At 56.2% G+C, this 115,343-nt stretch carries 104 protein-coding genes, 1 other RNA gene and 1 other annotated feature (1 of these 106 running past the window's edge); of the genes, 45 read left to right on the forward strand and 60 right to left on the reverse strand.

Translation table 11 applies throughout. The features are described from left to right. Positions 1 to 165 precede the first annotated feature (165 nt). Positions 166 to 1,818 (reverse strand): bifunctional UDP-sugar hydrolase/5'-nucleotidase UshA, encoded by a 1,653-nt coding sequence (gene ushA / locus AAE045_RS15495; RefSeq protein ID WP_455548499.1) that lies wholly within the window; start codon positions 1,816 to 1,818, stop codon positions 166 to 168. 181 nt (positions 1,819 to 1,999) lie between these two features. Between ushA and AAE045_RS15500 the strand changes: the two genes are divergently transcribed. Both AAE045_RS15500 and ybaL read left to right on the forward strand, forming a co-directional pair. Then, positions 2,000 to 3,208, forward strand: coding sequence for an MFS transporter (locus AAE045_RS15500; protein WP_455548500.1), 1,209 nt, complete (start codon positions 2,000 to 2,002; stop codon positions 3,206 to 3,208). A 234-nt stretch (positions 3,209 to 3,442) separates the two neighbouring features. Next, positions 3,443 to 5,137 (forward strand): YbaL family putative K(+) efflux transporter, encoded by a 1,695-nt coding sequence (gene ybaL, locus AAE045_RS15505; RefSeq protein WP_455548501.1) that lies wholly within the window; start codon positions 3,443 to 3,445, stop codon positions 5,135 to 5,137. Between the two features lie 120 nt (positions 5,138 to 5,257). Here ybaL and AAE045_RS15510 read toward each other — a convergent pair whose 3' ends face one another. The 7 genes from AAE045_RS15510 to AAE045_RS15540 form a co-directional block, all read right to left on the reverse strand. Continuing rightward, entirely contained in the window at positions 5,258 to 6,562 is a 1,305-nt protein-coding gene (locus tag AAE045_RS15510; protein ID WP_202302022.1) for an inosine/guanosine kinase, read from the reverse strand. A gap of 65 nt (positions 6,563 to 6,627) precedes the next feature. Further along, the gene (gene hemH / locus AAE045_RS15515) at positions 6,628 to 7,590 is read right to left on the reverse strand and encodes a ferrochelatase (RefSeq protein ID WP_455548502.1); all 963 of its coding nucleotides are present in this window, start codon (positions 7,588 to 7,590) and stop codon (positions 6,628 to 6,630) included. A 134-nt stretch (positions 7,591 to 7,724) separates the two neighbouring features. Further along, positions 7,725 to 8,369, reverse strand: coding sequence for an adenylate kinase (gene adk, locus AAE045_RS15520; protein WP_271127259.1), 645 nt, complete (start codon positions 8,367 to 8,369; stop codon positions 7,725 to 7,727). Positions 8,370 to 8,590: 221 nt separating this feature from the next. After that, entirely contained in the window at positions 8,591 to 10,465 is a 1,875-nt protein-coding gene (htpG, locus tag AAE045_RS15525; RefSeq protein WP_455548503.1) for a molecular chaperone HtpG, read from the reverse strand. Between the two features lie 110 nt (positions 10,466 to 10,575). Next, positions 10,576 to 11,181 (reverse strand): recombination mediator RecR, encoded by a 606-nt coding sequence (gene recR / locus AAE045_RS15530; RefSeq protein WP_202302030.1) that lies wholly within the window; start codon positions 11,179 to 11,181, stop codon positions 10,576 to 10,578. Between the two features lie 107 nt (positions 11,182 to 11,288). Continuing rightward, complete coding sequence (locus tag AAE045_RS15535) at positions 11,289 to 11,966, reverse strand: isochorismatase family protein (protein ID WP_455548504.1); 678 nt, start codon at positions 11,964 to 11,966, stop codon at positions 11,289 to 11,291. A 53-nt stretch (positions 11,967 to 12,019) separates the two neighbouring features. Continuing rightward, positions 12,020 to 12,889, reverse strand: a complete 870-nt coding sequence (locus tag AAE045_RS15540; RefSeq protein WP_455548505.1) for a pirin family protein — start codon at positions 12,887 to 12,889, stop codon at positions 12,020 to 12,022. A 108-nt stretch (positions 12,890 to 12,997) separates the two neighbouring features. Between AAE045_RS15540 and AAE045_RS15545 the strand changes: the two genes are divergently transcribed. After that, on the forward strand, positions 12,998 to 13,903 hold the full coding sequence (locus AAE045_RS15545) for a LysR family transcriptional regulator (protein WP_455548506.1): 906 nt from the start codon (positions 12,998 to 13,000) through the stop codon (positions 13,901 to 13,903). A gap of 91 nt (positions 13,904 to 13,994) precedes the next feature. Here the strand turns inward: AAE045_RS15545 and AAE045_RS15550 are convergent, their stop codons facing one another. The 4 genes from AAE045_RS15550 to AAE045_RS15565 form a co-directional block, all read right to left on the reverse strand. Continuing rightward, positions 13,995 to 14,327, reverse strand: a complete 333-nt coding sequence (locus AAE045_RS15550) for a YbaB/EbfC family nucleoid-associated protein (protein ID WP_202302036.1) — start codon at positions 14,325 to 14,327, stop codon at positions 13,995 to 13,997. Between the two features lie 88 nt (positions 14,328 to 14,415). Then, positions 14,416 to 16,338: a DNA polymerase III subunit gamma/tau gene (gene dnaX / locus AAE045_RS15555; protein ID WP_455548507.1), complete on the reverse strand. Its 1,923-nt coding sequence runs from the start codon at positions 16,336 to 16,338 to the stop codon at positions 14,416 to 14,418. Beyond that, positions 15,019 to 15,083, reverse strand: a sequence feature (DnaX frameshifting element). (Overlaps the previous gene by 65 nt.) A gap of 149 nt (positions 16,339 to 16,487) precedes the next feature. After that, a complete protein-coding gene (apt, locus tag AAE045_RS15560; RefSeq protein ID WP_455548508.1) occupies positions 16,488 to 17,039 on the reverse strand; it encodes an adenine phosphoribosyltransferase in 552 nt (183 codons plus the stop codon). Between the two features lie 149 nt (positions 17,040 to 17,188). Beyond that, positions 17,189 to 17,566, reverse strand: a complete 378-nt coding sequence (locus AAE045_RS15565) for a DUF454 family protein (RefSeq protein WP_455548509.1) — start codon at positions 17,564 to 17,566, stop codon at positions 17,189 to 17,191. A gap of 56 nt (positions 17,567 to 17,622) precedes the next feature. Here AAE045_RS15565 and priC point away from each other — a divergent pair, with 56 nt between their 5' ends. Continuing rightward, positions 17,623 to 18,162, forward strand: coding sequence for a primosomal replication protein PriC (gene priC, locus AAE045_RS15570; RefSeq protein WP_455548510.1), 540 nt, complete (start codon positions 17,623 to 17,625; stop codon positions 18,160 to 18,162). Positions 18,163 to 18,218: 56 nt separating this feature from the next. Next, complete coding sequence (gene rsmS / locus AAE045_RS15575; RefSeq protein ID WP_455548511.1) at positions 18,219 to 18,377, forward strand: pleiotropic regulatory protein RsmS; 159 nt, start codon at positions 18,219 to 18,221, stop codon at positions 18,375 to 18,377. An 8-nt stretch (positions 18,378 to 18,385) separates the two neighbouring features. On the opposite strand, the gene mscK is transcribed toward rsmS, so the two are convergent. Beyond that, entirely contained in the window at positions 18,386 to 21,736 is a 3,351-nt protein-coding gene (gene mscK, locus AAE045_RS15580) for a mechanosensitive channel MscK (protein WP_455548512.1), read from the reverse strand. A 119-nt stretch (positions 21,737 to 21,855) separates the two neighbouring features. Next, positions 21,856 to 22,506, reverse strand: a complete 651-nt coding sequence (acrR, locus tag AAE045_RS15585) for a multidrug efflux transporter transcriptional repressor AcrR (RefSeq protein WP_455548513.1) — start codon at positions 22,504 to 22,506, stop codon at positions 21,856 to 21,858. Between the two features lie 143 nt (positions 22,507 to 22,649). On the opposite strand from acrR, the gene acrA reads away from it, so the two are divergent. The 6 genes from acrA (at position 22,650) to AAE045_RS15615 (ending at position 29,580) form a co-directional block, all read left to right on the forward strand. Then, positions 22,650 to 23,849, forward strand: a complete 1,200-nt coding sequence (acrA, locus tag AAE045_RS15590) for a multidrug efflux RND transporter periplasmic adaptor subunit AcrA (RefSeq protein ID WP_455548514.1) — start codon at positions 22,650 to 22,652, stop codon at positions 23,847 to 23,849. 22 nt (positions 23,850 to 23,871) lie between these two features. After that, a complete protein-coding gene (gene acrB, locus AAE045_RS15595; protein WP_455548515.1) occupies positions 23,872 to 27,021 on the forward strand; it encodes a multidrug efflux RND transporter permease subunit AcrB in 3,150 nt (1,049 codons plus the stop codon). Positions 27,022 to 27,561: 540 nt separating this feature from the next. After that, entirely contained in the window at positions 27,562 to 27,936 is a 375-nt protein-coding gene (gene tomB / locus AAE045_RS15600; protein ID WP_455427228.1) for an Hha toxicity modulator TomB, read from the forward strand. A 28-nt stretch (positions 27,937 to 27,964) separates the two neighbouring features. Next, complete coding sequence (locus tag AAE045_RS15605) at positions 27,965 to 28,183, forward strand: HHA domain-containing protein (RefSeq protein ID WP_121265420.1); 219 nt, start codon at positions 27,965 to 27,967, stop codon at positions 28,181 to 28,183. A gap of 258 nt (positions 28,184 to 28,441) precedes the next feature. Next, positions 28,442 to 28,993 (forward strand): maltose O-acetyltransferase, encoded by a 552-nt coding sequence (maa, locus tag AAE045_RS15610; protein ID WP_455548516.1) that lies wholly within the window; start codon positions 28,442 to 28,444, stop codon positions 28,991 to 28,993. A 128-nt stretch (positions 28,994 to 29,121) separates the two neighbouring features. Further along, positions 29,122 to 29,580 (forward strand): YlaC family protein, encoded by a 459-nt coding sequence (locus AAE045_RS15615; RefSeq protein WP_455548517.1) that lies wholly within the window; start codon positions 29,122 to 29,124, stop codon positions 29,578 to 29,580. 88 nt (positions 29,581 to 29,668) lie between these two features. On the opposite strand, the gene ykgO is transcribed toward AAE045_RS15615, so the two are convergent. The 3 genes from ykgO to AAE045_RS15630 form a co-directional block, all read right to left on the reverse strand. Further along, a complete protein-coding gene (gene ykgO / locus AAE045_RS15620; RefSeq protein WP_455427225.1) occupies positions 29,669 to 29,809 on the reverse strand; it encodes a ribosomal protein bL36 in 141 nt (46 codons plus the stop codon). Positions 29,810 to 29,812: 3 nt separating this feature from the next. After that, positions 29,813 to 30,070, reverse strand: a complete 258-nt coding sequence (locus AAE045_RS15625) for a type B 50S ribosomal protein L31 (protein ID WP_455548518.1) — start codon at positions 30,068 to 30,070, stop codon at positions 29,813 to 29,815. Positions 30,071 to 30,181: 111 nt separating this feature from the next. Next, positions 30,182 to 32,086: a methyl-accepting chemotaxis protein gene (locus tag AAE045_RS15630; protein WP_455548519.1), complete on the reverse strand. Its 1,905-nt coding sequence runs from the start codon at positions 32,084 to 32,086 to the stop codon at positions 30,182 to 30,184. Between the two features lie 380 nt (positions 32,087 to 32,466). Between AAE045_RS15630 and AAE045_RS15635 the strand changes: the two genes are divergently transcribed. From AAE045_RS15635 to AAE045_RS15650, 4 genes are read left to right on the forward strand one after another with little or no spacing between them, the layout of a single operon-like run. Beyond that, positions 32,467 to 33,507: an isopenicillin N synthase family dioxygenase gene (locus tag AAE045_RS15635; RefSeq protein ID WP_455548520.1), complete on the forward strand. Its 1,041-nt coding sequence runs from the start codon at positions 32,467 to 32,469 to the stop codon at positions 33,505 to 33,507. 19 nt (positions 33,508 to 33,526) lie between these two features. Further along, entirely contained in the window at positions 33,527 to 34,333 is an 807-nt protein-coding gene (locus tag AAE045_RS15640) for a MetQ/NlpA family ABC transporter substrate-binding protein (RefSeq protein WP_455548521.1), read from the forward strand. Next, the gene (locus tag AAE045_RS15645) at positions 34,330 to 35,121 is read left to right on the forward strand and encodes a methionine ABC transporter ATP-binding protein (RefSeq protein ID WP_455548522.1); all 792 of its coding nucleotides are present in this window, start codon (positions 34,330 to 34,332) and stop codon (positions 35,119 to 35,121) included. Before AAE045_RS15640 ends, AAE045_RS15645 begins: the two co-directional genes overlap by 4 nt. Further along, positions 35,118 to 35,777 (forward strand): methionine ABC transporter permease, encoded by a 660-nt coding sequence (locus tag AAE045_RS15650; protein WP_455548646.1) that lies wholly within the window; start codon positions 35,118 to 35,120, stop codon positions 35,775 to 35,777. The genes AAE045_RS15645 and AAE045_RS15650 overlap by 4 nt, the downstream gene beginning before the upstream one ends. 3 nt (positions 35,778 to 35,780) lie before the next feature. Here AAE045_RS15650 and AAE045_RS15655 read toward each other — a convergent pair whose 3' ends face one another. Then, positions 35,781 to 37,148, reverse strand: coding sequence for a PTS transporter subunit EIIC (locus tag AAE045_RS15655; protein ID WP_455548523.1), 1,368 nt, complete (start codon positions 37,146 to 37,148; stop codon positions 35,781 to 35,783). Positions 37,149 to 37,445: 297 nt separating this feature from the next. On the opposite strand from AAE045_RS15655, the gene AAE045_RS15660 reads away from it, so the two are divergent. Beyond that, a complete protein-coding gene (locus tag AAE045_RS15660; protein ID WP_455548524.1) occupies positions 37,446 to 38,645 on the forward strand; it encodes an enolase C-terminal domain-like protein in 1,200 nt (399 codons plus the stop codon). Here the strand turns inward: AAE045_RS15660 and AAE045_RS15665 are convergent. Then, positions 38,633 to 39,355, reverse strand: coding sequence for a GntR family transcriptional regulator (locus AAE045_RS15665; protein WP_455548525.1), 723 nt, complete (start codon positions 39,353 to 39,355; stop codon positions 38,633 to 38,635). The genes AAE045_RS15660 and AAE045_RS15665 overlap by 13 nt on opposite strands. A gap of 136 nt (positions 39,356 to 39,491) precedes the next feature. Between AAE045_RS15665 and AAE045_RS15670 the strand changes: the two genes are divergently transcribed. Further along, positions 39,492 to 41,060, forward strand: coding sequence for an EAL domain-containing protein (locus AAE045_RS15670; protein ID WP_455548526.1), 1,569 nt, complete (start codon positions 39,492 to 39,494; stop codon positions 41,058 to 41,060). Positions 41,061 to 41,066: 6 nt separating this feature from the next. On the opposite strand, the gene norR is transcribed toward AAE045_RS15670, so the two are convergent. Beyond that, entirely contained in the window at positions 41,067 to 42,584 is a 1,518-nt protein-coding gene (norR, locus tag AAE045_RS15675; protein ID WP_455548527.1) for a nitric oxide reductase transcriptional regulator NorR, read from the reverse strand. A 227-nt stretch (positions 42,585 to 42,811) separates the two neighbouring features. Between norR and norV the strand changes: the two genes are divergently transcribed. Then, positions 42,812 to 44,251, forward strand: coding sequence for an anaerobic nitric oxide reductase flavorubredoxin (gene norV / locus AAE045_RS15680; protein ID WP_455548528.1), 1,440 nt, complete (start codon positions 42,812 to 42,814; stop codon positions 44,249 to 44,251). After that, the gene (norW, locus tag AAE045_RS15685; protein WP_455548529.1) at positions 44,248 to 45,381 is read left to right on the forward strand and encodes an NADH:flavorubredoxin reductase NorW; all 1,134 of its coding nucleotides are present in this window, start codon (positions 44,248 to 44,250) and stop codon (positions 45,379 to 45,381) included. Before norV ends, norW begins: the two co-directional genes overlap by 4 nt. Positions 45,382 to 46,150: 769 nt before the next feature. On the opposite strand, the gene AAE045_RS15690 is transcribed toward norW, so the two are convergent. Then, positions 46,151 to 46,504, reverse strand: coding sequence for a DUF1428 domain-containing protein (locus AAE045_RS15690; protein ID WP_455548530.1), 354 nt, complete (start codon positions 46,502 to 46,504; stop codon positions 46,151 to 46,153). Between the two features lie 241 nt (positions 46,505 to 46,745). On the opposite strand from AAE045_RS15690, the gene AAE045_RS15695 reads away from it, so the two are divergent. Further along, positions 46,746 to 47,387, forward strand: a complete 642-nt coding sequence (locus AAE045_RS15695; protein WP_455548531.1) for a helix-turn-helix transcriptional regulator — start codon at positions 46,746 to 46,748, stop codon at positions 47,385 to 47,387. A gap of 24 nt (positions 47,388 to 47,411) precedes the next feature. Here AAE045_RS15695 and AAE045_RS15700 read toward each other — a convergent pair whose 3' ends face one another. Together AAE045_RS15700 and yczE are read right to left on the reverse strand one after the other, a co-directional pair. Further along, positions 47,412 to 48,236 (reverse strand): GNAT family N-acetyltransferase, encoded by an 825-nt coding sequence (locus tag AAE045_RS15700; protein WP_455548532.1) that lies wholly within the window; start codon positions 48,234 to 48,236, stop codon positions 47,412 to 47,414. Between the two features lie 93 nt (positions 48,237 to 48,329). Next, positions 48,330 to 48,944: a membrane protein YczE gene (yczE, locus tag AAE045_RS15705; RefSeq protein ID WP_455548647.1), complete on the reverse strand. Its 615-nt coding sequence runs from the start codon at positions 48,942 to 48,944 to the stop codon at positions 48,330 to 48,332. Positions 48,945 to 49,033: 89 nt separating this feature from the next. Here yczE and yczR point away from each other — a divergent pair, with 89 nt between their 5' ends. Beyond that, a complete protein-coding gene (yczR, locus tag AAE045_RS15710; RefSeq protein ID WP_455548533.1) occupies positions 49,034 to 50,464 on the forward strand; it encodes a MocR-like transcription factor YczR in 1,431 nt (476 codons plus the stop codon). 147 nt (positions 50,465 to 50,611) lie between these two features. On the opposite strand, the gene AAE045_RS15715 is transcribed toward yczR, so the two are convergent. Together AAE045_RS15715 and ffs are read right to left on the reverse strand one after the other, a co-directional pair. Continuing rightward, a complete protein-coding gene (locus AAE045_RS15715) occupies positions 50,612 to 51,235 on the reverse strand; it encodes a helix-turn-helix domain-containing protein (protein WP_455548534.1) in 624 nt (207 codons plus the stop codon). Positions 51,236 to 51,577: 342 nt separating this feature from the next. Next, positions 51,578 to 51,674, reverse strand: an RNA gene (ffs, locus tag AAE045_RS15720) — signal recognition particle sRNA small type. 172 nt (positions 51,675 to 51,846) lie between these two features. On the opposite strand from ffs, the gene AAE045_RS15725 reads away from it, so the two are divergent. After that, complete coding sequence (locus AAE045_RS15725; protein WP_455548535.1) at positions 51,847 to 52,158, forward strand: MGMT family protein; 312 nt, start codon at positions 51,847 to 51,849, stop codon at positions 52,156 to 52,158. 29 nt (positions 52,159 to 52,187) lie between these two features. Here AAE045_RS15725 and AAE045_RS15730 read toward each other — a convergent pair whose 3' ends face one another. Then, a complete protein-coding gene (locus AAE045_RS15730; protein WP_455548536.1) occupies positions 52,188 to 52,763 on the reverse strand; it encodes a YbaY family lipoprotein in 576 nt (191 codons plus the stop codon). 216 nt (positions 52,764 to 52,979) lie between these two features. Between AAE045_RS15730 and tesB the strand changes: the two genes are divergently transcribed. Further along, entirely contained in the window at positions 52,980 to 53,840 is an 861-nt protein-coding gene (tesB, locus tag AAE045_RS15735) for an acyl-CoA thioesterase II (protein ID WP_455548537.1), read from the forward strand. Positions 53,841 to 53,965: 125 nt separating this feature from the next. Here tesB and amtB read toward each other — a convergent pair whose 3' ends face one another. From amtB to AAE045_RS15760, 5 genes are all read right to left on the reverse strand, one after another. After that, a complete protein-coding gene (gene amtB, locus AAE045_RS15740; RefSeq protein ID WP_455548538.1) occupies positions 53,966 to 55,252 on the reverse strand; it encodes an ammonium transporter AmtB in 1,287 nt (428 codons plus the stop codon). 31 nt (positions 55,253 to 55,283) lie between these two features. Further along, the gene (gene glnK / locus AAE045_RS15745; RefSeq protein WP_183271314.1) at positions 55,284 to 55,622 is read right to left on the reverse strand and encodes a P-II family nitrogen regulator; all 339 of its coding nucleotides are present in this window, start codon (positions 55,620 to 55,622) and stop codon (positions 55,284 to 55,286) included. Between the two features lie 256 nt (positions 55,623 to 55,878). After that, a complete protein-coding gene (locus tag AAE045_RS15750; protein WP_455548539.1) occupies positions 55,879 to 57,657 on the reverse strand; it encodes a SmdB family multidrug efflux ABC transporter permease/ATP-binding protein in 1,779 nt (592 codons plus the stop codon). Further along, positions 57,650 to 59,428 (reverse strand): SmdA family multidrug ABC transporter permease/ATP-binding protein, encoded by a 1,779-nt coding sequence (locus AAE045_RS15755; protein ID WP_455548540.1) that lies wholly within the window; start codon positions 59,426 to 59,428, stop codon positions 57,650 to 57,652. The genes AAE045_RS15750 and AAE045_RS15755 overlap by 8 nt, the downstream gene beginning before the upstream one ends. Positions 59,429 to 59,483: 55 nt before the next feature. Continuing rightward, on the reverse strand, positions 59,484 to 59,948 hold the full coding sequence (locus AAE045_RS15760; RefSeq protein ID WP_455548541.1) for an Lrp/AsnC family transcriptional regulator: 465 nt from the start codon (positions 59,946 to 59,948) through the stop codon (positions 59,484 to 59,486). A gap of 115 nt (positions 59,949 to 60,063) precedes the next feature. Between AAE045_RS15760 and AAE045_RS15765 the strand changes: the two genes are divergently transcribed. After that, positions 60,064 to 61,110, forward strand: coding sequence for a PLP-dependent cysteine synthase family protein (locus tag AAE045_RS15765; protein ID WP_455548542.1), 1,047 nt, complete (start codon positions 60,064 to 60,066; stop codon positions 61,108 to 61,110). Positions 61,111 to 61,152: 42 nt separating this feature from the next. Here the strand turns inward: AAE045_RS15765 and cof are convergent, their stop codons facing one another. Then, entirely contained in the window at positions 61,153 to 61,974 is an 822-nt protein-coding gene (cof, locus tag AAE045_RS15770; protein WP_455548543.1) for an HMP-PP phosphatase, read from the reverse strand. A gap of 101 nt (positions 61,975 to 62,075) precedes the next feature. On the opposite strand from cof, the gene AAE045_RS15775 reads away from it, so the two are divergent. Next, positions 62,076 to 63,779 (forward strand): SgrR family transcriptional regulator, encoded by a 1,704-nt coding sequence (locus AAE045_RS15775; RefSeq protein ID WP_455548544.1) that lies wholly within the window; start codon positions 62,076 to 62,078, stop codon positions 63,777 to 63,779. An 87-nt stretch (positions 63,780 to 63,866) separates the two neighbouring features. Further along, complete coding sequence (gene queC / locus AAE045_RS15780) at positions 63,867 to 64,562, forward strand: 7-cyano-7-deazaguanine synthase QueC (RefSeq protein WP_455548545.1); 696 nt, start codon at positions 63,867 to 63,869, stop codon at positions 64,560 to 64,562. Between the two features lie 35 nt (positions 64,563 to 64,597). Here the strand turns inward: queC and AAE045_RS15785 are convergent, their stop codons facing one another. The 9 genes from AAE045_RS15785 to bolA all read right to left on the reverse strand — a co-directional run bounded on the left by AAE045_RS15785 (position 64,598) and on the right by bolA (position 75,091). After that, entirely contained in the window at positions 64,598 to 64,996 is a 399-nt protein-coding gene (locus tag AAE045_RS15785; RefSeq protein ID WP_455548546.1) for a YbgC/FadM family acyl-CoA thioesterase, read from the reverse strand. Positions 64,997 to 65,115: 119 nt separating this feature from the next. Further along, on the reverse strand, positions 65,116 to 65,496 hold the full coding sequence (locus tag AAE045_RS15790) for a ComEA family DNA-binding protein (protein WP_455548547.1): 381 nt from the start codon (positions 65,494 to 65,496) through the stop codon (positions 65,116 to 65,118). A gap of 148 nt (positions 65,497 to 65,644) precedes the next feature. After that, positions 65,645 to 67,519 carry a peptidylprolyl isomerase gene (ppiD, locus tag AAE045_RS15795; RefSeq protein WP_455548548.1) on the reverse strand — a complete coding sequence of 625 codons (1,875 nt, stop codon included), beginning with the start codon at positions 67,517 to 67,519 and terminating at the stop codon, positions 65,645 to 65,647. 227 nt (positions 67,520 to 67,746) lie between these two features. Next, a complete protein-coding gene (gene hupB, locus AAE045_RS15800) occupies positions 67,747 to 68,019 on the reverse strand; it encodes a nucleoid-associated protein HU-beta (protein ID WP_455548549.1) in 273 nt (90 codons plus the stop codon). A gap of 210 nt (positions 68,020 to 68,229) precedes the next feature. After that, the gene (gene lon, locus AAE045_RS15805; RefSeq protein ID WP_455548550.1) at positions 68,230 to 70,584 is read right to left on the reverse strand and encodes an endopeptidase La; all 2,355 of its coding nucleotides are present in this window, start codon (positions 70,582 to 70,584) and stop codon (positions 68,230 to 68,232) included. 185 nt (positions 70,585 to 70,769) lie between these two features. Then, on the reverse strand, positions 70,770 to 72,044 hold the full coding sequence (clpX, locus tag AAE045_RS15810; protein ID WP_455427198.1) for an ATP-dependent Clp protease ATP-binding subunit ClpX: 1,275 nt from the start codon (positions 72,042 to 72,044) through the stop codon (positions 70,770 to 70,772). 131 nt (positions 72,045 to 72,175) lie between these two features. Further along, complete coding sequence (gene clpP / locus AAE045_RS15815) at positions 72,176 to 72,799, reverse strand: ATP-dependent Clp endopeptidase proteolytic subunit ClpP (RefSeq protein ID WP_167612148.1); 624 nt, start codon at positions 72,797 to 72,799, stop codon at positions 72,176 to 72,178. A 316-nt stretch (positions 72,800 to 73,115) separates the two neighbouring features. Continuing rightward, entirely contained in the window at positions 73,116 to 74,414 is a 1,299-nt protein-coding gene (gene tig, locus AAE045_RS15820; protein WP_455427197.1) for a trigger factor, read from the reverse strand. Positions 74,415 to 74,773: 359 nt separating this feature from the next. Next, entirely contained in the window at positions 74,774 to 75,091 is a 318-nt protein-coding gene (gene bolA, locus AAE045_RS15825) for a transcriptional regulator BolA (RefSeq protein WP_455548551.1), read from the reverse strand. A gap of 303 nt (positions 75,092 to 75,394) precedes the next feature. Here bolA and AAE045_RS15830 point away from each other — a divergent pair, with 303 nt between their 5' ends. The 8 genes from AAE045_RS15830 (at position 75,395) to AAE045_RS15865 (ending at position 84,287) form a co-directional block, all read left to right on the forward strand. After that, positions 75,395 to 75,973, forward strand: coding sequence for a lipoprotein (locus tag AAE045_RS15830; protein WP_455548552.1), 579 nt, complete (start codon positions 75,395 to 75,397; stop codon positions 75,971 to 75,973). 48 nt (positions 75,974 to 76,021) lie between these two features. Continuing rightward, on the forward strand, positions 76,022 to 77,497 hold the full coding sequence (ampG, locus tag AAE045_RS15835; RefSeq protein WP_455548553.1) for a muropeptide MFS transporter AmpG: 1,476 nt from the start codon (positions 76,022 to 76,024) through the stop codon (positions 77,495 to 77,497). Between the two features lie 490 nt (positions 77,498 to 77,987). Then, on the forward strand, positions 77,988 to 78,935 hold the full coding sequence (gene cyoA, locus AAE045_RS15840) for a cytochrome o ubiquinol oxidase subunit II (RefSeq protein ID WP_455548554.1): 948 nt from the start codon (positions 77,988 to 77,990) through the stop codon (positions 78,933 to 78,935). 16 nt (positions 78,936 to 78,951) lie between these two features. Beyond that, entirely contained in the window at positions 78,952 to 80,943 is a 1,992-nt protein-coding gene (cyoB, locus tag AAE045_RS15845; RefSeq protein ID WP_455427192.1) for a cytochrome ubiquinol oxidase subunit I, read from the forward strand. Continuing rightward, entirely contained in the window at positions 80,933 to 81,547 is a 615-nt protein-coding gene (locus AAE045_RS15850) for a cytochrome (ubi)quinol oxidase subunit III (protein ID WP_455427191.1), read from the forward strand. The genes cyoB and AAE045_RS15850 overlap by 11 nt, the downstream gene beginning before the upstream one ends. Further along, a complete protein-coding gene (locus AAE045_RS15855; protein WP_455427190.1) occupies positions 81,547 to 81,876 on the forward strand; it encodes a cytochrome o ubiquinol oxidase subunit IV in 330 nt (109 codons plus the stop codon). Before AAE045_RS15850 ends, AAE045_RS15855 begins: the two co-directional genes overlap by 1 nt. An 11-nt stretch (positions 81,877 to 81,887) precedes the next feature. Continuing rightward, entirely contained in the window at positions 81,888 to 82,775 is an 888-nt protein-coding gene (cyoE, locus tag AAE045_RS15860) for a heme o synthase (RefSeq protein ID WP_455548555.1), read from the forward strand. A gap of 147 nt (positions 82,776 to 82,922) precedes the next feature. Next, on the forward strand, positions 82,923 to 84,287 hold the full coding sequence (locus tag AAE045_RS15865) for an MFS transporter (RefSeq protein ID WP_455548556.1): 1,365 nt from the start codon (positions 82,923 to 82,925) through the stop codon (positions 84,285 to 84,287). A gap of 16 nt (positions 84,288 to 84,303) precedes the next feature. Here AAE045_RS15865 and AAE045_RS15870 read toward each other — a convergent pair whose 3' ends face one another. Further along, positions 84,304 to 84,795 carry a YajQ family cyclic di-GMP-binding protein gene (locus AAE045_RS15870; RefSeq protein WP_202302128.1) on the reverse strand — a complete coding sequence of 164 codons (492 nt, stop codon included), beginning with the start codon at positions 84,793 to 84,795 and terminating at the stop codon, positions 84,304 to 84,306. Between the two features lie 137 nt (positions 84,796 to 84,932). Between AAE045_RS15870 and panE the strand changes: the two genes are divergently transcribed. Further along, complete coding sequence (panE, locus tag AAE045_RS15875; protein WP_455548557.1) at positions 84,933 to 85,847, forward strand: 2-dehydropantoate 2-reductase; 915 nt, start codon at positions 84,933 to 84,935, stop codon at positions 85,845 to 85,847. Further along, a complete protein-coding gene (yajL, locus tag AAE045_RS15880; RefSeq protein WP_455548558.1) occupies positions 85,807 to 86,400 on the forward strand; it encodes a protein deglycase YajL in 594 nt (197 codons plus the stop codon). The genes panE and yajL overlap by 41 nt, the downstream gene beginning before the upstream one ends. Positions 86,401 to 86,499: 99 nt before the next feature. Here yajL and thiI read toward each other — a convergent pair whose 3' ends face one another. Then, positions 86,500 to 87,948, reverse strand: coding sequence for a tRNA uracil 4-sulfurtransferase ThiI (gene thiI / locus AAE045_RS15885; protein WP_455548559.1), 1,449 nt, complete (start codon positions 87,946 to 87,948; stop codon positions 86,500 to 86,502). A 190-nt stretch (positions 87,949 to 88,138) separates the two neighbouring features. On the opposite strand from thiI, the gene xseB reads away from it, so the two are divergent. From xseB to AAE045_RS15905, 4 genes are all read left to right on the forward strand, one after another. Beyond that, a complete protein-coding gene (xseB, locus tag AAE045_RS15890) occupies positions 88,139 to 88,381 on the forward strand; it encodes an exodeoxyribonuclease VII small subunit (RefSeq protein WP_455548560.1) in 243 nt (80 codons plus the stop codon). Next, complete coding sequence (gene ispA, locus AAE045_RS15895) at positions 88,382 to 89,281, forward strand: (2E,6E)-farnesyl diphosphate synthase (protein ID WP_455548561.1); 900 nt, start codon at positions 88,382 to 88,384, stop codon at positions 89,279 to 89,281. 13 nt (positions 89,282 to 89,294) lie between these two features. After that, positions 89,295 to 91,157: a 1-deoxy-D-xylulose-5-phosphate synthase gene (dxs, locus tag AAE045_RS15900; RefSeq protein WP_455548562.1), complete on the forward strand. Its 1,863-nt coding sequence runs from the start codon at positions 89,295 to 89,297 to the stop codon at positions 91,155 to 91,157. A gap of 62 nt (positions 91,158 to 91,219) precedes the next feature. Further along, the gene (locus AAE045_RS15905; RefSeq protein WP_455548563.1) at positions 91,220 to 92,203 is read left to right on the forward strand and encodes an aldo/keto reductase; all 984 of its coding nucleotides are present in this window, start codon (positions 91,220 to 91,222) and stop codon (positions 92,201 to 92,203) included. Between the two features lie 64 nt (positions 92,204 to 92,267). Here AAE045_RS15905 and pgpA read toward each other — a convergent pair whose 3' ends face one another. The 6 genes from pgpA to nrdR form a co-directional block, all read right to left on the reverse strand. Continuing rightward, positions 92,268 to 92,774 carry a phosphatidylglycerophosphatase A gene (gene pgpA / locus AAE045_RS15910; RefSeq protein WP_455548564.1) on the reverse strand — a complete coding sequence of 169 codons (507 nt, stop codon included), beginning with the start codon at positions 92,772 to 92,774 and terminating at the stop codon, positions 92,268 to 92,270. Next, on the reverse strand, positions 92,761 to 93,738 hold the full coding sequence (thiL, locus tag AAE045_RS15915; protein ID WP_455548565.1) for a thiamine-phosphate kinase: 978 nt from the start codon (positions 93,736 to 93,738) through the stop codon (positions 92,761 to 92,763). The genes pgpA and thiL overlap by 14 nt, the downstream gene beginning before the upstream one ends. A gap of 51 nt (positions 93,739 to 93,789) precedes the next feature. After that, on the reverse strand, positions 93,790 to 94,209 hold the full coding sequence (gene nusB / locus AAE045_RS15920; protein ID WP_121265315.1) for a transcription antitermination factor NusB: 420 nt from the start codon (positions 94,207 to 94,209) through the stop codon (positions 93,790 to 93,792). 20 nt (positions 94,210 to 94,229) lie between these two features. Continuing rightward, the gene (gene ribH, locus AAE045_RS15925; protein WP_271127210.1) at positions 94,230 to 94,700 is read right to left on the reverse strand and encodes a 6,7-dimethyl-8-ribityllumazine synthase; all 471 of its coding nucleotides are present in this window, start codon (positions 94,698 to 94,700) and stop codon (positions 94,230 to 94,232) included. 83 nt (positions 94,701 to 94,783) lie between these two features. Next, a complete protein-coding gene (gene ribD / locus AAE045_RS15930) occupies positions 94,784 to 95,893 on the reverse strand; it encodes a bifunctional diaminohydroxyphosphoribosylaminopyrimidine deaminase/5-amino-6-(5-phosphoribosylamino)uracil reductase RibD (RefSeq protein ID WP_455548566.1) in 1,110 nt (369 codons plus the stop codon). A 5-nt stretch (positions 95,894 to 95,898) separates the two neighbouring features. Then, entirely contained in the window at positions 95,899 to 96,348 is a 450-nt protein-coding gene (gene nrdR / locus AAE045_RS15935; protein ID WP_455427177.1) for a transcriptional regulator NrdR, read from the reverse strand. A 151-nt stretch (positions 96,349 to 96,499) separates the two neighbouring features. Here nrdR and AAE045_RS15940 point away from each other — a divergent pair, with 151 nt between their 5' ends. Together AAE045_RS15940 and AAE045_RS15945 are read left to right on the forward strand one after the other, a co-directional pair. Further along, positions 96,500 to 97,063 (forward strand): DUF3251 domain-containing protein, encoded by a 564-nt coding sequence (locus AAE045_RS15940; protein WP_455548567.1) that lies wholly within the window; start codon positions 96,500 to 96,502, stop codon positions 97,061 to 97,063. A 360-nt stretch (positions 97,064 to 97,423) separates the two neighbouring features. Beyond that, complete coding sequence (locus tag AAE045_RS15945; protein ID WP_455548568.1) at positions 97,424 to 98,317, forward strand: nucleoside-specific channel-forming protein Tsx; 894 nt, start codon at positions 97,424 to 97,426, stop codon at positions 98,315 to 98,317. 331 nt (positions 98,318 to 98,648) lie between these two features. Here the strand turns inward: AAE045_RS15945 and secF are convergent, their stop codons facing one another. From secF to queA, 5 genes are all read right to left on the reverse strand, one after another. After that, positions 98,649 to 99,620, reverse strand: a complete 972-nt coding sequence (gene secF, locus AAE045_RS15950) for a protein translocase subunit SecF (RefSeq protein WP_455548569.1) — start codon at positions 99,618 to 99,620, stop codon at positions 98,649 to 98,651. Between the two features lie 10 nt (positions 99,621 to 99,630). Next, positions 99,631 to 101,478 carry a protein translocase subunit SecD gene (gene secD / locus AAE045_RS15955; RefSeq protein ID WP_455548570.1) on the reverse strand — a complete coding sequence of 616 codons (1,848 nt, stop codon included), beginning with the start codon at positions 101,476 to 101,478 and terminating at the stop codon, positions 99,631 to 99,633. Positions 101,479 to 101,504: 26 nt separating this feature from the next. Further along, positions 101,505 to 101,837 carry a preprotein translocase subunit YajC gene (gene yajC / locus AAE045_RS15960; RefSeq protein ID WP_455427172.1) on the reverse strand — a complete coding sequence of 111 codons (333 nt, stop codon included), beginning with the start codon at positions 101,835 to 101,837 and terminating at the stop codon, positions 101,505 to 101,507. A gap of 22 nt (positions 101,838 to 101,859) precedes the next feature. Beyond that, positions 101,860 to 102,987 (reverse strand): tRNA guanosine(34) transglycosylase Tgt, encoded by a 1,128-nt coding sequence (gene tgt / locus AAE045_RS15965; protein WP_455427171.1) that lies wholly within the window; start codon positions 102,985 to 102,987, stop codon positions 101,860 to 101,862. 81 nt (positions 102,988 to 103,068) lie between these two features. After that, on the reverse strand, positions 103,069 to 104,139 hold the full coding sequence (gene queA, locus AAE045_RS15970; RefSeq protein ID WP_455548571.1) for a tRNA preQ1(34) S-adenosylmethionine ribosyltransferase-isomerase QueA: 1,071 nt from the start codon (positions 104,137 to 104,139) through the stop codon (positions 103,069 to 103,071). Between the two features lie 104 nt (positions 104,140 to 104,243). On the opposite strand from queA, the gene acpH reads away from it, so the two are divergent. After that, positions 104,244 to 104,825, forward strand: coding sequence for an ACP phosphodiesterase (gene acpH / locus AAE045_RS15975; RefSeq protein WP_455548572.1), 582 nt, complete (start codon positions 104,244 to 104,246; stop codon positions 104,823 to 104,825). A gap of 201 nt (positions 104,826 to 105,026) precedes the next feature. Next, a complete protein-coding gene (locus tag AAE045_RS15980) occupies positions 105,027 to 105,629 on the forward strand; it encodes a peroxiredoxin C (RefSeq protein ID WP_167612035.1) in 603 nt (200 codons plus the stop codon). Between the two features lie 48 nt (positions 105,630 to 105,677). On the opposite strand, the gene AAE045_RS15985 is transcribed toward AAE045_RS15980, so the two are convergent. The 6 genes from AAE045_RS15985 to phoB form a co-directional block, all read right to left on the reverse strand. Continuing rightward, positions 105,678 to 107,180 carry a TrkH family potassium uptake protein gene (locus tag AAE045_RS15985; RefSeq protein ID WP_455548573.1) on the reverse strand — a complete coding sequence of 501 codons (1,503 nt, stop codon included), beginning with the start codon at positions 107,178 to 107,180 and terminating at the stop codon, positions 105,678 to 105,680. A gap of 224 nt (positions 107,181 to 107,404) precedes the next feature. Continuing rightward, the gene (malZ, locus tag AAE045_RS15990; RefSeq protein ID WP_455548574.1) at positions 107,405 to 109,222 is read right to left on the reverse strand and encodes a maltodextrin glucosidase; all 1,818 of its coding nucleotides are present in this window, start codon (positions 109,220 to 109,222) and stop codon (positions 107,405 to 107,407) included. Positions 109,223 to 109,380: 158 nt separating this feature from the next. Then, a complete protein-coding gene (gene proY, locus AAE045_RS15995; RefSeq protein ID WP_455548575.1) occupies positions 109,381 to 110,754 on the reverse strand; it encodes a proline-specific permease ProY in 1,374 nt (457 codons plus the stop codon). A gap of 70 nt (positions 110,755 to 110,824) precedes the next feature. Continuing rightward, complete coding sequence (gene brnQ, locus AAE045_RS16000; RefSeq protein WP_455548576.1) at positions 110,825 to 112,147, reverse strand: branched-chain amino acid transporter carrier protein BrnQ; 1,323 nt, start codon at positions 112,145 to 112,147, stop codon at positions 110,825 to 110,827. A 546-nt stretch (positions 112,148 to 112,693) separates the two neighbouring features. Next, positions 112,694 to 113,983 (reverse strand): phosphate regulon sensor histidine kinase PhoR, encoded by a 1,290-nt coding sequence (phoR, locus tag AAE045_RS16005; protein ID WP_455548577.1) that lies wholly within the window; start codon positions 113,981 to 113,983, stop codon positions 112,694 to 112,696. A gap of 21 nt (positions 113,984 to 114,004) precedes the next feature. Continuing rightward, positions 114,005 to 114,694 carry a phosphate response regulator transcription factor PhoB gene (phoB, locus tag AAE045_RS16010; RefSeq protein ID WP_202302192.1) on the reverse strand — a complete coding sequence of 230 codons (690 nt, stop codon included), beginning with the start codon at positions 114,692 to 114,694 and terminating at the stop codon, positions 114,005 to 114,007. 183 nt (positions 114,695 to 114,877) lie between these two features. Here phoB and sbcD point away from each other — a divergent pair, with 183 nt between their 5' ends. Beyond that, positions 114,878 to 115,343, forward strand: the 5' end (the start) of a protein-coding gene (sbcD, locus tag AAE045_RS16015; RefSeq protein WP_455548578.1) for an exonuclease subunit SbcD. The gene runs 752 nt beyond the window's last position; 466 of the gene's 1,218 nt are visible here — the first part of the coding sequence; its start codon is at positions 114,878 to 114,880; its stop codon lies beyond the right edge, outside the window.

Here is a 115,343-nt window from a genome sequence, read left to right on the forward strand (position 1 = left end):
CTCCTCTGCTATACCGTTTATAACTGTTACCCATGTGGCCGGTCTAAAGTGTTACCCATGTGCCCGGTTTGTACCCTGGCGCTTATCCACCCTACAACATCCGTTTCGTAGGTCGGATAAGCGAAGCGTCATCCGACAAATTGCGGTGGACGGCGCTGATGCTTATTACTGCCAGCTCACCTCGCCTTTCGGTTCGTAAGTATTCACATCCAGCGGTGAGCTTTGTTCGATATACTGCTTCAGCACTTCCGCATCCACAAAGCCGGTGTTCACGTAGCCGGGCTTTTTGTCGATGGCCGGGTAGCCGTCGCCGCCGGTGGCGTTAAAGCTCAGCGTTGCCATGCGGTAGGTTTTGGCCGGGTCAACGGGTTCGCCTTTGATTTTTAAATCCTGCAGACCGTTAGCCGTAGCCACAAAGCTGACGTTGGCAAACTGCGGGTACGCGCCTGAATCTGGCGTTTTCTTCGCAACTTCCGTCAGGTAATCCGTCACTTCTTTACCCGACATATCGACGTACGCCACCGTGTTACCGAACGGCTGCACCTTCAGCACGTCTTTATAGGTGATATCGCCCGCTTCGATAGAGTCACGAATGCCGCCGCCGCTCATCACCGCAAAATCTGCGCTGGTGCGCGCCATCTGCGCGCCGAGGATCACACGCGCCAGGTTCGTCTGCACGAAGCGGACTTTGCTGCGGTCCCCTTCCAGATGCCCGTTCACGCTGCCGACCTTCACTTTCAGCTGCGACTGACCTTTACGCTGGAACGGCGTCAGCAGCGAAAGCATCCTCTGGTTCTCAGAAATTTGCGGCGTGTACAGCACCCGCTCGCTCTCGCCGTTGTCGTAGGTGATCTTTTTCTTCAGGTTGATAGGGATCAGCTGATAGCGCACCAGCTTCATCTCGCCGTTGCGGAACTCAAAATCTGCACGCCCTACGTACTTACCCCACTCATGGGCCTGCACAATCCAGGTGCCGTTCTGCTTGTCCGGCGCGCAGGGCGTGCCCGGCACGTAATCGGCGTCTTTTTTATTCTCCGAGGCCATGCAGACCGGATTTTGTGAGTGACCGCCCACAATCATGGTCAGCGCGCCCGCTGGCAGGCTGCGGGCCATTTCCACATCGCCCGGCGCGTTCGAGCCGTGGTTGCCGTTATCGTAGTGGCCCATGTGGGTCGTCGCGATAATCACGTCCGGCTTTTCGTTGGCCTGCAGATCCTGAATCACCAGCTTCGCTTCATCGGCAGGCTTGCGGAATTCAATATCGGTGAAAAATTCAGGGTTACCTATTTTTGCCGTGTCGTCGGTGGTAAGACCGATAACGGCAATTTTTAACCCCTGCGGCTGGAAGATGGCCCAGGGTTTGAAGAGGCGCTCCCCGGTGCTTTTCTGATAAATATTTGCGGAGAGGAACGGGAACTTCGCCCATTTTTCCTGCTGGCGCAGCACGGATAAAGGATTATCGAACTCATGATTGCCGACGGCCATCGCATCGTAGCCAATCAGGTTCATGCCGCGAAAATCAGGTTCAGCATCCTGTAGGTCAGATTCCGGCACGCCGGTATTGATGTCGCCGCCGGAAAGCAGCAGCACGCTGCCGCCCTCTTCCGCCACTTCTTTGCGTACGCTGTCGACCAGCGTTTTCTGCGCCGCCAGGCCGTATTCGCCATACTCGTTGCGCCAGAAATGGCCGTGATGGTCATTGGTGTGCAGAATGGTAATTTTGTAGGTCTTATCTTGTTCCCAGGCCAGCGCCGATGCGCTGGTCAGACTTAATGCCACCAGCAGCGCCGTGGCCACCCCTTTAATTGCGAAACGCATTGAAAATCTCCATTTTCTAAAACCTCAACCATTATCAGAATGTTAGCAGGATAGACAAATAAGTTTTATGAATTGCGACTTTCCTCAACTCTCACCTGCAGGTATGTTAGCAGGGTAACAATAACCTACGGATACCCCTGCTATCCGTTCAAAAATAATAATCAGCTCCTCACAGGTATTTATGGCAACCTCCGAACAGACGCTCACGCCGCCGGAAGCGAAAAAGGCGCGCACCTCCTTTGGTATTTTAGGGGCCATCAGCCTCTCACACCTGCTTAACGATATGATTCAGTCGCTGATTCTGGCGCTCTATCCGCTGCTGCAGGCTGAATTCTCGCTAAGCTTCGTGCAGATCGGCATGATCACCCTTACCTTCCAGCTTGCTTCATCGCTGCTGCAGCCGGTGGTGGGCTACTACACCGATAAATACCCGATGCCGTGGTCGCTGCCGATTGGCATGTGCTTCACGCTGTGCGGCCTGATCCTGCTTGCGCTGGCGGGGAGCTTCCCGATGGTGCTGCTGGCAGCCGCGCTGGTGGGTACAGGTTCTTCTATCTTCCACCCCGAGTCCTCACGCGTGGCGCGTATGGCTTCCGGCGGTCGCCACGGCCTGGCACAGTCGCTGTTCCAGGTGGGCGGCAACTTCGGCAGCTCGCTGGGGCCACTGCTGGCCGCGCTGATTATCGCGCCCTACGGCAAAGGTAACGTTGCCTGGTTCGTGCTGGCCGCGCTGCTGGCGATTGTGGTGCTGCTGCAGATCAGCCGCTGGTACGCCGCGCAGCATCTGATGTCCAAAGGTAAAGCAAAAGCCCCGGTGGTCAACCCGCTGCCACGTAATAAGGTGATTCTGGCCGTCTCGATTCTGCTGATGCTGATCTTCTCGAAATATTTCTATATGGCGAGCATCAGCAGCTACTACACCTTCTATCTGATGCATAAGTTTGGCCTGTCCATCCAGAACGCCCAGTTCCATCTGTTTGCGTTTCTGTTTGCCGTTGCCGCAGGGACGGTGATTGGCGGGCCGCTGGGGGATAAAATTGGCCGTAAATACGTGATTTGGGGTTCAATCCTCGGCGTCGCGCCGTTTACGATGATTTTGCCTTACGCATCCCTTTACTGGACCGGGATCCTGACCGTGATTATCGGGTTTATTCTCGCCTCGGCGTTCTCGGCGATTCTGGTCTACGCCCAGGAGCTGATGCCGGGCCGTATCGGTATGGTTTCCGGGCTGTTTTTCGGCTTCGCCTTCGGGATGGGCGGCCTTGGCGCCGCCGTCTTAGGCCTGGTAGCCGACCATACCAGCATCGAGTTGGTCTATAAAATCTGTGCCTTCCTGCCTTTACTGGGCATGCTGACCATATTCCTGCCTGATAACCGCCACAAAGCGTAGTTTTTCCGGCCAAAGCCTTGCTTTGGCCGTCCTTCCTTCCCATATCCCTGAAGACTTTTCTCACCCTAAGTGGCTGAAATGCCGCTCAGCGCGTTTTATTTGTCGAAATGCGCCTTTTCGATAACATTCATTAATTATTCATCCACGCCGATAAAGAAATTGTCATAAACTATTACTGTGACATATGGATTTTCAGCCTGATTTTTGGACCCTACGCTAACGAAAGGAGACGGAATGCATCACGCGACACCCCTTATCACCACCATTGTCGGCGGCCTTGTGCTCGCTTTTTTACTCGGTATGCTCGCCAACAAGCTGCGCATATCACCACTGGTGGGCTATCTGTTAGCCGGGGTCTTAGCGGGTCCATTTACGCCGGGTTTCGTGGCGGATACCAAACTTGCGCCTGAGCTGGCGGAGCTGGGGGTGATCCTGCTGATGTTCGGGGTCGGGCTGCACTTTTCCCTGAAGGATTTAATGGCGGTAAAGAATATCGCCATTCCCGGCGCGATTGCACAGATAGCCGTTGCAACGCTGCTGGGTATGGCGCTTTCATCGCTGATGGGCTGGTCGCTGATGACCGGCATCGTCTTTGGGCTGTGCCTCTCTACCGCCAGCACCGTGGTGCTGCTGCGGGCGCTTGAGGAGCGGCAGCTTATCGACAGCCAGCGCGGGCAAATCGCCATCGGCTGGCTGATCGTTGAAGATTTAGTGATGGTGCTAACCCTGGTGCTGCTGCCAGCGGTCGCAGGCATGATGGAGAAAGGCGACGTCGGACTGGCAACGCTCTCTCTGGATATGGGGATCACCATCGGCAAGGTCGTGGCGTTTATCGCTATTATGCTGGTTGTGGGCCGCCGCCTGGTACCGTGGATTCTGGCTCGCAGCGCCGCCACCGGCTCCCGCGAGCTGTTCACGCTTTCCGTGCTGGCCCTGGCGCTGGGCATCGCGTTTGGCGCGGTCGAACTGTTTGACGTTTCCTTTGCGCTTGGCGCCTTTTTTGCCGGTATGGTGCTGAACGAATCCGAGCTGAGCCACCGCGCGGCGCACGATACGCTGCCCCTGCGCGACGCCTTCGCCGTGCTGTTCTTTGTCTCCGTCGGCATGCTGTTTGACCCGATGATCCTGATTCAGGAGCCGCTGGCCGTGCTGGGCACGCTGGCCATTATCATCTTTGGTAAATCTGTGGCGGCCTTCGGCCTGGTGCGCCTGTTTGGTCATTCCCAGCGTACGGCCCTGACCATCGCCACCAGCCTGGCGCAAATCGGTGAGTTTGCTTTTATCCTCGCGGGCCTGGGCATGGCGCTGAACCTGCTGCCGCAAAACGGCCAGAATCTGGTGCTGGCGGGGGCGATCCTGTCGATTATGCTTAATCCGATTCTGTTTGCCGTGCTTGAGCGCTATCTCGAAAAAACCGAGACCCTCGACGAGCAGACGCTGGAAGAAGTTGTGGAAGACGAGAAGCAGATCCCGGTGGATATCTGCCATCACGCCCTGCTGGTTGGCTTTGGCCGCGTGGGAAGCCTGCTGGGCGAGAAGCTGATGGCACAGGGTATCCCACTGGTGGTGGTCGAAACCTCCCGTAGCCGGGTGGACGAGCTGCGTGAACGCGGCATTCGTGCCGTGCTGGGCAACGCCGCTAACGAAGAGATAATGAATCTGGCGCATCTGGACTGCGCCCGCTGGCTGCTGCTGACCATCCCGAACGGCTACGAAGCCGGGGAGATTGTGGCGGCCGCCAGGGCAAAATGCCCGGACATCGAGATTATTGCCCGCGCCCATTACGACGACGAGGTGGATTACATCACCGAGCGCGGCGCAAATGAGGTCGTAATGGGCGAGCGGGAGATTGCTAATACGATGATGGGGCTGCTGGATAAACCTGCTGAGGTGCCGGATGGCGCTGGCGTTTATCCGGCCTACAAATAATCTGCTGAACTGCCGGATGGCGCTGAACGCTTATCCGGCCTACAAATAAATCATTGAACGTTTATCCGGCCTGCGCCCTTGTAGGGTGGATAAGCGCCAGCGCCATCCACCATTCGAGTATCAGCGATCCCAGTACGACTCTTCCAGGCTGTCCTCACGTTCCGGCAGGCCTCGCGTCAGGCGCGGCGAGTGCTGGTTAAGCACCTGGTAGCTTACGCGGTTGGCGTATTTACACACCTGGGCGAGCGACGAATAGGTCAGCCAGGTGAACTGGTGCTTGCTGGAGTTTGGCACGTTGGAGCGGTGGTAGTTATTGGCGGTGATATCATGGAGCAGCGCCGCCAGCGCGCCGTCGCCCGCGCCGTTGGTGTTCATGATTTTCTCTGGCCCGCCCATATAGGGGGCAATGTGCGAGAAAATACGCAGCGGATTTTCGCAGTCTTTATGGCGCATGGCGCGGCTGAATTCGTACTGGTTGAATTCGGCAATCGCGCCCGGCAGCAGCGGATGCTGGGTAATGCGTTTGGCGGACTCTTCGGTGAACCCTGCCATATACAGCCCGACCGGCCCTGCGGTACAGAGCACTAAGTCCACCCAGTCCAGCGCCTTATCTGCCGCCAGCAGCGGATCGCTTTCCCCCGTCAGCGCCTGCCCCTCTTCTTCGTTCATGGCCAGAATCGAGACGTGCTCTTTGAGGAACGCCTGCCACCACTCCGGGTTTTCGGCAATCACGTATTTGGTGCCCAGCGTCAGCACCACCGGCACGTTGTGTTTTTTGGCGAAGCTAATCGCCTGCATGGTGGCATCCGGCATGGGCTCGCCCGGCTGGCAGCGCACGAGGTACGAGGTCAGCACCAGCGCGGACGCTCCGGCAATCACTTCTTCCGGTATGCTCTCTGCGCGCAGCTGGTTCATGTGGCCGGGGCTGATGGCGAACGTCCGCTCGCCCTGCTCGTTAATCAGCGTAAAGCAGCGGCCAATCGCGCCGTTTACCCCTTGCAGATAGTTGAGGTCGGTTCGGCTGGAGGTATTGCAGAGGTAGCGGTAGGCATAGCTGCCGATTTCAATATTGCTGCACATCACGCCCAGCAGGACCGAACGGTCATCCGCCAGCACGGAATAGTTGTGCATGGTGTTCCCGATGGTGCCACCGGCAAACTGGTGGGTAATCAGATTTTTTTGTACCAGCTCCTGATACAGCGCTTCCGCGACGTCGTCGGCAATTACCAAAGAATGGCCGAAGCTCAGGCCGTAGCGGTGAACAAACTCATCGTCCACTTTGGCTTCAATATCCACCAGCGTCTGGTCGATGCCGACAATCCAGGAGGTCCCGGTTTCGTTTTCAGGCTGGACCTGCTGCAGCAGCGGATCGCGATGGCTGACGGGGAAATAGTGTTTGGATTTACGCTTGCCGGGAAATTTCATGGGCTGTCACAGGAGGGTTGCTAATCAGGCCGTGAATGGTAGCACATTCACGGCCCGCGGCGCGATTAGCGATAGCGTTCGATAAGGCTCAGCATCATGGCGATATGGGCCGGATCGTCGTTGAGCGCCGGGATGTATTCGTACTTGCTGCCGCCCGCCTCGATAAAGACCTCACGGTTCTGTACCGCCATCTCTTCGAGCGTTTCAAGGCAGTCCGCCGAGAAGCCCGGACACATCACCTGGATATGCTTAACGCCCTTCTCGGCCAGCATTTTCAGCGTTTCATCGGTGTAAGGCATCAGCCAGGGTTCGCGGCCAAAGCGCGACTGGAAGGTCATCATCACTTTTTCCGGCGGCAGCTCCAGCGCGCTGAGCAGCTCGCGGGTGGTATCCCGGCAGCGCTGGGGATAGTCGTCACCTTCGTTGGCGTAGCGCTGCGGAATGCCGTGATAGGAAAGCAGCAGGATCTCCGGCTCGCCGTGTTCGGCAAACGAACGTTTTACCGAGGCGGCCAGCGCGTTGATGTAGGATTCATCTTCCGCGTAGTCGCGAATCAGCGAGATGGACGGCATGGAACGATAGCTGGCAAATATCCGGCCCAGTTCGTCCCAGACGGCAGCGACCGTCGAGCAGGAGAACTGCGGATAGAGCGGCAGCACGACGATATGATCCACATGATGGGAGAGAAGCTCGTCGACGGCGCTTTTCAGGGAAGGGTTACCGTAGCTCATGCCCAGCGCGACGGGAATATCCGGCAGCTGCGCGGCCAGCGCCTGCTGCTGACGGCGGCTGTAGACCATCAGCGGGGAGCCTTCTTCCATCCACACGGACTGATAAAGTTTGGCTACTCGCGGGGCGCGTATGGGCAGGATCACGCCGCGTAGCAGCGGCCACCACAGCAGACGCGGGGTATCGACCACTCGCGTATCGCTCAAAAACTGGCGCAGGTAGCGTTTCACCGCCGCCGGGGTTGGGGCATCAGGCGTACCGAGGTTTGCCAATAAAACGCCAATTTTTTCCTGACTCATGAACGCTCCTTATCAACACAGTGCCGATAATTGTAACGTAAAAGAGAGGAGGAGAAACCGATAACAGCGAATGGGCAAATTTGAGGTAAAAAAATACCAGGGCAGGCCCTGGTATTGAGTGCTCAGGCTTAAGATTAGCCGAGGATTTTAGCCAGCTCCGCGCTGACTTCGGTCACTTTACGGGTGCCGTCGATTTTCGCGTATTTGGTGTTACCCGCCGCCGCTTCTTTGCTGTAGTAAGAGATCAGCGGAGCCGTCATCTGATGGTATTCCACCAGGCGCTTGCGCACGGTTTCTTCCTGATCGTCTTTACGGGTGGTCAGCTCTTCGCCGGTCACGTCGTCTTTGCCTTCCACTTTAGGTGGATTGAAGGTGACGTGGTAAACGCGGCCGGACGGCGCGTGTACGCGACGACCAACGATACGCTCAACGATCAGCTCGTCAGGGACTGCGAACTCCAGAACCACGTCCACGTTGATGCCCGCTTCTTTCATGGCGTCAGCCTGTGGAATGGTGCGCGGGAAGCCGTCAAGCAGGAATCCGTTGCGGCAATCTTCCTGGGTAATACGCTCTTTCACCAGCGCGATAACCAGCTCATCGGTCACCAGCTTGCCGGCGTCCATGATGTCTTTCGCTTGTTTACCCAGCTCTGAACCAGATTTTACCGCAGCACGTAACATATCACCGGTGGAGATTTGCGGAATACCGTATTTCTCCATGATGAACTGTGCCTGAGTCCCTTTACCTGCGCCCGGAGCGCCGAGCAGAATGATACGCATTGCGTAATTCCCCATACGTTTGGATTTTGTGTACTTAGATCTGAGGCGAAGACCTTACCATTAAAGGCGGCTTAACCTCAAGAAAGCCTGCTGGTGGCGGAGGTCAAAGAAAAGAAAGGTGGATGGCGCTAAACGCTCATCCACCCTGCAACACCGGTTCATTCGTAGGTCGGGTAAGCACAGCGCCACCCGACAATTACCCCGCTACCTACCAGAGGTAGTTAAGATACCAGCAGCTGGTTCATTCGACGGATAAACTGGTTTGGATCTTCCAGCGTTCCGCGTTCCGCCAGCAGCGCCTGGTCAAGCAGCAGCTCTACCCATTCGCCAAACTGCGCTTCGTCCTGGGTGTCCGCCGCGCGTTTCACCAGGCCGTGGTCCGGGTTCAGCTCGAAGATGTATTTCACCTCCGGCACTTCCTGGCCCGCCGCGGCGAACAGCTTCGCCATCTGGGTGCTCATGTCGTTGCTGTCGGTGGTGACGATAGCCGGGGTGTCGGTCAGACGGTGCGTCAGACGGACTTCTTTCACGCGCTCGCCCAGCAGGGTTTTCACGCGGTCAACGAACGGCTCCAGCGCTTTTTCAGCTTCTTTCGCTTCCGGCGTCTCTTCTTCGGCCAGCTTTTCCAGAGACTCGTCAGTTTTGCTGGCGGACTGGAACATCTTGCCGTCGAACTCGGTCAGGTAGCTCATCATCCACTCGTCGATGCGGTCGGAAAGCAGCAGCACTTCGATGCCTTTCTTACGCAGCAGCTCCAGATGCGGGCTGCTTTTCGCCGCCGCATAGCTGTCGGCGGTGATGTAGTAAATCTTCTCCTGGCCTTCTTTCATGCGCGACACATACTCTTCCAGCGACACGGTTTGTGCGGAGGAGTCGGTGTGGGTTGTCGCAAAGCGCAGCAGCTTCGCAATCGCTTCCTGGTTGGCGTTGTCTTCCGCCGGGCCTTCTTTCAGCACGAGGCCGAAGTTTTTCCAGAAGGTCTGGTATTTTTCGCTGTCGTCTTTCGCCAGCTTGTCCAGCATCTGCAATGCACGTTTAGTCAGCGCGCTGCGCAGGTTCTGGGTGACGCGGCTGTCCTGCAGGATTTCGCGGGAGACGTTCAGCGGCAGATCGTTGGAGTCGATCAGGCCACGGATGAAACGCAGGTAGTTCGGCATGAACTGCTCGGCGTCGTCCATGATGAACACGCGCTGCACATACAGCTTCAGGCCGTGCTTGTGATCGCGGTTCCACATGTCCCAGGGTGCCTGCGACGGGATATACAGCAGGCTGGTGTACTCCTGTTTACCTTCCACGCGGTTGTGGCTCCACGCCAGCGGGTCGGTAAAGTCGTGGGCGATGTGCTTGTAGAACTCGTTGTACTCTTCGTCTTTCACTTCAGACTTGCTGCGGGTCCACAGGGCCTGCGCCTTATTGATTTTTTCCCAGCCGAGGATGGTTTCGCCATCTTTCTCTTCACGGGTTTCAATCTCTACCGGCAGCGCGATATGGTCGGAGTATTTGCTGATGATGGAGCGCACGCGCCAGTCGTCGAGGAATTCGTCCTCGCCTTCACGCAGGTGCAGAGTGATTTCGGTACCGCGGTCGGCTTTGGAGATATCCGCAACGGTATATTCGCCCGCGCCTTCGGATTCCCAGAACACACCTGCATCAGCAGGCGCGCCCGCCGCACGGGTACGCACGGTGACTTTGTCCGCCACGATGAACGCGGAGTAGAAGCCCACGCCGAACTGGCCGATCAGCTGGCTGTCTTTCGCCTGGTCGGAGCCCATGGAGTCGAGGAAGGCTTTAGTCCCGGATTTAGCAATGGTGCCGAGGTGGTCGATAGCTTCATCGCGGGTCATACCGATACCGTTATCGGCGATGGTCAGCGTGCGTTTTTCTTTATCAAAAGAGACGCGGACGCGGAGTTCACCGTCACCCTCGTAGAGGTCGGCCTGGGACAAGGCGCGGAAGCGCAGCTTATCGGCCGCATCAGAGGCGTTGGAGATCAGCTCACGCAGGAAGATTTCTTTATTTGAATACAGAGAATGGATCATCAGGTGCAGAAGCTGCTTCACTTCAGACTGGAAGCCACGGGTCTCTTGTCCTTTCATGGTCATTGATACCTCAACAAAATCAAACAGGGTGATGAAAACGTTGAGTGTGAAATGGGGACAGCGGAGGAGATTTTCAAGCGGGAAGAAGAGGATCCTCCCGCGTTTGCTCAGAAAGTAATCTTGTGGCGACCGGCCAAAGAGTGGGACAGCGTGGTGCCGTCTACCATCTCCAGCTCACCGCCGACCGGCACGCCGTGGGCAATGCGGCTGGCATCCACGCCGTACTGACCGCACAGTTCGCCGATATAGTTCGCGGTGGCTTCGCCTTCCACCGTAGGGTTGGTGGCGAGGATAATCTCTTTGATACTTTCGCTGGCTAAGCGCTCTTCCAGACGCTCCAGGCCAATGTCCGCCGGGCCGATGCCGTCGAGCGGCGAAAGGTGCCCCATCAGGACGAAATAGCGGCCAGAGAACTGCCCGGTGGCTTCGATAGCGTGAATATCCGCCGGGGTTTCCACCACGCAAATCTGGCCGTTTTCCTGCCGACGAGGATTGTTGCAGATGGCGCAAACTTCCTGTTCGGTGAAAGTACGGCAGTCCGCGCAGTGGCCGATTTCAGACATGGCGCGGGTCAGCGCCTGGGCCAGACGCATGCCGCCGCTGCGGTCGCGCTGCAGCAGGGCGAAAGCCATGCGCTGGGCGGACTTAGGGCCAACGCCCGGCAGGCAGCGCAGGGATTCCATAAGGGCAGTAAGTAAAGGACTGGTTTGCATCGCTCAGGCTTCTAAAAAAACAGTGGGGCATAGCCTAACATTAGCGCCGCGGGCGGGTATAGAAAAAGATAATCCCCCTGCGCGACGGCTCGCACAGGGGGAAAAAATCAGCCGCGCTGTGAATCCAGCTGCTCCTCATTGGTCACCACATCCTGCGCTTTCTGGTAGCTTTCCATCAGCAGGCCGTACTCGATAAAGACGCCGCCCCACAGGTTTGCCCACTCCATCGCATCGTCACGGTTCCAGGTGTGCTGAATCTCCGCTACGACGGCTGCGGTATCCATTGGCACTACGCCAGCCTGGACTACACGCGCCAGGGTAACTTCCTGGGCCATTTTCGAATAGGTGCCGGAGGCGTCAATCACGGCGAAGACTTTAAAACCTTCCGCCACCGCGCTAATCGCCGGGAAGGCCATGCAGACGCTGGTCACCGTACCCGCGATGATTAACGTTTTGCGTCCGGTTGCTTTAACCGCCGCGACGAAATCCGGGTTGTCCCATGCGTTGATTTCGCCTTTGCGGGGAACGTACTGGGCGTGAGGGGCATACTGATGAATTTCCGGGATCAGCGGGCCGTTCGGGCCCTGTGGCACGGAGGCAGTCGTGATAACCGGAATGTTGGCAAGCGTAGCAATTTTTGCGAGGACGGTTGCGTGGGTGCGTAACGTTGGCATCGGCATATCGTGCACCAGCTGGAACAACCCGCTCTGGTGGTCGATAAGCAGCATTACCGCATCGTTAGCGTCGATAGTAGGGATCTGACCGTTAAAGTTTGCAGGCATCATAGTATTTATCCTTTCGTAAAAAGAAACGGCTATCGGGCGATAGCCGTTATGGGTTAAGCAATGGACTGGCCGAAGCGGCCCTGGTTGAAGTCATCAATAGCCTGGTTAATTTCTTCACGGCTGTTCATCACGAACGGACCGTGACCCACCACCGGCTCGTTGAGCGGCTCGCCGCTCAGTACCAGAACCACGGCATCGTTGTTGGCTTCAATCGTTACGCCTTCGCCTTTGGCATCCAGCACCACCAGCTGTGCTTCACGCACCACTTCCTGGCCGTTTACCTGTACGGTGCCTTTCAGCACCACCAGCGCCGTGTTCCAGCCGTCCGGCAGGTTCAGCTGCGTAACGCCGTGGGCGCTCAGATGCAGGTCGAGAATACGCATCGGCGAGAAGGTTCTTGCCGGGCCTTTCTGCCCGTCCATTTCACCGGCGATGACCCGTGCCACACCGGCACCGTCGGGCAGCGTGACCACCGGAATATCCGCGTCGGTAATGGACTGATAGCCAGCGGGCGCGTTTTTGTCCTTCGCAGGCAGGTTCACCCAAAGCTGCACCATTTCCAGGGTTCCGCCCTTCTCGCTGAACGCCGGAGAGTGGAACTCTTCGTGCAGAATGCCGCTGCCTGCGGTCATCCACTGCACGTCGCCCGGACCGATAACCCCGCCGCTGCCGGTTGAATCCCGGTGCGCCACTTCGCCTTTATAAACGATGGTGACCGTCTCGAAGCCGCGATGCGGGTGCTGATCCACGCCGCGCTGCCCTTTATTGCTCGGTTTGAACTCTGCCGGGCCTGCGTAATCCAGCAGCAGGAACGGGCTGAGCTGCTTCTCGAATTTTGCATAAGAGAACAGCGAGCGAACCGGGAAGCCGTCGCCCACCCAATGGGAGGCCGGGGCGGAATAGACGCCGAGAATCGATTTCATTTTTTCTCTCCTGTGAATGCTGTATCTGATGGATAAAGCTTACTCATAAGACAGTAGCTCCGGTAGACTGGTAAAATGGAATCAGCGTTCTATATACAGGACAATAAGATGCAGGATTTAAACGATCTTTGGTATTTCGTGCAGGTGGTCGATCACGGGGGATTTTCGCCCGCCAGCCGGGCCATTGGCATTCCGAAATCGCGCCTTAGCCGCCGCATCGCGCTGCTGGAAGAGAGGCTGGAGACGCGTTTAATCCAGCGATCGACCCGCAGCTTTACGGTCACCGAAGCGGGGCAGATATTTTATCGCCACTGTAAGGCGATGATGATCGAAGCGGAGGCGGCTCAGGAGGCGATTGATACGCTGCGGGCGGAGCCGCGCGGCCTGATTCGTCTGGCCTGCCCCATCACCCTGCTTCACGTCCACGTGGGCGAGATGCTGGCGCGCTTTATGGCGCTCTACCCGCAGGTGACCGTACAGCTGGAGGAGACGAATCGTCAGGTGGATGTGCTGAATGAAAACGTGGATTTGGCCATTCGCGTGCGCCCCCTGCCGCTGGAGGACAGCGATCTGGTAATGCGCAAGCTTGCCGACAGAGGCATGTGCCTGGTGGCAAGCCCGGAGCTGGTGGCGCAGTTCGGACAGCCTGATTCCCCGGCGGATTTGCAGCACTGGCCGAGCCTCGCCTTAAGCAAGCCGCAGCAGGTGTATCGCTGGTGTCTGTATGGCCCGAATCAGCAGGAAGTCATTCTTCATCACGCGCCACGGTTTATTACCACGGATATGATTGCGCTGCGCAGCGCGGCGGTCGCCGGTGTGGGAATAGTGCAGCTGCCAAAGCTGATGTTAAACGAGCATATAGCTGCGGGTAAGCTGGTGCACCTGCTGCCGGACTGGCGGGCAAGGCGGGAGATTATTCACGTGGTGTTTCCTTCCCGGCGCGGTCAGCTACCGGCGGTCAGGGCGCTGATTGATTTTCTGGTGGAGAGCTACGCGGCGTTTGAAGAGGAGTAATTCAGGGCGTTGTTTTTGTCGGATGACGCTGCGCTTATCCGACCTACGTAACCAACCGTAGGACGGAAAGCAGTGCGTCATCCGCCGGTCATCAGAACGGCATTTTGAAGCCTGGCGGCAGCTGCATGCCGCTGGAGACGCCGGCCATTTTCTCTTTCTGCGCTTCGCCGATACGACGGGCCGCATCGTTGAAGGCCGCAGCAACCAGGTCTTCAACCATCTCTTTGTCGTCTTCCATCAGGCTTGGGTCGATTTCCACGCGGCGGCAGTTGTGCGCACCGTTGATGGTCACCTTAACCAGACCCGCGCCGGATTCACCGGTGACTTCCATCTGAGCGATCTCTTCCTGAGCCTGGGCCATTTTTTCCTGCATCTGCTGGGCCTGCTTCATCAGGTTACCCAGACCACCGCCTTTTCCAAACATAATCTTCTCTCTTTCGCTCGGGCCGCCGACGCGCACAACGCGGTTAGCGGCTATCAGGGTTTACAACAGGCCGGACGCGCCGGACCTGTCAAATAGGACGAATGCTGTCTTCATCAAGCTCCGCGTCGAAGAAACGACGCAGCGTCTGGATGTTGTTATCCGCACTCATAGACTCTTTCGCCTGCGCCAGCTTCTCTTCGTAGATGGCCTGACGCCATTCCAGCGGCGTTCGCTGCGCCTGATTATCATCTTCAATAATAGTCAGTTCAACAGTTTCGCCAGCGTGGGCGCTCATTGCGTCCGTCAGCGCCTTCTGCGCGGACGGGGAATTCAGATGACGCTGGCTGGCCCGCAGATGCAGGCAGACCCGTGGGCCATCCTGCTCTTTCCAGGCGTTCAGCGCCAGCTGCTGCACCAGTTTCGGCAGCACCAGCTGGTTGATTTCAGCCGCCCAGGCGTCACGTTCAATCGCCTCCTGGGCGAGCTTTGCGGCAAGCTCAGGGGTCTTTTCATGCTCCAGCGCTCGCTTGAGCGCCTTCGGCGTCGCTACGGGCTCAACAACTTCCTCAGCGACGTTTTGCGACTTCCAGCGATACGCTTCAGGTTTAGCTTCCGGCTTCTCTTCAACTATAGCCGTGGCGCGAGATTGTACCCGCTCGGTAACCGATGCAAGGCGCTCCAGCGCGGTGTTTTTTGCCGGCCGCGCTGAATTTGGCGCCGCCGGCTCATTCTTTTTTGCTTTTTGGGCTCCCTGCTGGCGCATTAACTGTGTCCGCGCCTGCAGTATCTGGCTGGTGGCATCCGGCAGCGGGGCATCGCTTTGCGCCGGTGGCGGCGCAGCCTGCTGTCTCGGAGGCGGAGAACCCGGATTAACAACCGGTATGCTAGCTATGGTACGGGGCTGTTCCGGCTCCGGCATCGGTTTGCGCGGATGGAACGCCAGCGCACGCAGCAGGGTCATTTCGATGCCCATGCGGCGGTCCGGCGCCCACGGCAGCTCTTTGCGGCCCATCAGCAGCGTCTGGTAATAGAGCTGAACTTCCGCAGGCGGAATAGTACGAGCCAGCTCACGCATGCGCTGTTCAATGGCCGCCATGTCGCTGCCCAGGGCCGTTGGCGAGAGTTGCACCATCGCCACGCGGTGCAGCAGACCGAGCATTTCAACTAATAAGGCTTCCCACTCCACGCCGCGGGCGGCGGCGTCATTGAGCAGCGCCATCACGCGTTCGCCGTCGGCACCCACCATCGCCTCAATCAGCGACAGCGCCTGGTCGTCGTCGAGCGTGCCCAGCATGGAGCTTACCGCAGCGGTGGTCACCTGCCCGTCACCGCTGGCAATCGCCTGATCGGTGAGGCTTAGCGCGTCTCGCAGGCTGCCGTCTGCGGCGCGGGCCAGCAGCTGCAGCGCTCGCGGTTCGCTGGTGATTTTCTCTTCCCCGAGCACATGCTCAAGCTGATGGCGAATCTGTTCGACGTCCAGCGCCTTGAGGTGGAACTGCAGGCAGCGGGAAAGAATGGTAACCGGGAGCTTCTGCGGATCCGTCGTCGCCAGCAGGAATTTGACGTGTGCAGGCGGCTCTTCCAGCGTTTTCAACAGCGCGTTAAAGCTGTGGCGGGAGAGCATGTGCACTTCATCGATAAGATAGACCTTGAAGCGGCCGCGCGCCGGGGCGTACTGAACGTTGTCCAGCAGGTCGCGGGTATCTTCTACCTTGGTGCGCGAGGCGGCATCGATTTCTATCAGGTCGACAAAGCGCCCTTGTTCTATTTCGCGGCAGTTATCACACACGCCGCAGGGCGTGGCGGTAATGCCGGTTTCACAGTTCAGTCCTTTCGCCAGCAGTCGGGCAATGGAGGTTTTCCCCACGCCGCGCGTTCCGGAGAAAAGGTAAGCATGGTGGATACGGCCCAGCGACAAACCATTAGCCAGCGCGGTCAGCACGTGTTGCTGGCCGACAACATCAGCAAAAGTTTGTGGGCGCCATTTGCGGGCTAAGACCTGGTAGCTCATTCTCAGATTGGCTTCTTTGATCGCGGGAAAGGTGAATGTGAGGGGGTAATGCTAACATAAGCCCCACCCGATGGGCGAGGCCTGTATGCTGCGGGATACGGAGCCGTAGGGTGGATAAGCGAAGGCGCCATCCACCGTTTTTTCAGGACTCAGTGACCCGGGAAAGGGACGAGGCAGTAGCTGTTAACGCCCATTTTCTCAAGGCGCTGCTCGCCGCCGATATCAAACAGGTTGATGATAAAGGCCGCGTCGGTCACGTCGCCACCCAGGCGGCGGATAAGCTTAACCGTTGCTTCAATGGTGCCGCCGGTTGCCAGCAGATCGTCCACCACCAGCACTTTATCGCCCGGCTGGATCGCATCGACGTGGATCTCGAGCTGATCGGTGCCGTATTCCAGCTCGTAGCTCTCAGCAATGGTTTCGCGTGGCAGTTTGCGCGGCTTGCGCACCGGCACAAAACCAACGCCCAGCTCTAACGCAACAGGTGCGCCAAACAGGAAACCACGTGCTTCGGTACCCACCACTTTAGTGATGCCGGCGTCTTTAAAGCGCGCTACCAGCAGTTCAATGCTGAGGGCGTATGCTTTCGGATCTTCCAGCAAGCTGGTAACGTCACGGAACAGGATCCCCGGCTTTGGGTAATCAGGGATGCTTTTGATGCTATTTTTCAGATACTCAAGCTGCTGCGCGGTCGCGGTCATAATTAATGCCTGCTAAAAACATGAAACTCACCGAGCGCGTTGCAGGTTCAGATTGAACCGCAGTCCAGAATTTGACCAGCCGCACCCGTGCTCGAAAACGGTCGAATTTACTGGCTGCCGCGCACATTTGCAACTCCCGCAGGCGCGGTTCAGGGTTTTTGTTGCTTTTCGTCAACTACCGGCATGCGCCACATGAAGATAAGCAGCGCGCACAGCATCATCAGCAAGAATAGCCGCACCCAAAGAATGTTGACCAGATAAAGAGAGACGCCAAAGGTTATCACGATAAATATCATGGCCCTGGGTTTTGCCCCCGGCGGCATGGCCCGGTGCTTCTGCCAGTGGCGCAGATAGCCGCCGAACCATGAGCGATAAAGCAGCCAGTGGTGAAACCTGGGCGACGAGCGGGCAAAGCACCAGGCCGCCAGCAGCAAAAACGGCGTGGTCGGCAGCAGGGGCAGCACCACGCCAAACGTCGCGAGGACTACCGCCAGCCAACCGATGATGATTAAAATAGTCCGTTGCATACCCATTCCTGGAATAAACTGGCGCGAACACCGCGCTGCCACTGGAGAGTCATTTTGTGAAAACCGCTTCGCTCTTACAAGCTCTTGATGCACGCGTCGCGGAACTGGCGGCAGCCATCGAGCCACTGTCTTTGCAGCGCGCCTCGCAGGCCCGCTTCGACAAACAGCTGTTCAACACCCACAGCACCCAGCTGAAAGATTATCTCGCGGAAGCTCAGGCCAACCTCGCTCAGCTACAGCTTAGCGTGAAAACAGGCCGCACGGAGCAGGTCGCTTTCCTGGCAGAGAAACTGGTCGCACAGCTTGCCGCGCTGCAGCGGGAGCTGGCAACCTGGAAATTACGCACCAGAGAACCGCAGAAGCCTGCGCCAGAGAATCTGTATGAAAAGCTGTCGACCCACCAGGACTATGAGCGTCGCCTGCAGGCGATGATCAGCGATCGGGAGAGCCAGCTGGGGATCCAGACGACGCTTGCCGCCCAGCAGCAGCTCCAGCGGGAGATTGCCGCCCAGGAAGGGCGTTTACAGCGCTGCCGACAGGCGATCGCGCGGATAGAGCGCGCCATTGAACGCCGCGAGCGCGGCCTCGCCAACTAAGCTATTAATCTATTTAGCTATTTTTGCCACTTTCGCCAATAATGAGGAAAACGACTATGCCGCTGGATAACGCACCGGATGATGTGAAACTTGCCGTGGATCTGATCATGCTGCTTGAACAGCATGAGATCCCGGCGGCCACCGTGCTGAGCGCGCTGGAGATGGTCCGCCAGGACTTTCTGCGCAAGCAGCAGGAAGAGCCCTCTTCCCGCTGACGCCTCTTTTACGCGGGGGCGATATCCTCGCCCGCAGGCTTAGGCGTATCGCGCTTTACTTCCGTAAACTCATCGCCCTTTTCATTACGCAGATGCACTTCCAGCTGGTTGAAGGCAATGTTGATGTTGTTTTCACGGCACAGCCTGTCGATATTGCGGTTTAGCTCATCCACGGTGTAGCTGCGATCGCGAAGCTCACGCACGTACAGGCGCAGCTCGTGATCCAGGGTGCTCGCCCCGAAGGTGGTAAAGAACACCGACGGCTCGGGATCGTGCATCACCTTCGGATGGTCGTGGGCGGCTTTGAGCAGGATCTCTTTTACCTTATCCAGATCGGAGCCGTAGGCCACGCCCAGGCGGATCACCACGCGGGTGATCGTATCGCTCAGCGACCAGTTGATCAGCCTTTCCGTGACGAAAGCTTTGTTCGGGATGATCACTTCTTTGCGGTCAAAATCGGTAATCGTCGTCGCACGAATACGAATTTTACTGACGCTGCCGGAGAAGGTACCGATGGTCACCGTATCGCCGATGCGCACCGGACGTTCGAAGAGGATGATCAGGCCGGAGACGAAGTTTCCGAAGATCTCCTGCAGGCCAAATCCAAGGCCGACCGATAACGCCGCCGCCAGCCACTGGAGCTTGTCCCAGGAGACGCCCAGCGAGCCAAAGACGGTCATCGCGCCAATCACGATGATGGTGTAATTCATGATCGTGGTAATGGCGTAGGAGGCCCCCTGGCGCATTTTGAGCCGTGAAAGGACCAGCACTTCAAGCAGGCCAGGTAAGTTGCGGATCAGCGCCCAGGCCACCATAAACGCCACCAGCGCAAAGAGCAGGCTGCCCATGGTGACGTTTTTAACCACCGCGGCCCCCGCTTCCGTGCCGTTGTAGTGCCACAGGACAATGCTGTCGAGATAGGCAAAAACGGTAATTAAATCAGACCAGATAGCGTAAAACACCACGCCAAACAGCGCGAACATCAGCAGCATGGTCAGGCGCATGGTCTGCTGGTTAATCTGGTCAAGCGCCAGCGGCGGCTCTTCCACCGGCTCGGCCCCTTCCGCCCCCTCCTTCACCAGGTTCTGACGGCGAGCCAGGGCGCGGCGATAGGCAATGCGGCGCGCCGCCACGCTCAGGCCGCGAATAATCGTCTGGTGCAGCAGGTTCCAGATAATCACCAGGTAGACGGTATCTATCCAGCGGTTCGCCAGGCGCAGCGTGGTGTAGAAGTAGCCCGTCACGGTCAGCACCAGCAGCGCTATCGGTACGATGGACAGCACGGTCATGGTCACCAGGCGCATCGTGTGCGACTCTTTGTCACGCCAGTTGTCGCGGCACATCGGGATGACCAGCGCGGTAATCAGCAGCAGGTTCAGGAAAATCATGAACTGGCCGAGCACGTCGTCCATCAGGTGCAGCGGTGAGTGCTCACCCACTACCGACCAGTAGAGCAGGGGCAGCAGCGCCAGGCTGATGCGCACAATCTGACGGCGATAATGACGCGTCAGCTGCTCCGGCATGTTGAAATGGGTAACGGCCATGCCGTTTGCCCCCAGCACCCGCCAGGTGAGACCAAAGACCAGCCAGAACAGCGCCAGCTCTTTGGCAAAGCTCCACAGCAGATCGCTGATGCTGGTCTGCATAAACAGCAGAACCAGCCCCACGGCCAGGATGGCAAGCGTCGCAGGCAGCACTTTAAGCAGGTTTAACGCTATGGCTTTTGGGGTGTTGAGCTGGCTGTCGCTGCGCAGCTGTCCGACGTCCGCCGCCAGCTTCTCCAGCTTTTTGTCAATCCACCGGAAGCGCCAGCGGATGAGCCCGGCTATCAGCAGGAGCGGCAGCGCGGTAAACAGCGAAACGAAGAGCGCGTCGAGCACCTTCTTCAGGCTGAAATCAATTTTTATGCCTTTGAGCTGCGCGTGCAGCGCGCCGGGGAAGGCTTTGACCCACTCCCAGTTCATCGGCTTGTTGCTGTTTACCCAGAAGATTTGCTGGGTCAGCTTGGCCTGCAGCGACGAGCTTACGCTGACCAGCTGCTGCTGGTAGATTTGCAGGTTGATGGCCATCATCAGCTGGTTGCCGAGCTGTTTGTTCAGCTGGTCCAGCAGCTCGCGACGCATGTCCACAACCTGCAGCAGCGCGTCGTGAACGTCGTCGTTCACTTCGGCCTTATGCCCTTCTTCAATTTTGTCGACGAATACATCGCTCTGGAAGAGCGCATCGCGCTGCTGGTTAACGTCAAACTGCTCGAGGCGCAGGTCGGCGATGCGGTTAGTCATATCTTCGAGCTCATCCGCCGACGGTAGGGTCTGCTGCTGCTGATAGAGAATGCGCGACAGCAGCAGGCTCCCCTTCAGAACGGAGATTTGTTCGTTGATATTGCGTTCGGATTGCAGAGCGCGGTCGAGCCAGTTTTTCACGCGAATATTGCGCTGCACCAGATTATTGCCGTTCTCGGTTGCGGTGATTAAGCGCTGGCTGAGCTGATGGTTTATCTCCAGCTCCTGGCTCACCAGCGGGTTGCTCTGAATGCTGCTCGCCTCATCCGGGGTGACCGCCTCCTTCGCCGTTTTTTCGGTCAGCGTCAGGCGCTTGCTGCTTACCGCTTCCTGTAAAAGCTGCAAAGAGTGTTCAAGCTGGTTGATATGGGCGGTGGTGTAGTCCCGCTGCTTTTGCAGCGTGTCCTGCAGCGTGGTGTTTCCTTCCAGGCTTTTGCGCTGCTGTTCCAGCTGGGCATTAAGCAGGGACTGCTGTACCAGCAGCAGGTTCTGCTGGGTCGGACGCAGCGCCGCTTCGCCTGGCGTGGTGCCGTTCAGCCGGTTTCTGATTTGTTGCAGCTGCTGGGAGGCGTTATACATCGCATTCTGCACGCGCTCCGGCTGCGTTTGCAGCGATACAAGCTGGCTGTTGTAGGTCGAGAGATCGTTCTGGGCGGCCTGAAGATCGTCCAGCACGCCGGACACCCGGGCTTCAAGCTGACGCAAGGAGAGCGAGGCAAGCGTTGCCCGCGTCTGGATATCGTCGCTGTCGGTGTTGAGTGAGTTCAGCGCATCCGTAGCCTGGCGCAGCTTTTCAGGCGCCTGTGCCACCTGCGTTTTCAGCGCCGCGGTCTCCTGTTTGATACGCGTGATTTTATCCAGCGTCTCCAGGGTTTCCGTCAGATCTTTTTGCTGGAGCTTTTCATCCGGCGTCAGGTCTTTCTGCTTGTTGATAGCATCGAGCTGGCTTTGCACGTCAGCGCGGTTAGGCAGATCGCCATTGTTTTGCGCCAGCGCGGAATAAACCGGGAAAAGAGTGCCGCAAAGCAGGATCAGGACGATGAAAATTCGCGATAAGAAAGTTTGCTGCTTAGTCATGGGTGTGTTGTTCGGGGAGGTGGTCGAAACAAGCCATCATAAGGAGCAGGGAGAATATCACGCCTTGCCCGCGCCGAATAGCGAACCTTAGGGTGGGGAAGCCGGGCGTATTCCGAAAATTAGCCGGCGGAACAGGACGCCGCGCGCAGCGTGGGTGACATCTGGAACATTTCCAGAAGAATAGCGATATAATCCCTGGCCTGACCGTGTAGATCGAAGCTGTCCGGGGCAACAAGCCAGTTTTCAATCAGCCCTGTAATGTAGCTGCGCAGCAGGATCACAGCCGGGGTGAGGCGCAGATCTTCGGGAAGCGCTCCGGCATCAATACAGCGTTGCAGGCTCATTTCTATACGCTCGTTGGCTTCCATGTAGAGGGTGCGCCGTGCCTGCTGTAAAACCGCCATCTCGCCAACAAATTCACATTTATGGAAGATAATCTCCGTCATCAGCCGACGTCTCTCTTCCGTTACCGTTGCCTGTAATATGTAAATTAGCAGCTCTCTGACAACAGACAGTGGATCGTCAGGAAATTTTGCCCGATACTCAGTCTCAAGATCCCCAATACTGGACTCTGTTAGCGCCCAGATTTCATTAAATAAATCTGACTTATTTTTGAAATGCCAATAGATAGCTCCACGGGTAACCCCTGCCGCTTTGGCGATGTCCGCGAGTGACGTAGCAGAAACGCCCTGCTGCGAGAACAAGCGAATGGCTACATCGAGGATGTGTTGGCGGGTTTCCAGCGCCTGTTGTTTGGTTTTTCGTGCCATATGTCGCGGAATTTACTGGAGTCAGATTTACATACATTTGTGAATGTATGTACCATAGCACGACGATAATATAAACGCAGCAATGGGTTTATGGACACTTGATCCATTGAACAACTTTGAAATCGGACACTCGAGGTTTACTTATGAACAAAAACAGAGGGTTTACGCCTCTGGCGGCCGTTCTGATGCTATCAGGCAGCTTAGCGCTTACAGGATGTAACGACAAAGAGGCCCAACAGAGTGCGCCGCAGGCCCCTGAAGTGGGCGTGGTTACTCTGAAGAGCGCGCCATTACAGATAACGACTGAGCTTCCAGGCCGTACCAGTGCCTACCGTATTGCAGAAGTTCGCCCGCAGGTCAGCGGCATTATCCTGAAGCGTAACTTCGAGGAAGGAAGTGAAATTAAGGCGGGTGTCTCGCTTTATCAAATTGATCCTGCGACTTATCAGGCCTCCTACGACAGCGCGAAAGGCGACCTCGCGAAAGCCCAGGCCAGCGCTAACATTTCTAAAATTACGCTGGCTCGTTACCAGAAACTTTTGGGCACTAAATACATCAGTCAACAAGACTACGACACCGCCCTTGCCGATTCCCAACAGGCAAATGCTGCCGTCGTCGCTGCGAAGGCCGCTGTAGAAACGGCTCGCATCAACCTGGCTTACACCAAAGTCACCTCCCCTATCAGCGGCCGGATTGGTAAATCTTCCGTCACTGAAGGTGCGCTGGTAACCAGCGGGCAAACCACCGCGCTGTCTACCGTTCAGCAGCTCGACCCGATTTATGTGGATGTCACCCAGTCCAGCAACGATTTCCTGCGCCTTAAGCAGGAGCTGGCCTCCGGCAAACTGAAACAGGAAAACGGCAAAGCGAAGGTTCAGTTAGTGACCAGCGACGGCACAACCTACTCTCAGGAAGGTTCTCTTGAATTCTCCGATGTGACGGTTGACCAGACCACGGGCTCTATCACCCTGCGAGCCATCTTCCCTAACCCGGATAAAACCCTGCTGCCAGGCATGTTTGTACGAGCAAAACTGGAAGAAGGGACTAACCCGGACGCGCTGCTGGTTCCTCAGCAAGGCGTAACGCGTACTCCGCGTGGTGAAGCCTCAGCGATGGTTGTCGGCAAAGATAACAAAGTCGAAGTGCGTCAGCTGACGACCAGTCAGGCTATCGGCGACAAGTGGTTGGTAACAGATGGTTTGCATAATGGCGATCGCGTTATCGTAACCGGTTTGCAGAAAATTAAACCCGGTGTTCAGGTGAAAGCGCAGGAAGTCGCAGCTGATAATAACGCTCAACAGCAGCCAGCCGCAGGCGCGCAGCCCGAACAAACGAAGTCTTAACTTAAACAGGAGCCGTTAAGACATGGCTAAGTTTTTTATCGATCGCCCAATATTCGCCTGGGTTATCGCCATCATTATTATGTTGGCGGGCGGGCTTGCGATCATGAAATTGCCCATCGCGCAATATCCAACCATTGCGCCACCGGCCATTTCGATCACAGCCACCTACCCTGGTGCTGATGCGAAAACGGTACAGGATACGGTTACCCAGGTTATCGAACAGAACATGAACGGTATCGATAACCTGCTGTATATGTCCTCTACCAGTGATTCCTCTGGTACCGTCCAGATAACCATTACCTTCGATTCTGGTACCGATGCAGACATCGCGCAGGTTCAGGTGCAGAACAAACTGCAGCTGGCAATGCCGCTGTTACCGCAGGAAGTCCAGCAGCAAGGCGTTAGCGTTGAGAAATCCTCCAGTAGCTTCCTGATGGTTCTCGGTATGATCAATACCGATGGTTCCATGACCCAGGAAGATATCTCGGATTACGTTGGCGCAACCATTAAAGACCCGGTTAGCCGTACGTCTGGCGTGGGTGACGTTCAGCTGTTTGGTGCACAGTACGCGATGCGTATCTGGATGGATCCGAACAAACTGAACAACTTCCAGCTGACGCCGGTAGACGTTATTGCCGCCATCAAAGCGCAGAACGCCCAGGTTGCAGCCGGTCAGTTAGGTGGTACGCCACCGGTTAAGGGCCAGCAGCTTAACGCCTCTATCATTGCGCAGACCCGTCTGAAATCTGCCGATGAGTTCAGCAAAATTCTGCTGAAGGTGAACCAGGACGGCTCTCGCGTACTGCTGAAAGACGTGGCGAAAGTTGAGCTGGGCGGTGAAAACTACGACGTTATCGCTCGCTTTAACGGCAAGCCTGCGTCTGGTCTGGGTATTAAACTGGCAACGGGTGCTAACGCCCTGGATACCGCTAACGCGGTTCGTGCCACCGTTGAAAAACTCAAACCGTTCTTCCCGGCTGGTCTGGAAGTTGTTTATCCGTACGACACCACGCCATTCGTTAAAATCTCTATCAAAGAGGTAGTGAAAACCCTCGTTGAAGCCATCGTGCTGGTCTTTATCGTAATGTATCTGTTCCTGCAGAACTTCCGGGCCACGCTGATCCCAACGATTGCCGTACCGGTGGTACTGCTGGGGACCTTCGCCATCCTTGCCATCTTTGGCTATTCGATAAACACCCTGACGATGTTCGGCATGGTGCTGGCGATAGGCCTGTTGGTGGATGACGCCATCGTGGTGGTAGAAAACGTCGAGCGCGTGATGGTGGAAGAAGGACTGCCGCCAAAAGAAGCAACGCGTAAATCGATGGAGCAGATCCAGGGCGCGCTGGTGGGTATCGCCATGGTGCTGTCGGCGGTATTTATCCCGATGGCCTTCTTCGGCGGTTCAACGGGTGCCATCTATCGTCAGTTCTCTATTACCATCGTTTCGGCAATGGTGCTCTCCGTGCTGGTAGCAATGATCCTGACGCCAGCCCTGTGCGCCACCATGCTTAAGCCGGTCGCGAAAGGTGAACACCACGAGAAGAAAGGCTTCTTCGGCTGGTTTAACAACATGTTCGACAAGAGCACGCATCACTATACCGATAGCGTCGGTAATATCCTGCGTAGCACCGGTCGTTATCTGTTGCTGTACCTGCTGATCGTCGTCGGCATGGCCTTCCTGTTCGTACGTCTGCCAAGCTCCTTCCTGCCGGATGAAGACCAGGGCGTATTCCTGACGATGGCCCAGCTTCCGGCTGGTGCGACTCAGGAGCGTACGCAGAAGGTGCTCGACGAAGTAACGGATTACTATCTCAAGAATGAGAAAGACAACGTTAATTCGGTGTTTACCGTAAACGGCTTCGGCTTTGCCGGCCGTGGGCAGAACACCGGCCTGGCGTTCGTTTCTCTGAAAGACTGGAATGAGCGTCCGGGTGAAGAAAACAAGGTTCCGGCAATTGCTGCCAGGGCCAGTGCGGCCTTCTCAAAAATCAAAGACGGTATGGTACTGGCGTTTAACCTGCCGGCCATCGTTGAGCTGGGTACCGCTACCGGCTTCGACTTCCAGCTGATTGACCAGGCGAACCTTGGCCATGAAAAGCTGACCCAGGCGCGTAACCAGCTGTTTGGTGAGATAGCCCAACACCCCGATCTGTTAGTCGGCGTGCGTCCTAACGGCCTGGAAGATACCCCGCAGTTCAAAGTGGATATCGACCAGGAGAAAGCGCAGGCGCTGGGTGTTTCTATCAGTGACATCAACACCACGCTGGGTGCAGCATGGGGCGGCTCGTACGTGAACGACTTCATCGACCGTGGTCGCGTGAAGAAAGTGTACCTGATGGCCGATGCGCCATTCCGTATGCTGCCGGATGATATCAATAACTGGTACGTTCGCGGCTCTACCGGTCAGATGGTGCCATTCTCTGCGTTCTCTACCGCGCACTGGGAATACGGTTCCCCGCGTCTGGAACGTTACAACGGTCTGCCATCCATGGAAATCCTTGGTCAGGCGGCTCCGGGTAAGAGTACCGGTGAAGCGATGGATCTGATGGAAGAGCTGGCGAGCAAACTGCCTACCGGGATCGGCTATGACTGGACGGGTATGTCCTATCAGGAACGTCTGTCTGGTAACCAGGCACCTGCCCTGTATGCCATCTCGTTAATCGTCGTATTCCTGTGTCTGGCCGCACTGTACGAGAGCTGGTCAATTCCGTTCTCGGTCATGCTGGTTGTTCCGCTTGGGGTATTCGGCGCGCTGTTAGCCGCGACCTTCCGTGGGTTGACCAACGACGTTTACTTCCAGGTGGGCCTGCTGACAACCATTGGCCTGTCGGCGAAGAACGCGATACTTATCGTGGAATTCGCCAAGGACCTGATGGAGAAAGAGGGCAAAGGGCTTATCGAGGCGACGCTGGAAGCGGTACGTATGCGTTTACGTCCGATTCTGATGACCTCGCTGGCGTTTATCCTGGGCGTTATGCCGCTGGTTATCAGCTCCGGGGCCGGTAGTGGTGCGCAGAACGCCGTAGGTACCGGGGTTATGGGCGGTATGATTACCGCAACCGTCCTCGCTATCTTCTTCGTGCCGGTGTTCTTCGTGGTGGTCCGCCGCCGCTTCAGCCGCAAGACTGAAGACCTGGAGCATACGCATCCGGTCGAGCATCATCACTAATCCGATCAATACGTTATTTAAAGGCCGCGCAAGCGGCCTTTTTCTTTCCATTAGCCCTACTGGTAATATGTTATATAATCGCTTACCTGCCTGTTCGGTGGGCTAACCTAATTGCCGGATGGCTGCTTTGCAGGCCAGAAACATCCAGGCCGCTTATCTGAAATTAGATTTTTCGCAGTAAAAAAAGGACTGCAGACTTATATTAAGAAAATTCTCATCGCTTCGCTGTGGGGAAATAATTTTAACATTTGCCCTTTTTAATCTGCTAACGTACTGATATCAGGGTTAGTTCAGGACTATTAACAATTAAGATATTGCTTAGTGAGGCTAATTTCAGCACCGTCGCCTGCGATGGGCTGCCGCCGACGTTGGTATTAAAGTCTGAATTGTAATTTTTAGTAATAGGCCGAGGAAATCTTCCGCGAATTGATTTATAGTAATGGCTATGGATTAGTCGTTGTAATTGCTCCCACCTCTTCAAGGTGTGTCCTCCCCAGTGCGTTTTGTTTATCAAATTTCATCGATAAAAGGGGCTGAATTATGGACGAATACTCACCAAAGCGGCATGATATCGCACAGCTTAAATTCTTGTGCGAAAACCTGTATCATGATTGCCTTGCCAACCTGGGAGAGAGTAATCACGGTTGGGTCAACGATCCTACATCGGCCATTAACTTACAGCTTAATGAATTGATTGAGCACATTGCTGCCTTCGCCCTTAATTACAAGATTAAGTATGCCGACGACAGCAAATTGATTGAGCAAATTGACGAATACCTCGATGATACCTTCATGCTTTTTAGCAACTACGGCATCAACGCACAGGAACTGCAAAAATGGCGTAAGTCTGGTAATCGATTGTTCCGCTGTTTCGTCAGCGAGAGTCGCGCTAACCCCGTAAGCCTCTCCTTTTAAAAATATTACAAATACTTAAGGTGAATTTATGACAACAAAACCCTTAACGAAAACTGATTATTTGATGCGTCTGCGACGTTGTCAGACAATTGATACGTTAGAAAGAGTGATTGAAAAGAATAAATACGAATTATCAGATAATGAACTGGCGGTCTTTTATTCAGCAGCCGATCATCGTCTTGCTGAACTTACCATGAATAAACTTTACGATAAGATACCACCTTCCGTATGGAAATTTATCCGTTAATACCTCGCCATACCTTTGTTCATTTTTAGTACACCGGCCGATAATTTGCCAGCCATGTTTATGTTGAGTATTCCCGAACCTGATACTCGCTCCATTAACATGGTTTGTCCCCTTCCCCGTGAACTAACCCCGTTGCTCGCTGCCTGCAGAGGCGGTATGAGAAAGTGTGATCCCCCGCACGATATGGGAACGTTCCCTTAGATGAGCTGGTATTTTCGTTTACGGTAGTGGTTTGCCCCCCGACGAGACGAAACCGCAATGAGTGAAGAAAAGCGTAAAATGATTGCAGGCGAATACTACTCCCCTGCCGATGACCAGCTCAGAGCTGACAGGCTAAAAGCCCGTCACCTCATCCACCGCTATAACCATACCGAACCCGATGAAACCGCGGTTCGTAAAGCGCTGCTGAAGGATCTGCTCGGCAGCGGTACCGATGCCTATATCGAACCTTCATTCCGCTGCGACTACGGCTACAACATTTTTCTGGGCAACAATTTCTACGCTAATTTCGACTGCGTGATCCTGGACGTTTGCCCGGTGCATATCGGCGACAACTGTATGCTTGCCCCCGGCGTGCATATCTATACGGCCACCCACCCCCTGGATGCCGAAACGCGTAACAGCGGTGTCGAGCTGGGAAAACCGGTCACCATTGGTCATAACGTCTGGATTGGTGGCCGGGCGGTAATTAATCCCGGCGTGACGCTGGGCGATAACGTGGTGGTGGGTTCCGGCGCGGTGGTGACTAAAGACGTCCCGGCAAACTGCGTGGTGGCTGGTAATCCGGCCAGGGTCATCAAAACGCTCTGAGGGAAGATAGCCGCTAACTGTTATGGTTAATTTTGCGCAATCTGTTACTTTTTTGCAGACGGGCGGCTTCTTAAAATAGAGTCGTCACATTTGTGGCAGCGGACCTAACAGTAATAAGAAGGCTTCCCATGACCGAAATCCAGCGCCTGCTAAACGATACGATTGAACAGCTCAACGTCGTGGAGAAACGCGACAACCGCCCGCGCTTTAGCATCAGCTTTATTCGTAAGCATCCGGGATTGTTTATCGGCATGTGGATTGGCTGGCTGGCCACGCTTATCGTAATGATGCAGTCGGACACCCTCGCCGGGTCGGTCTGGCTGCTGAACGTGCTCTTCATCCTGCTGAACGGATTTTTCTTCTTCGACGTAAACCCGCGCTATCACTACAGCGATATCGACGTGCTTGACCTGCGGGTCTGTTACAACGGCGAGTGGTACAACACGCGCAACGTGCCGCCGCAGTTAATAGAAGAGATCCTGCAATCTCCGCAGGTAGAAGAGCAGATGAAATCAGTGCTGCACACGATGTTGACCCGCAAAGGGGAACTGTCGTTCTACGATATATTTTCTCTTTCTCGCGCCTGATAGATAGCCCCGGCACGATTTCAGAAGAAGACCTGGGATGAAGTTCCCGAAGGGCGCCTCACCCCAGGTCGCCCCGGGCCTTTCAAAACTACTTTCTTTTCTTCCTGCCCTGCACCGCTTTAAAACGCGGGTTACTTTTGCAAATCACGTACAGCCTGCCTTTACGCTTCACAATCTGGCAGTCCGGGTGGCGCTGCTTCGCGCTGCGCAGTGAGTTCAACACCTTCATGCCCTAAGCCTCCTTGCCGAAGAAGCGGCCAAAACGCTGCTGGAAGCGTGCCGGGCTGCCCTCTTTGTCCAGGCTTCTCTGCTTGCCCGTGTAGTGCGGGTGGGAAGCAGATGAAACCTCAATCGTGATATAGGGGAAAGTCTGCCCGTCGAGCTCAATTTCCCGGTCCGTCTTAATAGTTGAGCCAACTTTAAAGTACTCGTTGGCGCTGGTGTCGTGGAACACCACGGTGCGGTAGAAAGGATGAATATCGCGTCTCATTTTGCTAACTCCGATACGTTATAACATAACAATAAGGTAAGGGCGCGATGCCTGAAAAGCAAGAGGATTCGATGAAGGAAATACGGGCACATGGCTATGTGCCCGAAAAGGTTAGAGTTTAAAGCTGGCGACAACGAGTTCGAGCTGGCGAGTCTGTTCGGACATCGAGAGCGAAGCGGAAGAGACCTCCTGCACCAGCGCCGCGTTTTGCTGGGTGGTGCTGTCGAGCTGGTTGATGGCATGGTTTACCTGCTGGATGCCGGTGCTCTGCTCGCGGCTGGAAGACATGATCTCCCCCATCAGGGTTGTGACGTTGCGCACGCCTCCCATCAGCTCATCCATGGTGCTGCCCGCCTGAGTCACCAGATCGGTTCCATGATTAATATTGTTCACCGATGCCTCAATCAGCGTTTTAATCTCCCTTGCTGACTGCGCGGAACGCTGGGCCAGGTTACGCACCTCGGCAGCCACCACGGCAAAGCCCCGGCCCTGCTCTCCGGCTCTCGCCGCTTCAACCGCCGCATTCAACGCGAGGATATTGGTCTGGAAGGCGATGCTGTCAATCACGCTGATAATATCCACCACTTTGCCGGACGAATGCTGGATGGTGTTCATCGTGCTGACGACCTGTTTTACCACTTCACCGCCCTTCTCCGCCACGCTGGAAGCCTCATGAGCCAGTTTGTTGGCATGAGCTGCGTTGTCCGCGTTCAGGCGTACCGTACTGGTCAGCTCTTCCATGGATGCCGCGGTTTGCTCAATGGAGCTCGCCTGCTCCTCGGTGCGGGCAGACAGATCCTGGTTGCCGGTGGCAATCTGGTGCGAAGCGGAAGTTATCGCATGCGCGCTCTCCCCGACCTGACGCAGCATATTTTGCAGGTAGGCGATGACCCCGTTGAAGCTGTTAATAATGGCGTTGAATTCCGGGCTGCTCGTCGGCTCAAGGCGCTGGGTGAGATCGGCCCCCCCCGCAGAAAGGCGGCTGATATTCTGGTTTAAATCGGCAAGGCGATGCATAAAGCTGCGGATAAACAGCACCAGCACGCCCAGCAGCAGCAGAACCATCGGGATCTGCACCATGCTCAGGCGCATCATGATGGTATCCGTCTGTTTGGTCAGCAGCGCGGTAGGCAGATCCACGGCGATAATCCACGGGCTGCCTTTAATGGCCTGCAGCATTACCGTGTGGGAGGTGCCGTTGTTGTCGTACTCCTGCTCCTGGCTCTGCTCCGCGCTGAACCCGGAAAGCATCCCCTGTGCCGTTTTCGCCATCGGCAGAGCGGCGCTCATCTCTGATAAATTCGTCAGGCTGGCGGGCCTGCCGATTTGCTCCGCATTGCCGACAACTTTGCCATCGGCTTCGACAATCAGTACCTGCCCCTGAATTGCCTCCCCCATCTGCCGGGCGAGCTGGTTAAAGAACCCCAGCGTCACGTCGATGGTGGCAACGCCCCAGGGCTGCCCCTCTTTGGTAATTGCCATTGCGCAGTTAGTTCGCGGCTGCGGGCTGGCGGCATCCTGATAGGCGTTTGCCCAGGCGCACTGCCCCGCAGGCGCAGCCAGACCGGCTTTGTACCAGACCTGCTCGTAGTAATTAGCGGCCTCGTCAGAGTTCCAGAAAGTATTTTCCTCAAGCTGACCCCCCGCGTTACGGGCGAAGAAGGTGCTGAACTTATTGCGCCCCGCCTCGCGCTTTTCCGGCAGCGGCCAGATACCGCCCCCGAACACGTTAACGTCCTGGTACTGGTCAACCAGGGACGGCAGCAGGCGGGTGATATCGTCACTCTGCATCGCTGCCGCCGACTGCGTGATGCTGCGCATCTGCGCCTGTACGCGGTTCATCTGTTCAACGATATTCACCGCGACGCTGCCGACCTCGTAACGGATCAGCTGCGTTTCGTTACGCTTGATCTGCGGCGTCACGAAGTAATGAATGACCAGAGCGGTAATCAAGGTCAGTAAAAGAAAGAACAGGCACAAAGAGAAGATAAAACGGGACTGCGTTGTTTTAAGCATAGGGTGGTCACCTGATGGTAAAAAGCGAAGCGCTTGCTGTTGGCTACGGCTACCCATCGGCAAATCTGGAGAATTGTTTAATTTAAGCGAGGCTTAAATATTTCACCCTGTAATTAATTATCATTAAAATCCGCTACATACTCAGCGCGACGGAAACATTTTGTCATACTTTGTCCGTTTGCCAGCTCCCGGCAATGCTTAGACCCCCTCGCGGACATAACTTAGAAAGCAAGATTATTGGGCAGCAGATTAAGCATGCGGCAAAGTGATTTTCACAAGTTATTCCTGACCGAGTGAGGTAATCATCATGCTGCTGCGCCGTTGTTGTGCCGGACCGTCAGACCCGGAAAAGACCAATTCGAACATGACTGGAGCCCACAATGAGCATAATAGACGCCACCCCGGCACTGCCGATCCTCGATCTCGCGCAGCTTAACGCCTCCCCGACCGATCGCGCCGCGTTCCTGAGCCAGCTGCGGCAGGCCGCCCGCGAAATCGGCTTTTTCTATCTGATTAATCATGGCGTCAGCGCTGACCTTCAGCACGCCGTACAGGATGAGGCCCGCAGCTTTTTCGCTCTCCCCGACGGCGCAAAGCAGAAAGTCGCGATGATCAACTCCCCTCATTTTCGCGGTTACAACCGGGCGGCCAGCGAATTAACGCGGGGCAAACCGGACTGGCGAGAACAGTTCGATTTGGGCGCTGAACGCCCGGCAGTAGAACACGCGGAGGGTCAGTCTGCCTGGAAGCGCCTGCAGGGCCCGAATTTATGGCCGGAAGCGCTCCCGGAGCTTAAGCCTACGCTGCTGCAGTTCCAGCGGGAGATGACCGCCGTGGCGCTTCGGCTGCTGCAGGCGTTCGCCGAAGCGCTGGCCCTGCCCGCCGACAGCTTTGATGCGCTGTACGGCAGCAAACCAAATGAGCACATCAAGTTAATCCGCTATCCGGGCCAGCACGCCACCCACGGCGACCAGGGGGTAGGCGCGCATAAAGATTCCGGTTTCCTGAGCTTCCTGCTTCAGGATCGGCAAAAAGGTTTACAGGTTGAGGTTACGCCCGGCAGCTGGGTGGACGCTCTGCCGCTCCCCGGCAGCTTTGTGGTGAATATTGGCGAACTGCTGGAGCTTGCAACCAACGGGTATTTGCGCGCCACCGTGCACCGCGTCGTTTCGCCGCCGCCGGACGAGGAGCGCCTGTCCATCGCGTTCTTCCTCGGCGCGCAGCTGGACGCCGTGGTGCCGGTGTACGCGCTCCCGCCGGAGCTGGCCCGTGAGGCGCCCGGCCCGCAAAGCGATCCGCTAAACCCGCTGCTGCGGGACGTGGGCTGGAACTACCTGAAAGGCCGCCTGCGTTCGCACCCCGACGTGGCGGAACGCTATTACCCTGACGTGCTGCGTAACAGCGCAGAATTAATCGCCTAAGCAAATTAAGGAATACCTGATGAAACATGCCTCTTTTAAACTGGCAGGGATTGCGCTGTCCTTTCTGGCCCTCAGCGCGCAGGCCGCTGACACGCTACGCATTGCCGCAGACCCGGTGCCGCACGCCGAAATCCTCGCCTTTGTGCAGAAGCTCGATCCCAGCCTGAAGTTAAAAATCGTCGAGCTGAGCAACGGCGTCAACGCCAACGAGCTGCTGGCCAACGGTGACGTGGACGCCAACTACTTCCAGCACGTGCCCTATCTGCGTGACCAGGAGAAAGCGCTGGGCAAAAGTTTTAGCGTGGCCGCCACGGTGCATATTGAGCCGCTGGGCATTTACTCCCATAAATACAAAGATCTGAAATCGGTGCCGGAAAACGCTACCGTTGCGCTGCCCAACAACGTTACCAACCTCAGCCGCGCGCTCTATCTGCTGCAGGATAAAGGGCTGATAACCCTGAAGCCGGAATTCAAAGATGCCTCGCAGAATCAGGCGACGCCGAAGGATATCGCCAGCAATCCTAAGAAGCTGAAAATTATTGAAGTCGAAGCCCCACAGCTGCCCCGCTCGCTGGACGATGTCGATCTGGCGGTGATCAACGGCAACTACGCGCTGGAGGCGGGGCTTACGCCGTCCAAAGACTCCCTGGGCCTGGAAAGCGCCGCGCATAACCCTTACGCCAATATTCTGGTCACTAATCCTGACCTGGCTAACGATCCGCGCATCAAAGAGCTGGCGAAGGATCTTCAGTCCCCGCAGGTGGCGGAGTTTATCCGCAGGCAGTTTAACGGCTCGGTGATCCCGGTGAGCGCGCCGCAGTCATGATCGTCCTTGAGCGGCTGAGCAAGGTGTACGCCGGAGAAGGCCAACCGGCGCTGGATAACATCTCGCTGACCGTGCCGGATGGCGCAGTCTTTGGCATTCTCGGGCGCAGCGGCGCGGGTAAAAGCACTTTGATCCGCTGTCTCAACCTGCTGGAGCGGCCCACGGAGGGGCGCATTATTATCGACGGCAAAGAGATCGCGGGGCTGGACGCCCGTGAACTTCGCCAGCATCGCCAGCGTACCGGCATGGTCTTCCAGCACTTCAACCTGATCCACGCACGCAGCGTGACGGACAACGTTGCCGTGCCGCTGGAGATCGCAGGCCAGCCAAAAGCCCGGCGTGAAAAGCGGGTCGCTGAGCTGCTGGAGCTCGTCGGCCTGGCGGACAAAGCCCACGCCTTCCCGTCCCAGCTCTCCGGCGGGCAAAAACAGCGGGTAGGCATTGCCCGGGCGCTGGCCGCCCATCCCACGGTACTGCTTTGCGATGAAGCCACCAGCGCGCTGGATCCCGAAACCACCGCCTCCATACTGGCGCTGCTGGCAGACATTAACCGCAGGCTCGGCCTGACCATCGTGCTTATCACCCACCAGCTTGAGGTCGTCAAAGCGATCTGCGATCACGCCGCGCTGCTGGAGAACGGCAGGCTTATCGAAAGCGGCCCGCTGGCTGATTTGCTGGTCGATCCTTATTCCCGCCTGCGAAGCGCCCTTCTGCCGGACCGCCGGGCAGAGCAGGCATTTTTACGCCGTCACGGCGTGGAGGGGAGATTGTTATGCGAAGTAGCCTGAGCTGGGAAGATTTATGGCCGCTGCTGCTGGAAGGCACGCTGGACACGCTTTATATGGTCGGGCTGGCGGCGCTGTTTACGGTGCTGATTGGCCTGCCGCTCGGCGTCCTGCTGTTTATCACGCGGCGGGATGGCGTTTTGCCCGCCCCGCGTACGAACAAGATTCTGGGCAGCGTGATTAACGTTGGCCGCTCGCTGCCGTTCATCGTACTGCTGATAGCGTTAATTCCCCTGACGCGCATCATCGTTGGCACCACCCTCGGCAGTACCGCCGCCGTGGTGCCGATAACCATCGGTGCGTTCCCGTTTTTTGCGCGCGTGGTTGAAAGCGCGCTGGACGAGGTGGACAAAGGCCGCATCGAAGCGATCTTATCGATGGGCGGTAACGCGTGGCACGTGATTGGCAAAGTCCTGCTGCCGGAAGCCCTTCCGGCGGTCATTGCGGGCATCACCTTAACGGTGGTTATGCTGATAGGATTTTCGTCGATGGCGGGCGTAATTGGCGGCGGCGGCCTGGGCGATTTAGCCATTCGCTACGGCTATCAGCGTTTTAATAATCAGGTGATGGCAGGCACCATTATTATTCTGGTCGTGCTGGTGCAGCTTGTGCAAAGCGTCGGCGACAGGCTGGTGCGCCGCCTGGCGCACCGCCGATAGCCGTCAGGCTTTTTCGCGAACCAGCAGCGTGGTCAGCACAAACGACAGCACCAGCGCCAGCGCCACGCCCATCAGCGCAAAGATAAAGTACGGGCCGATGTAGGCAGGCAGGCTGAAAATGCTCGACAGGATGTAGCCATACAGCCGCACGCCGAAGAAAGCGATAAACGCGGAGGCCAGCGAGCTTGCGACGGTCGCCGCGATAAGCGCCTTTTTATACCGGGTCAGCACGCCGAACAGCGCAGGTTCCGTAATCCCCAGCAGCGCGGAAATCCCCGCCGACAGCACCACCGAGCGATCCTGCCGGGATGCCGTCTGCCGCCAGATGGCGAACGTCGCCCCGGCAATCGCCATGTTGGCCATAAACATCATCGGCATCAGCATGTCGTAGCCGCGGTCGGTGAAGTTTTGCAGCGCAACGGGCGTCATCGCGTGGTGCATGCCCGTCAGAATGGCGATTGGCCGTATGGCTCCGACAACCAGCCCCGCGAAGCTTGCCGACACGCCAAATAATCCTTCGATAAACCAGGCCAGGCCTTTCCCCAGCCAGATCCCCACCGGGCCGATAACCACCAGCGCCACCAGGGCCGCCAGGAAGAGCGTAAGCGTCGGCGTAAATACCGTTTTCAGCACGTCCGGCATGATGCTGTCCACCCAGCGATGGATATAGCTGAGCGCCAGCACCGAGAAGATCACCGGGATCACGCTTGAGGCATAGTTAAAGACCGAAACGGGGATCACGTTCAGAAAATAGAAGGCGTCGACGGCATCCGGCGCGTGCCCCGCCAGCGCTTTGGCGGCCTCGATCAAAGAGGGATACATAAAGCAGGCGGCAACCGCGGCGGCCAGATATTCGTTGGTTTTAAAAATACGCGCCGCCGAGATGGCCAGGAAGAACGGCAGGAAGTAGAACACGCCGCTGGCGATCAGATCGATGACGATCACCGTGTCGCTTTTGGCCGAAATGATTTTCAGCGCCACCAGCCCTGCCAGCAGCCCTTTGATCATCCCCGCACCGGCGATGGCGGGAACGATTGGGCCAAAGACGCCGGACACCGTATCCATAAACAGCGAAACCAGGCTTTTACGCTCCTGCTTTCGTTCGCCGGTCGCAGGCTGCGCCGACGGCCCCAGCGCGGCGGTTAGCTGCTCGTACCAGCTGTTGACCTTCGGGCCGATGATTATCTGAAACTGATCGCTCTGGATCTGCGCGCCTAATATCCCCGGCAGCTTTTTTATTTCCGGCTGGTCGATTTTGCTTTCGTCGATGACGTCGAAACGCAGGCGCGTCATGCAGTGCCAGACTTTATTAATATTATCGGCGCCGCCCACCAGGCGAATAATATTATTGATGGCCTCTACGGTCCCCATGAATGACTCCGATTGTCTTATTGTTATGTTTGCAGGATTTGATGGTAGAGAAAGCCGGATGACAAAACAAACCAATGAAATATGACACCCATCACACAACGCCATACCAAAAGCATCACATCGCTATAAAATGCCAAATTGGTCTGGTTTTATCCACAAATCAAAAGCTATTCCTGACCAATAAAAATTAATAAAAAAAGCGGTTTACCCGGGCCTGAAAATAGGGCGATAGTAATTAACAGAACTTTGTTTACGCTTAGAAACCGGTCGAAAATTTCCGACCCGTGGAGTTGTCTCGTGTTGCCTACGCTAATCGAAAATATCGAATGTTTTATTACCAAACCTGACCGCCACAACCTCGTCACCGTGCGGGTGACCACCAATAAAGGCGTGACGGGCCACGGCTGCGCCACCTTCCAGCAGCGTCCGCTGGCGGTAAAAACCATGGTCGATGAGTACCTGAAACCCCTGCTCGTCGGACGGGATGCTAACCACATCGAAGACCTGTGGCAGATGATGACGGTCAACGCCTACTGGCGCAACGGTCCGGTAATCAACAACGCCATCGCCGGGGTGGACATGGCCCTGTGGGATATCAAGGGGCAGCTGGCGGATATGCCGCTCTATCAGCTGCTGGGGGGCAAGTCTAAAGACGCTATCGCGGTTTACAGCCATGCCGCCAGCGAAACGCTGGACGGGCTGTATGTTGAGGTCGACAGGCTGCTGGCGCAGGGCTATCGCTACATTCGCTGCCAGCTCGGCTTCTACGGCGGTACGCCGCAGGGGCTGCACGCGACTAAGAACCCAACGCCCGGCGCCTACTACGATCAGGACGAGTACATGGCCAATACCGTCGCCATGTTTAAGGCGCTGCGCGAAAAGTACGGTAACCAGTTTCACATCCTGCATGACGTTCACGAGCGGCTATTCCCCCAGCAGGCGATAAGCCTTGCCAGACAGCTGGAACCTTACCAGCCGTGGTTTATCGAGGATATTCTGCCGCCGCAGCAAAGCGCCTGGCTCGAACAGCTTCGCGCCCAGTCCTGCGTGCCGCTGGCTATGGGCGAGCTGTTCAACAACCCGGCGGAATGGCACGATCTGATAGTTAACCGCCGCATCGACTTTATCCGCTGCCATATCTCGCAGATTGGCGGTATTACCCCGGCGTTAAAACTGGCGGTGCTCTGCCAGGCGTTCGGCGTGCGTCTTGCCTGGCACGGGCCGCCGGACATGACGCCGATTGCCGTCGCGGTGAACACGCATCTGAATATTCACCTGCACAACGCGGCGATTCAGGAGTTTATCCCCACCGGGCCGAATACCCGGGCCGTGTTCCCCGGCAGCCCTGAAGCGGAACAGGGCTATATGTACCCCATCGAAAAACCGGGAATTGGCGTCGGGTTTGACCAGCCGCAGGCGGAACGCTTCCCCGTGGTCTACCGACCGCACGAGTGGACCCAGAGCCGCCTGCCCAACGGGGCGATTCACACCCCCTGAGCGCCTTTGCGAAAGGCCAGGTTGTCGTGATTGAAAGGCGTGATGTAGGTGCAGGAATAGTTAATATCAACGATTTCGCTGATCTCAAACACGCGCCCGCCTTCAAGGATGCCCCGGTTGATGATGCGCATCGCCGGGATATTCTTTTTGCACTCCAGCAGCGCCGCCTGTTCTTTATTGACGGTGACTGCCTGATAGCTGGTCAGCAGATGTGAAATAAGGTAGCCCTTGCTCAGAACATACTGCTGAATAGACCGCTCGATAACCTGCTGACTGAGATCGGGAAAGTCCTTCACCGGCAGGCGGGATATTTCAATCTGCACTTTCTGGTTATCCACCAGCCGCAGCCGGCAAAACTGCCAGATATAGTCATCCTCCTGCAGCCCAAATACCTGCTGCTCCTCCCGGTCGGGCAATTTTTTATGCAGGTTGACCATCTTAAAAGCAATCTGGTCAAAGCGCTTCTCGGTAATTGAGTTGTAAACCAGAGGATTATTCCGCGCCTGCTGGTTAATCCAGATCCCCGAGCCCTGAATAATATCCACCACGCCAATACTCACCAGCCTGTCCAGCGCCTGGCGAATGGTGAAGCGGGAAACGCCATAAATTTCAGCGAGCTGCCTTTCAGGCGGCAGCTTATTTAACGCCTGGCCGCTGCGCTGATAAATTTTACTGAGCAGATCCTGGGTCACAAACTCACTTTTCTTCATGGCCTTCTCAATTCACGCTTTCCACGACTTTCCTTTGCGGTGAAACATATCATCCGCCCCAGGGCTGGGCTAGACTTAGCCTGAATATTAAAAACCATTATAAAAACCAAGCCTTTTTATTCGGACTACACAATCGATGGCAAACAGAAAACTGGTCGGCCTGGTTAACGGCGTGCTGATCCTCGCGGTATTGCTCCCTATTCTGCTGAGTATTTACCTCGCCCATTATAAGGCAAACCAGCTCTTTCACGCGGAGCTGGACGATTTCGCCGCCCGCGCGCTGGTTCGCACCAGCCGGGTTATCGCTCAGTCTACCGACGCCGTCGAAGAGATAAACAAGGGCAATGATTCAACCTGCTCCCATGCCCACGTGCAGGCTATGCGTCGCGTGGCGCTGAACTATCGCTATATTCAGGAAATCCTGTTCGAAAAAGACGGTCATATCCAGTGCTCCTCATTCCAGGAGTTCAGCGACGGCGAGTATATCGGCGACCCGGATAAGGTCGGCAGAGGGGGGTTCAGCGCCTGGTATACCAACAATACCGATCTGGGCTTCAAACGTACGATGATCTACATCGGCAAGCCGCCCCACATTGCGGCCATCGATCCTGGCTCTTTTATCGACGTGATCCCCTACGGCGGCCAGACGATGAATATCGCCATGATCGGCCTGAACAGCAATCAGGTGATTGCCAGCAGCCTCCCCCTTCACCCGAACGCGTGGGCGACGCAAATAAAGAAGGGCGTGCGGAGCTATGAATATCAGGGCTCGGCCTATTTTATTCGCCGCGAGGAGAATCTGGGCCTGGCTATGGTTACCTGGGCGCCGCTGGCTCCCCTGCGCCAGGGCTGGTATGAACAGCTGCTAATCTGGCTGCCCATTGGCGTAGGGTTTAGCCTGGCCGCGGGGCTGTTTATCACCCGCCTGTTGCGGCGACTGCAGTCGCCCCAGGCACGTATTGCAGATGCCATTAAACACGATGAATTTTCCGTGGAGTACCAGCCGATTGTGGCGCTGCAGACCGGTGAATGCGTGGGGGCAGAAATTCTGCTGCGCTGGCAGTTGCCCGACGGCAGCTGGCTGAGCCCGGACGTTTTCATCCCGCTGGCCGAGGAGACGGGCCTGATTACCACCCTCACCGAACAGGTCATTGATAAGCTGTTTTCTGAAATGGGGAACTGGCTTCACGCCCATCCGGGCCATCATATCTCCCTGAATCTTGCTCCCTGCGACGTGCGCAGCAATCGCGTTCTGACCGTCATCCGCCCCTATCTGGCCAGATATTTCATCAGGCCGCAGCAAATTGCCTTTGAGATAACCGAGCGTGGCTTCTCCGATCCTAAGCTCACGGCGCCCGTTATCGAGCAGTTCCGCCAGGCCGGGCACCCAATTTATATCGATGATTTCGGGACGGGCTACTCCAGCCTGAGCTATGTTCAGGACCTGAACGTCGACGTGCTGAAAATCGACAAGTCCTTCGTTGACGCGCTGGAGTACAAAAAGGTGACGCCGTACATCATCGAGATGGCAAAAATGCTCAGTATCGCAATGGTGGCCGAAGGCATTGAGACGCCGGGCCAGGCCGCATGGCTGCGCCAGCAGGGCGTACAGTTCGGCCAGGGCTGGCTCTACAGCAGGGCGCTGCCGAAAGAAGAGTTTATCGAGTGGGTAAGCCGCAATCACGCCCCTGCCGACGAGGCGTAAACGGCTTCACTTCACGCCCAGCCGCTTTGCCAGCCGGTGAAGGTTCGCAACGTCAAGCTGAAGCTGGCGGGCGGCCGCCGCCCAGCTGCTGCCGTTAGCCGCCAGCGTCTGAACAATCACCCGGCGCTGAAACTCATCCGTTGCCTGACGTAAGTTATCCACGCCAGGAGTCAGATCTGCCGCTGCGGCAGGCATCGTTTGCGGCACCACTTCCGCCAGTTGAAAATGCTGGGGTTCCAGCACCAGCTCGCCTGCCGGATGCCCTGCCCGCGCAAGCACAATGGCGCGGTAAATAGCATGTTCCAGCTCGCGGATATTGCCCGGCCAGTCATAGCGATGAAGCAGCTCACGTGCGCCAGCGCTCAGCACAACCTGTTTCAGCCCCATTTTCGCCCGGCTCTGCTCGCAGAAAAATCCCGCCAGCAGCGTGATGTCGTCCCCCCGCTCGCGCAGAGCAGGCACATGCAGCGGAAAGACGCTCAGGCGATGAAAGAGATCGGCGCGAAACTCCCCGGCGAGCACCTGCTGCTTAAGATCCCGGTTGGTTGCCGCCAGCACGCGCACGTTCACCCGCTGGCTGCTGTCATCGCCCACGCGCTGGATATCGCCGTACTGTAAAACCCGCAGCAGCTTCGCCTGCAGCGTCAGCGGCAGCTCGCCAATCTCATCCAGAAAGAGCGTACCGTTATCCGCCATCTCAAACTTACCGGTACGATGGTGAATGGCACCGGTAAACGCGCCTTTAACGTGTCCGAACAGCTCGCTTTCCGCCACGCTCTCCGGCAGGGCCGCACAGTTCAGATAAACCAGCGGGTTTGCCGCCCGCGCCGAGCCGCTGTGGATAGCCCGCGCCACCAGCTCCTTCCCGACGCCCGTCTCGCCGGTGATCAGCACGTTCAGATCCGATCCCGCCACGATCTCGATCTCTTTTTTAAGCTGCTCAATGCCAGCCGATAAGCCGACCATCTCGCCGCCGTCATTTTTTCTGGCCGCTGGCACGACGGCCGCCGCTGGCGTCTGGTTTTCCAGCTGTTCCATCAGCAAGGCGGTGTTCAGCGCCCCGGCGACCAGCGCCCCCACCAGCCGCAGCTCTTCATCACTAAAGCTGTCGAACTGCAGCGGGTTCATGCCGTCCACGGTGAGCGCGCCAATCAGATTCTGATCGGCAAACAGCGGCAGCCCGAGGCAGGCATGAACCTTCAGGTCGCTGTGCTGGGGGATAAGCCCGTCATACGGGTCGGGCAGCTCGCTGTCCGCCGGGAAGCGCACCACGTCCCCCGCCCGGGCAATGGCCTCGAGCCGCGGATGCGCGTCAAGGGCAAAGCGCCGCCCCAGAACATCCTGCGCCAGGCCGTCAATCGCCAGCGGGCAAAACTGCCGATCCTCGTAGCGCAGCAGCGCCGTGGCGTCGCTCCCCAGCAGCTGACGCAGCGTGCGGATCAGGCGGGCGAACCGATCGGGGTGGGCAATCCCGCTTTGCAGGTCGATGGCGATGCTGGCAAGAGAGGTGATGGACAGGCTCATGGGCGGCTCCTTTAGCAAGAGCGTTCACCCTACGCCTGGACAGTCAAAATGACAATAACATTGTCATAAGGACCATTCCTCACATAGTCAAAATGACAATATCAGTAAGCGAAAATTTTATAAATTGCATATTTATCAAAAAGATAAAAACTGGCACGCAACTTGTAATAAGAACCTCACGTAGCCCGCTTTCGGGTGATGAATATTAATCAAACTACGAGGTTCCTATGGCCATTCAGGTTAAAAACAACATTCATTGGGTTGGGCAACGTGACTGGGAAGTACGCGATTTTCACGGTACCGAATATAAAACGCTGAAGGGCAGCAGCTACAACAGCTACCTGATCCGTGAAGAAAAAACCGTGCTTATCGATACCGTCGATCACAAATTTAGCCGTGAGTTTGTGCAAAACCTGGCAGGCGAAATTGATTTGAATACGCTCGACTACATCATTATCAACCACGCCGAAGAGGATCACGCGGGCGCGCTGACCGAGCTCATGTCCCGCATTCCGAATACGCCAATTTACTGTACCGCTAACGGCGTGGACTCCATCAACGGCCACCACCACCATCCGGAATGGAATTTTCATATCGTCAAAACCGGCGACAGCCTGGACATCGGCAACGGCAAGCAGCTGATCTTTGTGGAAACGCCAATGCTCCACTGGCCCGACAGTATGATGACCTATATGACCGGCGACGCGGTCCTGTTCAGCAACGACGCCTTCGGCCAGCACTACTGCGACGAGCATCTGTTTAACGATGAGGTCGATCAAACAGAGCTGTTCGAGCAGTGCCAGCGCTACTACGCCAACATCCTCACGCCGTTCAGCCGCCTGGTGACGCCGAAAATCACCGAGATCCTCGGCTTCAACCTGCCGGTGGAGATGATTGCCACCTCCCACGGCGTGGTGTGGCGCGATAACCCAACGCAGATCGTCGAGCTTTATCTGAAATGGGCCGCCGACTATCAGGAAGATCGCATCACGATTTTCTACGACACCATGTCCAACAACACTCGCATGATGGCTGACGCCATCGCGCAGGGGATCGCTGAAGCCGACCCGCGTGTGGCGGTGAAGATCTTTAACGTCGCCCGCCATGACAAAAATGAAATCCTGACCAACGTGTTCCGCTCCAAAGGGGTACTGGCCGGGACGTCCACCATGAATAACGTGATGATGCCGAAAATTGCGGGCCTGGTTGAAGAGCTGACGGGCCTGCGCTTTCGCAATAAGCGCGCCAGCGCCTTCGGCTCCCACGGCTGGAGCGGCGGCGCGGTAGACCGTCTTTCCACGCGCTTACAGGATGCCGGGTTTGAAATGTCGCTGAGCCTGAAGGCGAAATGGCGTCCGGATATCGACGCGCTGGCGCTGTGCCGTGAACACGGGCGTGAAATTGCCCGTCAGTGGGCTACCACTCCCCTGCCTGCCCAGGCTGCTGTCGCTGAGCAGAATACCGTAGAAGAAGTCAAAACCTGCGCCGATCTCGGCCCGCGCATGCAGTGCAGCGTTTGCCAGTGGATCTATGACCCAGCGACCGGTGAACCGATGCAGGACGTCCAGCCCGGCACGGCCTGGCGCGACGTGCCGGACACCTTCCTCTGCCCGGAATGCTCGCTGGGGAAAGACGTTTTTGACGAACTGGCAACGGAGGCAAAATGAGCGCGGGCATCGTCATTATCGGCTCGGGCTTTGCGGCCCGCCAGCTGGTCAAGAACATCCGTAAGTACGACGGGGAAATCCCCATCCGCATGATTGCGGCGGACAGCATGGACGAATACAACAAGCCCGACCTGAGCCACGTTATCAGCCTTGGCCAGCGGGCCGGGGAGATGAGCAGGCAGCGCGCCGGGGAGTTTGCCGAACAGTACAATCTCAGGCTCCATCCCCACAGCTGGGTTTCGCAGATTGATACTTCTACCCGCACGGTAACCTGCGGCGAACAGGCGTGGCCGTACGACAGGCTGGTGCTGGCGACAGGGGCCAGCGCCCTGCTCCCGCCTGTTCCGGGCCGCGAACTGCTGCTGACGCTAAACAGCCAGCAGGAGTACCAGGCGAACGAATCCGTGCTGCGCGACGCCCGGCGGGTGATGATTCTGGGCGGCGGACTGATCGGCAGCGAACTGGCAATGGATTTTTGCCGGGCGGGCAAGCAGGTCACGGTGGTGGACAATGCCGCCAGCCTGCTGGCCTCGCTTATCCCGGCGGAGGTGGCCGGCCGGCTGCAGCAGCGGCTGAATCAGATGGGCGTTGAGCTGCTGCTGAATCAGCGCCTGGCCTCGCTGTCCAGAACCGAAGAGGGAATGGAGGCGGTGCTGGAGAACGGACGAACCCTAAAAGCTGATGCCGTTATTGCGGCCATTGGCCTGCGTCCTGAACTGGGCCTGGCACAGCGTGCCGGGTTGAAGGTGAATCGCGGGATTCAGGTCGATCGGCAGTTAATGACGTCAGATCCGTACGTCTACGCGATAGGCGACTGCGCGGAGATCGACGGCAAAGTGCTGCCCTTCCTGCAGCCCATCCAGTTCAGCGCGATGACGCTGGCGAAAAATCTGCTGGGTGGCGCGGAAGCCGTGAAGCTGCCGGCCATGCTGGTCAAGGTCAAAACGCCAGAGATGCCTTTGCATCTGGCCGGAGAAACGCAGCGTGCCGATCTGTGCTGGCAGCTGAACGTCGAGCCGCAGGGGCTCATCGCGAAAGGCTTTGATGAAGCCAGCAGGCTGCGGGCATTTATAGTCAGCGAAGCCCATATGAAACAGGCGTTTGGGCTGCTGCGGGAGCTGGAGATTTAGCTCCGGGCCCCTCTCCCTTGAGGGATGTCGCTTATTCAGATATTTGAAACAGTTACTGGCGAGATCGAGAAGGTTCCGTTCACTTTGCGTCAGGTGGTATATGTTGCTGCCGAACCGGTGAACGACCAGAGGGTGTTCGCCGTCACACCCTCTGGGCTCCCGACTCCCGGCAATAAATCGCCACCTGCGGCGGTAAACCTCCATTTTTGGCTCCCTGTCCGGGTCGGTTGCGATTCGTTCCCGACGATCACAACCTCCAGCCGTTCCCGACGGCTGGACCCGGCCATGAAGCCAAAAATGGAGGCGATTTAAGCCGGACCCAACACCCTCGCGTCAACTTTCATGAATGACTTATCTCCGGTGTCGCTGTAGTTTTTAAAGCGATGAATTATCTGATGTGATTTTTAACTTAAAGCGACACCCTGTTCCCGGCTTAAATCGCTCCGGTTTTTGCCCTTCAGGCGGGGTCACGTTGTCGGGAACAACGTGAGAGAGCGATCGTCTGGAACGAATCGCGAACGACCCCGCATGTTGGGTAAAAACCGGAGTTTACCGCTTCAGCGGCGATTTATTTGCCGGGCGCCGGGGTCGCCAGGGGATTGGCGTAAATCCCCTGGCACGTTCACCGTTCGCAACGGTAGCAGAGATAGCCAGACGGTCGGGTGAACGGAAAACCAACCGGTTAATAGATCCCACCCTGACGTATAACCGGGGTAGGTTGTGACTAAGAGACAACTCCCCCATGGCGAGAGGGTTTGAGTGCGGGAAATCACTCATCCAGCAGCGGCATAAAGCCGCCGTAGATCATGCGCTTGCCATCAAAGGGCATCGATTCGCCAAATTCCTTCATGCGCGGATCGGACATCATTTTCGCATTGGCCGCGTCGCGCACCTCTTTTGAAGGATATTCAATCCAGCTGAAGACCACCTCTTCGTCATCGGTGGCCTTCACCGCCATGCGAAAATCGGTGAGCTTTCCGTCGGGCACGTCATCTGCCCAACACTCAACGATGCGCAGCGCGCCAAACTCCTTAAACAGCGGCGCCGCCCTGGCCGCCAGCTCCCGATAGGCGTCCTTACTGGCAGCGGGGACCGCTACGACAAAACCATCAACATAATGCATTGTGACCTCCACGGGGTGGGGTGTACGGGCAGATAATTTCCACCCGTGATGATTACGCATGATAAGTGTAGTGGCTGAGGGGAAAGGCTGCTAACAGGTCGGCGATAATAATTATTTAATAAATATCTACTCTTTTATTGGACTCGCCTAATAATTGACAGAATTTGCCTGCTGGGGGAGAATATTTTCCCGTTGTTTATTTCTTATTCACTCAGTGTTAAAAATATCAGGTGCTAAAACCATGAAAATATTATTCTACGATGACAATGAATTCTATAAGCATGGATTGCAATTATACCTCAATGAAGTCGTTTCAAAAGAATATGATTTAGAATTAGATATTACAACAATGCGCCCTGAAGAAGGGTCCGGCGGCAGCCATGATGTGGCGAGCGCTTTCGCCGATGCCGATATCATATTTAATGCTACGGACATTTACAGCCCGCTATATCCGAGGCTGATTGTCAAAAAGTTAAAAGCCCAACCCCTGTTGATAAACATAGCAAAAAATCGCCGAACCACGCGCACCAGGCCGATACTTGACTGCGTTAAAAATACTATTTCAATCGATCGGAAAATAAAATTTAATACCATCGGCTCACTGATTACTTCCGCACCGTTAATCAGCAGCAGATCCATGTGTAATAAAGAGCATCAGAATTGTAAAAAATGTTTTTCTGAAAAACTTTCAGCGCCGCAAAAGTTTATTGCGTCCTCTTTGCATCTTGGCCACAGCATCCAAAAAATATCAGCCGCGATGAATATTAAATACGGCTCAGTGAATGCTCATAAAAGAGCGATTATGCATACTTTCGATCTCAGAACGAACCGTGAACTCTCTCTGTTTTTAAAATATTACCATGAGATGACGCCGGTCGAATAAGTAAAACAGCGCCTTAGCGCCGGTTCAAAGTTTTAACAACATTTCATATTGCGTGATGGGATCCTGCCGATAGCCGCAGCTCAGATACAGCGGCGCCACCTGTTCAGGCACGGAAGCGGCCGTGGACAGCCCTGGAAAACGCTCCTGCAGCAGGGTAAGTATTTTTTTCGCTTTACCCTGGCCGCGCGCAGCGGGGGCAACGTAGAGCATACGTAGTTTAGATTGCTTAGCATGGGGAATGACCATCGCATAGGCCGCCTCGTCCAGCACCCAGGCTTTGCCCGGCAATTTATAGAGGGTTTCCGCAGCGCTAAGCCAGGGCAAACGCAACCGGCTGTCCGTCAGCATTTTCTTTGCCATCAGCAGCGGGTCGATTTCCACCAGCTCATCCGTCGTCCGGTATGCTCCCGACCCCGTTCCGTGAAAGCCAACCAGCGTTTGCTGCCGCACAAAGCCCATGCGTTCGTAAAGGGCAATGCCGCTGTCGTTACCGACGATCACTTCCAGCCAGAAATTTTTGTCACCGCGCAGGCGCGCGGCATCGATGAGCTGCTGGATAAACCGCTTGCCGTACCCCTGCCCCCGAAGCTCCGGGCGAATAGCAAAAGCCGCAAGGCGGCAGGTTTGGCCGCGTCGGGTAATCAGCGCCAGCGCCTTCGGCTCGCCGTCCTGCAGCCAGACAACGCTGTCGTTGAGGCTGATATCTTCTGAAGCAAAACGCGTGGCGAAGGTTTCGCCATCAATCGTGAACGACACCAGATAGCCTTCAAAGCAGTGGGACAGGATGTCCGCCAGCTGATAGCTGTTCCAGTTCGCTGCCGCTTTACTCACCACCGGGCTGTGCATCATGCACCTCATTTAATAAAGAGATTTACTTTCAGTAAGATAAACATAGCCCGAGAAACGGATAGCGTGAATTTTTTTGCTGTTGCGGGCTGCGGGTTACGGCACTACCTCTGGCTGTGCGGGCGGATTTTTTATCACGGCGGTAATGCGAAACCACGGCAGGCACAGCTGTATCAGCGGGCCGATGGCGAGCGCATAAAGTACGGTGCCCACGCCCAGCGTGCCGCCCATCATCCAGCCGGAAATCAGTACTGTCACCTCAATTGCCGTGCGCACGCTGCGAACCGACCAGCCGGTGCGGGCGTTGATACCGGTCATCAGGCCATCTCGCGGGCCGGAGCCAAACCCTGCGCCGATATACATTCCCGTAGCAATGGCGTTTACGGCCACGGCGGACAGCAGCAGAATGCTGCGGGCAGCAAGCGACTCCAGCGGCGGCATCATTGCCAGCGCGGCATCTGCCGCCAGGCCCAGCACAATCACATTGCTGATGGTGCCCAGCCCCGGCCTTTGGCGAAGGGGGATCCACAGCAGCAGCACCAGCGCGCCCACCAGAATCATCACCATGCCGATATTAAGAGAGAAAATCTTCGCCACGCCGAGGTGGAAGACATTCCACGGGTCCGCGCCCAGATCGGCGCGCACGAACATCGCCGTTGAGACACCGTAAAGCACCAGCCCGATATACAGCTGTAATAGCCGACGCATCATCATTTTATCTACTCCATCTGATCCTGTGGCTTTACTTTCCGCCAAAGCGGACTGAATATTAAGGTCCAGTTATCATAAAGTGGACTGCTATGGCACAGCGCAGAACCGGCACGACGTCACTGATCAAATTACTGGGCCACTGGCATCAGCCCCTGCCCCGCACGCCCGTTTACCGCCAGCTGGCTGATGGCTTACGCCTGCTGATCCTCGACGGCAGGCTGCCGCTGGAGTGCCGCCTGCCCGGCGAACGTGAGCTGGCAGCCGCCCTTGGCGTCAGCCGAACTACGGTGGCGACGGCTCTGGCCCTGCTGCGCGACGAGGGGTATTTAGCCAGCCGCCAGGGATCCGGCTCGGTAACTATGCTGCCGGAAAGCGGGAACAGCGTTTCGCCGCTGCCGGGTATGGCCCCGATACTGGACCTCTCCGTCGCCGCGCTCCCCGCAGGCCCGGAGATCCATCATGCCTATTCCAATGCGCTCATCGCCCTGCCCGAACATATGGGTTCCAGCGGCTACGATCAGCAGGGCTTAGTCGAGCTGCGTGAGGTGATTGCCCGTGGCTATGCCGCCAGGGGCCTGCCTACCTCCGCGGATCAGATCATGCTGGTGAACGGAGCCGTAAGCGGCTTTGGCCTGATTCTGCGTCTGTTAACAGGACCGGGTGACCGGGTTGTTATCGATCATCCGACCTACCCGATGGCCCTCGAAGCGATCAAAGGCGCCTCCTGCCGCCCGGTGTCCGTCAGCCTGCCGGATCGGGGCTGGGATACGGATGGCCTTGCCGCCACCATCGCGCAGACTTCTCCCCGCCTGGCCTATCTGATCCCAGATTTTCACAACCCTACCGGGCGCTGTATGGATACCGCCACGCGGGCAGCGGTGGCAGAGATTGCCGCCCGCACCCGTACGACGATCGTGGTAGACGAAACGATGGTTGATTTATGGTTCGATGCGCCGCCGCCCCCGCCCCTGGCCGCATTCGATTCCTCGGACAATGTCATCACGCTTGGCTCGGCGGGCAAAAGCTTCTGGGGCGGATTACGCCTGGGCTGGATCCGCGCGTCAGCCAGAACCATCGCCTCGCTGGCCCAGGTCAGGAACTCGCTGGATCTGGGCACGCCCGTTCTGGAACAGCTGGCCGCCATCCACCTGTTCAACGAGGCCGAAAGTTTTTTACCCCAGCGCAGGGAGATGCTGCGCCGCAATCAGCAAAGCTGTAGCGAAGCGATAAGCGACCTCTTCCCCGACTGGCGGATACTCAACGCCCCTCAGGGCGGCCTCTCGCTGTGGATTGAGCTTTCCCGGCCTCTGGCGACTCTTTTCGCCGCCAGCAGCGAATCCATTGGTATACGCATCGGAGCAGGCCCGCGTTTTGGCACCGAGGGCGCGTTCGAAAGATTTCTGAGAATGCCGTATACCCTTGAACCCACGCTGATGCGCAACGCCCTGGAACGGCTACAGCCCGGCTGGCAATATCTGCTTCGGGAACGAGCAAATAGTTCGCGTGGAATGCTGGTTTAAGATTTGAATGCTGATATTAATGGCTGCGGGATACTGATTTATTTCGCAGCCACCGGTAATAATTAAAAAAGGGGAGATCTTTGCGCAAACAAGGAGTCTGCTTGCGCAATATTTCAAGCACTCATCGGAAAAGCTGAGCTGTAAAAATTAGTCGGGCAGATTGTTAATCTTCAGCTGATAGCCGCCGCGTTCATAATCAATATAATTGTTACGCTTCAGAGTGGTGATAACGTTAAGAATACTGCTGCGAGATAAACCGGTGCGCTCCTGAATGTAGTTCAAAATATTCACCCTGTGTTTTCTTTCCGGGGGCAGCTGGTCTAATTCGTGAAGATAATTGTGCACCACCGGAGGCGTACGCTGATTGACTATCTGCAGGTCCCGATGGAGCATACCGGCGGTATGCCAGGAACAAAGTTTTGCCACTTCCTGCCAGAGCTGCAGCCGGTCTATCTCCGGCACAGCCTGCGCCACGTCTACGCATATCAGCGTGCAGTCCGTTTCGGCACGCAGCAGATTGCACTGCATGGGAATAAACATTTCCGTGAAACCAAATATGTGCGGCTGATTAGTCGTACCCAGCAGTAAACCGTCCGCAATCCTCAGTACGGACATCTCACCGCGTAGCAGCAGATACAAATAAGACGTTTCTTTTGTCCGCCAGCCTATTCTTTTGCGCGCGCTGACGTTTACTTTTTCTCCCAGTGGTCTCAGCGCGTCGATAAGCTTGATAATTTCCTCATCGGGACGTGCCGGTGAAGTTAACACCATCTTCAATTCCTCTTTAACGCTAATAATAATGCCAAATAAAAAAACCAGCCTGAGTATATATTGAAGACCTGTTCATTTCAGCCCGTGATATTTATCATTGGCGATCATTAATGATAATTTTGCATAAACCAGCATGATTTTCATACGATCGGCAAGAATAGTCTGAAGAGTCATTCACCGGGTAATAATCACATGAGAAAGTTAATTAATCTGCTGGAGATAAAAGAGTAATTAAGTGAATTTTAGAAGAGATATAAAAATTAAATGCAGACGTTATTTTTGCGCGAAGCAAAGGGTAAAGAGGGTAACAACGAAGCAAACGGGAGCAGAATTGGGTGGGGGCCCTGCCAGCTACATCCCGGCACACACGTCACCTGCTGCGGCTGCTTCCTTCCGGATCTGACCGAGTTCACAAGTTAGTGTTGCGGGAGAACCAACAGGGCCCCCATTGAGAGCATCAGTTCCCTGACGCGCTGGCGCATTATCCATGTTGACCCCGGCAATTGCAAGCCGCCCGCGGTCAGGTGTTGGTTTCTTGCGCAATCGACGTTTTTCTTTGCCCGTGGCCCGTCGACGATTATGCTTAGCGATGCCGTATTAAGGAGTTAGCGATGGATAATCACGATTCTTTCCCGCAGCGGGTTTACCAGATCATAGCCGCCATTCCCGAAGGCCATGTCACTACCTACGGTGACGTGGCCCTGCTCGCGGGCTCTCCCCGTGCGGCACGCCAGGTGGGAGGCGTACTGAAGCGTTTACCGGAGGGAAGCAGGCTCCCCTGGCATCGGGTGGTTAATCGCCATGGCATTATTTCCCTGACCGGGCCGGATTTACAGCGCCAGCGTCAGGCCCTGCTCTCTGAGGGGGTGATGGTTTCCGGGGATGGGCACATCGATATGCAGCGTTACCGCTGGAACTATTAAGTAAAACGCCCCTTGCGGGGCGCTTAGTGTCAGTACGTGGTTGGAGCAGGAACCGCAGAAGATGGGGTGACCTGCGTTGGCGACGTTGATGGCACGGTGGTTACCGCCCCGCCTCCGGTCTGCACAGGGACCGCCGTTTGCTGAACAGGAACCAGCGTCAGATCCGCTTTCGTCCCGCCCTGATTGATCACCGGCTGAATGGTATCGGTGATAAACACCAGCTTATCGTTCACGGTGATGGCCGCACTCAGGATGATGCGTGCGTTAGGCTGGATGTCCGCCGGGTTAAACGGCAGCACGAAGCTAAACGGTGCCTGCTTCCCTTCGGTACGGGTGACCTTCTGGGCCAGTATCTTAGACGGCGCATCCGCAAGGGATGCGTCAGACAGCGTTACCGTCAGCACCGCATCCGGTGGCAGCGCAACTTTCTGGCGGATCCAGGCTGTACCGGTCACGCTTGGCTGTGCAATCGTCGATTGAGCATTAGCTCCCGCTGACGTTGTCGAGGCGGCAGGTGCCGGGGTTGGAATATCCGCAGACTTCTGCGCACATCCTGCCAGTGCAACCGCAACGACTAAACCACTTAACATTGGCACAAGTTTCATTGATTTGTTCTCCTTATTATCAATGCGTTTGCGGGCGCGGTGTCCCACAAGTAATGAGCGGTGAAAACATGCTTATCAGGCTAAGTGTGGCACATATAACTGAATTTTGCCTGGAACGGCGGATCTCATCAGGTCGGGCCACTACGGGATTAATGTCGCTGACCTGTTATAATCAGGCTGGTTACCGGCCCGTTATCACTATTTCGAGGAAGTTCTATGAGTCAGGCGCTCAGCAATTTATTGGCATTACTCAATCTGGAAAAGATTGAAGAAGGGTTATTTCGCGGCCAGAGCGAGGACTTAGGTTTACGCCAGGTATTTGGCGGACAGGTGGTCGGCCAGGCGCTGTATGCTGCCAAAGAGACCGTGCCGGCAGAACGGCTGGTACACTCGTTTCACAGCTACTTCCTGCGCCCGGGCGACAGCCAGAAGCCTATTATTTATGACGTAGAAACCCTGCGCGACGGCAACAGCTTCAGCGCCCGCCGCGTGGCGGCCGTACAAAACGGCAAGCCAATTTTCTATATGACCGCCTCTTTCCAGGCGCCCGAACCGGGCTTTGAGCATCAGAAAGCCATGCCGCAGGCCCCTTCGCCTGACGGCCTGAAATCGGAAACGGATATCGCCCGCTCGCTGGAAAAATTTCTCCCGCCGCAGGTCAAAGAGAAATTCCTCTGCGAGAAACCGCTTGAGATCCGTCCGGTCGAGTTCCACAACCCGCTGAAGGGCCATCAGGCTGAACCTGCACGTCAGGTCTGGCTGCGCGCTAACGGTAAGATGCCGGACGATTTGCGCGTCCACCAGTATCTGCTGGGCTACGCCTCAGATTTTAATTTCCTGCCAACCGCGCTTCAGCCCCACGGCATCGGTTTCCTCGAGCCGGGCATGCAGGTTGCCACCATCGACCATTCCATGTGGTTCCACCGCCCGTTTGATATGAACGAATGGCTGCTGTACAGCGTGGAAAGCACGTCCGCATCCAGCGCCCGTGGTTTTGTGCGCGGTGAGTTTTATACCCAGGATGGGGTGCTGGTTGCATCGACGGTGCAGGAAGGGGTGATGCGTAAACGGAGTTAACAACCTGCCGGATGACGCTGCGCTTATCCGACCTGCGATTTCTGAAAGGGAGAGGGAGAACGTCAAATCAAGCTCGATCGGTTCCCTCTCCCTTTCAGGGAGAGGGTTAGGGTGAGGGTAAAGATTTATGCGTTATAAGCGTTCTCGCCGTGGCTGTTGACGTCCAGACCTTCGCGCTCCTGCTCTTCCGGTACGCGCAGCCCGACGGTCAGATCGGCCACCTTGAAGCCAATGAAGGCAACGACGGCGGACCAGACGATGGTCAGACCGATGCTCTCCAGCTGCACCAGTACCTGATGGCCCATGCTCACGCCTTCAGCGTAGCCTACGCCGCCCAAAGTCGTTGAGGCGAAGATGCCGGTCATGATGCAGCCTACGATGCCGCAGACGCCGTGGACGCCGAACACATCACAAGGGTCATCCACACGCAGCCATTTTTTCAGCAGCGTTACGCCCCACAGGCCAGCCAGACCCGCTGCGATACCCACAATCAGCGCACCGCCGACGCCGACATAGCCACACGCCGGGGTGATACCAACCAGGCCTGCGATAGCACCGGAGCAGGCACCCAGCAGAGAAGGTTTACCGCGCAGCGCCCACTCGCCGAACACCCAGCCGAGGACTGCCGCAGCCGTCGCCACAACCGTGTTAACGAACGCCAGAGCGGCGATTTCGTTAGCCGCGCTTGCGGATCCTGCGTTAAAGCCAAACCAGCCGAAGTAGAGGATCGCGGTGCCGGTAAAGACCATCGGCAGGTTGTGAGGTTTGAACGCCTCTTTACCGTAGCCCACGCGCTTGCCAACTAGGTAAGCGCCAACAAGACCCGCCACCGCAGCGTTGATGTGAACTACAGTACCGCCCGCAAAGTCCATCGCGCCGTGGGATGCCAGCAGACCGCCGCCCCACACCATATGCGCAATCGGCACGTAGGAGAGCGTCAGCCAGACCAGCACAAAGATCAGCACCGCAGAGAACTTAATGCGTTCAGCCAGCGCGCCGACAATCAGCCCGACGGTAATACAGGCAAACGATCCCTGGAACGCGACGTGAATGTACTGATAGAACGATCCCATCAGCGCTTTCAGCTCGATATTCTTGAGCATCACCCAGTCTAAGTTACCAAAGAAGCTGCCGCCGGTTCCGAAGGCCAGCGAATAGCCGTAAACCACCCACAGCACGCAGACCATCGCAAAAGTCACCGTCACCTGCGTCAGCATGGAAAGCACGTTTTTGGAGCGAATCAGGCCGCCGTAAAACAGCGCCAGCCCCGGTACGGTCATAAACAGCACCAGCGCGGTGCAAATCATCATAAAGGCGTTGTCTGCTTTATCAGCAACGGCCGGAGCGGCGAAAGCCAGGGATGGCGCAAGCGCCAGGGCTACGACGCCTAACGCAGAGGCAAATTTCTTCATTTTTTCTGTCCCTTTCACGATTGGGGAGGCGTTACAGCGCAGCTTCGTCGGCTTCGCCGGTACGAATACGGATCACGCGTTGCAGCTCGGCAACGAAAATTTTGCCGTCACCGATTTTCCCGGTGTAGGCGGCTTTGCTGATGACATCGATCACTTCATCGAGCTGGTCATCGGCAATGGCGACATCAATTTTCACTTTTGGCAGGAAGTTAACGCTGTACTCCGCACCGCGGTAAAGCTCGGCATGCCCCTTCTGACGCCCGAACCCTTTTACTTCGGTTACGGTCAGCCCCTGGATGCCGATTGCAGACAGCGCCTCGCGAACGTCTTCGAGTTTAAATGGTTTGATTACCACGGTAACCAGCTTCATAGATTCCCCTCCAGTCAGACAATGGGTTGATGCTCAGCAGCACTGGAAGAGGTAAAGCAAGCCCCGTGCCAGAAATGAAATTCGGGCGCGATTCACAGGGCCAGGCAGGCGCTTTGCGGGGTGTTTCTGCGGGCGGGAAGCAGGAGGCGGATTCAGAATGTTCCTGGCAAGAAAAAACGCACCATGCTGGTGCAGGGCGCGTTTCATTTTTGCACCAGCGGCGATAGCCACTGGATTTATGCGTGATTGTGGTGCATCAGGCGGTAAGCGACTCCTCGCGGGTAGCCGCCGCCAGCTCTTCTCCGGCAAGCTGGAGCTGATACATCTGCCAGTAGCGCCCTTCCGCCGCCAGAAGTTCGCTGTGGGTGCCCCGCTCCACCGCCTGCCCGCGATGCAGAACCAGAATCGTATCCGCGTCGGTAATGGTCGACAGACGGTGGGCAATCACCACAAGCGTAGTGTGCTCGCGGATGGCGGCTAACGCCTGCTGGATAGCCTGCTCGGTACCGGAGTCGATATTCGCCGTTGCCTCATCGAGAATCAGGATCTGCGGAGCCTCCACCAGCACGCGGGCCATGGCCAGCAGCTGCTTCTGCCCCACCGAGAGATTGTTGCCCTGCTCCCCCAGACGCGTGTGAATACCGTCAACCATCGTGCGGGCCAGATCCGCAAGCTGCACGGTTTCCAGCGCCTGCCATACGGCCTCTTCGCTGATGTCGCGCCCGAGCGTGACGTTAACAAAGAACGAATCCGCCATCACCACCGGATCCTGCTGGACCATCGCCACGCCCCGACGAAGCGTGCCGTGGCTCAGCGTATCGAGCGGGCGACCATCCAGACGAATTTCACCGCGTGTCAGCGGGTAATAGCCCATCAGCAGGTTCGCGAGGGTGCTTTTGCCGCTGCCGGTATGCCCCACCAGCGCCACGAAGCTGCGCGACGGCACGTCCAGATTGATATCCTGAAGCACCAGCCGATCGCCACGGTAGGCAAAGGAGACGTTATCCACCTCGATGCGGCCGCTTTGCAGCGGCTGCTCGTCATGACCGTAATCCTGGCGCTTGCCGTCCATCAGCTCAAACACCCGCTCACCGGCCACCACCGCCTGCTGCAGCATCGACTGCTGGGTAGTCAGTTCGATCAGCGGCTCGTTAAGACGGCCTAAATAGTTGATGAAGGCGTAAAGCACGCCGACTTCTATAGTGCCCACCGAGGTGAAGCCGAACAGCATCAGCAGCCCGCACAGCACCAGCGCAGAGAACAGGCTCAGCAGCGGCCTCAGCAGGAAGCCGTCCAGACGCAGGGTCTGCATGCGCGCCAGATAATGCGAGCGGCTCGCCTCCCCCATGCGTTCGCCAAAACGCGCCTGCTGGCGGAACTGCTGGATCACGCTCATGCCGTTGATGACTTCGTTGAAGCCGTCGTTGATGTCCGCCAGGTAGCTGCGCACGCGGCGGACAATAGGCGTGCTGTAGCGCTGGTAAATCACCATCACAATCAGCACTGCCGGGAAGATAGTCACCGCTACCAGCGCCATGCGCCAGTCGAGGCTGAACATCGCCACCAGCATCGCGCCAATCAGCGCCGCGCTGCGCAGTACCGTTGCGACAACCGTGACGTAAAGGTCGCGGATCACTTCCGTATCGTTAGTAACGCGTGAAATCAGCTGCCCGACCGGCTGGGTATCAAACGCGCTCAGCGGCTGGCGCAGCGCCGCGTCCATGACGTCCATCCGCAGCTGCTGCACCACGCCGACCGCGGCCTGGTTAAACAGCAGCGCCTGCCAGTAGTGCAGGCCCGCAGCGGTAACAGAAAGCAGCAGATAAGCCGTTGCCAGCCCGGCCACCAGCGCAACCGGCAGGCGGTTTTCGGAAACGATGTTGTCGATAAAGTAGCTGACCAGAATCGGCCCGGTCACTTCCGCCGCAGCGGCAATCCACAGCATCACCACCGCGCCCGCCAGCGGTTTGCGCCACGGAGAGCCGTACGCCAGCAGGCGTTTGATGGTCGGCCACTGCTTCGTTAATTTACGCACGGGCGACCTCCTCATCGTCTGCCTGCACCGGCGCATCGTCCAGCGCCGCCTCAAGCTGCTGATAACGATACATATCGCGATACCAGCCGGGCTGCGACGCCAGCGCATCGTGGCTGCCGCGCTGGGCGATATGCCCGTGCTGCATCACCAGGATCTCGCTCGCTTCGGTCAACGCGGATAAACGGTGCGCGCTGATAATCACGGTGCGGTTCTCGCCCCACTGGCGCAGGTTGTGAAGAATGTCATGCTCCGTGCGCCCGTCCACCGCCGAAAGCGCATCGTCCAGAATCAGGATTTCCGCATCCAGCAGCAGCGCGCGGGCAATGGAGATACGCTGTTTCTGCCCGCCGGAGAGCATCACGCCGCGCTCGCCGACTTCGGTTTCGTAACCCTGCGGCAGGCGCAGGATGTCCTCATGAACGCTCGCAAGCCTTGCAACGTGCTCAATCTCTTCCTGAGTTGCGTTCGGCTTGCCGAGGGCAATATTGCTGGCCACCGTGTCAGAGAAGAGGAACGGCGTCTGGTTCACCACCGCAAGGCGGCTGCGCCAGGCGTCGAGCTTCATTTGTACGAGGGGAACGTCGTGGAAGCGAATGTCCCCCTGGTCGATATCAAAGTGGCGCTGAATCAGCGACAGGATGGTGCTTTTACCCGCCCCGGTTGGGCCGCACAGGCCCAGCATGCCGCCCGGCTTAAGGGTAAACGAGACGTTCTCAAGCGTTGGCTTAGCGGTTTGCGGATAGTGGAACGCACGAATATTAACCTGCACCGTGCCGCGGCCTTCCGGCGCCGGTTTCTCACCGTCCGTCACGGATGGCGCCTCCGCCAGCATGCTGCGGATACGGCTGTACGCCGCGCTGCCGCGCTCGACGATATTAAACATCCACGCCAGCGCCAGCATGGGCCAGATCATCAGCCCCAGATACATCACGAAGCTGGTGAGCTGCCCGAGCGTCAGCGTGCCCTGCATCACCATCCAGCTGCCGCCGCCCACCGCCAGCAGGTTAGCCGTGCCGATGGCGATATAAATCGTCGGATCAAAGCGGGCGTCCACCCGCGCTACCCGCATGTTCTTCTTGCCCGCATCCTGCGCTTCGGCGGCGAACAGCGCCGACTGCCGGTCTTCCAGGCCAAAAGCTTTGATCATGCGGATACTGGTCAGGCTCTCCTGGGTGCGGTCGTTAAGGGTGGAGAAAGCCGCCTGCGCCAGCTTGAAGCGCTGGTGAAGCTGATCGCCGTAGCGTTTGATGACAATAGCCATCACCGGCATAGGTAATAAAGAAAGTAGGGTCAGCTCCCAGCTGATTTGCGTGGACATCACAATCAGCACCGCGAGGCCCATGACCAGAGAATCGACCAGCGTGAGCACGCCCTCGCCCGCCGCGAAGACCACGCGATCGACATCGTTTGTTGCGCGCGCCATTAGATCGCCCGTGCGGTGGCGCAGGTAAAATTCAGGGTGCTGGCGGCTGAGCTGGCGGTAATAATCCTCGCGCAGTTCCACGGCAAGCTGATAGGATGCCCCGAATAGCAGCACGCGCCACACATAGCGCAGCATGTAGACAACGATGGCAATGATAATCATCACCCCAAGCCACATCAGCACCTGCTGACCCGAAAGGCTTTGCGAGGTCACGCCGTCCACAATCACCCCTACCAGCTTCGGCGGCACGAGCTGCAGAACTGCAATGATGATAAGCAGGGCCACCGCCCCGAGATAGCGTCGCCACTCCCGGGTGAAGTACCAGCTTAATTGAGCAAATAATCGCACGCGATATTCCTGATTAACTGGATAATTAACTAATAAGAAGCGCCTTAAAGCAGGGTTATACGCTGCTTATCGGCAAAGCTGTCGTGTATTTTATCTGTTCCATGGCGAAACTCGAAGTCACATCGGTTAAACCGGGGATACCGTTGACCAGCCGCTTGTAAAAGTCGTCGTAACGTTTCATGTCCGCCACCTGGACACGCATCAGGTAGTCGTACTCCCCGGCCATGCGCCAGAAGCCAAGCACCTCGGGCATATCAGCTACCACGGCGACAAACTTGCAGTACCAGTCGCTGCTGTGCTGCTGGGTTTTGATCAGGACGAAAGCGGTCAGGGCAAGGCCGAGCTTTTCGGGATCCAGCAGCGCGACTTTTCCCCGCACGATGCCGTCGTCCTCGAGTTTTTTCAGGCGCTTCCAGCAGGGCGTGGTGGTCAGATTAACGGCATCCGCCAGCGCCTGCAAAGAGAGGGTGCAGTCTTCCTGCAGCAAGGATAGCAGCTTACGGTCAATTTTATCTAACATGGGGGCCTTCAGGAGAAAGGTTTTCTCTAATGAAAGCGCTGAACAGGTTAAATGGCAACTTTTTTATCCCGTTTTTGCTTTACGCTAGGCACAAACAGACAAACGGATCCTGACCATGACCAGTAGCTGGGTAAACCACGCCATCAGTGAAATTAACGCCGATTATCAGCGCTCGGCGGACACGCATCTCATCCGCCTGACTTTGCCAGCTTTTCCGGGCATTCAGCTGTACCTGAAAGATGAAAGTACTCATCCGACGGGCAGCCTTAAGCACCGTCTGGCGCGCTCGCTGTTTCTGTACGGCTTGTGTAACGGCTGGATCAAAGAAGGCACGACCATCATTGAGGCATCCTCGGGATCGACCGCCGTCTCTGAGGCCTATTTCGCCCGCCTGCTTGGCCTGCCGTTTATCGCCGTCATGCCCGCCTGCACCGCAAAACGTAAAATCGAACAGATCGAGTTTTACGGCGGCCGCTGCCACTTTGTGGAGAGCGCCTGCGAAATCTATGCTGCCTCTGAAATGCTGGCCCGCGAGCTGAACGGCCACTATATGGATCAGTTCACTTTCGCCGAGCGCGCAACCGACTGGCGCGGCAACAACAATATTGCCGACAGCATTTTCCGCCAGATGGACCATGAGCCGCACCCGGTCCCGGATTACATTGTCATGAGCGCGGGGACGGGCGGCACCTCCGCGACGATTGGCCGCTACCTTCGCTATCAGGGCCACCCGACAAAACTGCTGGTGGTTGACCCGTTAAACTCCGTTTTCCTGGACTACTGGCACCAGCGCGACTGCAGCCTGAGCAGTAAAATCGGCAGCAAAATCGAAGGCATTGGCCGGCCGCGCTGCGAACCGTCGTTTATTCCGGACGTTATCGATGAAATGATGCGCGTGCCGGACGCAGCCAGCGTCGCTACCATGCAGTGGCTGGAAACGGTTCTGGGCCGCAAAGTTGGCGCTTCGACCGGGACAAATATGTGGGGCACATTGCACATGGCCGCACGTATGCGCACGGAAGGCCGGACGGGTTCGATTGTGACATTGCTGTGCGACAGCGGCGAACGCTATCTGGAAACCTATTACAACGAAGAGTGGGTCAAGGCGAACATCGGGGATTTACAGCCGTGGCGCGCTGAGCTACAGAATCTTATGAAGTAAAAAAAGTGGCCGGGTACTCGCCCGGCCTGCTGAAATACCTTGTCATTCGGGGGAATAAGTCAGGTTTGGTGTATCCAGCCAATGCGTCAAATAGTGCGAAACCGCCTGATTACTGCAGTGTCCAATAACCGGCAGATGAGGTAATTCGTTTTTCAGCTGCGCCATCGCGTTGCCCATGACCAGACCCTGTCCTACTAAAGAGAGCATCTCCCGATCGTTCATCGCGTCGCCAAAAGCCATACATTCCTGTAGCGTCATGCCAAGATGCTCGCTTAGCTTGCCCAGCGCCGAGCCTTTGTTGCAGCCCACCGGCAGCACTTCCAGACAATCTGTCGCCGAAAAGCAGAGAAACGCTTTGTCGCCTAACGCCTCGCTAAGCTGAATTTTCAGGCGGCTGAGGTCTTCGTGATCGCCGCAGAAGCAAATCTTAGTGACCTCGTCCATCGACAGGCGCTTGAAGTCGGCGAGCCTGTACCTGAAGCCGCTGTAGACATGGGCGTGGAGCAGTTCCGGGATATCGTGTTCCGTCAGCCAGCCGGTGTCGTTGAACACGTGCATGCTGGCTTTTGTATCCCAGGGCTGATGAATGACGATCCCGGCGGCGTCCGGCGTCAGATCCTGCCGGTGCAGAAGTTCGCCTTCCATGCTGTGGATGCGCGTTCCGTTGCCGGTAATTAAAAAGGCATCAAGATCGATAGAGCCCAGAACGTGGCGCATCTCCAGTACGTGGCGGCCGGTCGCAAAGGCCAGCGTCATCTGCCTTTCGTTACGCAGACGCCTCAGCGTGCGCAGGGTCTGCTCACCAAGGTGATGGTCCGGCATCAGTAACGTGCCATCCATATCAAATGCCGCCAGACGTGCCATAGAAACTCCTGATACTTGCCTTACAAACATGGCTGCCAGTATTGCCTGGCATATACGGAACTAATAGTGAATACTTGATAAAAATTGTTCCGGGTTTAACGATGCGACTGCTTAATCGACTTAATCAGTACCAGCGGCTGTGGCAGCCCACGGCGGGTGAGCCCGTGCAGGCGACCGTAGCCGAACTGGCCGGACGCTGCTTTTGCAGCGAGCGCCACGTTCGCACGCTGCTTAACCAGCTGGAGGCAGCAGGCTGGCTTACGTGGCGGGCGCGGTCCGGGCGCGGCAAGCGGGGAGAGCTGACTTTCCTGGTGACGCCAGAAAGCCTGCGATCCAGCATGATGGAAGAGGTGCTGCATAAAGGGCAGCACCAGAACGCGCTCGATCTGGCGCAGATCGCCCCGGAACAGCTTCGCCACCTGCTTCAGCCGTTTCTGGGCGGCCAGTGGCAAAACGACACCCCTACTTTGCGTATTCCATACTATCGTCCCCTCGAACCCCTGCAGCCGGGCTTTATGCCGGGGCGCGCAGAACAGCACCTGGCCGGGCAGGTTTTTTCCGGCCTCACCCGCTTTGTTACCCACAGCACCCTGCCCCAGCCCGATCTTGCTCATCACTGGCAGGTTTCCGACGACGGCCTGAGCTGGCATTTTTTTATTCGGTCGACGCTGCACTGGCACAGCGGCGAGGCGGTAGAAACCTCGCAGCTGCAGCAGCGCCTGCTGATGCTGTTAACCCTGCCCGCCATGCGCCGCCTGTTCATCAGCGTTAAGACGATCGAGCAGCCCCACGCGCAGTGTCTGCAGTTCGTGCTGCATCGCCCGGATTACTGGCTGCCGTGGCGGCTGGCGAGCTACTGCAGCCGCCTCTCCCATCCCGACGACGCCCAGCTGGGCTGCGGCGCGTTCCGCATTGCGAGCTTTCAGGAGAGTCTCGTGCGCATTGAAAGCCACGAGAGTTATCACCTGAGCCACCCGCTGCTGAAGGCGATTGAATACTGGATCACGCCCGCGCTTTTTGACACGGCGCTGGGAACAAGCTGTCGACATCCGGTGCAGATCGCCATTGGCCAGCAGGACGATCTGGTTCACCTGCGTCCGGTCAGCAACAGCATCAGCCTGGGATTTTGCTATCTGGCCATCAAACAGAACGGCAGCCTGACCCCGCAGCAGGCGAGAATGCTGATGCAGATTGTGCGCAAGCACGAGGTGATTGCTACGCTGCCGGTGGAAGAGTCTTTGATCACCCCAAGCACCGAGATGATCCCCGGCTGGACCATCCCGGACTGGCAAACCCTCGAAAACGTAGCGCTGCCGCCGAAGCTGACGCTGATTTACCATCTGCCGGTGGAGCTGCACGCCATGGCACGGCAGTTAAAACAGCATCTGGCGGCGCTGGGCTGCGAGCTGACGCTGATTTTTCACGATGCCAAAAACTGGGCGGACTGCGCGGCGCTGGATGATGCGGATATTCTGATGGGCGACAGGCTGATTGGCGAAGCGCCGGAATACACCCTCGAACAGTGGCTACGCAGCGATATTCTCTGGCCGCGCCTGCTGTCCGGGGCGCAGTATGCGCGACTTCAGGCTACGCTTGATTCGGTGCAGATCCATCCCGATAACGCGACGCGCTATGCCGGCCTGAAAGATGTCTTCAGCTCGCTGATGAAAGAGGCGATCGTGACGCCGCTGTTTAACTACCGCTACCAGATAAGCGCCCCGCCCGGGGTTAACGGCATTGAACTCAACGCATGGGGTTGGTTCGATTTTACCCAGGCCTGGCTCCCCCCGCCTTCGATGAGCTGACGCATCAGCAAAGAAACTGGTTAGCCACGTTTCAGGGCGTTACCATAGGCGAAACGTAACATTCATTTGGTCATTACAGGATTAGTCATGAAACGTGCAGTTGTCGTTTTCAGCGGTGGACAAGACTCCACAACCTGCCTGATTCAGGCGCTACAGCAGTATGATGAAGTTCACTGTGTGACGTTCGACTACGGTCAGCGCCACCGCGCGGAGATCGACGTCGCCCGTGAACTGGCGCTGAAACTGGGCGCCCGCGCGCATAAGGTGCTGGACGTGACGCTTCTGAATGAACTGGCCGTCAGCAGCCTGACGCGCGACAGCATTCCCGTACCCAATTACGACCCGTCGGAAAACGGCATTCCCAGCACCTTCGTGCCGGGCCGCAATATTCTGTTTCTGACCCTGACGGCAATTTATGCGTATCAGGTAGAAGCTGAGGCGGTGATTACCGGCGTATGCGAGACCGATTTCTCCGGCTACCCGGACTGCCGTGATGAATTTGTTAAAGCGCTTAACCATGCGGTCAGCCTGGGCATGGCCCGCGATATCCGGTTTGAAACGCCGCTGATGTGGCTGGATAAAGCGGAGACCTGGGCGCTGGCGGACTACTGGCAGCAGCTGGACCTGGTACGCCAGGAGACCCTGACCTGCTACAACGGTATCAAGGGCGACGGCTGCGGAGAATGCGCCGCCTGCCACCTGCGCGCCAACGGCCTGAATCATTACCTGGCGGATAAGCCGAAGGTGATGGCCGCCATGAAAAAGAAAACCGGTTTGCAATAACCTTCCCGGGCGTGGTGCTCGCCACGCCCTGCCGGTCACTCCATCATCTGCTCAAGCTTTTCGCGTAGCTCACCTTCAATGGGCAGCGACTTCTGCGTTTTCAGGTCGATGCAGACAAAGGTCAGCAGCGCGTCGGCCACGGCCTGGCCTTCTGGCTCCAGAGTCACGACCTGGCTCAGCACGCCGCTTTTGCCGTTTAGCTGCTGCAGGCTGCTGGTAATGTTCAGCACGTCCCCCAGCACCGCCGGACGGCGGTAGCTGATATTAATATTCACCACGATAAAGGCGATGTTGCGTTCGTTCATCCACTGAAAGCCCGCCGTGCTCTCCAGCCCTTCCCAGCGGGCCTCCTCAAGAAACTCCAGATAGCGGGCGTTATTCACGTGCTGATAGACATCCATGTGGTAACCACGAACTTTGATTTGTGTTTGCATAGCGCGATAACCTTTTAATTTTATTAGGCAGGCAAGATGATCAGGCCACACGAACTGGTATGACCTGTCATTCAGCGTAGCAAAACTTTGCTACTACGCTAGCCAGTACGCACTAACCGCTAAAGTTTTATACGCCCACGGTTACGCTCCACCAGCGCGCTGCCAATCCCCGGCACCTCCTGCAGCTGATCGGCCTCTTTAAAAGGGCCGTACTCTTCCCGGTAGCTGACAATCGCCTGCGCCTTTTTCAGCCCCACGCCGTTCAGCGCCTGGGCGAGCTGTTCTGCGCTGGCGGTATTAATACTCACTACCCCGTCGTCCGGATCGGCTGCTTTAGCTTCGCTCGCTTTGTCTGAGTGTGGTTTCGGGCTGCTCTTTTCCGCCACGGCGGTAGTTTGCACAACCGCGTTACTTTTGGCTGGTGCCGCATGGGCAGGGGTACAGGCTCCGGCACCGGCCAGAACCAGGGTGAGACACAACGCTTTCACTGCTGATTTCATGCTATTTCCTCCATGTGTTTGATAGCGAAGCCACCATAGCGGGAGAAAAAAGCCTGAACAATTGACGGTTTTAAAATGTGGAAAAGGCCGCGAAAGCGGCCTTTGATTTTTGCATTCTGTTGCAGTTATCTGCGAGAGACGCCGAAGATTATTGCTGCTGGTCGACCACGTCGCCCATCTTGATCTTCGCTTCTTTGCGCAGGTTGGTCATCAGCGCTTCGAAAGCGATCTGGGCGTTGTTCTGGGTGATCCCCTGCACCATGGCTTTTTTCTGATCGGCCGGCATGGTCCCCGCTTTCACTTCATCCAGCGCCAGCAGCACCACGTTGCCCTGCATGTCGTTAGCCACGCCGTAGCTCGGCTTGTCTTTTGCCGGCAGCGGTAAGGTGAAGGCAGCCTGGCTGACAGGATCCCGTCCGGTACGGGTCAGCGTTTTCGCTTCGCCGAAGCTCAGACCTGCGGCTTTCAGCGCGTCCTGGCCTTTACCCTGCTTCAGTTCGTTCAGCAGCTTGTCGGCGTCGAGCTTAGCCTGCTGTTCCGCTTTCTGACGTTTAACCTGGGCGATAACCTGGTCACGGACTTCAGCCAGTGGCTTGATCGCTTCAGGTTTATGCTCCGTCACACGCAGAACAAAAGCACGGTCGCCGTCCACGGTGATGATGTCGGAGTTGCTACCCGGCGTACCGTTCTGACCGACCAGACCGCCGTTGAAGATAGCTTCTGATACCGGCTTGAAGTTCAGCTCTGCTGGCAGATTGTCGTGACCAAACCAGCCTGTTTCAACTGCTTTAACGCCTGCAACCTGCTCTGCACCTGCCAGAGATTCGTTATCGTTGCTTGCCGCATCGCTCACTTTCTGCTGCAGCGCGTAGTAGGCATCCAGCGCTTTTTCCTGCTTCACTTTGTCGGCAATCGCGTCATGCACTTCAGAAAGCGGCTTGGTTTTCGCGGGCTGGACATCGTCCAGGCGCACAACCAGGAAACCTACGGAAGATTTGATCACGCCAGACAGCTGGCCTTTCTCTTTCAGAGCGGCATTTTTCAGTTCGTCAGGCGTGGTGCCCGGCTCGAGCCAGCCCATATCGCCGCCGTTACGGGCAGAGATAATGTCAGCCGACTTCGCTTTTGCCAGAGCGGCGAAATCGCCACCTTTGTTCAGCTCGTCCAGAACCGCTTTCGCTTCCGCTTCTGTCTTAGTCTGAATCACGCTGTAGCGGCTACGCTGCGGCTGGGTGTACTCATCCTGATGCTGGTCATAATAGGACTGCACTTCGGCATCCGTTGCGGTTTCCGGCATCGAGGCGGCATCCAGCTTGATGTAGCTGACCTTGAACTGCTCAGGCGCCACAAAGCGGCTTTTGTTTTGCTCGTAGCTGGCGTTGACTTCCTGCTCGGAAGCCGTCTGCTTCGCAGCCAGCGCTGTGACATCAATGGTCGCTTCACGCACCAGACGCTCCTGAGACACCAGGGCCGCCAGTTCGTCGGTTTCGCCATTGAGCATAAAGTCGGTGCCTACCAGCGCGTTAATGAGCTGCTGGGTGGTCAGCTGGTTACGCAGCGCCTGCGCATACTGATCGGCTGACATCCCCATATTGCCGATGATGGCGATATAGCGTGCGTTATCGAATTTGCCGTTATTCTGGAAGGCAGGCTCTTTGAAAATCGCCTGTTTGATTTGTTCGTCGCTGATGCCCAGGCCAAGGTGTCTGGCATACTGATCCATCAATGCTTCGTCGATCATGCGGGAGAGCACCTGCTGGCGCATCTGCTTCATGTAGCCTTCGCTGGAAGCCAGCTCGGAGAACTGATCACCCAATTGCTGCTGCTGGCGGTTACGCTCGCTGGCTACTGCATTTTCGAACTGCCCACGACCAATCTCCTGGCCATTAACTTTTGCGGCATAATTAGCGTTACCGCCAATCAGGTAGTTACCCACGCCAGTCAAAATGAATGACACGATAATCAGACCCAGAATGATCTTGAGCACGACGTGGTTTGCCGCCGCGCGTAAATTGTCCATCATGGTGATACAACACTCCGCTGTAGTGTAATTGGTAAACCCTGCGCAGATGCCAGTGCATCCTTGCGAACGCGCTAAGCTCCGCCGCTGCGCATAAGAGGGCTATTGTGACAAGAATCCCGCCCCAAATCATCAAGCAAGCGTAAAATTAAGCCTGATAAAACAAAAAAGGCACATCTGATGATGCGCCCCTGACAAAGCTTTACGGTTAAGTTAACAGATAGCTAAACTTAGTTTACCGCGTCTTTCAGCGCTTTACCCGCACGGAACCCTGGGACTTTCGCTGCAGCAATGGTGATCTCTTTACCGGTCTGAGGGTTACGGCCTGTACGGGCTGCACGCTCTTTAACCGCGAAAGTACCAAAGCCAACCAGTGCTACTTCTTCTCCGGATTGCAGAGTTTCAGTAACAGAGGCGATAACAGCATCCAACGCACGTCCGGCCGCAGCTTTAGAAATATCAGCACCTGCGGCAATTTTGTCTATCAGTTGAGATTTATTCACTCTTCTCTTCCTCTCGTTATTATTTATATCGTACCCATACCCATCCAGGCACGACCGCGCAGCAGTTATATCAGGCCTGCCATGCCCGCACAACATCCGTTGTACGAGGCGGACTTAGCCAGCAGTCTAACTTAGCGAGACAAAAAAAAGCTGGCAAGTGAGAATTCACTTACCAGCCCGGTTTTTCTTAACTGTATTTGCGTCAGGTCACTATTTTGCGGTTACAACCTGCATTCCGTAGGGTTCATTCTGCAGGGCAAGTGCCAGAACTTCCTCAATACGCTTAACAGGGTGAATATCCAGATCGGCAATCACGTTGTCCGGAATCTCTTCCAGATCGCGTTTGTTTTCATCCGGGATCAGCACCGTTTTAATGCCGCCGCGGTGAGCTGCCAGCAGTTTTTCTTTCAAACCACCGATTGGCAGAACCTGGCCACGCAGCGTGATCTCGCCGGTCATTGCGACATCTGCACGTACCGGATTACCTGTCAGACAGGAAACCAGCGCCGTACACATGGCGATACCCGCGCTTGGGCCGTCTTTCGGCGTAGCACCTTCCGGTACGTGAACGTGAATATCACGCTTCTCGTAGAAGTCGCCATTGATGCCCAGTTTTTCAGCCCGTGCGCGAACAACGGTCAGCGCTGCCTGGATAGACTCCTGCATAACTTCACCGAGTGACCCGGTATAAGTCAGCTTGCCTTTGCCCGGCACGCAGGCGGTTTCGATGGTCAGCAGATCGCCGCCAACTTCCGTCCACGCAAGACCTGTGACCTGCCCAACGCGGTTCTCGCTGTCTGCACGACCATAGTCAAAGCGCTGTACCCCAAGGAAGTCCTTCAGGTTGTCGCCGTCGATGGTGATGTGCTTAAGCGTTTTATCCAGCAGCAGCTGTTTGACCGCTTTACGGCACAGCTTGGAGATTTCACGCTCCAGGCTACGCACGCCCGCTTCACGGGTGTAATAACGGATGATGCCGGAAATCGCGCTGTCTTCAACCGTCAGCTCGCCTTTTTTCAGGGCGTTACGCTCGATCTGCTTCGGCAGCAGGTGCTGTTTGGCGATGTTCAGCTTTTCGTCTTCGGTATAGCCGGACAGACGAATCACTTCCATACGGTCCAGCAGCGGCGCCGGAATATTCATGGAGTTAGAGGTCGCAACAAACATCACGTCGCTGAGATCGTAGTCCACTTCCAGGTAGTGATCGTTAAAGGCCACGTTCTGCTCTGGATCAAGCACTTCGAGAAGCGCCGACGCCGGATCGCCACGCATGTCGGAAGACATTTTGTCGATCTCATCAAGCAGGAACAGCGGGTTTTTAACGCCAACTTTCGCCATTTTCTGAATAAGCTTGCCCGGCATCGAACCAATATAGGTACGACGGTGGCCGCGAATTTCAGCTTCATCGCGCACGCCGCCGAGCGCCATACGGATGTATTTACGCCCTGTCGCTCTCGCGATGGACTGGCCGAGGGAGGTTTTACCCACGCCCGGAGGCCCGACCAGGCACAGAATTGGCCCTTTGAGCTTGTTCACGCGGCTCTGTACTGCGAGGTATTCAAGGATACGATCCTTTACTCGCTCCAGACCATAATGGTCGGTATCCAGCACTTCCTGAGCCTGACGCAGGTCTTTTTTAACCTTGCTGCGCGCGTTCCACGGTACCTGCACCATCCAGTCGATGTAGCCACGGACTACGGTTGCTTCCGCAGACATTGGCGACATCATTTTCAGCTTTTGCAGCTCCGCTTCGGTCTTTTCACGCGCTTCTTTCGGCATTTTAGCCGCGTCGATTTTGCGTTTCAGCGCCTCGTTTTCATCCGGCGCGTCGTCCATTTCGCCGAGCTCTTTCTGAATGGCTTTCATTTGCTCGTTCAGATAGTACTCGCGCTGGCTCTTTTCCATCTGCTTTTTAACGCGGTTGCGAATGCGTTTCTCAACCTGCAGCAGATCGATTTCGGATTCCATCATCGCCATCAGGTATTCAAGACGTTCGTTAATATCGGACATCTCGAGTACCGACTGCTTGTCCGTTAGTTTCAACGGCATATGCGCGGCAATGGTGTCTGCCAGACGTGCAGGATCATCGATGCTATTCAGCGATGTCAGCACTTCCGGCGGGATTTTTTTGTTCAGTTTGATGTAGCCTTCAAACTGATTAATAGCTGTGCGTACCAGGACTTCCTGCTCGCGCTCTTCAATAACCGGCGAGTCGAGGTATTCCGCCTGGGCGGCGAAGTGGTCGCCGTTGTCGGAAAGCGTAGTAATACGCGCGCGCTGTAAGCCTTCCACCAGCACTTTTACCGTGCCGTCCGGCAGCTTCAGCATCTGCAAAATAGACGCAACGGTACCTACTGAGAACAGGTCGTTAACACCCGGCTCATCCGTCGAGGCCTCTTTTTGCGCCACCAGCATGATTTTTTTATCGTTGTCCATGGCCGCTTCCAGGCAGCGAATAGACTTTTCACGCCCAACAAACAGTGGAATGACCATGTGCGGATAAACCACCACATCGCGCAAAGGCAATACGGGGATTTCAATGCGTTCAGAACGCTCAGGATTCATAGAGCTCTCTCTTAGTTTAATTTCCGCCAGGTGATGGGGCGATGCCTCCGCTCTTATGGCATCGACCTGCAAGTAAGTCAGTATATGGGGATGTTTCCCGGGCATTCAATGCCGGAATCGCAGGAAAAATAAAAGGGGGATAAAAATCCCCCTTTTTATACTAACTGACTGGTTATTTTGGCGAATTATTCACCAGATGCCTGTTGCGCTTCCGGCTTACCGTAAATCAACAGCGGCTTGGTCTGGCCGTCGATAACGGACTCGTCGATCACCACTTTTTCGACGTCTTCCATGGAAGGAAGATCGTACATGGTATCGAGCAGCGCGCCTTCAACGATAGAGCGCAGACCACGAGCACCGGTTTTACGGGCCATCGCTTTCTTGGCGATAGCGTCCAGCGCTTCGTCGCGGAATTCCAGATCCACACCTTCCAGATTAAACAGCGCCTGGTACTGCTTGGTCAGGGCGTTTTTCGGCTCTTTCAGGATTTGGATCAGGGCTTCTTCGCTCAGTTCGCTCAGGGTGGCTACCACCGGCAGACGACCGATGAACTCAGGGATCAGACCAAATTTGATCAGATCTTCTGGCTCCACCTGGCCCAGCAGCTGGCCTTCGCTGGCTTTTTCAGACTTGCCTTTCACCGTTGCGCCAAAGCCAATGCCGGAACCGGTTTCAACGCGGTTGGCGATAACTTTGTCGAGGCCGGCAAATGCGCCACCGCAGATGAAGAGGATCTTGGAGGTATCAACCTGCAGGAACTCTTGCTGCGGATGTTTACGCCCGCCCTGAGGTGGAACCGCCGCGACTGTGCCTTCGATCAGTTTCAGCAACGCCTGCTGCACGCCTTCGCCGGACACATCACGGGTGATGGACGGGTTGTCAGACTTGCGGGAGATTTTGTCGATCTCATCGATATAAACGATACCGCGCTGTGCTTTCTGCACGTCGTAGTCGCATTTCTGCAGCAGTTTCTGAATGATGTTTTCTACGTCTTCACCAACATAGCCCGCTTCGGTAAGCGTTGTGGCATCAGCCATGGTGAAGGGAACATCCAGCAAACGCGCCAGGGTTTCTGCCAGCAAGGTTTTACCGCTACCGGTCGGCCCGATGAGCAGAATGTTACTTTTGCCCAGCTCAATGCCGTTGGTGCTGTCGCCGTTGCGCAGACGTTTGTAGTGGTTGTATACCGCCACCGCCAGGACTTTCTTAGCCTGTTCCTGACCGATGACGTAGTCATCGAGGTGGTGACGAATTTCATGCGGCGTCGGCAACGCGCTTCGTTCGCGATGCGGAGCCACTTCTTTGATCTCTTCGCGAATGATGTCGTTACACAGGTCGACACACTCATCGCAGATATACACCGACGGCCCGGCAATCAGCTTGCGCACTTCATGCTGGCTTTTGCCGCAAAAAGAGCAGTACAGCAGTTTGCCTGAACCGTCTTTGCGCTTATCTGTCATAAAGCAAAACCTCTTTTCTGTTTCTTTGCATCGCTGGAAACGACGCAGGTGCCATTATTGCGGCACAGCCAATCGTAAGCGCCAGAGAGCCGCTACTTCAACTATAGTATACGGCCCGCTGTTTTCGGGCATTAGTTACGGTGAGTCAGAATCGAGTCAACTAAGCCATACTCTACCGCTTCGCTGGCAGCGAGGAAACGGTCACGCTCGGTGTCTCTCTCGATTTCTTCCAGAGATTTCCCGGTGTGTTGCGCCATAAGTTCGTTCATGCGGGCTTTAACTTTCAGAATTTCGCGGGCATGAATTTCGATGTCCGTCGCCTGTCCCTGATAGCCGCCCAGCGGTTGGTGGATCATAACGCGCGAATTCGGCAGGCAGAAACGCTTACCCTTCGCACCGGCAGTAAGCAGGAATGCTCCCATGGAACAAGCCTGTCCCATGCAGATAGTGCTGACGTCCGGCTTAATAAATTGCATGGTGTCGTAGATAGACATACCTGCCGTAATTACGCCACCCGGTGAGTTAATGTAGAGATAGATGTCTTTTTCCGGGTTTTCTGCTTCCAGAAACAGCATCTGCGCCACAATCAGGTTAGCCATATGATCTTCGACCTGTCCGGTCATGAAGATGACACGTTCCTTGAGCAGACGGGAATAGATATCGTATGAACGCTCACCACGCGATGTTTGTTCAACAACCATCGGCACCAGGGCCATATGGGGTGCTAATTGATCTCGTTCGCCACTGTATGACATTTCCGTCTCCTGGAGTAATTAAGCCTTCTAACCTACTGTACTGATTCTACTTCAGACGCGAAAAGAAGACTACGCTCCTTGCGCCCGTTACCTTTGATGGACGGATTATCAGTCAGGGTCGTGTTGTTGGAGCCATCCCCAGTTTATGGGGATGGTTTCGCCCTGTTTCAAGCATAACAACCTTTTCTTGTAACGCTAACCCTGAAACTTCGTTTATTCGTCCCAAAGATGCCATCCGGCGGATAAAAAAAGCCCGCCACCTGGGGGTGACGGGCTTGACGCAGCAAATTTTTGGCGAAGATGCCGAAAATTATGCTTACGCTTGCTGGTTCATCAGCTCGCTAAAGGAAGTCGCCTTCTCAGAGACTTTCGCTTTTGCCAGAACGGCTTCAACAGCCTGCTCTTCCAGAGCAACATTACGCATGTTGTCCATCAGCTCTTTGTTTTTGCCGTAGAATTCGATAACTTCTTTCGGATCTTCGTAGGCAGAAGCCATCTCTTCGATCAGGCCATTAACACGAGCTTCGTCAGCTTTCAGTTCGTGGGTACGAATCACTTCGCCCAGCAGCAGACCAACAACGACGCGGCGTTTAGCTTGCTCTTCGAACAGTTCACGAGGCAGTTCCAGCGCCTGCTGCTCGTTGCCACCGAAACGCTGAGCAGCCTGGCGGCGCAGCACGTCGATTTCGCCGTCGATCAGTGCCGCTGGCACGTCGATGTTGTTAGCGTTAACCAGACCGTCGATTGCCTGAGACTTGATGCGGTTACGCACTGCGCCTTTCAGCTCACGATCCATGTTTTTACGCACTTCGGTACGCAGGCCAGCAACGGAACCATCTTCAACGCCGAAACGCTTGATGAATTCTTCAGTAAATTCTGGCAGTTCACGCTCTTCAACTTTCTTCAGAACGATGTCGAACTTCGCCGCTTTACCTTTCAGGTTTTCAGCGTGGTAATCTTCCGGGAAGGTCACTTCAATAGTGAACTCTTCGCCAGCTTTGTGGCCAACAACGCCATCTTCGAAGCCTGGGATCATACGACCCTGGCCCATTGCCAGCACGAAGTCAGACGCTTTGCCGCCTTCGAATACTTCGCCGTCTACGGAACCGGTGAAGTCGATGGTCACACGGTCTTCAGCAGTTGCGGCTGCATCAGAGTCTTTCCAGGTGGCCTGCTGCTTACGCAGGGTATCCAGCATGGTGTCAACGTCTTCGTCAGTCACTTCAACAACCGGTTTTTCAACTTCGATTGCTTCCAGACCCTGCAGCTCAACTTCCGGGTACACTTCGAACTCTACGGAGTAGGTGAAGTCTTCGCCCAGTTTGTATTCGCCTGGAATATAGTTAGGCGCGCCGGCTGGGTTGATTTTTTCTTTGATGATCGCGTCAACGAAGTTGCGGCTCATCAGCTCGCCCAGAACGTCCTGGCGAACAGAAGCGCCGTAACGCTGAGCAACAACAGTCATCGGTACTTTGCCCTTGCGGAAGCCGTCAATACGAACTTTCTTTGCCACGTTGACCAGCTCGCTTTTTACAGCGTTTTCGATGCTGTCTGCAGCGATAGTAATCGTGAGACGGCGGCCAAGGCCCTGAGTGGTTTCAACTGAAACTTGCATCTTGTTACCTCAAAAAATCACAGTGCTCGGTCAACTCTGGAAGCCGTCTTATATTGCTTCACAGAACCGGGATGTCCTCTGTATCAGAATCACATTCCCTGTCGTCAGAATCGTCCCGAAGACATTCCGAAAAATAAGACGCAGCATTATAGCGGCATCGCTAAGGTGAGTCGAGAACGGCAACGCAACGTCGCTGCGGCCTTTTTCACACTTCACGGGAATTTATTGCCAGATCCCTGCAAAGACCAGGTGAAATCATGGGCAAAACAAAACGGCCCGCAGGCCGTTTTGGGAAACACGTTTAACAGATAGCAACATAAAGGAAAAGTTCCCTCAGTTGCAAACCTGAAAGCTTTTTTTCAGGCGATACTGCCAGCACCACGACACGGCGGAGAGGCAAAAATCGTATCCTGCAGACCTTCCCACTCTTTAATGGTGTAAGTGTGCAGGGCCAGAGCATGAACCGTGTTGGAGAGCTCCTCGCTTAAGGTTCCGTAGATCATGCGATGGCGATTTAAGAAACGCTCACCCACAAAACGATCGCTGACCAGCACAACTTTGAAATGGCTCTCTGAGCCAGCCGGGACATTGTGACGATAGCTTTCATCCACGACTTCCAGGAACACGGGTTCAAAGGCTGCCCTTAATTTTGTTTCTATTTGCTCGCGTACCATCATGAACTTTCTCCTCAACAACGCAGAGATGCCACTCATCCCTTTAAATCTTAGCCGCTTTTAACCGTTTTAATAACGTAACGCCAACATTAATTTAGCTTTCATCCGATTTTATTACCCAACTCGCTGTAGCTTAATGCTATTGCGTTAAAGATTGGGGCCAAAACGGTTCAGTTGCAGCGCTGGTGCTCATTAAAAGCGCAACGCGATGAATTTACGTGCGTCAGGCACTTCCACTGGGCAAACGCGGTGTTATGATGGCGTGTTTTTTCTGCCCGCCCTTTTAAGTACATTGAGATAGCGAACATGTTAAAAAAATTACTTTTCCCGCTGGTCGCCGTATTTATGCTGGCCAGCTGTGCAACACCACCAACCACCATTGATGTGGCACCGACCATCAACCTGCCTCAGCAGGATCCAAGCCTGATGGGCGTCACCGTCAGCATCAACGGTGCAGACCAGCGTACCGACCAGGCACTGGCTAAAGTCACCCGCGACAACCAGCTGGTTACCCTGACCCCATCCCGCGATCTGCGTTTCCTGTTACAGGAAGTTCTGGAAAAGCAAATGACCGCTCGCGGCTATATGATTGGGCCAAGCGCGCCGGTTGCATTACAGATTATCGTCAACCAGCTGTACGCCGATGTCTCCCAGGGTAACGTGCGCTACAACATTGCCACTAAAGCGGACATCTCTATCGTTGCTACCGCGCAAAACGGCAACAAGATGACCAAAAACTACCGTTCTAATTACAACGTGGAAGGGGCGTTCCAGGCAACCAACAAGAATATCGCCAACGCGGTTAACTCCGTGCTGACCGATACCATTGCGGATATGGCCCAGGACACCAGCGTTCACGACTTTATCAAACAGAACGCGCGTTAATTTTTGCCTATAAGCCCGCATCTTGCGGGCTTAAGATCCGAGCCTCGCATGCCCAGTCAGTATTTACGCAAACTTCTTGAGCCGAAATCAGCCATTCTACTGATTCTTGGCTTTGCCTCCGGGCTTCCCCTCGCACTAACTTCCGGCACGCTGCAGGCCTGGATGACGGTCGAAAATATCGATCTGAAAACCATCGGCTTTTTCTCCCTTGTGGGCCAGGCCTACGTCTTTAAGTTTCTCTGGTCGCCGGTGATGGACAGGTATACGCCGCCGATGCTTGGGCGGCGTCGCGGCTGGCTATTAATCACGCAAATCCTGCTGCTCATTTCTATCGCCGCAATGGGCTTCCTTGAACCTGGGTCGCAGCTGCGCTGGATGGCGGCGCTGGCGGTGATCATCGCTTTCTGCTCTGCCTCTCAGGATATCGTGTTCGATGCATGGAAGACGGACGTGCTGTCTGCCGAAGAGCGCGGATCTGGGGCGGCAATCAGCGTTCTTGGCTATCGTCTGGCGATGCTGGTTTCCGGTGGCCTTGCGCTCTGGCTGGCAGACCGTTTCCTGGGCTGGCAGGCGATGTACTGGCTGATGGCGGCACTAATGCTGCCGTGTATTGTCGCCACTATTCTGGCACCCGAGCCTACGGATGCCATTCCTGTTCCCCGCAGCATCGAACAGGCAGTTGTCGCGCCGCTGCGTGATTTCTTCGGGCGCAATAACGCCTGGCTGATCCTGCTGCTGATTGTGATGTACAAGCTGGGCGATGCGTTTGCCATGAGCCTCACCACCACGTTTCTTATCCGTGGTGTCGGGTTCGATGCGGGTGAAGTTGGCGTGGTGAATAAAACGCTGGGCCTGTTCGCCACGATTCTGGGCGCGCTGTACGGCGGCGTATTAATGCAGCGCCTGAGCCTGTTCCGGGCGCTACTGATCTTTGGCGTTTTACAGGGGCTGTCCAACGCCGGTTACTGGCTGCTGTCTATCTCCGACAAGCATATGTTCAGCATGGCCGCCGCCGTGTTCTTCGAAAATCTGTGCGGGGGCATGGGCACCGCTGCTTTCGTCGCGTTGCTGATGACTTTATGCAATAAGTCATTTTCTGCTACCCAGTTCGCACTGCTCTCGGCTCTCTCCGCCGTAGGGCGTGTATACGTTGGGCCAATTGCCGGCTGGTTTGTTGAGGCCCACGGCTGGCCTACGTTTTATCTTTTCTCCGTGTTTGCAGCTGTCCCTGGGATTCTGCTGCTGCTGCTTTGTAAATCCACCCTCGAATACACCCAGCGAACAGATAGCTTTATACCGCGCAGCGAGTTTGCATCTGCCTATCGCCTGGCGTTGAAAGCGCTGACCTTCGGCTGCATGCTGATTGGCGTCTGGCTGGTGATTCTTATTACTAACGCCCTGGGGCTGACTGACTGGGCGTTTAACCTTCAGCTTCTCGAATGGGGGGCGCTGTTTGCCATTGGCGGCGTGGCGATCGGCGCCGTGCTGGACTATCTGGCTTTACGTCGCGCCGCCATGTTGTGAAAAAAGCAAAGGCGCAGCTGAATATATTGCTGCGCCTTATTTATTTAGCGCCGTTATTAATTTGCCGAAATATGCAGCACTTAAATTTACAAATCACTTTTCCCCCGCCTGACGGACGATTTTTTTATTATTCCGCAGCACGCTTATTTCAGCCCATGTACCTTAACGATTCAGCCCGGTGCGAAATTAATTTAGTGATTTTACGTTTATAAAATGATGCCAGTTTGTTAATTTATCGTGCACCAACTGGAATGGTTATACTCATTACCCCGCTCCACACCCGCTTAGATAGGCTTTTGTTATAAATCAGGGTAATCCCCACAAAGCATGCTACTTTAATAAATTGTTGCATTTCGTGTGACATTGACGGCAGAACCCGGTAACACCCCACTGACACTATGCCAATCATGTTTACAGTAATGTAACCTTCCCGTAAAATGCCGGCACACTTTAAACGACAATAGAGCTCCCCCGGAATTGAGGTCGTTAAATGAGACTCAGGAAATACAATAAAAGTTTGGGATGGTTGTCATTAATCGCAGGCACTTTTTTACTCAGCGGCTGTGATTCTGCACTTCTCGATCCCAAAGGACAGATTGGACTGGAACAACGTTCCCTGATACTGACGGCCCTCGGCCTGATGTTGATCGTCGTTATCCCAGCTATCGCGATGGCTATCGGTTTTGCCTGGAAGTATCGGGCTTCAAACAAGGACGCCAAATACAGCCCAAACTGGTCGCACTCGAACAAGGTTGAAGCTGTAGTCTGGACGATTCCCATCCTTATCATCATCTTCCTTGCGGTACTGACCTGGAAAACCACGCACGCCCTTGAGCCCAGCAAACCGCTGGTTCACGAAGCGAAGCCGGTGACCATTGAAGTTATCGCCATGGACTGGAAATGGTTCTTCATCTATCCGGAGCAGGGTATCGCCACGGTTAATGAAATCGCCTTCCCGGCCAACACCCCAGTGGAATTCAAAATCACCTCTAACTCGGTGATGAACTCCTTCTTTATTCCGCGACTCGGTAGCCAGATCTACGCAATGGCAGGCATGCAGACCAAACTGCACCTGATTGCGGACGAAGCAGGCACCTACGACGGTATTTCGTCTAACTACAGCGGTAAAGGCTTCTCTGGCATGAAGTTCAAAGCAATTGCAACGCCAGACATGAACACCTTTAACCAATGGGTGGCTAAGGCCAAACAATCTCCGGAAGTCATGAACGATATGGCGGCCTACGAGAAGCTGGCAACACCTAGCGAATACAACAAAGTCGAATACTTCTCCGCTGTTAAACCTGATTTGTTCAAAGACGTTATTGGCAAATTCATGGGGCACGGGAAGAGCATGGACATGACCCAGCCTGAAGGTGAGCACGCAGCACACGAAGGTATGGAAGGCATGGACATGAGTCACGCGGAAACCTCTCACTAGGGGCCGAGGAATAAAAATGTTCGGAAAACTTACACTGGATGCAGTCCCATACCATGAACCCATTATCATGGTTACGGTTGCAGCAATTATCGTCGGGGGACTGGCGCTGGTTGCGGCTATCACTTACTTCGGTAAGTGGGAATATTTATGGAAAGAGTGGCTTACCTCGGTTGACCACAAACGCCTTGGCGTCATGTACGTTATCGTCGCCATCGTCATGCTGCTGCGTGGTTTTGCAGACGCCATCATGATGCGTAGCCAGCAGGTGCTGGCCTCCGCCGGGGAAGCAGGCTTCCTGCCGCCTCATCACTACGATCAGATCTTTACCGCCCACGGCGTTATCATGATCTTCTTCGTGGCGATGCCGTTTGTTATCGGCCTGATGAACATCGTCGTACCGTTACAGATTGGTGCCCGTGACGTTGCCTTCCCCTTCCTGAACAACCTGAGCTTCTGGTTCACGGTTGTCGGTGTGGTGCTGGTTAACCTGTCTCTGGGGGTTGGCGAGTTCGCGCAGACCGGTTGGGTGGCCTATCCGCCGCTATCCGGCATTGAGTACAGTCCGGGGGTCGGCGTCGACTACTGGATATGGAGTCTGCAGCTCTCCGGTATTGGTACGACGCTGACGGGTATTAACTTCTTCGTTACTATCCTGAATATGCGTACCCCTGGCATGACCATGTTCAAGATGCCGGTCTTTACCTGGGCTTCGCTGTGTACCAACGTACTGATTATCGCTGCGTTCCCAATCTTCACCGTGACCGTCGCGCTGTTAACCCTTGACCGCTACCTTGGCACCCATTTCTTTACCAATGATATGGGTGGCAACATGATGATGTATATCAACCTCATCTGGGCATGGGGCCACCCGGAAGTGTATATCCTGGTGCTGCCGGTGTTTGGCGTGTTCTCGGAAGTGGTTGCTACGTTCTCCAAAAAACGCCTGTTCGGCTACACCTCTCTGGTGTGGGCGACCATCGCGATTACCGTTCTGTCGTTCATCGTCTGGCTGCACCACTTCTTCACCATGGGCAGCGGCGCGAACGTAAACGCCTTCTTTGGTATCGCCACCATGATTATCGCCATCCCTACCGGGGTGAAGATCTTCAACTGGCTGTTCACCATGTATCAGGGTCGCATCGTCTTTAACTCTGCGATGCTGTGGACCATCGGCTTCGTCGTCACCTTCTCCATCGGTGGCATGACCGGCGTTCTGCTGGCGGTGCCGGGTGCGGACTTCGTGCTGCACAACAGCCTGTTCCTGATCGCTCACTTCCATAACGTTATCATCGGCGGTGTGGTGTTCGGTTGCTTCGCGGGCCTGACCTACTGGTGGCCGAAAGCGTTTGGCTTCACCCTGAACGAAAGCTGGGGCAAGCGCGCCTTCTGGTTCTGGATCATCGGCTTCTTCGTGGCGTTTATGCCGCTGTACGTGCTGGGCTTCATGGGGATGACCCGTCGCCTGAGCCAGCAGATCGATCCACAGTTCCACACCCTGCTGGTTGTTGCAGCGGGCGGTGCGGCGCTGATTGCCTGCGGTATCCTGTGCCAGCTGATTCAGTTCTACGTCTCTATTCGCGACCGCGAGCAGAACCGTGACCTGACCGGTGACCCATGGGGTGGTCGTACGCTGGAGTGGGCAACTTCCTCCCCTCCTCCGTTCTACAACTTTGCCCATCTGCCACACGTTCACGAACGTGATGCATTCTGGGAAATGAAAGAGAAAGGCGAAGCGTACCAGCAGCCAACCAGCTATGAAGAGATTCATATGCCGCGTAACAGCGCTGCGGGCATTATCATTGCCGCATTCAGCGCCGTGTTTGGCTTCGCGATGATCTGGCACATCTGGTGGCTGGCGATTATCGGCTTTGCCGGCATGATCGTGACCTGGATTGCGAAAAGCTTCGACGAAGATGTGGATTACTACGTTCCGGTTGCGGAAGTCGAAAAACTGGAAAACCAGCATTTCGATGAAATTACCAAAGCAGGGCTGAAAAATGTCAACTGAGACTATCAATCACGCAAGCGCCCACGCCGCTGAGCACGGGCATCACGATGCAGGAACCAATAAGGTCTTTGGTTTCTGGATCTACCTGATGAGCGACTGCATTCTGTTCTGTTGCTTGTTTGCTACCTATGCCGTTCTGGTGAATGGCACCGCCGGTGGCCCGGCAGGGAAAGACATCTTCGAACTGCCGTTCGTACTGGTTGAGACGGCCCTGCTGTTATTCAGCTCCATCACCTACGGCATGGCGATTATCGCCATGAACAAAGGCAACAAGAGCCAGGTTATCTCCTGGCTGGCGCTGACCTTCCTGTTTGGTGCGGGCTTCGTCGGGATGGAAATCTATGAATTCCATCACCTGATCGTCGAGGGTTACGGCCCGGATCGTAGCGGCTTCCTGTCAGCGTTCTTCGCGTTGGTCGGCACCCACGGTCTGCACGTAACGTCCGGTCTGGTCTGGATGGCGTTCATGATGATTCATGTGGCGCGCCGCGGCCTGACCGGCACTAACCGTGCTCGTCTGATGTGTCTGAGCCTGTTCTGGCACTTCCTGGACGTTGTCTGGATCTGTGTATTCTCAGTCGTTTATCTGATGGGGGCGATGTAATGAGTCATTCAACTGAACACGCGGGCGCCCACCACGGTAGCGTTAAGACCTATATGACCGGCTTTATCCTGTCTATCATCCTGACGGCAATCCCGTTCTGGATGGTCATGACGGGTACGGCTTCCCACGCCACGATTCTTGGCGTGATTCTGGTGACCGCAGTCGTACAGATTCTGGTTCACCTGGTTTGCTTCCTGCACTTGAATACCTCTTCAAGCGAGCGCTGGAACCTGGTTGCCTTTGTCTTTACCGCGCTGATTATTGCCATTCTGGTGATCGGCTCGATCTGGATTATGTGGAACCTCAACCAGAACATGATGGTTCACTAAGAGCGGCGTGTATGATTAAGCAATACCTGCAAGTAACGAAACCAGGAATTATTTTCGGTAATTTAATTTCTGTCATTGGGGGATTTTTACTGGCCTCAAAGGGCAGTATTGATTATCCCCTGTTTCTCTCCACCCTCGTTGGGGTGTCGCTGGTGGTGGCATCAGGTTGTGTTTACAACAACTACATCGACCGCGATATCGACCGTAAAATGGAGAGAACGAAGAATCGGGTGCTGGTCAAGGGCCTGATTTCACCGAAAATGTCGCTGGTGTACGCCACCTTGTTGGGTATTGCTGGCTTTATGCTGCTGTGGTTTGGCGCGAATCCGTTAGCCATGTGGCTTGGCGTGATGGGCTTTGTGGTTTATGTCGGGGTCTATAGCCTCTATATGAAGCGCAAGTCCGTTTACGGCACGCTGATTGGCAGCCTGTCTGGTGCGGCACCTCCGGTGATTGGTTACTGTGCCGTCACCGGCCAGTTCGACACCGGCGCCCTGATCCTGCTGGCTATCTTTAGCCTGTGGCAGATGCCGCACTCCTATGCGATTGCCATCTTCCGCTTTAAAGATTACCAGGCCGCTAACATTCCGGTACTGCCGGTTGTTAAAGGCATTTCGGTGGCGAAGAACCATATCACGCTGTATATCATCGCTTTTGCCGTTGCCACGCTGATGCTCACCCTGGGTGGCTATGCCGGATACAAATATCTGGTTGTCGCTGCCGCGGTAAGCGTGTGGTGGCTGGGCATGGCGCTGCGTGGATATAAAGTGGAAGACGATAAGGTCTGGGCGCGCAAGCTGTTCGTCTTTTCCATCGTCGCCATTACGTCCCTGAGCGTGATGATGTCGGTCGATTTTATGGCGGCAGACTCGCACAATCTGCTGACTTACGTCAGATAAGATGTGAACCGCATAAAAGGGCACTTCGGTGCCCTTTTTTATTAGTTTCATCAATAGTTCCACGCTGTAATATTTGTTACACAAGCAGATATTTACCCTCCCCTCCCCACGCACTACACTAACACCGGTTTTTCATCTGAGGTGGTAATGAACGATTACAAAATGACGCCCGTCGAGCTACGAGCGACGTGGGGTTTAGGCACGGTGTTCTCACTGCGCATGCTCGGCATGTTTATGGTGCTGCCGGTTCTTACTACTTACGGGATGTCCCTGCAGGGCGCGAGCGAAGCGCTGATTGGCCTGGCTATTGGGATTTACGGCCTCGCCCAGGCGATATTCCAGATCCCCTTCGGCTTACTGTCGGACCGCATTGGCCGCAAGCCGCTGATTATCGGCGGCCTGATGATTTTCGTGCTCGGCAGCGTGATTGCCGCGCTGTCAGATTCAATCTGGGGCATTATCCTTGGCCGCGCATTACAAGGTTCCGGGGCGATTGCCGCCGCGGTTATGGCCCTGCTTTCTGACCTTACCCGCGAACAGAACCGCACCAAAGCGATGGCGTTTATCGGCGTCAGCTTCGGCGTCACCTTTGCCATTGCCATGGTGCTCGGCCCGATCATTACCCACAGCCTGGGTCTGAACGCGCTGTTCTGGATGATAGCCGTGCTGGCCACCGCCGGAATTCTCATCACGCTGTGGGTGGTCCCCAATACCGATACGCACGTGCTGAACCGTGAATCAGGCATGGTTAAAGGCTGCTTCAGTAAAGTTCTGGCCGAGCCTAAGCTGCTGAAGCTGAATTTTGGCATCATGTGCCTGCACATCATGCTGATGTCGACCTTCGTTGCCCTGCCCGGCCAGCTCGAACTGGCAGGCTTCCCCGCCGCGCAGCACTGGAAAATTTATCTCTGCACGATGCTGATCGCGTTTGCGTCCGTGGTGCCGTTTATTATCTATGCCGAAGTGAAACGCCGCATGAAGCGCGTGTTTGTGGGCTGCGTGGTGGTACTGCTGATCGCTGAGATCGTGCTCTGGGGTTCCGGCCCGCATTTCTGGGAGCTGGTGATAGGCGTACAGCTGTTCTTCCTTGCTTTTAACCTGATGGAAGCTATTCTGCCGTCGCTTATCAGTAAAGAGTCTCCCGCTGGCTTCAAAGGCACCGCAATGGGGATTTACTCCACCAGCCAGTTTATCGGCGTAGCCATTGGCGGCTCGCTGGGCGGCTGGCTCGACGGGATGTTTGATTCACAGACGGTATTCCTGGCAGGCGCGCTGCTGGCGATGGTCTGGCTGCTGGTCAGCTCGACCATGTCAGAACCGCCGTATGTAGCCAGCCTGCGAATCGAGCTGCCGGAAGACGCGGCAAATGACGTTGAACTCAAAGCAAGACTGCTGGCCCAGCCGGGCGTGAGCGACGCGAACATCATCCCGCAGGAGCGCAGCGCCTACGTGAAGATCGACAGCAAAGTAACGAACAGATTTGAGATAGAACAGCTGGTGAAAGGGGCATAAAGCCCCTTTGAATGGGTCAGTCGCGGAAGTTTTTAAACTGGAACGGCTGTCCCAGATCGCCACCGCGGACCAGCGCCATTGCGCCCTGCAGGTCATCACGGGATTTCCCCGTTACGCGTAGCTCTTCGCCCTGAATCTGCACCTGAACTTTTGCTTTGCTGTCTTTGATCAGCTTCACAATTTTCTTGGCGATCGGCGCTTCAATGCCCTGCTTGAGCTTCGCTTCGACGCTCCAGGTTTTACCGCTGTGGGTAAACTCCTCCGGCACGTCAATTGACGCACCTTCAATGCCGCGCTTGAGCAGCTTGGCACGCAGGATATCCAGCAGCTGGTTAACCTGGAAGTCAGACTCGCTGGCGACCTTAATAGACTGATTTTTCTCGTTCAGCTCAAAGGTTGCCGGCACGTTGCGAAAATCAAAACGGGTCGCGACTTCTCGCTCGGCGTTCTCAATCGCATTGCGAACTTCTTGCATATCAATTTCAGACACGATGTCAAAAGATGGCATGTTTTCTTCTCCCTCTCTTTTTGTTGCGTTGCATAATACCCGCTGGGCCGCGCAAAACAACCCGTTAAAACAGGAGAGAGCCCGATATAATATAGATTACGCAAAACATCCGCGCTGGCTGTGGATGGGGAGGCAACATGAAAATCACCGTACTGGGTTGCGGCGCGCTGGGCCAGCTCTGGCTGGCGGCGCTGATTAAACAAGGACATGAAGTGCAGGGATGGCTACGGGTTCCCCAACCTTTCTGCCCGGTCAATCTGGTAGACGTGGACGGCAGCACCTTTAACGAATCGCTGACCGCAAACGATCCGGATTTCCTTGCCAACAGCGATCTGCTGCTGGTAACGCTAAAAGCCTGGCAGGTTTCAGGCGCGGTAAAAACGCTGGCCGCGACGCTGCCGGAAACCAGCCCTGTCCTGCTGCTGCATAACGGTATGGGCACGCTGGAAGAGCTTAAAACGCTACGCCAGCCAGTTCTGCTGGGGGTGACAACCCACGCGGCAAAACGCGATGGCAACGTCATTATTCACGTCGCTAAAGGCACCACGCACATCGGGCCGGGCAACGCCGCCGGGGGGGACTTCAGCCGTCTGGCTGAAACGCTGCATGCGGCCCTGCCTGACGTAGCCTGGCACGATAATATCCAGCCCGCCAGCTGGAAAAAGCTCACGGTCAACTGCGTGATAAACCCGCTGACGGCTTTGTACAACTGCCCTAACGGGGAATTAAAGCATCATCACGACGAGGTCGTGAGCATCTGCGATGAGGTGGCACAGGTTATGGAACGCGAAGGCCATCACACCTCGGCTGAGAGCCTGCTCTACTATGTTGAGCAGGTTATCGACAGCACCGCCGCAAATATCTCTTCGATGCTGCAGGACATCCGCGTGCAGCGGCACACTGAAATCGACTATATCACCGGGTATTTACTCCAGCGTGCGCGGGCCCACGGCCTGAACCTGCCGGTAAATAGCCGACTCTACGAGCTGATAAAGCGTAAGGAGAACGAATATGAGCGCTCAAGCTCTGGTCTGCCTGGCACCTGGAACTGAAGAAACCGAAGCCGTCACCACCATCGACCTGCTGGTCCGCGCGGGCATCAAAGTGACAACCGCGAGCGTTGCCAGCGACGGTAACCTCACCGTCACCTGTTCACGAGGCGTGAAAATCGTCGCCGATGCGCCGCTGGTGGAAGTTGCCGATGGTGAGTTCGACGTCATTGTTTTGCCCGGCGGCCTGAAAGGCGCGAAGTGCTTCCGCGACAGCCCGCTGCTGGTGGAAACCGTGCGCCAGTTTCATCTCTCCGGCCGTATCGTCGCCACCATCTGTGCGGCGGCCGGTACGGTGCTGGTGCCCCACGAGATCTTCCCGATTGGCAATATGACCGGCTTCCCAGGCCTGAAGGAGACGATCCCGGAAGAGCAGTGGCAGGACAAGCGCGTGGTCTGGGATCCGCGAGTGAACCTGCTCACAAGCCAGGGGCCAGGAACGGCAATTGATTTTGCATTGAAGATTATCGACCTGCTGGTCGGGCGCGAGAAAGCGCATGAGGTGTCGCAGCAGCTGGTATTGGCTGCCGGGATCTATAGCTACCGGGATTTTTAATCCCCTCACCCTAACCCTCTCCCCAAAGGGGCGAGGGGACTGGAGCAGTGATGAACTCCCCCTCTCCCTTTCAGGGAGAGGGCCGGGGCGAGGGTAAAACTACGGGCGGTAAACCTTAACGTTATTAAAGCCCTGCTCGCGCAGGTACAGCGCCTGCAGACGGCTCATCACGCCGCGTTCGCACCACAGCAGATAGGTTTTGCTCTGGTCCAGATCGCCAAACTTCGTGCTCAGCTTGTAGAACGGCAGCGAAGCAATCTCGATCCCTTCCGGCTTAAACGGCTTCTCGTCCTGCTCGTCGATGGAGCGGATATCCAGCAGCACGTCGTTCGGCGCGAAAGCATCAACAGTTTCGACTTCCGTCACCACTTCTTTGCTCTGCGTGGCGATATCGCGGATGTCGATGTTGGTGGCTTCTTCTACTACGCGATCCAGAATCGAGAAGTCAAAGTTCTCTTCTTCCGCTTCGATCTTCGCCTTCACCGCCTTCACGGTTGGGCTTTTCGAAATCACACCGCAGTATTCCGGCATGGTGCGGGCAAAATCAGCGGTGCCGATTTCACGGGCCAGATCGATGATGTGCTCTTTATCGTGAGAGATAAGCGGGCGCAGGATCAGCGTGTCGGAAACGTTGTCGATAAGACGCAGGTTGGTCAGCGTCTGGCTGGAGACCTGGCCCAGCGCTTCGCCGGTGACCAGCGCCTGCGCGCCGTAGCGTTCTGCCACGCGGGAGGCCGCGCGCACAAACATACGCTTGAGCACCACGCCCATCTGACCATCCTCAACTTTCTCGAGGATTTCGCCAACTACCGGCTCGAAGTTAATCGCCACGAAGCGCACGCGGTGGGAGCTGCCAAAGCGGTTCCACAGATAGTGAGCAACCTGCTTCACGCCGATTTCGTGAGCCGCTCCGCCGAGATTAAAGAAGCAGTAGTGCACGCGGCAGCCGCGGCGCATCAGCATATAGCTGGACACGCCGGAGTCGAAACCGCCGGAAATCAGCGACAGCACGTCTTCCTGGGTACCAATAGGGAAACCGCCGATGCCTTCATAGCGGCCTTTTACCAGCAGCAGGCGATCGTTTTCGATTTCCAGATTAACGGTGACGTCCGGGTGGGTCAGCTTCACGCGCGCGGATTCAATATGCTGGTTAAGACCGCCGCCAACATAGCGTTCCACTTCAATGGAGCTAAACTCATGCTTACCGCGACGCTTAACGCGCACGCAGAAGGATTTTCCTTCCAGCTTGTCGCGGTAGAGTTCCAGCGCCTGTTCAAAGATATTGTGCATATCGGTGAACGGTACATCCTCTACTTCAAGAATATGGTGGATGCCGGGAATGCGGGTCAGCGCTTCGCGAATGGCGATACGCTGGTTTTCATCTTTGGCGCGGACTTCGATATTGTCCCAGTGGCGGACGACCGCCAGATCTTCATCGTAGTGTTTTAGAACGTTACGAATGTTCCCCGTGAGCATCTTAATAAAGCGTATGCGCACAGATTGGCTCTTGATGGTGATTTCCGGGAACAATTTAATGATAAACTTCATGGCGCTCATGATTCGTTGGTGAGCCATACATGAGATGAATCATGCGGGCTGGAAGACTTAAAGACTTGCAAAGGCGCGATGCCCTGCATCCGAGGCGCGAAAGTATATCACTAACAGCTTGCCATAGCGTTACACAATTGAGTCCGCTACCATGGCGGGGTCGCACAATTATCAGAGTCAGACATTCACTATGCCGAAAAAAACCGAAGTCCCTGCCAGCTTTGAAACCGCGCTTGTGGAACTTGAGCAGATTGTCACCCGTCTTGAAGGCGGCGAGCTGCCGCTGGAAGAGGCGCTAAATGAATTCGAACGGGGTATTCAGCTCGCCCGCCAGGGCCAGGTGAAACTGCAGCAGGCCGAGCAGCGCGTGCAGATCCTGCTGAGCGACAGCGAAGATGCGCCCCTCAAGCCTTTCACGCCGGACGCCGAGTAAATGGATTTCAATCATGACCTTCAGGCCCACGCCGAACGGGCCAACGCTGCGCTGCTGCGCTTTTTAGCCCCGCTGCCGTTTCAGAACAGTCCTCTGGTTAAAGCGATGCACTATGGTGCACTATTAGGGGGTAAACGCCTTCGTCCTTTCCTGGTTTATGCCACCGGGGAAATGTTCGGCGTAGCAGATGAAGCGCTGGATGCCCCTGCCGCGGCGGTAGAATGTATCCATGCCTATTCGTTGATGCACGACGACCTGCCCGCCATGGACGACGACGATCTGCGCCGTGGTCAGCCAACCTGCCATATCAAATTTGGCGAAGCGAGCGCAATTCTTGCCGGAGACGCCCTGCAAACGCTGGCGTTTTCTATACTCAGTGATGCCCCCATGCCCGGCGTCAATATCGCCGACCGTCTGGCGATGGTCAGAGAGCTGGCCGTTTCCAGCGGCGTGGCCGGGATGTGCGGTGGGCAGGCGCTGGACCTCGAAGCGGAAGGCAAACAGGCCACGCTTGAGGAGCTCGAACGTATTCACCGTCATAAAACCGGCGCGCTTATTCGCGCCGCCGTTCGCCTTGGTGCGTTAAGCGCAGGCGCTGCGGGCCATACCGCCCTGCCGCTGCTCGACCGCTACGCCGACTGTATCGGCCTTGCGTTCCAGGTGCAGGACGACATTCTTGATGTGATTGGCGATACCGCTACGCTGGGCAAGCGCCAGGGCGCGGATCAGCATCTCGGCAAAAGCACCTACCCGGCGCTGCTGGGGCTGGAACAGGCTAAAGCCAAAGCGTGGGACCTCTACCAGGAGTCGCTGCGCGCGCTGGAAGGCCTTGCCGCGCAGTCGCTGGACACATCGGCACTGGAAGCGTTAGCGAGCTATATCATCCAACGTGATAAATAATAACGAGTTTCTGATGAGTTTTGATATTGCCAAATACCCGACCCTTGCGCTGGTAGATACCACACAGGAGCTGCGCACGCTGCCAAAAGAGAGCCTGCCGAAGCTGTGTGACGAGCTGCGCCGTTACCTGCTGGACAGCGTAAGCCGCTCCAGCGGGCACTTCGCCTCCGGGCTTGGCACGGTGGAGCTGACCGTTGCGCTGCACTACGTCTACAACACGCCGTTTGACCAGCTGATCTGGGACGTGGGCCACCAGGCCTATCCGCATAAGATCCTCACCGGACGTCGTGATAAAATTGGCACTATCCGCCAGAAAGGCGGCCTGCACCCGTTCCCGTGGCGCGCAGAAAGTGAATACGACGTGCTGAGCGTCGGCCACTCCTCCACCTCCATCAGCGCCGGGATCGGCATCGCCGTCGCGGCGGGTAAAGAAGGTAAAGATCGCCGCACGGTCTGCGTAATCGGCGATGGTGCGATTACCGCAGGCATGGCATTTGAAGCCATGAACCATGCCGGGGATATCCGCCCGGACATGCTAGTGGTCCTCAACGACAACGAAATGTCGATTTCTGAGAACGTCGGGGCGCTGAACAACCATCTGGCCCAGCTGCTCTCCGGCAAGCTCTACTCCAGCCTGCGCGAAGGCGGTAAGAAAGTCTTCTCCGGCGTGCCGCCCATTAAAGAGCTGCTCAAGCGTACAGAAGAACACATCAAGGGCATGGTTGTGCCGGGCACGCTGTTTGAAGAGCTTGGCTTTAACTATATCGGTCCGGTAGACGGTCACGATGTGATTGGCCTGGTGAACACGCTGAAGAATATGCGCGGCCTGACCGGCCCGCAGTTCCTGCACGTGATGACCAAAAAAGGCCGGGGCTACGCGCCTGCGGAAAAAGACCCGATCAGCTTCCACGCCGTACCTAAATTTGACCATACCAGCGGCACCCTGCCGAAAAGCTCGGGCGGCCTACCGAGCTACTCCAAAATCTTCGGCAACTGGCTGTGCGAAACCGCAGCGGCCGACGACAAGCTGATGGCCGTAACGCCAGCCATGCGCGAAGGATCCGGCATGGTGGAGTTTTCCCGCCAGTACCCGGGCCAGTATTTCGACGTCGCCATTGCCGAGCAGCACGCGGTGACCTTCGCCGCTGGTCTTGCTATCGGCGGCTACAAGCCTGTTGTCGCCATCTACTCCACGTTCCTGCAGCGGGCTTATGACCAGGTCATTCACGACGTGGCAATCCAGAAGCTGCCGGTACTGTTTGCCATCGACCGGGCGGGCATTGTAGGTGCCGACGGGCAGACCCACCAGGGCGCGTTCGACCTCTCCTTCATGCGCTGCATCCCGGAAATGGTCATCATGACCCCGAGCGATGAAAACGAGTGCCGTCAGATGCTGCACACCGGCTATCACTACAACGATGGCCCAAGCGCCGTGCGTTACCCGCGCGGTAACGGCACAGGAGCTGAGCTCCAGCCGCTGGAATGCCTGCCGATCGGCAAAGGCGTGAAGAAGCGTGCAGGCGAGAAAGTCGCCCTGCTGAACTTCGGAACGCTGCTGGAAGATGCGGCAAAGGTCGCGGAATCGCTTAACGCTACCCTTGTGGATATGCGCTTTGTGAAGCCGCTCGATGAATCACTGATTCTGGAGCTGGCTGCCAGCCACGATCTGCTGGTGACCATCGAAGAGAACGCCATCCAGGGCGGCGCGGGCAGCGGCGTGAACGAAGTGCTGATGGCTAACCGTAAGCTGGTTCAGGTGCTGAACATCGGCCTGCCCGATTACTTCATCCCGCAGGGCACACAGGAAGAGGCCCGCGCGGCTATCGGCCTGGACGCAGAAGGCATCGAAGCGAAAATCCGCAGCTGGCTGCAGTAATCCCCTCCTCCGCTCCTGCTATGCTTTAGGTCATAACCTACAAACATAAGCAGGAGTGGACCATGCAATACAACACCTTAGGCAAAACCGACCTGCGGGTTTCCCGTCTTTGCCTCGGCTGCATGACCTTTGGCGAGCCGGACCGGGGGAATCACGCCTGGACGCTGCCGGAAGAGAGCAGCCGTCTCATCATCAAACACGCCATCGATAACGGCATTAATTTCTTTGATACCGCCAACAGCTATTCTGACGGTAGCAGCGAAGAGATTGTCGGGCGCGCGCTGAAGGATTTCGCCCGTCGGGAAGAGATCGTGCTGGCGACCAAGGTCTATTACCCGGTTGGCGATCTGCCGCAGGGGCTGTCCCGCAGCCAGATTCTGCGTTCCATTGACGACAGCCTTCAGCGCCTTGGCACCGACTATGTCGATCTGCTGCAAATCCACCGCTGGGACTATGACACGCCAATCGAAGAGACCCTTGAAGCCCTGAACGACGTGGTGAAAGCGGGCAAGGCGCGCTATATCGGCGCCTCTTCCATGCACAGCGCGCAGTTTGCCCAGGCGCTGGCCCTGCAGGATCGGCACGGCTGGGCGCGTTTCGTGACCATGCAGGATCACTACAACCTGATCTATCGCGAAGAAGAGCTGGACATGCTGCCGCTGTGCTACGAGCAGGGCGTGGCGGTTATCCCCTGGAGCCCGCTGGCGCGCGGGAAATTAACCCGCCCGTGGGGTGACACCACGGCCCGCTCCGTCTCAGATGAGGTCGGCAAAACGCTGTACGAGGAGAGCGAGGAAACAAGGCAGAACGACGCGGTGATTGCCGAGCGGCTGGCAAACGTGGCGGCGGATAGAAATGCTTCCCGCGCGCAGATCGCACTGGCCTGGCTGCTGAGCAAACCGGGCATTGCCGCGCCGATTATTGGCGTGTCGCGTGAGCATCAGCTGGATGATTTACTGGGAGCGGTGGATATTACGCTAAAACAGGAGGAGATTGCCGAGCTGGAAACGCCTTATCAGCCTCATAAGGTCGCGGGATTTAAGTAATTTTAGTCGGATGACGCTGCGCTTATCCGACCTACGGTAAGATAAGCGCAGCGTCGTGCACCACTTAAATCAGCCCAATCGGCCAGTGGTGACCAATCACATAGATAATGCCCGCGGCGATCACCCCGGCGATGATATCGTCGACCATGATCCCCATCCCGCCGTGGACGTTGCGATCGAACCAGCGGATCGGCCACGGCTTCCAGATATCCAGAATACGGAAGATCACAAAGCCCGCTGCGACCCAGCGCCAGTCGTTGATCGGCAGCGCCATCAGCGTTATCCACATGCCGAGGAACTCATCCCACACGATGCTGCCGTGGTCGTGAACCCCCATATCGCGTGCGGTCTGGTGGCACAGGTAAACGCCGATGCAGATGCCGAGCATTATCACCATGGAGTAGAGCTGCCACGGTAAAAACGTCATCAGATACCAGAATGGGATCGCCGCAAGCGACCCAGCGGTACCGGGCATGATCGGACTCAAACCACTGCCAAAGCCAGTGGCTAACAGGTGCCACGGGTTGCGCAGGTTCAGGCGGCTTTTCGCGACGTCTTTAGAGCGAGGCAAAGTGATCGTATCCTTTTAAATTCACATCCGCAGGCTTGCCGTCGACAAAGAACTGAAGCCCTTCTGACGCCGCGCCAATCTGACCGATGCAGGTAAACGGCACGCCTAAATTGCCGATAGCCACATCCAGCGCGCCGCGGTTAAGTTCCGGTACGGTGAAGCATAGCTCGTAATCTTCGCCGCCGGAGAGCGCCCAGCTCAGCGCCTGCTCTGCATCGACGTTCGCCAGCATGGCCTCTGAATACGGGAAGGTATCCAGCGTGATGCGCGCGCCGCAGTCGCTCGCTTTAAGAATATGACCGAGATCGGAAATCAGCCCATCGGAAAGATCGATGGCGCTGCTTGCCAGATCGCGCAGCGCCTGGCCGTGTAAGACCCGAGGCTTAGGACGTAAATGGCGTTTAACCAGATAGTCCGCCTGTTTTTCGTCTGCAACTTCAAGGCGGTTTTGCAGAATCGCCAGGCCTGCCGCGCTGTCGCCCGGCGTGCCGGTGACATAAATCCAGTCGCCTGGGCGGGCGCCGCTGCGCTTAAGGGCACGCCCGGTCGGCACAAGGCCGTGGATACCCAGCGTCATCGAGAGCGGTCCACGGGTAGTGTCGCCGCCGATCAGCTGCATATCGTAGTAATCGAGTTGTTCAAACAGGCTGTCGCTGAAGGCCTCAAGCCAGCTTTCATCGACTTCAGGAAGGGTAATGGCCAGCGTCAACCAGGCGGGATCGGCGCCCATAGCGGCCAGATCGCTTAAGTTAACAGCCAGTGCTTTGTAGCCCAGATCGCGCGGATCGATATCCGCCAGGAAGTGAATGCCTGAGACGAGCGTATCGGTACTGATCGCCAGCTGCTGCTTCTCCGCAACGCTGAGCAGAGCGCAATCGTCACCAATACCAGTGTCGACATCACGACGGGAACTTCTTACGCGATCAAAATAACGGGCAATAAGGGAAAACTCACCGCATGCCATGCGTTATGCCTCATAAAAGATGAAGGCCGGATTAACCGGCCTTAGTGGAGATTATTTTCTGTGGGGACGGATTTGCGGAGCGGCTTTATCGAGCACACCGTTGACGAACTTGTGGCTGTCTTCGGCACCGAAGGTTTTTGCCAGTTCGATGGCTTCGTTAATCGCCACTTTGTACGGCACGTCATCACGTTTAGACAGTTCAAACAGTGCGATACGCAGAACCGCTTTTTCTACCTGGCCCAGCTCTTCGAGCTGACGAGACAGGTAAGGCTTCATCAGCCCATCCAGATACGCGCTGTTAGTAGCCACCCCGCTCAGCAGTTCGCGGAAGTAGTTAACGTCAACGTCTTTGACGTCCTGTTCCGCCAGGAACTGGTATTCGACATCGGAGATGTCGTTGCGAGATAACTGCCAGGAGTAAAGCGCCTGAACGGCACACTCACGGGCACGGCGACGAGCAGCAGGTTTCACAGATTTCCCCTTACAAAAAATCAGGCCTTGATGGCTTTCAATACATTAATCATTTCAAGCGCGGTCAGCGCAGCTTCTGCACCTTTGTTACCGGCTTTGGTACCAGCACGTTCGATGGCTTGTTCAATACTTTCGGTGGTCAGCACGCCAAAGGCGACCGGAATACCGCTGTCCTGGGCTACGTGAGCCAGGCCGTTACTGGCACCGCCAGCAACATACTCAAAGTGGGCAGTCCCACCACGGATAACAGTACCCAGCGCAACCACGGCGTCGTAACGACCGGTTTTCGCCAGCGCGTCTGCGGCCAGCGGCAGTTCATAAGCACCCGGCACCCAGACTACGGTGATGTTGTCATCTTTAACCTGACCAATACGCTTCAGGGCGTCGATTGCGCCATCCAGCAGGCTGTCATTGATGAAGTTGTTAAAACGCGCGATGGTGATGGCGACGCGAGCGTCTGGAGTAGCAACGGCTGCTTCAATAATGTTCATATTCTTCCTTTACGGGTTCTGTTTGGCCCCGCAGGGGGGCGGATTTTATCATAATCTTTTGGCGTCTGCTTACGTTTCTGCCGCTAATAACGCGGGGTCAGATGCAGGCATAAATCCGGGCCAACCTGGCGGACTTTGCTGAACGCAAACTCAGGCGCATCGGCTAATTTTTCGAGGCCTGGCAGCTGGCACAGACCACGAGCATCGTTACCCAAAAGCTTAGGCGCAACGTAGACAATCAGTTCATCGACCAGGCCCGCCTGGAGCAGCGCGCCGCCTAGCGTAGCGCCCGCCTCGACCCACACGGAGTTTATCTGGCGCTTGCCAAGCAGCATCATCATCACCACCAGATCCAGATGACCGTTGTGCTGCGGCACGATAAATTGCTCCACGCCGTCCGGCCAGGCCTGTTCGTCTGCCGTGCAGCGGGCAAGCCAGGTTTCACCCGGCTGGGCAATAATTTTATGCTCTGGCGTCACGCGGTTCTCGCGGTCGAGAATAATTCGCGTCGGCTGACGAAGGTTCTCTTCGGTATAGACCGCCTGCGTCGCCTCATCAAGTTCCGGCCAGCGAACGGTCAATGAAGGATTGTCTGCCAGCACGGTGGCGCTGCTGCTGAGAATCGCGGCGCTTTGCGCACGCAGGCGCTGCACATCACGGCGGGATTGCGGAGAAGTAATCCATTGGCTTTCGCCGCTCGCCATGGCGGTACGGCCATCCAGCGAGGCTCCCAACTTGAGCTGAATAAAGGGGAATCCCGTGCGCATGCGCTTAAGGAAGCCACGGTTTAACGCTTCAGCCTCGTTCATCATCAGGCCATGGCTGACTTCTATTCCCGCCTGCTGCAGACGGTACAGGCCGCGCCCGGCAACCTGCGGATTAGGATCCTGCATCGCGGCCACGACTCGCGTTACGCCTGCGGCAATCAGGGCGTCGCAGCACGGCGGCGTGCGGCCATGGTGGCTGCACGGTTCGAGCGTCACATAAGCCGTAGCGCCGCGAGCTTTGTCGCCGGCCATGCGCAGCGCGTGAACCTCCGCGTGCGGCTCCCCGGCGCGAAAGTGAAAACCTTCGCCAACGATTTCGCCATCTTTAGCGATCACGCAGCCTACATTCGGGTTGGGCATAGTGGTAAAGCGGCCACGTTTTGCCTGCTGCAGCGCGCGCGCCATAAATTGTTCATCAAGCGACATCTTGCTCAGTCCTGTAAACGGGCGATTTCTTCGCCGAACTCTTTGATATCTTCAAAGCTGCGATAGACCGACGCAAAGCGGATATAGGCCACCTTATCGAGTTTCTTCAGCTGCTCCATCACCAGGTTGCCGATCATTTTGCTCGGGACTTCCCGCTCGCCGGTACCGCGCAGCTGCGATTTGATGTGGTTGACCGCCATTTCGACGTCGTCCGAGCTGACTGGACGCTTTTCCAGGGCCTTCAGAATTCCGCTGCGCAGTTTGTCTTCGTTAAACGGCTCGCGCACATCGTTACTCTTCACCACGCGCGGCATCACCAGCTCCGCCACTTCAAAAGTGGTAAAGCGCTCGTGGCAGACCAGGCACTGGCGGCGGCGACGTACAGAGGAACCTTCGCCAACAAGACGGGAGTCGATCACTTTGGTGTCTACTGCGAAACAGAATGGGCAATGCATGGCGCGTCCTGAGGGATTAGTCAATTGGACAATAGTTTACCGCGAAGTCGCAGGAGTACAAAGGCAACGACCCGGGCTGGTGCGAAATATGACTTTTCATCCCGGGCGAACTACGCTTAAATCGGGAATGATGAACAAGGAATTATTAATCATGACAAAGACTTACTTAAGAATTTTCCTGGTGGGAAGCCTGATGAGCCTGACCGCCTGCGCCCAGCAAACCGAAGTGCGCCAGATGAAACAGGAGGTCGGCTCGCTTACCCAGCAAATGAATAAGCTTGGCGATCAAACCGTAAAGCTGACGCAGCAGAACGCCCTGAACGCTAAATCCACCACCGGCGTCTATTTGCTGCCCGGCTCAAATACGCCAGCTCGCCTGAACAGCCAGCTGGGAAATCTGCAGATGTCTTTGAGCAACGTCGCGGCTGAGGCCAACGGAACGCGCGCCACGCTGAAAATTAAAGGGGAGTCCAACGATCCGCTGCCAGCCTTTAGCGGCAAAGTTGAATGGGGCCAGATACAGGGCACCACGGATAACTATCAGGAAGTGAACGTTCAGAGCCAGCAGATTGATGCTCCTGCCAGCGTGCTGGCCCCGAGCGACGTGACCATTCCGCTGCTATTGCCGGGCATCACGCCGGAGCAGCTGGGCTTTGTACGTATTCATGATATTCAGCCGAGTGATATGTCCCAGGCTCAGCCGCAAAGTCAATAAACAACAACGCCATCCACTGACTCCGGTGGATGGTGCTTTTCAACCAGCCCAGACGCTGGCATCGAGCATTCTGTTACACCTCCCCCGCCCTACAGTGTGATATTCATCACATTTAATTGTAACCATTCGGTACTGAATTGCTTAATTTCCCGAGGAAGGTACAATCGCGCCGTTTTTGATGTGCGCAAACGTGAACGCAATCGATTACGTCGATGACCATAATGTGAAATGAAACATATTTTTGTGAGCAGGGATTTCTATAATAGGCGCGCCAATTAAAAACCAGCTGAATGGTTGATGGCTTCGGGTGAATGAATCACCTCTCCTCTCACGGGAACATATAAAACAGTGGCAAATAATATGAAAAAAATTATTCTGGCGGCCGGCACCGTTCTGGCGCTTTCAAACTCTTTCTCAGCAAGTGCGCAAGAGACGAAAAACAGCGAATATCTGTCTGACTGGTGGCACCAGAGCGTTAACGTGGTGGGCAGCTATCACACCCGTTTCGGACCACAGCTGACCAACGACGTATATCTGGAATATGAAGCCTTTGCCAAGAAAGACTGGTTCGACTTCTACGGCTACATCGATATCCCAAAAACCTTCGGCTGGGGCAACGGCAACGACAAAGGTATCTGGGATGACGGTTCACGCATGTTTATGGAGATCGAACCGCGCTTCTCTATCGACAAGCTGACCGGCACCAGCCTGGCGTTTGGTCCGTTTAAAGAGTGGTATATCGCCAACAACTATATCTACGATATGGGTGCTCACGGCGACGACGCCAGCAAGCAGAACACCTGGTACATGGGTCTGGGCACGGATATCGATACCGGCCTGCCGATGAGCCTGTCCCTGAACGTCTACGCCAAATACCAGTGGCAGAACTACGGCGCGTCCAACGAAAATCAGTGGGACGGCTACCGCTTCAAAGTGAAGTATTTCGTGCCGATTACTACCCTGTGGGGCGGTAACCTGAGCTACATCGGCTTCACCAACTTCGACTGGGGTTCCGATCTGGGCGATGACAACTTCATCGACAACAACGGCCATCACGCGCGTACCAGCGACTCCATCGCGTCCAGCCACATCCTTGCCCTGAACTACGATCACTGGCACTACTCCGTTGTCGCGCGTTACTGGCACAACGGCGGACAGTGGAACGATGACGCCAGCCTGAACTTCGGCAACGGTGATTTCAGCGTGCGCTCTACCGGCTGGGGTGGTTACCTGGTTGTGGGTTATAACTTCTAATCCGCCGGAAAGTACAAAGCCAGCTCTTATGAGCTGGCTTTTTTTATGCCTGACCGCCAACGGTGGATGGCGCTTACGCTTATTCCCCCTACAAAAAACCTTATCGTAGGTCGGATAAGCGCAGCGTTATCCGACAAAAAACAGCCAACGGTGGATGGCGCTTACGCTTATCCACCCTACAAAAAACCCTATCGTAGGTCGGATAAGCGCAGCGTCATCCGACAAAAAACAGCCAACTGTGGTAAACACTCACGCTCATCCCCCCTACGCTTTAGCCAGGCAAAAAAAAACCGCAGCACGATGGCTGCGGTTTTTATCTGACTTAACAATCTTAAGGCAGAATGGACGGCTGGTCCGCGCCTTCTTTCTCGACTTTCTGCTGCAGCATGTGCTCGCGCTTCATGCCCAGCTTCAGCGCCAGTGCGGACGCCACGTAGATAGAAGAAACTGTACCGATAGAAACACCGATAAGCATGGTCAGCGAGAAGCCTTTCAGCATTGCGCCACCAAACAGATACAGCATGAGAATCACAACCAACGTCGTCCCGGAGGTGATCAACGTACGGTGCAGCGTCTGGGTCAAAGACACGTTAAAGATTTCGTAAGGCGTGCCGCGACGGATCTTGCGGAAGTTCTCACGAATACGGTCAGATACCACGATGCTGTCGTTCAGCGAGTAACCGATGACCGACATCAACGATGCGACGATGGTCAGGTCAATCTCAATATGGAATAACGACAGCACACCCAGGGTAATCACCACGTCGTGCATCAGCGCGATAACCACACCGGCTGCCAGACGCCACTCAAAGCGGAACCCGACGTACACCAGGATAGAGATCAGTGCGGCCAGCAGCGCCAGTGCGCCATTCTGTGCCAGATCTGCACCCACACTTGGGCCGACGAATTCAATACGCTTAACCGCAGCATCCTGGCTGGATGCCTCATTGATCACGCTGACAATCTTGCTGCCCAGCACCTGCCCGCCGGTTTCCCCTTGGGCTGGTGGCATGCGTACCATGATGTCACGGCTGCTGCCGAAGTTCTGGACCAGCGGCTCAGCAAAGCCCGCTTTCTCCAGCGCTACGCGCATCTGGTCCAAATCCACTGGTTTTTCCAGCGAGATTTCGATGACCGTACCACCGGTGAAGTCCAGGCCCCAGTTGAAGCCCTTCACACCGATAATCACTACGGAGAGGATCAGCAGGAATCCGGAGATGCCGAATGCCCAGTAATCCCAGCGCATAAAGTCATGGACTCTGCGGCCGTAGTTTAATTGTTCAACAGTATATTCCTGTGCCACAACGCACTCCTCAGATAGACAGCTTAGTAACGCGCTTGCCGCCGTACAGCAGGTTTACGATGGCACGGGTACCGACGATTGCGGTAAACATGGACGTCGCCACACCAATACCGGTCGTGATCGCAAAGCCTTTAATTGCCCCGGTGCCTACGGCATACAGGATGATGACCTTGATAAGCGTCGTGATGTTAGCATCAAAAATAGAGCTGAACGCGCCCTGGTAACCCTCGTGGATAGCCTGCTGTACCGAACGTCCGTTACTAAGCTCTTCCTTAATACGTTCGTTTATCAGTACGTTGGCATCGACGGCGACAGCAAGGGTTAACACGATCCCCGCAATCCCCGGCATGGTGAGCGTCGCCCCCGGCAGCAGGGACATAATCCCGACAATCATCACCAGGTTAACCAGCAGCGCAGAGGTCGCGATCAGGCCAAACTTCTTGTAGAAGAACAGCATGAAGATGATGGAGACCGCGAGGCCAGCCAGACACGCTTCCAGACCCTGCTTGATATTTTCCATACCCAGGGTCGGGCCAATGGTGCGTTCTTCAACAATCTGAATTGGCGCAATCAGCGCACCCGCACGCAGCAGCAGAGAGAGCTGGCGAGCTTCATTCGCGTTGCTGATCCCGGTGATACGGAAGCTGTTGCCCAGACGCGACTGAATGTTCGCCACGTTGATCACTTCTTCCTGTTTCACCAGCACCGCACGACCGGTGGCATCTTTCTTACCGCTGTCTTTGTACTCCACGAACAGGGTCGCCATCGGCTTGCCGATGTTGTCCTTGGTGAAGTTAGACATGATGTTACCGCCCGCGCCGTCCAGGGAGATATTAACCTGCGCCTGGTTGTACTCATCGGTGCTTGAGGTGGAGTCGGTGATGTGGTCACCGGTGAGGATCACGCGCTTGTACATGACAATCGGCTGACCTTCACGGGTTTGCTTCACTTCCGAATCACCCGGCACGCGGCCAGACGCGGCGGCAGACTGGTCTACGTTGGTGTTAACCAGACGGAATTCCAGCGTCGCGGTAGCGCCAAGGATCTCTTTCGCACGCGCGGTATCCTGAATACCCGGCAGCTCAACGACGATGCGATCGGCACCCTGACGTTGAACCAGAGGTTCAGCAACACCGAGCTGGTTTACACGGTTACGCAGAATATTGATGTTCTGCTGAACGGCGTATTCACGCGCTTCGCTCAGACGAGCATCCGACATCACGGCGCGCAGCGAGTTATTGCCCTGGTTAGTGATAACCAGATCGCGGTGACGTGGGCCTAAGTAAGAGACGGCCGCATCGCGGGCTGCGCTATCACGAAAGAGAATGTCGACACCATAGTTATCTGCTTTACGCACGTTGGTGTAGGCAATGCCTTTCTCACGCAGGTCGCTACGCAGACCTTCAGTGGTTTGTTCCTGCAGCTTGCTTAACGCGGTATCCATGTCGACTTCCATCAGGAAGTGCACGCCGCCGCGCAGGTCAAGACCGAGTTTCATCGGCTCTGCGGAGATCATGGTTAGCCAGCGAGGGGTCGCCGGTGCAAGGTTAAGCGCCACGACATATTTGTCGCCCAATACGCCCATCAGCGCTTCACGGGCGCGCAGCTGCGTATCGGTGGTATCGAAGCGTGCAAGAATCGCACCCTCTTCCAGTGCCACAGACTTAGCGGTGATTTTTTCTTCTTTTAAGGTGTTCTGGACCTGGATCAGCGTTTGCTCACTGGCGGCGACGCCGCGCGCGCCAGTGATCTGTACTGCCGGATCCTCACCATATAGGTTGGGAAGTGCGTATAGCAGGCCGACGACAATGACGACGACCAGCATGATGTACTTCCACAAAGGATAGCGGTTTAACACAGTAGTTCCCTTAGGGACATCGAATATTACAGCGCCTTCATGGTGCCTTTCGGCAGAACGGCAGCTACGAAATCACGCTTGATAACCACTTCAGTGGTGTCATTCAGTGCGATAGAGATATAGCCAGTGTCAGCTACTTTCGCTACGCGACCAACCAGACCACCGGTCGTCAGCACTTCATCACCTTTGGCGATGGAGTCCATCAGTTTCTTGTGCTCTTTAGTACGCTTTTGCTGTGGACGCAGGATCATGAAATAGAAGATCAGGCCAAAGACCACCAGCATCAGAATTAAAGAGTACGGGCTACCCTGCGCTGGAGCACCGGTTGCAGCAACCGCATCAGAAATGAAAAAGCTCATGAAAATTCCCTCATTATTAAAATTAATCGACGTTCAAAGCTGGAACTGGCTTACCTGTCCGCTCGTAAAAATCAGTCACGAAGTGCTCTAATTTACCCTCTTCAATAGCCTTGCGTAAACCAGCCATCAGGCGCTGATAGTAGCGAAGATTATGAATGGTATTGAGCCGCGCGCCGAGTATTTCGTTGCAACGGTCAAGATGATGCAAGTAGGCACGTGAATAATTGCGACACGTATAGCAATCACACTCAGCATCAAGCGGAGATGTATCGTCCTTGTGCTTCGCGTTGCGGATTTTCACCACACCATCTGTAACAAACAAATGACCGTTACGTGCGTTACGCGTTGGCATAACGCAGTCAAACATATCGATACCGCGGCGGACGCCTTCGACCAGGTCTTCCGGTTTACCGACTCCCATAAGGTAACGTGGCTTGTCAGCAGGGATCTGCGGGCAAACATGTTCCAGAATGCGGTGCATGTCGTCCTTTGGTTCACCTACAGCCAGGCCGCCGACAGCGTAGCCATCAAAGCCTATCTCTACCAGACCTTTTACCGAGATATCTCGTAAATCTTCGTAAACACTACCCTGAATAATGCCAAAAAGCGCATTTTTATTGCCAAGGGAATCAAAGCGATCGCGGCTGCGCTGCGCCCAGCGCAGGGACATTTCCATAGAACGCTTCGCATAATCCCAGTCGGCCGGGTATGGCGTACACTCATCGAAAATCATCACGATATCGGAACCGAGATCGTATTGAATTTCCATGGATTTTTCTGGATCGAGGAAGATCGCGTCGCCGTTGATCGGGTTGCGGAAATGCACGCCCGCTTCGGTGATCTTACGAATATCCCCAAGGCTGAAGACCTGGAAGCCGCCGGAGTCAGTCAGAATCGGGCCTTTCCACTGCATAAAATCGTGCAGATCGCCGTGCAGCTTCATGATTTCCTGACCCGGGCGCAGCCACAGGTGGAAAGTATTGCCGAGGATGATTTGCGCCCCGGTCTCCTGCACTTCTTCCGGCGTCATGCCTTTCACGGTGCCGTAAGTGCCCACTGGCATAAATGCAGGGGTTTCTACCACGCCACGGTCAAACACCAGGCGACCACGGCGAGCGCGACCGTCGGTAGTATCTAATTCAAATTTCACATTTCCTCCAGCATCAGAGAAACAGTCTGATGATTAAGACAAAAACGCCGCCCGGTTGACCGGACGGCGCGGAATTTCTTGCTAAGCGCCTGGGCGCTCGTTAATCGCCTGCGGATTGTACGTGATATACATCGCATCACCGTAACTAAAAAAGCGATATTCGGAATTTACAGCCGCCTGATAGGCATTCATGGTGTGTTTATAGCCTGCAAAGGCGGACACCAGCATGATAAGCGTGGATTCAGGCAGGTGGAAGTTGGTTACCAGCGCATCGATAACGTTGTACTGGTAGCCCGGGTAGATAAAGATTTGCGTATCGCCGAAGAACGGCTCAATCAGATCGTTTTTTGCCGCCTGCGCGGCGCTTTCCAGCGAACGCACGGACGTAGTGCCCACGGCAATAACGCGATTGCCGCGCGCTTTACAGGCCAGCACGGCATCGACAACTTCCTGCGGCACTTCCGCATATTCGGAATGCATGATGTGGTCTTCAATGCTGTCCACGCGCACCGGCTGGAACGTCCCCGCACCAACGTGCAGCGTCACAAACGCCTGTTCGATGCCTTTATTACGCAGCGCTTCCAGCAGCGGCTCATCGAAATGCAGACCGGCAGTCGGGGCAGCAACCGCGCCCGGCTTCTCGCTGTAAACGGTCTGATAAAGCTCACGGTCTGCGTCTTCATCCGGACGATCGATATACGGCGGCAGCGGCATATGGCCAATGCTGTTAAGAATATCCAGCACGCTGCGCTCGTCGTTAAACTCCACTTCGAACAGGGCATCGTGGCGCGCAACCATGGTGGCGTGTACGCTTTCATCATCGCCCAGCAGTAGCTCAGCGCCCGGCTTCGGGGCTTTAGAAGCGCGGATATGCGCCAGAATGCGCTTGTCGTCCAGCATCCGCTCGACCAGCACCTCAATCTTGCCGCCGCTGGCTTTACGGCCAAACAGACGGGCGGGGATCACGCGGGTATTATTAAAGACCAGCAGATCGCCGGGGTTGAGCTTATCGAGCAGATCGGTGAAAGTGCCATGCGTTAACTCCCCTGTCGGCCCGTCGAGCGACAGCAAACGGCAGGCGCTGCGGCTTGCCTGCGGATAGTGGGCAATCAGGGATTCTGGCAGTTCGAAGGAGAAATCGGCAACACGCATGGCTTAAAAACTCAGACTTAAAAAGTGGCGGTACAGTCTAGTGCCAGGGGGCGCTGCTGGCAACCGGTAAGCCGCCATAAAGCTTAATACGGATAAAGAAAACTATGAATTTCCTCGCCCATCTACATCTGGCCAGCCTGGCGGAAAGTTCGCTGCTCGGCAACCTGCTGGCAGATTTTGTCCGCGGCAATCCGGATGACAGCTTTTCACCCGACATCGTGGCGGGCATCTATATGCATCGCCGGGTGGACGTGCTGACTGACCGGCTTCCTGAAGTGACGCTCGCCAAAGCGTGGTTTCGTCCTGAAACCCGCCGGGTGGCGCCGATTACCCTGGACGTCATGTGGGACCATTTCGTCTCGCGCCACTGGGCGAAGCTGAACCCGGACATTGAGCTGGGTGATTTTATCGCTCACGCCCGCTCGCATATCGTCCCGCACCTGGCCGACACCCCGCCGCGCTTTATCAACCTGAATAACTATCTCTGGGACGAGCGCTGGATGGAGCGCTACAGCGACATGGCGTTTATCGCTAACGTTCTCAACGGCATGGCGTCGCGTAGACCAAGACTGGATGCTTTGCGAGCCTCATGGCAGGACCTGGATACCCACTATGAGGCGCTGGAAGCGCTTTTCTGGCAGTTCTACCCGCGTATGATGGAACAGGCAGCACAAAAAAGTTTGTAAGCCGTCTCACGGCGGCGATTAACTTCTTGCCCTTTTACAAAAAAGGGCTATTTTGGATGGCTGCTGTGGGAATCTTCGCTTTTTGATAGGCAAATCCTATCTGATTAATCGGCGCAGCGCGCTTGAGTTGCAGGGAGCGCAAACCCTATACTCCCCCCCGTTGCGTTAACACTCACTTTAACAAAATTAACAGGAGTACATATGGTCCTGGTTACTCGTCCAGCCCCTGATTTTACCGCAGCTGCCGTACTTGGCAGTGGCGAAATCGTTGAAAACTTCAACTTCAAAGCACACACCAACGGTAAACCAACCGTCGTGTTCTTCTGGCCAATGGACTTCACCTTCGTCTGCCCGTCTGAACTGATCGCGTTCGACAAGCGTTACGAAGAGTTCCAGAAGCGTGGCGTAGAAGTCGTTGGTGTTTCTTTTGACTCCGAGTTCGTTCACAACGCATGGCGTAAAACCCCTGTTGAGAACGGCGGCATCGGTGAAGTGAAATACGCGATGGTTGCTGACGTTAAGCGTGAAATCCAGAAAGCTTACGGCATCGAACATCCGGAAGCGGGCGTTGCACTGCGCGGCTCCTTCCTGATCGACAAAGCCGGTATCGTGCGCCACCAGGTTGTTAACGACCTGCCGCTGGGCCGTAATATCGACGAAATGCTGCGCATGGTTGACGCGCTGCAGTTCCACGAAGAGCACGGCGAAGTGTGCCCGGCTCAGTGGGAAAAAGGCAAAGAAGGTATGAACGCGTCTCCGGACGGCGTTGCTAAATACCTGAGCGAAAACGTTGCTAAGCTGTAATCGCTAAACGTTTTTGTACGAAAGGCCGCGAAAGCGGCCTTTTTTGTTTTATGCCCGCCAGAACACCCTTGAGAGCAAAATCAGCACCGGATAGATTTCCAGTCGCCCCAGCAGCATCGCCGAGCAAAGCAGATACTTCGCTCCGTCGCTGAGCGTGCCAAACCCCTGCGCCGTCTCGCCAAAGCCCAGCCCCATGTTATTGATACAGGCCGCGACGGAAGCATAAGAGGTGAGCAGGTCATAGCCCATCAGATTCAGCGCCCAGATAAAGAAAAACGTGCAGGCGGCGTAGAGGAAGAAGAAGCTGCCGACTGAACGCACAACCCGGTCGTTAATCAGCGCCCCGCCCACTTTAATGCTGTACAGCGCTCTTGGATGGGCCAGCTGGTGCAGCTCATGGCGGCTTTGCTTGAAGAGGATCAGCACGCGCAGCGCCTTAATCCCCCCGCACGTGGAGCCTACGCAGCCGCCGAAGAAGCTCGCGCTGAGCAGAAACACAATGGTATGCGACGGCCAGCGGGCATAATCTCCCGTAGAGAGGCCATTATCGGTAATCATTGAGCTGGTCAGGAAGAAGGCGTGGACGAAAGAGTCCGTCAGGCCGTACATCCCCGCGCGGTAGACTTCAAACGTAGTGATCAGCGCAACAATCGCCACGACCAGCAAAAAGAACTTCAGCTCGGCGTTCTTACGAAATGGCTTCAGGCTCCACTTGCTCAGGGCGACAAAATAGAGGGTAAAGTTCACCGCCGACAACAGTGAAAATATGCCGGCCACCATCTCTATGGCGTTACTGTCAAAATAGCCGATGCTCTCGTTGCGGGTAGAAAAACCGCCCAGTGAAACCGTCGACAGCCCGTGGCAAAGTGCATCAAACCACTGCATCCCCGCCGCGCGGAAGCTCACGGTACACAGCAGGCCAAGCAGCAGATAGGTGAACCAGAGGCTTTTTGAGGTATCCGCCAGGCGCGGCGTTAAGCGCTCTTCTTTAAACGGTCCGGGCATTTCCGACTGATAAAGCTTCATGCCGCCGATGCCCAGCAGCGGCAGCACGGCCACCGCCAGAACGATAACGCCTAAGCCGCCAATGTAGTTGAGCTGCGCCCGGTAGTAGAGCATGGAGCGGGGAATATCGCTGACGTCGTTAAGCACCGTGGCGCCGGTCGTGGTTATCCCCGACACGCCCTCAAACAGCGCGTCCGCAAACGGCATATGCACATCGGCATTCAGCCAGAAAGGCAGCGCGCTTATCAGGGAAAACAGCAGCCAGAACAGCACAATGATAATAAAACCGTCGCGGGTTTTGAGCTGGATATTGCTGCGCCGGGTCATCGCCCAGCTGGCACCGCCGAGGGAGGCGAACACCACAAAAGTGGTCAAAAACGCAAACATGCTGCGCTCTTTGTTGACCAGCGCCACCAGCATCGGCGGCAGCATCGAGAGGCTGTACAATAACACCAAAAATCCACACAGGTGGATAATGACAGTAAGCCGTGGCAAAACCAGTGTTTTCCGCCGATCCAATGCAAACCCCTTGACGCAACCGGTCATAACCCCCGGTTTTGCCGGGAAAATGAGACAGACAGTAGAGTGAAGTGTACTTCACCCTATTTTTTATGGGGCGTAACTTTAACAAAACTACGAAACGGCGTCTTTTCTCATTCGGTCTGATAAAAGGCTAAAACTGTTAATAATAAATACAGTCGGGCCGGAGGATTTAACACCTCCGGCCCCGAAAAGGATAAACAGCGCCGGGCAGCGTCTTCCTTTCGATCTTACAAACTGCGCCACACGGCGACAGAAACCGCTGGCAGCGACAGCTCACGCTGGGCCAGGGTCGCTTTGCCTTCAAGCTGCGACCAGGCTTTACCGCTGAGCAGCGGCGTCCATGGCAGTGTCACCTCACGCTGCCCGCCACGGTTGATGGCTACCAGCACCCGTTCGTTCTGATAAACGCGCGCGAAGACCACGACGTCACCTTCGGCGTATACCACCTGGCACCCGCCCTGGCGCAGCGCCCGGCTCTGGCGGCGCAGCTTGCCTAATCGCTGATACAGCGCCAGCAGATCCAGGTCCTGCTCGCCCTTGCGCCAGGGGAAAGGCTTGCGGCAGAACGGATCGTTATGGCCGTCCAGCCCCACCTCATCGCCATAATAGACGCAGGGTACGCCCGGCCAGCAGTACAGCCAGACCACGGCCAGCGGCAGGCGGGCAACGTCTTTGCCAAGGATCGACTTAAAGCGCGCCGTGTCGTGGCTGTCGAGCTGGTTAAACATGCGCAGCTGCTGCTGGTGCGAGAGGCTGGCGCGATACTCGTCCATCCACGCCATGCAGGTTTGCGCATCGATATGCTGCGGATCGTAGGAGATATCCGTGTTGGCAAGGAAGCCCCAGACCGGGAACGTAAATCCCCGGTAGTTCATCGCGGCGTCTTCCGCATCCGCCTGAAGCCACTGGCGCGCATCGCCGAAATGTTCCCCGAGGATATAGGCGTCCGGCCTGGTTTCCTTCGCGGCTTTGGTGATGCCGGTGACGTGCAGCAGGTTGTTCTTCGCGCCGCCCTCCTCGCCCAGCATGTGCACCACGTCGAGCCGCCAGCCGTCCATGCCCCAGGGTTCACGCAGCCAGTGGCGCACCACGCTGTCCTCGCCCTGGTAAATTTCTTCTACCAGCGAATCCGAACGATAGTCGAGCTTCGGCAGGCTGGAATAGCCCAGCCAGTCCAGCGCGCGCCCCTCCTCAGAGAAGCTGTAGAAATCCCGCCACGGCGAGTGCGGGTTGTTACAGGCCCCGGCCTCATCAGCCTGATGACGATCAAACCACGGGTGCGTATCGCCGCTGTGGTTGAACACGCCGTCCAGCACCAGGCGCATCCCCTGCTGCTGGGTGTTTTTGCGCAGCCGCAGTAAAGCACGATCGCCGCCGAACTGTGCGTCCACGTGGCGATAGTCCTGGGTGTCGTATTTATGCACGCTCGGCGCGGTGAACACCGGGTTGAGGTACAGCGCCGTGACGCCGAGCTTTTTCAGGTACGGCAGCTTTTCGCTGATGCCGTCCAGATCGCCGCCGTAAAACGTCGATCCCCCCGCCTCGCCCGTCAGCGGCTCATCCCAGTCGCGCAGGATGATCTCCCGCTTCGCGGCGTGGTGATAGTAAATCTGGTCCTGCCCGGCCTGGCGCGGCTGGCTGCGGGCAAAGCGGTCCGGAAAGATCTGGTAGAACACCTGATCCTGCACCCACTGCGGCCCCTCATCCGGCGCGTCAAAAGCAAATTGTTCAAGGCGGGCAGGCGGGATAAGACTGAAGCCCTGCGGCGTGAACCAGCGCTGGTGGTCAAGCCACAGCAGCTTGAAGCTGTAGCGGCGGCGCGGCTGGCCGCTGGTAAGATCGATAGCGCCGCTCCAGGCAACGACCCCTTCACAGGGCGCGTTTTTCTGCCGTGTCATGGTGACGGATGTCTCTTCGTTGTCTTTCTCACAGCGCAACACCACGCGCGACGGCTGCTCGTCTCCGGCGAGCCAGAGGGTGATATGCAGCTTGTCTTTGCGCGTCTGAACGAATGGGGCAACCGGAAGGTGCCAGGCATTCAACATAGTAACTTCCCCGAGTCGTAAAATTGACGCCACCTTGCCACAGCCGCAGGCCGGGTCACTCCTCATTCTCATTTAATTTGGGGGAGGAAAGTGGGGGCGGAGAAGGTTAACGGTAGCCCGAAAACAAAAACCCCGCCAGAGCGGCGGGGTTGGGGGAATTAGCTGTGCTCGGCAAGCGCCGCGGCGCGCCGCTGCTTAAAGATCCAGCCAATCAGCAGCAGCACAATCCAGCCGCAGCCTACGTATAGCGAAATGCGGGTATCCGGATGCCAGCCTATCAGCGCGATGATAAACACCAGGAACACCAGCCCAACAACCGTGGTCGCCACGCCGCCCGGCACCGGGAACTTCAGCTCTTTGGCTTCTTCTTTCGACAGCCTGCGACGGAAGGCAATCTGCGACAGCAGGATCATAATCCACACCCACACGGTGGCGAAGGTCGCAAGTGAAGCAATCACCAGAAAGACGTTCTCCGGCATGATGTAGTTGAGGTAGACCGCCAGCAACATGGCCAGGCTCATCACCAGCACGGTGACGTAAGGAATGCCGTTGCGGGAGGTTTTAGCGAACACCTTCGGTGCGCTGCCCTGCTCCGCCATGCCGTGCAGCATGCGGCCCACGCCGAACACGTCGCTGTTAATCGCCGAAAGAGAAGCGGTGATCACCACGAAGTTCAGAATACCTGCCGCTATGGTAATGCCCATATGCTGGAAAGTGAGCACGAACGGGCTGCCGGAGGTGCCGACCTGGTTCCACGGGTAGATAGACATGATGACAAACAGCGTGCCCACATAGAACACCAGAATACGCAGCGGGACGGAGTTGATAGCGCGCGGAATCGACTTCTGCGGATCTTTCGCTTCGCCCGCGGTAATACCGATGATTTCGATGCCGCCGTAGGCGAACATCACCATCTGCAGCGACATAATCATGCCTATCCATCCGTTGCTGAAGAAGCCGCCGTTGGTCCACAGGTTATGGATCCCCGTCGCCTGGCCGCCGTTACCTATTCCCCACACGATAATACCGATACCGGCAGCAATCATAATGATGATGGTGGCAACCTTAAAGAACGAGAACCAGAACTCCAGCTCGCCGAACACCTTCACGCTCATCAGGTTGATGGAGCAGATAATCAGCACTACGCTGAGCACCCAGACCCAGTGCGGCACGGCGGGGAACCAGACGCCCATATAGATGCCGAACGCGGTGACGTCCGCGATGGCGACAATCAGAATTTCAAAGCAGTAGGTCCAGCCGGTGATGTAGCCTGCCAGCGGCCCCAGGTTATCCTGGGCGTAACGGGAAAAGGAACTTGCAGCGGGATTATGAACGGACATTTCGCCCAGCGCGCGCATGATGATATACGCCGCCACGCCGCCGATAATATAGGCCAGCAGAACGCTCGGCCCCGCCATTTTAATCGCGTCAGCCGAACCGTAAAACAGCCCCGTACCAATCGCCGACCCCAACGCCATAAAGCGTATGTGTCGGGTACTCAAGCCGCGCTTGAGCTTGTTCTTGTTTTCCATCGTCACAACCACTCTCAACAAATAAAAAACCACGGAGCGCAGCCCCGTGGTTAAACAACAAACAGTTTTCTTAGTGGGCGCTGGAGGTCATCTGCCGTCCTGCTGCCCGGTCCCAGACCACCGCGATAACAACCATCGCCACGGTCGGCAATACCCACGCCAGACCCTGGTCCGACAGCGGCAGACGCGCGGTCCACGCCGGGAGTATATCACTGATGGCCGAAGCCTTGATGCCGTCAATGATACCAAACATTGTGCTGATGAGCATCGCCGGTGCGATAACCCGCGTCGAATTATGCCACCACGGACGGGTGAAGCTCAGCACTACCAGTGCGATACAAGGCGGATAAATAGCGGTCAGCACTGGAATAGACACCTGAATCAGGTGGCTCAGGCCAAGGTTAGAAACCACCATAGAGAACAGGCCGAGGATAAACACCAGCGCACGGTAAGAGAGCGGCAGGTACTGGCTGAAGAACTCTGCGCAGGCGCAGGTCAGGCCCACGGCGGTAACCATACAGGCGAGGAAAATCAGCGCCGCAAGGAAGAAGCTGCCTGCGCCACCGAAGGTGTGAGCCACGTAGGCGTGCAGAATAGCCGCGCCGTTGGCGTTCTGGTCGGCAACCAGCGTCGCGCTGTCGGAGCCCAGGCGGAACAGCGCCAGATAAATCAGCGTCAGGCCAACGCCGGCAATCAGACCCGCCCAGATGGTGTAGCGCGTCAGCAGACGGGATTCGGTCACGCCACGGGAACGCGCGGCGTTAACAATCACGATACCAAACACCAGCGAGGCCAGGGTATCCATCGTCAGATAGCCGTTAACGAAGCCGTTGGAGAACGCGGCGCTCTGGTAGGCCGCTGTAGCGGTACTGATCCCGCCCGCAGGCCACAGCACGGCCCCCGCAGCCAGCACCAGCAGCGCAACGATTTTCACCGGTGCCAGCACGTGCCCGACCGTATCCAGCAGCTTGCCGGGATAAAGAGAGATGCCGATGACCATCGCGAAATAAATCACGCTGTAGATAAACAGCGGCAGTTCACCGGCCCCGGTCAGCGGCGCGATACCCACCTCAAAAGAGACGGTCGCGGTGCGCGGCGTAGCAAACAGCGGGCCAACGGCCAGATAGCAGATGGTTGCCAGCAGAACGCCAGCACGGCGGCCAATCGGCGAGCTTAAGCTGTCGATCCCCCCGCCCACGCGGGCAATAGCAACAATGGTCAGCACCGGCAGGCCCACGGCGGTCACCAGGAAGCCAAACGACGCCATCCAGACGTGTTCACCGGCCTGTAAACCAACCATAGGAGGGAAGATAATGTTGCCTGCGCCAACGAACAGCGCAAAGGTCATAAAGCCCAGAGCGATGATGTCGCGAGATTTTAATTGATGGGTCATAAGATAGTTGCAGCCTGTGGATGTGTGGTGTTGAAAGTATTCAAATTTTTTGCCGTCCATGATGGCAAAAAAGCGGTGTTAATCGGTATCGACAGCGGAAAATACTGATCCCGTACGGTGGCGAAGAATAGTTAGTCGAATTACCACGCAATTGCAGTCGTACTGCTAACACCGGGGCGCAATTAAATCGCTTATAGCGTTTGAAGACAAGAAGGGATCGGAAAAGTAGTTGGATATGCTTAAATTAGATGCATAGGCAGTGAATAAATTCATTTAACGGAAAGTATCGTGGCGCATCATGCGGTCAAATAATCGCCAGATAACCGGAAGCGGTTAACGAAAGGCGTAAAAATAGCCTGTAAGCGGCAGATGGAAAGGGAAGTTGACGGATTTGGTTAATATTTGTGCGCTATCGGTGGATGACGCTACCGCTTATCCACCCTACAAACACCCGCGTAGTTCCGATAAGCATTAACGCCATCCGACATTTCCACCCCGCACCCGTAGGTCGGATAAGCGCCAGCGCCATCCGACATTTCGGCATTTCTACTCCGCCACAATCAGCCGTTCAGGCAGCACAAACGAAAAGCTCGTGCCGCGCCCTGGTTTACTTTCGATATCCAGGCGCGTGTCGTGGTGGCTAAGCGCATGTTTTACAATCGCCAGCCCTAACCCGCTGCCGCCCGTTTGCCTTGAGCGGGCTTTATCCACCCGGTAGAAACGCTCTGTAAGACGTGGGATATGCTCCGCTGAAATCCCCGGCCCGTTGTCCATTACGCTGAACTTCGCGCCGAGCGGAGTTTTCTCCCAGCAGACGATGATATGCGTGCCTTCCGGCGTATGGTTTACGGCGTTATAAACGAGGTTGGAAATCGCGCTGCGCAGCTGCTCCTCGTTGCCGAAGACCCGCAGCGCCGGGTCGATATCAAACTGCAAGGTCTGCCTCTGCTGGCTCAGCGTCTGGGCTTCCCGCTCGACTACCCGCAGCATCAGCGGCACGTCGATCTTCTCGTTAAGCGCCATTGCCGGAGCGGCCTCGATGCGTGAAAGCGTCAGCAGCTGCCTGACCAGCCCTTCCATGCGCGACGTCTGCTCCCGCATCGTGCTCAGCGCCTTATCCTTGAGCGGGCCTTCCAGCCCCTCGTCCTGCATCATTTCCAGATAGCCCTGCAGAACGGTCAGCGGCGTGCGTAATTCATGACTGACGTTGGCAAAGAAGTTGCGGCGGGCGCCTTCCAGCTGGTGCATCTGCGTGACGTCCCGCGCCACCATCAGCCACTGCTCGTCGCTGTAGGGCATAACGCGAAACTCAAGATGACGCCCGTTGTTCAGAACCAGCGTCAGCGGGCGGGAGAACTCTTTATTAGCGAGATAGCGGGTAAACTCCGGGTAGCGCAGCAGGTTAAGGATGTTCTGACCGTTATCGTCCGGCCAGCGCAGCCCCAGCAGCTGCTGTGCCAGGCCGTTACACCAGAAAATCGTCCCCTCTTCCGTGGTCAGCACCACCGCATCGGGCAGCGATTCCGCTCCGCTGCGAAAGCGCTTAATCAGGTTTCCCAGCTCTTTGCGGCGCTTTTTATTGCGCAGCTGCATCTGATGCAAGCCATAGAGCAAAGGCTCCCAGCTGCCGCGGCCCGGCGGGGGCGTCATGCTGCGGTCGACCCACAGCCACCACGACAGGCGAAGTAAATTCCAGAAATGCCAGGCCAGCAGCGCGGTGACCGCCGCCAGCAAAAACCAGGGGAGATGGCCGAAGATCAGCCCGAGAATCGCCGCCGGTATGCAGCAGAGCAGCAGCTCCAGCACCAGCCTTTTCCATGACAACCGTTCCAGCACGCGTCACACTCCTGAAGGAAACTAAAAACGGGTCGAAAAACGATAGCCCGTACCGCGTACCGTTTGTACCATGCGGTCGTGTCCGGTCAATTCCAGCGCTTTACGTAAACGGCGGATATGCACATCAACCGTGCGATCTTCAACGTAAACATTGGTGCCCCAGACGTGGTTCAGCAGCTGTTCACGGCTGTAAACGCGCTCCGGGTGCGTCATAAAGAAATGCAGCAGTTTGAATTCGGTCGGCCCCATATCCAGCGGGTTTTCGCCCGTCATCACGCGATGTGAAGAGGGGTCGAGGCTTAGCCCCTGCATTTCAATCACCTCTTCCACCGCCATGGGTGAAATACGGCGCATCACCGCTTTAATCCGGGCGACCAGCTCTTTCGGGGAGAACGGCTTGGTGATGTAATCATCTGCGCCCACCTCCAGCCCACGCACGCGGTCTTCTTCTTCACCGCGCGCGGTCAGCATCATGACGGGGATTTCGCGTGTTAAAGCCTCGCGCTTCAGATGTTTGATAAACTGAATGCCAGAGCCGCCAGGCAGCATCCAGTCTAATAAAATGAGGTCCGGGAACGGCTCGATAAGCAGGTTCACCGCACTGTCATAATCTTCTGCTTCTACTGGCTGAAAACCGTTTTGTTCGAGCACGAAGCTCACCATCTCACGGATTGGAGCTTCATCTTCTACGACTAAAATACGCTTCGCCATGATTTGCCCTGTTTAAACAATGCCATTGCTAATTTGTGCGCCAGTATGCGTCAGATTTATGACAGATTTATGAAAAAAATGACCGCCGCATGACTCATTGCGAGGAATTATGACACCCGCAAGTGCCCTTCGGGGCGACTGCCTTTATAATCCCCCCACGCTTTTTTTGCCACGGGACGGGTTATGCGCATTATCCACACATCGGACTGGCACCTCGGTCAGAATTTTTATACCAAAAGCCGCGGGCCGGAACATCAGGCTTTTCTCGACTGGCTGCTGAGCACCGCGGTTGAGCAGAGCGTGGATGCGATAATCGTCGCCGGAGATATTTTTGATACCGGCTCGCCGCCGAGCTACGCCCGTGAACTCTACAACCGTTTTGTCGTTCAGCTCCAGGCCACCGGCTGCCAGCTGGTCGTCCTTGCCGGTAACCACGACTCCGTTGCCACGCTCAATGAATCCCGGGAGCTGCTGGCCTGCCTGAACACCACCGTTATCGCCAGCGCCCGCCATGACAGCAGCGAGCAAACGCTGATCCTTAAAAAGAAGGACGGCACGCCCGGCGCGATCCTCTGTCCTATCCCATTTTTACGCCCGCGTGATATCCAGAATAGTCAGGCGGGCCTGAGCGGGCACGAAAAACAGCGCT

The sequence above is a fragment of the Dryocola clanedunensis genome, from assembly GCF_038405435.1.
Taxonomy (GTDB): domain Bacteria; phylum Pseudomonadota; class Gammaproteobacteria; order Enterobacterales; family Enterobacteriaceae; genus Dryocola; species Dryocola clanedunensis_A.

Coding starts and splice junctions, on each gene's coding strand:
- AAE045_RS15715 (WP_455548534.1), bottom strand. CDS start 51,235: ATGGTGTTAACTTCACCGGCACGTCCCGATGAGGAAATTATCAAGCTT.
- proY (WP_455548575.1), bottom strand. CDS start 110,754: ATGGAAAACAAGAACAAGCTCAAGCGCGGCTTGAGTACCCGACACATA.
- panE (WP_455548557.1), top strand. CDS start 84,933: ATGAAAATCACCGTACTGGGTTGCGGCGCGCTGGGCCAGCTCTGGCTG.
- cyoE (WP_455548555.1), top strand. CDS start 81,888: ATGATTAAGCAATACCTGCAAGTAACGAAACCAGGAATTATTTTCGGT.
- AAE045_RS15985 (WP_455548573.1), bottom strand. CDS start 107,180: ATGACCGGTTGCGTCAAGGGGTTTGCATTGGATCGGCGGAAAACACTG.
- AAE045_RS15980 (WP_167612035.1), top strand. CDS start 105,027: ATGGTCCTGGTTACTCGTCCAGCCCCTGATTTTACCGCAGCTGCCGTA.
- acrB (WP_455548515.1), top strand. CDS start 23,872: ATGGCTAAGTTTTTTATCGATCGCCCAATATTCGCCTGGGTTATCGCC.
- AAE045_RS15640 (WP_455548521.1), top strand. CDS start 33,527: ATGAAACATGCCTCTTTTAAACTGGCAGGGATTGCGCTGTCCTTTCTG.
- AAE045_RS15550 (WP_202302036.1), bottom strand. CDS start 14,327: ATGTTTGGAAAAGGCGGTGGTCTGGGTAACCTGATGAAGCAGGCCCAG.
- ppiD (WP_455548548.1), bottom strand. CDS start 67,519: ATGATGGACAATTTACGCGCGGCGGCAAACCACGTCGTGCTCAAGATC.
- AAE045_RS15905 (WP_455548563.1), top strand. CDS start 91,220: ATGCAATACAACACCTTAGGCAAAACCGACCTGCGGGTTTCCCGTCTT.
- malZ (WP_455548574.1), bottom strand. CDS start 109,222: ATGTTGAATGCCTGGCACCTTCCGGTTGCCCCATTCGTTCAGACGCGC.
- tig (WP_455427197.1), bottom strand. CDS start 74,414: ATGCAAGTTTCAGTTGAAACCACTCAGGGCCTTGGCCGCCGTCTCACG.
- tomB (WP_455427228.1), top strand. CDS start 27,562: ATGGACGAATACTCACCAAAGCGGCATGATATCGCACAGCTTAAATTC.
- AAE045_RS15615 (WP_455548517.1), top strand. CDS start 29,122: ATGACCGAAATCCAGCGCCTGCTAAACGATACGATTGAACAGCTCAAC.
- AAE045_RS15730 (WP_455548536.1), bottom strand. CDS start 52,763: ATGAAACTTGTGCCAATGTTAAGTGGTTTAGTCGTTGCGGTTGCACTG.
- AAE045_RS15865 (WP_455548556.1), top strand. CDS start 82,923: ATGAACGATTACAAAATGACGCCCGTCGAGCTACGAGCGACGTGGGGT.
- AAE045_RS15765 (WP_455548542.1), top strand. CDS start 60,064: ATGACCAGTAGCTGGGTAAACCACGCCATCAGTGAAATTAACGCCGAT.
- AAE045_RS15850 (WP_455427191.1), top strand. CDS start 80,933: ATGTCAACTGAGACTATCAATCACGCAAGCGCCCACGCCGCTGAGCAC.
- AAE045_RS15500 (WP_455548500.1), top strand. CDS start 2,000: ATGGCAACCTCCGAACAGACGCTCACGCCGCCGGAAGCGAAAAAGGCG.
- AAE045_RS15540 (WP_455548505.1), bottom strand. CDS start 12,889: ATGAAATCGATTCTCGGCGTCTATTCCGCCCCGGCCTCCCATTGGGTG.
- AAE045_RS15605 (WP_121265420.1), top strand. CDS start 27,965: ATGACAACAAAACCCTTAACGAAAACTGATTATTTGATGCGTCTGCGA.
- acrR (WP_455548513.1), bottom strand. CDS start 22,506: ATGGCACGAAAAACCAAACAACAGGCGCTGGAAACCCGCCAACACATC.
- AAE045_RS15510 (WP_202302022.1), bottom strand. CDS start 6,562: ATGAAATTTCCCGGCAAGCGTAAATCCAAACACTATTTCCCCGTCAGC.
- hemH (WP_455548502.1), bottom strand. CDS start 7,590: ATGAGTCAGGAAAAAATTGGCGTTTTATTGGCAAACCTCGGTACGCCT.
- AAE045_RS15940 (WP_455548567.1), top strand. CDS start 96,500: ATGACAAAGACTTACTTAAGAATTTTCCTGGTGGGAAGCCTGATGAGC.
- AAE045_RS15635 (WP_455548520.1), top strand. CDS start 32,467: ATGAGCATAATAGACGCCACCCCGGCACTGCCGATCCTCGATCTCGCG.
- lon (WP_455548550.1), bottom strand. CDS start 70,584: ATGAATCCTGAGCGTTCTGAACGCATTGAAATCCCCGTATTGCCTTTG.
- AAE045_RS15565 (WP_455548509.1), bottom strand. CDS start 17,566: ATGCAACGGACTATTTTAATCATCATCGGTTGGCTGGCGGTAGTCCTC.
- AAE045_RS15670 (WP_455548526.1), top strand. CDS start 39,492: ATGGCAAACAGAAAACTGGTCGGCCTGGTTAACGGCGTGCTGATCCTC.
- norR (WP_455548527.1), bottom strand. CDS start 42,584: ATGAGCCTGTCCATCACCTCTCTTGCCAGCATCGCCATCGACCTGCAA.
- AAE045_RS15855 (WP_455427190.1), top strand. CDS start 81,547: ATGAGTCATTCAACTGAACACGCGGGCGCCCACCACGGTAGCGTTAAG.
- htpG (WP_455548503.1), bottom strand. CDS start 10,465: ATGAAAGGACAAGAGACCCGTGGCTTCCAGTCTGAAGTGAAGCAGCTT.
- AAE045_RS15645 (WP_455548522.1), top strand. CDS start 34,330: ATGATCGTCCTTGAGCGGCTGAGCAAGGTGTACGCCGGAGAAGGCCAA.
- AAE045_RS15830 (WP_455548552.1), top strand. CDS start 75,395: ATGTTAAAAAAATTACTTTTCCCGCTGGTCGCCGTATTTATGCTGGCC.
- nrdR (WP_455427177.1), bottom strand. CDS start 96,348: ATGCATTGCCCATTCTGTTTCGCAGTAGACACCAAAGTGATCGACTCC.
- AAE045_RS15785 (WP_455548546.1), bottom strand. CDS start 64,996: ATGCAAACACAAATCAAAGTTCGTGGTTACCACATGGATGTCTATCAG.
- AAE045_RS15625 (WP_455548518.1), bottom strand. CDS start 30,070: ATGAGACGCGATATTCATCCTTTCTACCGCACCGTGGTGTTCCACGAC.
- yczR (WP_455548533.1), top strand. CDS start 49,034: ATGGCACAGCGCAGAACCGGCACGACGTCACTGATCAAATTACTGGGC.
- acrA (WP_455548514.1), top strand. CDS start 22,650: ATGAACAAAAACAGAGGGTTTACGCCTCTGGCGGCCGTTCTGATGCTA.
- recR (WP_202302030.1), bottom strand. CDS start 11,181: ATGCAAACCAGTCCTTTACTTACTGCCCTTATGGAATCCCTGCGCTGC.
- ykgO (WP_455427225.1), bottom strand. CDS start 29,809: ATGAAGGTGTTGAACTCACTGCGCAGCGCGAAGCAGCGCCACCCGGAC.
- norV (WP_455548528.1), top strand. CDS start 42,812: ATGGCCATTCAGGTTAAAAACAACATTCATTGGGTTGGGCAACGTGAC.
- ribD (WP_455548566.1), bottom strand. CDS start 95,893: ATGTCGCTTGATGAACAATTTATGGCGCGCGCGCTGCAGCAGGCAAAA.
- AAE045_RS15695 (WP_455548531.1), top strand. CDS start 46,746: ATGAAAATATTATTCTACGATGACAATGAATTCTATAAGCATGGATTG.
- ampG (WP_455548553.1), top strand. CDS start 76,022: ATGCCCAGTCAGTATTTACGCAAACTTCTTGAGCCGAAATCAGCCATT.
- dxs (WP_455548562.1), top strand. CDS start 89,295: ATGAGTTTTGATATTGCCAAATACCCGACCCTTGCGCTGGTAGATACC.
- mscK (WP_455548512.1), bottom strand. CDS start 21,736: ATGACTAAGCAGCAAACTTTCTTATCGCGAATTTTCATCGTCCTGATC.
- xseB (WP_455548560.1), top strand. CDS start 88,139: ATGCCGAAAAAAACCGAAGTCCCTGCCAGCTTTGAAACCGCGCTTGTG.
- ybaL (WP_455548501.1), top strand. CDS start 3,443: ATGCATCACGCGACACCCCTTATCACCACCATTGTCGGCGGCCTTGTG.
- apt (WP_455548508.1), bottom strand. CDS start 17,039: ATGACCGCGACCGCGCAGCAGCTTGAGTATCTGAAAAATAGCATCAAA.
- norW (WP_455548529.1), top strand. CDS start 44,248: ATGAGCGCGGGCATCGTCATTATCGGCTCGGGCTTTGCGGCCCGCCAG.
- AAE045_RS15700 (WP_455548532.1), bottom strand. CDS start 48,236: ATGATGCACAGCCCGGTGGTGAGTAAAGCGGCAGCGAACTGGAACAGC.
- brnQ (WP_455548576.1), bottom strand. CDS start 112,147: ATGACCCATCAATTAAAATCTCGCGACATCATCGCTCTGGGCTTTATG.
- queC (WP_455548545.1), top strand. CDS start 63,867: ATGAAACGTGCAGTTGTCGTTTTCAGCGGTGGACAAGACTCCACAACC.
- AAE045_RS15545 (WP_455548506.1), top strand. CDS start 12,998: ATGCAGGATTTAAACGATCTTTGGTATTTCGTGCAGGTGGTCGATCAC.
- thiI (WP_455548559.1), bottom strand. CDS start 87,948: ATGAAGTTTATCATTAAATTGTTCCCGGAAATCACCATCAAGAGCCAA.
- thiL (WP_455548565.1), bottom strand. CDS start 93,738: ATGGCATGCGGTGAGTTTTCCCTTATTGCCCGTTATTTTGATCGCGTA.
- yczE (WP_455548647.1), bottom strand. CDS start 48,944: ATGATGCGTCGGCTATTACAGCTGTATATCGGGCTGGTGCTTTACGGT.
- AAE045_RS15760 (WP_455548541.1), bottom strand. CDS start 59,948: ATGTTAGATAAAATTGACCGTAAGCTGCTATCCTTGCTGCAGGAAGAC.
- amtB (WP_455548538.1), bottom strand. CDS start 55,252: ATGAAGAAATTTGCCTCTGCGTTAGGCGTCGTAGCCCTGGCGCTTGCG.
- AAE045_RS15630 (WP_455548519.1), bottom strand. CDS start 32,086: ATGCTTAAAACAACGCAGTCCCGTTTTATCTTCTCTTTGTGCCTGTTC.
- clpP (WP_167612148.1), bottom strand. CDS start 72,799: ATGTCATACAGTGGCGAACGAGATCAATTAGCACCCCATATGGCCCTG.
- glnK (WP_183271314.1), bottom strand. CDS start 55,622: ATGAAGCTGGTTACCGTGGTAATCAAACCATTTAAACTCGAAGACGTT.
- ribH (WP_271127210.1), bottom strand. CDS start 94,700: ATGAACATTATTGAAGCAGCCGTTGCTACTCCAGACGCTCGCGTCGCC.
- queA (WP_455548571.1), bottom strand. CDS start 104,139: ATGCGTGTTGCCGATTTCTCCTTCGAACTGCCAGAATCCCTGATTGCC.
- clpX (WP_455427198.1), bottom strand. CDS start 72,044: ATGACAGATAAGCGCAAAGACGGTTCAGGCAAACTGCTGTACTGCTCT.
- dnaX (WP_455548507.1), bottom strand. CDS start 16,338: ATGAGCTACCAGGTCTTAGCCCGCAAATGGCGCCCACAAACTTTTGCT.
- ispA (WP_455548561.1), top strand. CDS start 88,382: ATGGATTTCAATCATGACCTTCAGGCCCACGCCGAACGGGCCAACGCT.
- AAE045_RS15790 (WP_455548547.1), bottom strand. CDS start 65,496: ATGAAATCAGCAGTGAAAGCGTTGTGTCTCACCCTGGTTCTGGCCGGT.
- bolA (WP_455548551.1), bottom strand. CDS start 75,091: ATGATGGTACGCGAGCAAATAGAAACAAAATTAAGGGCAGCCTTTGAA.
- ushA (WP_455548499.1), bottom strand. CDS start 1,818: ATGCGTTTCGCAATTAAAGGGGTGGCCACGGCGCTGCTGGTGGCATTA.
- AAE045_RS15945 (WP_455548568.1), top strand. CDS start 97,424: ATGAAAAAAATTATTCTGGCGGCCGGCACCGTTCTGGCGCTTTCAAAC.
- cyoB (WP_455427192.1), top strand. CDS start 78,952: ATGTTCGGAAAACTTACACTGGATGCAGTCCCATACCATGAACCCATT.
- yajC (WP_455427172.1), bottom strand. CDS start 101,837: ATGAGCTTTTTCATTTCTGATGCGGTTGCTGCAACCGGTGCTCCAGCG.
- AAE045_RS15655 (WP_455548523.1), bottom strand. CDS start 37,148: ATGGGGACCGTAGAGGCCATCAATAATATTATTCGCCTGGTGGGCGGC.
- AAE045_RS15665 (WP_455548525.1), bottom strand. CDS start 39,355: ATGAAGAAAAGTGAGTTTGTGACCCAGGATCTGCTCAGTAAAATTTAT.
- AAE045_RS15870 (WP_202302128.1), bottom strand. CDS start 84,795: ATGCCATCTTTTGACATCGTGTCTGAAATTGATATGCAAGAAGTTCGC.
- AAE045_RS15535 (WP_455548504.1), bottom strand. CDS start 11,966: ATGATGCCTGCAAACTTTAACGGTCAGATCCCTACTATCGACGCTAAC.
- AAE045_RS15725 (WP_455548535.1), top strand. CDS start 51,847: ATGGATAATCACGATTCTTTCCCGCAGCGGGTTTACCAGATCATAGCC.
- cyoA (WP_455548554.1), top strand. CDS start 77,988: ATGAGACTCAGGAAATACAATAAAAGTTTGGGATGGTTGTCATTAATC.
- rsmS (WP_455548511.1), top strand. CDS start 18,219: ATGCCGCTGGATAACGCACCGGATGATGTGAAACTTGCCGTGGATCTG.
- acpH (WP_455548572.1), top strand. CDS start 104,244: ATGAATTTCCTCGCCCATCTACATCTGGCCAGCCTGGCGGAAAGTTCG.
- AAE045_RS15775 (WP_455548544.1), top strand. CDS start 62,076: ATGCGACTGCTTAATCGACTTAATCAGTACCAGCGGCTGTGGCAGCCC.
- yajL (WP_455548558.1), top strand. CDS start 85,807: ATGAGCGCTCAAGCTCTGGTCTGCCTGGCACCTGGAACTGAAGAAACC.
- AAE045_RS15690 (WP_455548530.1), bottom strand. CDS start 46,504: ATGCATTATGTTGATGGTTTTGTCGTAGCGGTCCCCGCTGCCAGTAAG.
- adk (WP_271127259.1), bottom strand. CDS start 8,369: ATGCGTATCATTCTGCTCGGCGCTCCGGGCGCAGGTAAAGGGACTCAG.
- maa (WP_455548516.1), top strand. CDS start 28,442: ATGAGTGAAGAAAAGCGTAAAATGATTGCAGGCGAATACTACTCCCCT.
- phoB (WP_202302192.1), bottom strand. CDS start 114,694: ATGGCGAAGCGTATTTTAGTCGTAGAAGATGAAGCTCCAATCCGTGAG.
- tesB (WP_455548537.1), top strand. CDS start 52,980: ATGAGTCAGGCGCTCAGCAATTTATTGGCATTACTCAATCTGGAAAAG.
- cof (WP_455548543.1), bottom strand. CDS start 61,974: ATGGCACGTCTGGCGGCATTTGATATGGATGGCACGTTACTGATGCCG.